The organism is Allobosea sp. CRIB-10, assembly GCF_900112185.1.
Lineage (GTDB): Bacteria > Pseudomonadota > Alphaproteobacteria > Rhizobiales > Beijerinckiaceae > Allobosea.
Genome location: NZ_FOKP01000001.1, coordinates 397409 through 510271, shown reverse-complemented (window position 1 = coordinate 510271; position 112863 = coordinate 397409). Strand labels below are relative to the sequence as shown.

Here is a 112863-nt window from a genome sequence, read left to right as displayed (position 1 = left end):
CCATGTAGTCCGGCAGCTCCTGCGCCAGCGCGGCGCGCAATTCGGCCGGCGGCGGAGTGTCTGCGCCAGTGACATAGTAGCAGACCAGCCGGGGCTCGCCGGGCACGTCCTCGCGCAGGATCACCGCCGAGACGATGCCGGCTTTGCGGGCGAGCACGGCCTCGATCTCGCCCGGCTCGATCCGGAAACCGCGCAGCTTGACCTGATGGTCGAGCCGCCCGAGATGCACGATGCGTCCGTCGGGCAGGTATTTGGCGCGGTCGCCGGTGCGGTAAGCCTTCGGGCTCGTGCCGGGATCGACCGGATTGGCGATGAAGCTCTTCGCCGTGAGCTTGGGATTGTTGGCGTAGCCACGCGCCAGGCCCGTGCCGGCGATCAGCAGTTCGCCGGGGATGCCGACGCCGACGGGCTGGTTATTGTCATCGACGACATAGAATTGCGTGTTGGCGATCGGCAGGCCGATGGTGACGACCTCGTCCTCGGGCTGGATGCGGGCGACCGAGGACCAGATCGTCGTCTCGGTCGGCCCATACATGTTCCAGAGCTCGCCGCCGCCTTCGAGCAGCTTGCGCGCGAGATCGAGCGGCAGCGCTTCGCCGCCGCAAAGCATGCGCAACCCCGGGCGCGAGCGGAAGCCGGCTTCGAGCAGCAGGCGCCAGGTCATCGGCGTCGCCTGCAGCACGTTGGCGCCGCTCTGCTGCAACCGCGCCAGCAATTCGGCGCCGTCCTTGGCTTCGTCCGCGGTCGCGATCGCCACCCGGCCGCCCTGGATCAGCGGCAGCAGCAGTTCGAGCGCGGCGATGTCGAAGGTCACCGTGGTGATGGCGAGCATCGTGTCGGAGCTGGCGAAGCCGGGCTCGCGCGCCATGGCGAACAGCAGGTTCGATAGTCCGCCATGGGTGACCTCGACACCCTTCGGCGCGCCGGTCGAGCCGGAGGTGTAAATAACATAGGCCAGCTGATCGGGAGTGATCGCCGCCGTCCTGATCCCGGCAAGGTTCGCCGTCGTCTGGTCGACATTGATCAGCATGACGCTCTCATCCGGCTCGACGATGGCCGGGTCGAGCGGACCTGCGATCAGCAGCGCTACGGCCTCGGAGTCCCGCAGGATCCGCTGGATGCGCGCCTTCGGCATCACCGGATCGAGCGGCACATACGGGAACCCGGCCTTGAGCGCGCCGAGCATGCCGGCGACCAGCGCCGGCGAGCGCTCGATCAGGAGGCCGACGCGACTTTCGGGAGCGTCGACGCGCGCCGTCAGCTCTGCCGCGATCCGGTCCGCCCAGGCGTTCAGGGCGGCATAGGAAAGCTGCTGGTCGCCGCATGACACGGCGATCGCCTCGGGCTGCTGCTGGACCTGGCGTTCGAAGGCCTGGATCGTACCATCGTCGCTCTGGAGTGCGACCTGGGTGTCGTTGATCTCGGAGACGAGACGTTGGCGCTCGTCGCCCTCGATCAGCGGCATTGCGGCGATGGCCATATCGGGATTGGCGACGAAGGCGGCGAGTAGGGTCCGGTAATGGCCGAGCCAGCGGTCGATCGTCGCCGCGTCGAAGATATCGGCGCCATAGCAGCAATCGATCCGTAGTCCGTCATCGGATTCGCCGATGTTGAAATAGAGATCGAAGGTCGAGAACGCCTTCGGGTTCGGCTCGGCGCTGGCCTTGACCGCGGGGCCAAAGTCGAGATTGCCGGCCAGCCGCTCGAGGTTGAACTGCACCTCGACGAGCGGCAGCCGCCCGGACACGGGCGGGACGCGCAGCCGCTTCAGCAGGGCACCGAGGGTGAAGCTCTGATGGTCGTAGGCGTCGAGAACGATGCGCCCGACCTTGTCGAGATGGGCGCAGAACGGCTCGGCCGGATCGATGCCGCCGCGGATCGGCAGGAAGTTGACGCAATGGCCGACGGGCGAGGGGCCTTCGAGCAGCGATTGCCCGGCGGCCGGGACGCCGATCACGAGGTCGCGTTGACCGGAAAGGCGCAGCAACAGCACCTGGAAGGCGGCGAAGAGCGTGGCGAACAATGTCCGCCGCTGCTTTGCTCCCGCCGCCTTCACCTGGCGATAGAGTTCGGCCTCGATGAAGCTGGTGCGCGTGCCGCCATTGAAGCTGCGCGGCGCCTGCCGTGGCCGGTCGGTCGGCAGCTCGAGCGGGGTTGGCAGCTCCTTGAACATCTTGGTCCAGTAGGCCGCGGCCTCTTTCGCGCGCGGATCCTGCCGGGTTTCCGAGGCGTAGTCCGCGAAGGGCATTGCTGCCGGCAAGGCGTCGACGCCGGAGCGGTAGGCCTTTGCGATCTCGTCGAGCAGGATGTTGGTCGACCAGCCGTCGCAGACGATGTGATGGGCCGACAGGATCAGCACATGCTTGTGCTCGCCGAGCCGGACGATCTCGGCTTCCGCGACAGGCCCCTGCACGAGATCATAGGGCCGGGTCGCATAGCCCTCGATCAGCGCCTCGAGCGCGGCCTGCGGATCGGGCTCGCCGCGCAGATCGCTGATCGTGACGGGGAACGTTCCCGAGGACGGGAGCTGCATCGTCTCGCCATCGGCGGAGAACCGCGCCAGCAAGATCGCGTGCCGCGCCGCGACCTGCCTGATCGTCTCGGCGAGGCGCAGCGCATCGACATCACCGTCGAGCGTCAGGCTGACGGATTCGTTGAAGGCAGCGCTGGCCTCGGGCCCGGTCTGGTCCGACAGCCAGATCTCGGTCTGGGCTTCGGTCAGCGGCAGCTCGATCTCCGACGAAACGGCAAGAGCGTCCGGCGGCAGGCTCTCGGCTGCCATTCCAGGCAGCACGCCATCCCGGCGCATGAGGTCGAGACTGTCTTCGAAGGCGGCGATGATCGCCGCGATCTCGGCATCGCCGTGCTGGGTGGTCAGGAAGCAGGGATAATGCTCCTGGATGAAGATGCCGCGGGCGCGTAAGTGGTAGTGCAGCAGGCTGCCGAGGCGATGGTCGCGGCCGGGCTCGAAATAGGCGACGCTGCCATAGCTCTCGATCGGCACGTCCCAGCCGACCTTCGCGAAGGCGCGCCGCAGCGCCTCGACGAGGCCTTGCATGCGCTGCGTCAGGGCGTCGGTCAGCGCCGGCCCCTTCTCCTTGACGTGCCTGAGCACGGCGACTGTTGCCGCGAGCGCCAGCGGGTGTCGGACGAAGGTGCCCGCGAAGAAGGTGACGCCGACCTCGGGCACGCTGTCGTCGCCGAAACGCCAGGCGCCGCCGTCGAGCGCGTCCATGAAACGCGCCGTGCCTGCCAGCAGGCCGACCGGCAGGCCACCGCCGACGACCTTGCCATAGGTGGCGAGGTCCGGCTTGATGCCGAGCAGGGCCTGCACCCCGGCGGGATGGACCCGGAAGCCGGTGACGACCTCGTCGAGCACCAATGCGGTACCAGCCTTCTCAGTAATGGCGCGCAATTCCTTGAGGAAGGCGACGGGCAGATAGCCCGGCCGGCGGCTCTGCACCGGCTCGACTAGGACGGCGGCGAGCTCGTGCGCATGCTCGCGCAGCCAGGCAAGGCTTTCATCCGTGCCGTAGTCCAGGACGGTCATGCGCCCGACGGCCTCCGCCGGAATGCCGGGAGCCGCGGGCACAGAGCGATGCTGCTCGCCGACGCCGCGGACCAGGACTTCGTCGAACTGGCCGTGATAAGCGCCTGAGAACGCGACGATCCGGTCGCGGCCGGTGACGGTGCGGGCGACGCGCATCGCCGCCATCACCGCTTCGGAGCCGGTATTACAGAAGGCGACGCGGGCATGGCCGGTCAATTCGCAGAACAGCTGCGAGGCCTCATGCGCCAGCGGCGATTGCGGCCCGATGGCAAAGCCGTCCGACAACTGGGCCTGAACGGCCTCGACGACGAAATCAGGCGCATGGCCGAAGGCGGTCTGGCCATAGCCGTTGACGAGGTCGATATAGGCGTTGCCGTCGACATCCCAGATCCGGGCGCCCTTCGCCCGCGCGGAGACGATCGGATAGACCATCTCCTTCCAGTCGGCCGCGAAGCCGGAGACGGTACGCGGATCGGCCAGGACCGGGCGGTGCTGGTCGGCGAGCCGCTTCGAGGTCGCGGTCCTGCCGACATAGAGCTTGGTCAGCCGGGCGATATGGGCGCGCTGGGCCTCGGTGAGCGTGTCGTTGCCCGTGCGGATCAGCGGCTTGAACCGTGCCGTCGCGCCTGCGGCGGCGCTGCTCGCCGCGTTTTGGGAGGCCGGGGCTGGCTGAGGCTGCGCGGCCGCCACCGGCTGCGGAGCAGGCAAAGGCTGGACGATCGGCGCTGCGGTTGCGGCGATCGATGCTACCGGCTGGCCACTCAAGGCCTGAAGCTGGCGCTCCATCAGACGCGACATCACGTCGAGCTGCTCCCGCATCAGCGCGTCCAGGCCCGAGCCTGCCGGCGGTGCGAGCGGGGCTGTGGCAATCGTTGTGACGGGAGCCGGGGCGGCAGGGGCAGGTGCGATTGCTGCTGTCTGAACGATCGCAGCGGGCTTCGCTGCCTCCTGCGGGCAAAGTTCGGCGATATGGCGCGTGACGTCGTCGACGCTAGGCAGATCGTCGAGCAATTGGCGGAAGCGGATCTGGACGCCGAAGGCCGTCTGCAGGCCCTGCGCGGCTTGGGTCAGCAGCAGCGAGTCGAAGCCGAGCTCGAGAAAGCTCGCGCCGGTCTCGTCCGCGCCGAACGGCCGCCCCGACAGGTTCTCGAAGATCGCTGCGACCCGGCCGCCGAGCTCCGAACGGCCCGGGGGGATGTCGGTGTCAGCGTGGGAAGCCATGGCCGTTTCCTGCTCGGGTTGGGTAGGCAGAGGTTGAATGGGGGCAGCTGCGGGCGCTGCCGTTGCGATGGGCGTCGAGACGGCCGGCGCCTCAACCCAGTGCCGGCTGCGTTCGAACGGATAGGTCGGGAGCGAGACGCGGCGCGGCCTGCCGCCGGCCTGATAGGCCGACCAGTCGGGCGCGATCCCGGCTGTCCAGAGGCGACCGAGCGCGGCCGCAAGCATGTTCTCGGCATCGCCCTGCGCATCGGGCAGGCATGAGATGGCGGCCCGGCCCGCGCCAGCGCCTTGCAACGCGAAACTGGCCAGCGCGGCGCCGGGTCCCACTTCGAGCAATATGGGCAAGAGGCTGCGTACCAGCGTGGCGATACCGTCGGCAAAGCGCACGGGCTCGCGGGCATGCCGCGCCCAATAGGAAGGATCGGTGGTCTGGTCGGCGCTGACCCAATCGCCGGTCACGCCCGAGATGTAAGGCAGCTCCGGGGCATTGAGGCGGACGGCGGCGACCGCCTCGGTGAACGGCTCGACCAGCGGGTCGATCATCGCCGAGTGGAAGGCATGCGAGGTCTGCAGGCGGCGATGCGTCACCTTGCGCTGTGCAAGCTCGGCCTCAAGCGCCTCGACCGCCTCGAACGGACCGGCGAGCACGCTCATGCCGGGCGCGTTGACTGCCGCCACGCTGATGCCGCCCTGCGCCAGCGCCGCGATCTCGGCGTCGGGCAGGCGCACGGCCAGCATGGCGCCGCCCGGCAGCGCCTGCATCATCCGGCCCCGTTTGGCGACCAGCGAGAGCGCGTCCTCCAGCGAGAACACGCCGGCGATGCAGGCGGCGGCGAACTCGCCGACGCTGTGGCCGATCATGGCGGCGGGCTGCAGGCCCCAGCTCATCAGGAGCTGCGCCAGCGCGTACTCGACCGTGAAGATCGCCGGCTGGGCGAGCAGCGTCGCCGAGAGCCGCTCCGGGTCGCCGCCATTGCTCGGATAGAGCAGCTTGCGCAGGTCGAGCCCGAGCTCAGGCTTCAGCACCTCGCAGCACAGGTCGACCGTCCGGCGAAAGACCGGCTCACCTGCATAGAGCTCCCGCGCCATTTGCGGATATTGCGAGCCCTGGCCGGGGAACATGAAGACGAGATCGCCGGCGCCGGTCACGGCCGTGGCGCGCTCGGTGTTCTGCTTGCGCAGGGCCGCCGCAGCCTCGGCATGACCGCCGGCGACCACGGCGAGGCGGTGCGGGAACGAGCATCGTCCGGCCTGCAAGGTGAAGGCGATGTCGGCGAGATCTTGCTCGGGATGCGTTTCGACATGCTCCGCGAGCCTGTCCCGTGCCGCGCCGAGCGCTGCAGCGCTGCGGGCCGAGAGCGTCAGCAGCTGGTTGCGACGAGCCGGCGCCATGGCCTCGCTCGCGGGAGCCTGCTCCAGCACGAGATGGACATTGGTTCCGCCGAAGCCGAAGGCGCTGACGCCGGCGCGGCGCGGCCCGCTTTGGCCGGGCCAGTCCTGCTTGCGGTCGGCGATGAAGAACGGGCTTTCCGGCAACTCCAGCGCCGGGTTCGGCTGCGTGACGTGCAGGCTCGCCGGCAGTATCCCGCTCTTCACCGCGAGCGACGCCTTGATCAGACCGGTGACACCGGCCGCGGCATCGAGATGGCCGATATTGGATTTGACGGAGCCGAGCGCGCAGAAGCCGCGATCCTCGGTGGTCAGGCGGAAGGCGGCGGTGAGCCCGGCGACCTCGATCGGGTCGCCCATCGGCGTGCCGGTGCCGTGGCATTCGACATAGCCGATCGAGCGCGCATCGACATCGGCGGTAGCGTGCGCCATGGCGATCGCAGCCGCCTGGCCATCGACGCTCGGCGCAGTGTAGCCCACCTTGCCGGCGCCGTCATTGTTGACACCGACGCCGCGAATGACGGCGTAGATCTGGTCGCGATCGGCGACCGCATCCTCCAACCGCTTCAGCACGACGAGCCCGGCGCCGCTGCCGAAAATCGTGCCGCTGGCGCTGGCGTCGAAGGCACGGCAATGGCCATCGGTCGAGACGATGCCGCCCTCCTGGGCGAGATAGCCGCGTCGTTGCGGGAAGGTGATCGAGACGCCGCCGGCGAGCGCCATGTCGCAGCCATGGCAGAGCAGGTTCTGCACGGCTTGCGCGACTGCCAGCAGCGAGGTCGAGCAGGCAGACTGGACGGCGACGCAGGGGCCGGTGAGGCCGAGCTTGTAGCCGATCCGCGTCGCGGTGAAATCCGCGGCGGAGCCGACCAGCAGCGGCAGGTTGCCGATCTGGAAGCCGGAGGTGTAATCGGCCATCGCCGAGCGGTCATGCAGCAGGTTTTGCAGCAGATAGGTGCTGGAGGTCGCGCCGGCGAAGACGCCGATGCACTGGCCGGGCGCGGCGGGGTCGTAGCCGGCGTCCTCGAGCGCTTCCCAGGCGCATTCCAGCAGGAGGCGCTGCTGCGGATCGGTGAGGGCGGCCTCGCGCGGCAGAATGCCGAAGAAGGGCGCGTCGAACTGGTCGACGCCGTCGAGAATAGGCTTGGCCGCAACGAAGTTCGGGAGCGCGCGCGTCGCCGCGTCGAAGCTGTCTTCCAGCTCGGCGGGATTGAACCTCGTAATCGACTCCACGCCATCCAGCAGGTTGCGCCAGAACGAGCCGATGGTCGCCGCACCGGGGAAGCGCCCGGCCAGGCCGATGATCGCGACGGCGCGTTCGGGGAGGGGTTCAGTCATGCGAGCCGCCTATCGCGCTTTCGGGCAAGGAGGCGGGTAGCCCGCGCGAGCGCTGGCCGCGCTCGCGCGCCGCGGCCAGGCTGCCGAGCACGCTGGGTTTCTGCGGTGTCAGATGGCCGGCCAGCGCGCGCACATTCGGGTAGCGGTAGAGGTCGACCAGGGCGAACCAGGGCAAATCCCGGACGAGGCGCCGGTGCAACTCGGCGACCAGCAGGGAATTGCCGCCGAGATCGAAGAAATTGTCGTCGATGCCGACGATGTCGATCTGGAAGATTTCGGCGACGGCGTCGGCGAACCGCCGCTCCAGCGGGCTCCGGGGAGCGACATAGGGCGCGGCGCTCTCCGGCCGCGCCCGGCCCGGCGCCGGCAGCGCGGCGCGGTCGAGCTTGCCGTTCACGGTCAGCGGGAGGTCGGGCACGAAGACGAAGGCCGCCGGCACCATGTGCGCCGGCAGGGTCTCGCCGAGATGGGCCTTCAGCGCCGCGGGCGAGGGACGCTCCGCGCCATCAGACACCAGATAGCCGACGAGCCGTTCGTTCCCCTCGTCGGAGCGCAGCAGCACCGCGGCCTGCCTGATCCCGGAATGGGCCATCAGCGCGGTCTCGATCTCGCCGAGCTCGACGCGGAAGCCGCGGATCTTCACCTGCTGGTCGGCCCGGCCGAGATATTCGTAATCGTCGTCGTCGACTTGGCGGGCGAGATCGCCGGAGCGATAGAGCCGTGCGCCGGGCTCGTCTGGATGCGGAACGAAACGCGCGGCGTTGAGCTCGGGCCGGTTGAGATAGCCGCGGGCGAGCCCGGCTCCCGCGACGAAGATCTCGCCGATCTCGCCCCGCGCCACCGGGCGCATGGTCTCGCCGTCCAGCAGCAAAAGCGCGAGGTCGGGGATCGGCCGCCCGATCAGACTCGAGCGCTGTTCCGCATCCACCGGGGCCAGCGGACGATAGGTGACGTGCACTGTCGTCTCCGTGATCCCGTACATGTTGACGAGATGCGCATGCTCGCCGCGGCGCCGGTACCAGCCGGCGAGGCGGCGCGGATCCAGCGCCTCGCCGCCGAAGATCACGAGCCGCAGGGAGAGCCGGTCACGCCCCCCGCGATCCTGATCGGCGCGGTCGAGGGCGGCGAAGGCGGAGGGCGTCTGGTTGAGCACCGTCACGCCTTCCTCGGCGAGGAGACGCAAAAAAGCGGCGGGGTCCCGTGTCGTGCTCTCCGGCACGATCACGAGACGTCCGCCGTGGAGCAGTGCACCCCAGATTTCCCAGACCGAAAAGTCGAACGAGACGGAATGGAACAAGGTCCAGACATCGCTGGAACGAAAGCCGAACCAGGCCTGCGTCGCGCTGAAAAGCCGTGTCACCGCGGTGTGCTCGATGGCGACGCCCTTCGGCTTGCCGGTCGAGCCGGAGGTGTAGATCACATAGGCGAGGTCGTCGGCCGCCGCTGCGCGTCGCTCCGGCGGCTCTTGGAGCGCATCCGCCTCGTAGGGCTGGTGTGGATCGAGCCGCTGCCGGCCGGGCGGCAGCCAGTCGACGTGGTCGGTGGCGATGATGATCGCGGCATCGGCATCTTCGACCATGAAGGCCAGACGCTCGCCCGGATAGGCCGGGTCGAGCGGCAGATAGGCGGCGCCGCTCTTCAGGATCGCGACCAGAGCGACGATCAGGTCGAGCGAGCGCGGCAGGCAGAGACCGACGATCGCGCCCGGGCCAGCGCCCATCGCGACCAACCGCTGCGCCAGGCGTTCGGCGCGCTCGTCGAGCTCGGCATAGGAGAGGTGGGCCGGCCCGAGGGAGAGCGCGACGGCGCGCGGCTGGGCGACGACCTGGGCGGCGAAGAGATCGACCAACGTCGGCGGCGCGGCTCGCGCTGACTCCTGCCGGGCGGCGTGTTGACGGGGGGCTCCGGCGAGGGCGGGAGCAGTGGGGGACCGGGGCCGGCTGCGACGCGAAGCCTGACGGGCGGTTTTGCTGTCGACGGTCTGTGTCATGCAGGAAAGGCTATGCGCCAAGCCCGCGCGACAACATTGGAGCAGTTGGAGTAACGCCATCTTACCCAGCGACGCGGGGATGCGGCGCAAATGGTTAGCGCGCGACCTCATTCTACTGCCAGGTCGGTGTGCTGATCTTCACTTTGGGTGTGACGTTGCTGCCGCGATTGACGACATGAATGCAGTCGAGAGCAAAAGGCCCGGTCCGGATCAGTTTTCGAAACGCAGCCGATTGCGAGGAACCTGCTCGGCCTGTCTTCGGCCGGAGGCTCTATCGACGCAACCAGGCCTCGCCGACGACCTTGACCGCCCTGGCGCCGCTGCGACCAGGAACAACGAAATTCCGATCCGGGATATCCCAGCGCGCCAGCAAGGCGTAGCCGAGGGCGTTTCGGAATTCGACGAGCTCGCCTTCGCCGAAAACGCGATAGGGCATTCGTCCTCGACCGAATGATTCCAGAGTGAAGAAGCCACTGGACGGCGCGAGCGCGACCTTGTTGAGAATGATGTGACGTGGTCGCTGCGGGAGATGCGAGACGATCTGTGACAGAGACTGATCGGCATATTGCAGGGAGCCCGAGCAGAACAGCAGGTCACATGGCATCGTCTCGCCGAGCGTCTCGTGAAAGCTGAGAGCCGAAGCCCAGCCGGGCCGCTGAGCGATCCCTTCGCGACACACCGCCGGGACATCGACGACTTGCCAGCGGAGGCCTTCGGGATAGGTGAGATAAGTTCCGTAGGCGTAGTATTTGACACCTACATGCCCGCCGAAATCTGTCACAGCCGAGAGCTCGCCCGCTCTGATCAGCCGGTCGATGAAGAACATCACGGGCCAGTCGAAAGCCTGGACTTCCTTGAATTTTTCGAGATTGACCTGAACGATCTCGTCGTCGTCGTAGTCCGCGCGCGGGCGTCCAGCCAGAAAAGCGATTGCGGCTGCCTTCGTCTCGAAGCACCCCCAATGCCGGCCGTATCCGATGCGAAACAGATCGTTCAGAAGGCCCGATCGCCGGGCCTGTCTCAGAACGGGCATGGACCAAATGCTCGCCACCGGCGCCTCCACTTCTTCTCTACAGGCGCCCGATGAGACTGGTCGCCGGCACGGCGAAAAGGATGGCCAGGGCGAGCAGCAGCAGGAGAACCGTCGCGTGAAAGCGGGTCGGGACGCCTTCACCGTGCGAGCGAGAAGCCGACGGGGGTGACATCTTCGCGCCGCTCAGGCCAGGCCGCGGCGGCGTCCGTCGGGCGGGCGCACCGAAAACCGCCTTGGTCAGCTCCGCACCGCCGTCGTCGACGGCGAGCCAGTGTTTCGCGAAGGCGGAATGCCGGATCGCCGGAAGCGACGTAGACGAGCGCTCCCTGCCGCCATCCTCCCGGCTGTGCTTCTCCGAGCTGGTCAAGGACCCCTCCGTTCTGGCCAGTGGAGACCCTTCTCTCCTGGTTCGGCCGGCTCTGGGCATCGCTTTCAGAGCTGTTGCCGAACCTCGTCGATGCGGATGACGGCGTCTTCGCCGAGATAACTGCCGTTCTGGATCTCGATGAGTTCGAGCGGCTCGCTGCCGGCGTTCTCCAGCTGGTGCACTGCCCCAGGTGGGATGAAGATATGCTCGTTCCGGCGGAAATGGCCGATGCTCTCGTCGACCGTCACGGTGGCGGTCCCGCGCACGACCACCCAATGTTCCGAGCGGAAACGGTGCTTCTGCAGCAGCAGGCGCCCCTTTGGCGCGACGATCATGCGCTTGACCTGGAAGCCGTCGCCGGCATCGACGATCTGGTAGGAGCCCCAGGAGCAGTGAACGCTCGCATGGGTCTCGGCCTGGCTGCAGCCCTTGCTGCGCAGGAGCTCGACGACCTGCTTGACCTCGGCGGCCCGGTTGCGGTCCGCGACGAGCACCGCGTCGCGGTTCGCGACCACGATCAGGTCCTCGACGCCGAGGACGGAGGTCATCGGCCCGTCGGTCGCGACCAGGCAGTTATGCGCGTCGACCAGCTCGACATTGCCGTGGCGGGCGTTGCCGCTGCCGTCATGGGCGCTCAGGGCCCAGAGCGCATCCCAGCTGCCGATGTCGGACCAGCCGCACGACATCGCAACGACTGCGCCTCGATCCGTGCGTTCCATGACGGCGAAATCGATGGAACGCTGCTGCGCCCTGACGAACCCGTCCAGCGCCAGGGCGAAGGCGCCGCTCTCCTCGCGTCCGCTCGCAACCGCTGCTTCGACCGCGCCCACCGTCGCCGGCTCCAGGACGCGGTACTCCTCGATCAGGTTTCGTGCGCCGAACAGGAAATTGCCGGAATTCCATAGCCAGCCCCGGCGCAGATAGTCGGCGGCGCGGCGAGCGTCCGGTTTCTCGGTGAAGCGATCGACGCGGCGTGCCTCGCCTTCCAGGACCATGCCAGGCTCGATCCAGCCATAGTCCGTGCAGGCATGTCGCGCCGTCACGCCGAACGTGACCAGCCGTCCAGCCTGGGCGGCGGGCAGACCGCCGGCGACGGCGTGCCGGAACGCCGCGCGATTGCCGACGACATGGTCGGAGGCGACGACGAGGACGAGGCTGTCCGCCTGCCGCGCTTCAGCGATCAGGCAGCCGGCCAGGATGGCAGGGCCGGAGTCGCGCCGGTCGGGCTCGAGCACGATCTCGGCTTCGGCGCCGATCTCCGCCAGCTGCCGCTCCGCCAGAACGCGATGATTGCGGTTGGTCAGGACGAGCGGCGGCTCGAACAGCTTGTGTCGCAGCCGCAGCACCGTGTCCTGGAAGGTCGAGCGCTCGCCGAGCAGCATGGCGAACTGCTTGGGAAGCGAGTTGCGCGAGGTCGGCCACAGCCGCGTCCCGGCGCCACCGCACATGATGATCGGACGTATCTTCGCAGGCATGTGGGGAGCCTTTCCGCAGGGCTGCGCCGAGATCATTGCTGGCTGGCAAGACCCGTCAGCGAGCGCATCGGTGTCTTTGCGGCTTCGCCGGGGAGCCCGCCTTCGATCGTTCGCGCCTTGGGAGCAAGCTGGACGATGTCGCCCGGCTGGAGGGTGGTTTCGAAGCTCGCCCGGATCGTAACCGGCGTGAGGCCGGCCTGCCGCGTGATCCGGATGTCCCAATCCGCCGCCGCATCGGAGCCCTGGCTCGCGACCAGCCTGCGGCGCCGGCTTTCGGCGATCTCGCGCGCGGCCGGGAGGCTGCGCTCGACTTCGAGGATCTTCTGGCGCGTATCCTGCAACTCCAGCACGACGCGACGCATATAGGTGGTGTCGAGTTCGCGCAGTCGCAGCGTCAGCTCGCCGAGCGCCGTCTCGCTCTTGGCCAGTTCGGCCCGCAGGCGCGCGGCCTCGCCCTGCGTGCGGGCGTAGTCGCGCTCGCGCTCGACCTGGACGGTGCGCAAGCCATGGCCAGTCGTCGCCAGCTTGTTGTATTCGCTCGACTGCTCGCGGGTCAGCTCGACCTGCCGCTCGACCAGTCGGGCTTGATCGGTCAGGGCGGCCTTTTCGGATTGCAGCCGCGCGACCTGCTGGCTCAGCAATTCGCGCTCGCCCTCGCGCGCCCGGCGCTGGAACTCGAGGATCTCCTGCTCGCCGGCGAGGAGCTGGGCGATGCCCGAGATGCGCGCATCCGGCACGAGCTGCTTGATGCCGTCGCGCTCGGCCTCCAGCCGCAGGCGTCGCGCCATAAGCGTCTGGAGCGAGGCGCTGAGCAACTGCTCGCGCTCATCGGCGAGCAGGAGCTCGGATTTGAGCACGGCGACAGACTCGTCGCCGACGCGGTAGCCGCCGGCGAGCGCGATAGCGCCCAGCACATTGAGGCCGTGCCGGAAGGGATAGGTCCCCGGCGAGCGCACCTCGCCCATGATGTAGATGGGCTTCAGCTCGGCGATCCGCAGGCTGACCACGGCATCGCGGAGATAGCCGTCCATCAGCGCGCTGCGGATGCGCGCCTCCGCTTCCGGCGCCGAGAGCCCGGCGATCCTGATCCGTCCTGCGAGGGGCATGTTGACGGCGCCCGACCCGTCCAGGACGAAGTCGCCGGAAAGGTCCGTCTGGCCGAAGACCGAGATCGTGACCTTGTCGCCGATCGAGAGCGTATCGGCGGCGTCGCGCTCTGCAGCAGAGGCGGTCGCGATCAGGACGAGCAGCGCGGCGAGCAGCGCCAGGACGAGCGGCCAGAGCCGTTGTCGTTCCGATCGAACGGCAAGAGCTACCGGGCCAGAGATGCGGCGAGAGTTCCGGAAGTGAGGTGACGCGTCCAAGGCTGGCTCCGACCGTCTGCCGAAAGCGTGGCGATGCGATGCGAGCAGGATGTCAGGACCGGCAGCGTTTCCCGCATTGGCATTCGGGCCAAGGCGCGTCGCGACCGGATTAATCCCATTGTCGTCGATGGAGGCCGCGGCAGGGGGCGCGCGTCATGTCGCTTCGCAGCAGAAGTAGCCCTTCCTCGTTGTCACGAGGACGCTGACCTCCCAAAGCGTCCTTTGAGAACGCAGCGCTTGCAGCAAAGCTTTCGGCTCCCTCCCGTGGACGATCCGGCGGAGCTCAGACATGCAGAAGCGTATCCTCGTCACAGGCGGCGCCGGCTTCCTCGGCTGCCATCTCTGCGAGCGCCTGGTCGCCCAGGGGCATCAGGTCATCGCGGTCGACAACTACTATACCGGCCGGCGCGAGAATCTGAGCGCGCTGCTTAGCCAGCCCAATTTCGAGGCGCTGCGGCACGACGTGACCTTCCCGCTCTATCTCGAGGTCGACGAGATCTACAATCTCGCCTGTCCGGCCTCGCCGGTGCACTATCAACGCGATCCCGTGCAGACCACGAAGACCAGCGTGCTCGGCGCGATCAACATGCTCGGCATGGCCAAGCGTCTCGGCATCCCGATCCTGCAGGCCTCGACCAGCGAGATCTACGGCGACCCGGACGTCCATCCGCAGGTCGAGGACTATCGCGGGCTCGTCAGCATCAGCGGGCCGAGGGCCTGCTATGACGAGGGCAAGCGCTGCGCCGAGACGCTCTTCTACGACTACAAGCGGCGCCACGGCGTCGAGATCCGCATCGCCCGCATCTTCAACACCTACGGGCCGCGGATGAATCTGGAGGATGGTCGCGTCGTCTCCAACTTCATCGTCCAGGCGCTGCGCAACGAGCCGATCACGCTCTATGGCGACGGCCGCCAGACCCGCGCCTTCTGCTTTGTCGACGATCTGGTCGAAGGGCTGATGCGCCTGATGAACGTGACCCAGAAGCTCGATGGCGCGGTCAATCTCGGCAACCCGGTCGAGACGTCCATGGCCGAGATCGCGCAGCTGATCGTCGAGCTGACGGGCTCGCGCTCGCAGATCGTCTACAGACCGCTGCCGCAGGACGATCCGCGCCAGCGCTGCCCGGACATCAGCAAGGCGCAGGAGCTGCTGCACTGGGCGCCGAAAGTGCCGTTGCAGGAGGGACTCCAGCGGACGATCGCCTATTTCGACGGCGTGCTGTCGGCGATGCACGATCCCGTGCGGCATGTCGAGGTTGCGAGGGCGAGCTGATGCCGGCCGCGGACCCGCTTCCCCGCGCGCGCATCATGGGCGTCAACGTCAGCGCCATCACCATGGCAGACGCCCTGCGGACGGTCGAGGACTGGATCGGCCGCAGAGCGTGCAACTATGTCTGCATCACCGGCGTCCATGGCGTGATCGAGAGCCAGTCTGATCCCAGACTGATGGCGATCCATGAGCGCGCGGGAATGGCCACGCCCGACGGCATGCCGCTGGTCTGGATGGCCCGCAAGCTCGGCCACGGCCAGACCGAGCGGGTTTATGGTCCGGATCTGATGTTGCGGCTCACGGAACTGTCGGTCGAGAAGGGCTATCGCCAGTACTATTTCGGGGGGGCGCCCGGTCTCGCCGAGCGTCTCCGTGAACGTCTCATCGCGCGCTTTCCGGGGCTCGCAGTCGCGGGCACGTTCTCGCCGCCGTTTCGGCCGGCCACGGTCGAGGAGGATGAAGACGTCGTCCGCATGATCAACGATGCCAAGCCGGACATCGTCTGGGTCGGCCTCAGCACGCCGAAGCAGGAATACTGGATGGCTGAGCATCTCGGCCGGATCGAGGCGCCGGTGATGATCGGCGTGGGCGCCGCCTTCGATTTCCTCGCCGGCACCAAACGCCAGGCCCCGGCCTGGATGCAGAAGCGCGGTCTCGAATGGCTGTTCCGGCTGCTATCCGAGCCTCGGCGGCTCTGGCGGCGCTACGGCAAGATCGTGCCGCAGTTCATGGTCGGCGCCAGCCTTCAGTTGCTCAGCCAGAAAAATGAACTTGCGACTACCCCGAAGAGGTAGATCTAGTTCCAAAAGACAGGTTGTTCCAAAAGAGGTATAGTTCGGTTTAACCACCTGATTTAAAAAGATAAAAATGCTATCACTGGATGCCATTTCTCAGTGGAGCGAAGTAATGTCAAAGAAATCTGTGTTGGTTACAGGAGCGGGCGGCTTTATCGGCTTCCATCTTGTCAATTATCTCAAGGACCGAGGCTATTGGGTCCGGGGCGTCGATATCAAGGACCCGGAGTATCAAGCCAGCTCAGCGGATGAATTCCGCCTTCTCGACCTGCGCGAGATGGATGATTGCCGCGAGGCCGTCCACGGCATGGACGAGGTCTATAATCTCGCCGCGGATATGGGCGGCATCGGCTATATTTCCGGCGCGCACGCCTCGATCACCTTCAACAACACGATGATCAGCGCGCAGATGCTGAAGGCGGCGTTCGACGCCAAGGTCCAGCGCTTCCTGTTCTCGTCCTCGGCCTGCGTCTACCCGCAGCATCTCCAGGACGTGCCCTCGGTCGTGCCGCTGAAGGAGGAGGACGCGTTTCCCGCCGACCCCGAGCCGGGCTACGGGCTGGAGAAGCTCTACACCGAGAAGCTGTGCGAATACTTCTGCGAGGATTACGGGTTCCAGACCCGCCTGGTCCGCTTCCACAACGTCTACGGGCCGCTCGGCACCTGGGACGGCGGGAAGGAGAAGGCGCCGGCCGCCATCTGCCGCAAGGTCGCCATGGCGAAATCGGGCGATGCGATCGAGGTCTGGGGCGACGGCAAGCAGACGCGCTCCTTCATGTACATCGACGATTGCGTCGAGGGCATCTACCGCATCATGCGCTCGGACTATTCCGGGCCGCTCAATCTCGGGACTGACGAGCTGGTCGACGTCAACGGGCTGGTCGACATCGTCGCCGAGGTCTCCGGAAAGACGATCCACAAGCGCCACGACACCAGCCGCCCACAGGGCGTCCGCGGCCGCAACAGCGACAACAACCGCCTGCGCGAAGTGCTCGGCTGGGAGCCCTCGATCCACCTCAGGCAGGGATTGGTCCCGACCTATGCCTGGATCTCGGGCGAGGTGAAGGCGAGGGCCGAACGCGAGGCCGGCATCGCCCATATCCCCACGATCGCGGCTCAGTAGCGCGTCCGCCTTCCTCCAGCTGAGCATCGTCTCGGGAGCTTGTCATGCCGGACATCGTCACGACCCTCGTGCCCGCCTCGATCGGCATGGCAAAGCCGGGCCGGCAGCTCGGTGCCAGCGTCACGCCGGCGCAGCGGCGGCGACTCGTCGCCGCTGCGCTGCTGATCGGAGATCTCGTCACACTGACGATCGTCGCCGGAATCCTGCAGCTTGGCGCGGCGGTCGCCGCGTCCGATACCGACGCCAACATGGCGAGCCTGATCCTGGTCTGGGCTCTGGCGTTGTGCGGCGCCCTAGCTGGTTTCAGCCTGTACGGCTCGGAGCGGGCCGAACCCGTCGATCGCCTCCGCCGTCGCACGCTCGGTAACCTCGTCGCGGCTGCGGTGGTATTCGCCTGGCTCGCAGTCGAGCAGCCGACGAGCCATCTCTGGGGTTTCGTCGTCGCCGGTGCGGGGCTGATCGTCGTCCTCGGCTATTACATCGAGGCGCTGATCCGGGGTGCGCTGCTGCGGCGCCAGCTTTGGACCGCGCCGACCGTCCTCTATGGAACGATGCCGGCCTGCCTGGCCCTGGCGCGCGATCTCGTGTCGCGCCCGGAGCTCGGCCTGAGGCCGATCGCGATCCTTGCGGATGAAGAAGGCGTTGTACCGCCCGACGCCGCGGACGCCGCGGAGTTTCCGGTGATAACGCCCGTCCAGGCCAACATCATGTCGCCGCGCATCGAAGTCGCCCTGTGCGCATCGGGCGATTTGCATGTCGAGCAGGCGGATTGGCTGGCGCGCCTGCCTTTGCGCCAGATCTTCGTCGTCCACGATGCCTCGACGCTCCAGGTCCTCAATCCGCAATTGCGAGCAATGGGCGGATTGCTCGGGCTCGAATTGCGCAGCGCCATTCACATGCCGCGCAATCTGCGCCTGAAACGGATGCTCGACCTCGTCGTCGCGATCCCGCTCGCCGTGCTGGCCCTGCCTGTGGTCGCGGTGCTCGCTCTTGCCGTGAAGATGGTCGACAACGGGCCGGCCTTCTATGCCCAGCCGCGCGTCGGCCGAAACGGCCACGTCTTCAAGGTCTACAAGCTGCGCAGCATGTATGCCGACGCCGAGGCGCGACTCGCGGCGCATCTGGCGGCCGACAGTGCGGCGCGGCAGGAATGGGAGCGCTTCTTCAAGCTGTCGAACGATCCCCGGATCCTGCCGAGGATCGGGCAATTCATACGGCGCTCCAGCCTCGACGAGCTGCCGCAGCTCTGGAACGTCCTGCGCGGCGATATGAGCATCGTCGGGCCGCGGCCGTTCCCGGCCTATCACAACCAGTGCTTCGACACCGCCTTCCAGGCGCTGCGGACTAGCGTGCCGCCCGGTCTGACCGGCCTCTGGCAGGTCACGGACCGCAGCGACGGTGATCTTGCCGTCCAGAAGCGCCAGGACAGCTTCTACATCCACAACTGGTCGTTCTGGCTGGACTTCTACGTGTTGCTGCAGACCCTTCCCGCCGTTCTCCACGGACGAGGGGCGAAATAGCGCGCAGGCGGCGTCCGCTCGACCTGGCCGCATGCGAGGCATCGGCCAGTCTCGATCGCATCTCGGCCCAATCAGCAGGCGAGGCAGGGGACCATGGATCTCTTCAGCGACATGCGCAGCCACCGTCAGCCCGCGACGCTCGCGAAGCACTACGACGCGGTGACGTTCGATTTCCTGTCGATGCTCTGGCGCCGCCGGTTGCTGATCCTCGTCGTCACCTGCGCAACCGCGCTCGCAGCCATACTCTATTTGATCGTGACACCCCCGCGCTACACGGCCGACCTGGTGCTGCAGTTCGACTTCACACGGGAAGACAATGGCGGAGGCAGCAAGACCAGCAGCGTGGCGCTCGATGCCTCGACGCTGGTCGAAAGCGAGGCGCGGATCATCCGCTCCCTCGCCACGGCACGCGCCGTCGCATCGCGGCTCGGCCTCGACAAGAATACACCGACACCGCCTTCATCGCTTTCCAGGCTGTTTGCCGGCGCGACGGAGCTGATCTTCCCGTCATCGGTCCGCAACACGCTGCACAATCTCACCGGTGTCGGCGGCGGATCAGCCGAGCCGACCCAGCGCGACATCGCCGCCCAGAAACTGCTCGGGTCACTCGCCGTTAGCAACGACACCAAGGCCTATCTCGTCACGCTGACCTATCGCGACACCGACCCCGACCGCGCCGCGCTGATCGCCAATGCCTTCGGCAACGAATATCTGCGCCGCAAGATGGAGGCGACCACCAGCGCCTCGCAGCGCTCCAGCCAGTGGTATGGCGCGCAGGCTCAGGAGGCGCGCGCCAATCTGGCGAGGATCGAGAAGGAGATCGAAGCGTTCCGGGTCAGGACAGGCTTCGTCGAGCTCGGGCAGGACGGTGCCGACATCCAGCAGCAGCAGCTTCGCGACATGCTGACCCAGCTCAACACGGTCTCCGCCACGCGGCTGGCGGAGGAGACCCGCCTCCAGCGCGCGCAGGTTTCCCTTGCCGCCGGCAATATCCCGCAGACCAGCGATCTCGGCAGTTCGCCGGTCGTTCAGCAATTGCTGGACGAGGAGGGCAAGGCACGCCGGGCCCTCGACGAGATGGTCGCGGTCTCGGGCGAGCGCCACCCCGCGGTCCAGCGGCTGCGCCTGTCGCTGAGCGCCGTGCAGGAGCGGCTGCAGAAGCAACTGGCGCAATCGGTCGCCAATATCGAGACCGATGTCCAGGCGGTCCGTGCCGCCGAGGCCGCGCTGCGCGAGCGGGTCGCCGCCTTGCAGACCAAGTCGATCGAGGCGAGGGGCCTCGAAGGCCAGCTGCGCACCTTGCAGGCCGAGGCGACGGCTGCGCGCGATCGCCTCAAGCAGCTCTCCGACGCCCATCAGCAGGCGAGCGCCGTCAGCGAATTGCGCCCGATCATCGCCCAGATCGTGTCGCCGGCCGATGTTCCTTCATTGCCGAGTTCGGCCAAGCCGTCGCTGGTGTTGGGGCTTGCCATGGTCGGCGGGCTGATGGCTGGAGCAGGGCTCTCCTATCTCCTGGAGAAGCGGGACCGCGGTTATCGCAGCGAGAACGAATTCGCGGCCGAAACCCGGACCAATTGCGTCGGCCTCCTCCCCAATCTCGATCATTATCCGGGTGGGCTGGAGAGTCTGGTCTTCGCCGAGGCAGTGCGCTCGATGGTCGCCGAGCTGTTCCCGCCGAGTAATCCGCCCAAATTCGTGCTGATCACCTCCTCCGCGCCCGGAGAGGGCAAATCCTTCGTCGCCTCCGCCATGGCGCGTGTGCTGGCGATGATGGGCCAACGGGTCCTGGTCGTCGACGGCTCGCCCCGGCGGCTGCTCCTTGGCCAGAACTTCCCGCATGAGGCGCTGCTCGACCAGTGCCTGCCGCAGGTTGGCGATTCCGGCGGTCCCGGCACGAGCCCGGTCGCCACGGTTCGGCGCGCCTCAGGCCTGCGCGACAGCCAGAACGTCTATTCGAACCCGGCCTTCGAGGCGATGCTGCGCGAGGCACGGGCGCGCTACGACGTCATCCTGTTCGAAGTCGCGCCCGTGCTGCTCTCGGCCGACAGCGCCCTGCTGCGCGAGCATGCCGATACCGTGCTGCATGTCGTCAAATGGAATGACACGCTGAAGAGCACCGTCTCCGCGACGCTCGATCATCTCGCCAGGCTGGGACTGGACGTGGCCGGCGTCGTGCTCAACGGCGTCGATCTCGAGGAGCAGGGGCGCTACGACGTCTCCGATCGCGGCAAGGTCTATCGCAACTACAAATCCTTCTATCAGGCCTCGGCATGAGCCGGCGCCTGCATCGCTACGCCGCGCTGCTTGCGTCGCCGGACATCGGCGCGCCTTCGCCGTCGCGCGGCGGCGGGTTCAGCTGCGAGGCCTGCGGATCGCCCGCGGTCCATCTGCCGAGCGATCTGTCGGGTGAGGCGCTGGTCATCTGCGACGGCTGCCAGCGCCCGGTCGCGACCCTGGCCGCCTTCCGGGCCTATGTCGATCGCCTGGCTGCAAGCGCCCAGTTCTGCGACCACCATCTGACGGTCTGTCACGCGGATGCCGGAGCCGAATCTGACCAGGCCGTGTCGAGCTGACTGCAAACCCACCTCAGGTTTCAGGATTGAGGCGATTCGGGGGCTCGATTCGCGGCGCAAATGGATGAGTTCGGCTGATATCGCCGTTCCATCAACAGAGCCGGCAGTGCCGCCCGCCAGAAACAATCCATTGATATATTGTGTCAAAAAAAGACGACTAGTCCGTTTGGACTAATCCTTCCGAGTACACGTTCTTCGTGCCGGGTAGAAACGAATCAAGGCTGAAGGGTATCTAGGGCTCGATCACTTAGAGTGTTCCAGCCAAAAAAGGAGCCCCTTTATGGCCACATTTTACATCTCCCCAACTGGAAGCGACAACAATACAGGACTTGATGCATCGTCATCTTTCCAAACGTTAGAGCGAGCCGTTGAAGCCATGCGCCAGACCGGCGGTGGCGATACCGTCTACCTCGCTGGCGGTACCTACCATGCCAACGCCCCTCTCAATCTGACGGCCGCCGATTCCGGATCCTCCTTCCTGGCGATGTCCGGGGAGAAGGTCACGATCAGCGGCGGCACGCCCGTCTCCGGCTGGACCCAGGGAGCGGACGGCATCTGGTCGGCGCAGGTGTCCGCCGCCGATGTTCAGCAGCTCACCGTCAACGGCGTGAAGCAGGTCGAGAGTCGCTTCCCCGATATCGATCCGAACGACCCGATCACGGGCGGTTGGCTCTGGGGACAGGACGTGCCAGCGGGCCGGGACCCGACCAACTCATTGGCCTTCAATCCCTCCGATTTCCCGCCCGGGCATGAGCCGAAGGTCGGCCAGACGGTGACGGTGTTCGCCGAGAACGGTTACGCCAATGACAAGCTGACGATCGAGTCGGTCAGCGGCAACGTCATGACCTTCTCGTCCGAGGCGAACTACGACCTGGGGCCGGCGAGCCGCTTCTTCATCTCGGAGCCGGTGCCGGATGCGGTCGGGGAATGGTCCTTCGACAGCGCGACGCAGACCGTCCGCTACAAGGCTCCGGAAGGCTTCACGGGTGAAGGGGCGGTGGCCTCCGACGCTCATAGCCTGTTCGTCGTCGACGGCGCCCAGAACATCACCTTCAAGGGCCTGACCTTCGCCGATACGGCTGCGAGCTCGGGCGATCCGGAAACGGCGGCGATCGAGGCGCATGATGCGACCGGCATGGTCGTCGAAGGCAATCACTTCCTCAATGTCGGCGTCGGCGTCGCCCTGCACGGGGACAGCAGCGGCAATCTGCTGTCGGGCAACAGCTTCGAGCACATCTGGTCGAGCGCCATCGCGATGACCGCCGGGACCAGCGGCAACCGGGTGACGAACAACGTCATCGATCGTTCGGGCGAGGTCTTCGTCCAGTTCGGCGCCATCGACATGCAGGAATCGGCGCAGAACCAGATCGACCACAACACGATCACCAATGTGCCGCGCTTCGGCATTGCCGAGATCAACTACGATCCCGGCAATCCGTCGGGCGGGAACATCATCGAGTACAATGACGTCCGTCATTCCGGCCAGCAGACACCCGATGTCGGCGCCATCTACCTGTACTCGGGCGACGATTCCGGGGCGGCAGGGGATACGATCCGCTACAACAACATCGTCGATGCCGGCGGCCTCAACACCCAGGCCGGTGGCTTCGCCGAGAACTGGAGTTCCGGCATCTATCTCGACAACATGGCCAGCAACGCCCAGATCTACGGCAATTTCGTCCAAGGCACGACGTTCGCCGGCATCTATATTCATGGTGGTTCTGGCAACCAGATCCATGACAACACGCTGCTGGACAACGGCGCTTACGGTATCTCGACCGTCATCGCCGATGATTTTGCGATGGATGGCAACGAGGTCTATCGGAACTTCATCCAGGTCTCGGCCGATGGAAGCAACACAATCGACACCGACCAGACCGATCCGGGCCTGATTCATGACAATGTCTACTACAACCCCGATGGCGGCGAGCTGACGATCGCGGATCTCGCGCTGGCAGCTTTCCAGCAGCGCGGCGGTGATGTCGGCAGCGTCGTGACCGATCAGGCCGGGTTCGCCAATGCCGGGGCGGGCGACTACAGCTTCCTCGCCGGATCGATCGCCCAACAGCACGGCATCGAAACGGCGCCGTTTGGGTCGATCGGATCGTCCCTCTCCGGCGCATTGCCTGAAGTCGGCAGCCCCGTGACGCCTCCGGTCACGCCGGAGCCGCCGGTCACGGTCGAGCCGGAGCCGCCGGTGACGCCGCCGATCACGATCGAGCCGGAAACGCCGGTGACGCCGCCAGTCACGGCCGAGCCGGAGCAGCCCACCACGGTCATCCCGCCGGTCACGGCGGAGCCGGGGACGCCGCCGACCGAAATCCCGGTGACGAATCCGGGGAACCCGCCGGACGTGATCACGATCCCCGAGGTCACGCTGCCGGAGACCGAGCCGGACACTCCGTCGAATCCCGGCGGCTGGTCGGGCTGGGGCGGCCACCATGGCTGGGGTGGTCGCGGCGGTGGCCGCAACTGGTTCCAGGAGATCTGGTCGCGGCGCGACGAAGACGACGACGATCGTGGCGGCGGCCGCAACTGGCTCCAGGAGATCCGGTCGCGTCACGACGACACCGACAACGACCAGCATCCCCAGCAGTCACACTGGCACTGGTAAGGCTCTCTCCCTCTGCACCCGGCTCCATTGCGGAGCCGGGTCGCCATCTCACCAGACGATGCCGGCCTGCAGCGATCCCTTCTCGTCGAGAAGCGGAGTCAGGCCGGCTTCACTCTTTTCTATCGCGACTGCGCTGGGGAACTCGACGAATGCTCTCGCAAACGGTCCGCAAGCTGACGCCCGCATTTGCCTCGCTCTTCGGGCTTTCCTTCGTGCTCAATCTCTTCGTCTTCGTGTCGCCGCTCTACACGATGCAGATCTACGACCGGGTGCTGACCAGCCGGAACAGCACGACACTGGTCATGCTTTCGCTGATCGTGCTCGCCCTGTTCGCGGCCTATGCCGCGCTCGAGCATTTCCGCAGCCGCGCGCTCGTCCAGCTCGGCCTGTGCGTCGACAAGGCGCTGTCCGAGCCCGCCTTCGAGGCCGCCTTCCATGGCGCGCTCGACGCGAAGGGCTCGGCGACCCTACCGGTTCGCGATGTCGAAACCCTGCGGGCGACGCTCTCCGGCAATCTCGTGCCGACGCTGATGGATGCACCCTGGATTCCGATCTATCTCGCCCTCTGCTTCGTGCTGCACCCGGCGATCGGCGCGGTCGCCACGCTCGGCGCCGCTGCGATCCTCGGCGTTGCCCTGCTGAACGAGCGCATCACCAAGGGCGCGCTGATCCGCGCCTCGGAGATCGGCCATGGCGCGAGCGAGCGGCTGACGGCCTCGCTCCGCAATGCCGAGGTCATCAAGGCGCTCGGGATGGGCAAGGCGGTCCGCGGCGAGTGGCAGCGCCGGCATGATCGGGCGCTCGCCTATCACACTGTCGCGGCCGATTGGGGCGGAACGCTGCTGGCCGCGACGAAGCTGCTGCGGCTGGCGCTGCAATGCGCGGTCCTCGGCGTCGGCGCCTATCTCGCGATCCATCAGAACATCGCCGCGGGAGTGATCTTCGCGGCCTCCCTGATCATGGGCCGGGCGCTCGCGCCGATCGAGGGCGCCGTCGGGCAATGGAAGAGCTTCGTTTCGGCCCGCAGCGCCTTCCAGAGGCTCGGCACGGCCTTGAAGGCGCCGTCGGAGGACGGCGAACCGATGTCCTTGCCGCATCCGGCAGGCTCGCTGCGGGTCGAGGGCCTGAGCGTGCGCAGCCCGAGCGGAAACGCCCTGCTGCTACACAACGTCTCGTTCGAGGTGGAACCCGGCGAGATCGCCGCGGTCGTTGGCTTGACCGGTTCCGGCAAGTCCTCGCTGGCGCGGGCGCTGGTCGGCGTCTGGCAACCCGTCCAGGGCGTCGTGCGGCTCGACGGCAACGACATCAGGCATTTTCCCGACGAGCAGCGCGGCCGCATCCTCGGCTACCTGCCGCAGGATGTCGAATTGTTCGCAGGCAGCGTGAGAGACAACGTCACCCGCTTTGATCCCGACGCGACAGACGAGGCAGCGGTCGCCGCCGCCACGGCCGCCTCGGCGCATGAGCTGATCCAGGGCTTCCCGGACGGCTATGCGACGCAGATCGGCGAGGGCGGAGCAACCCTCTCCGGCGGGCAGCGCCAGCGCATCGGGCTGGCGCGCGCGCTTTACGGGCAGCCGGCACTGGTCGTCCTCGATGAGCCGAACGCCAATCTCGACATGGATGGCGATGCCGCGCTGGCGCGCGCTCTGGCGGGCCTGCGCGATGCTGGTGCGATCGTCGTGGTGGTCACCCATCGCCCGCAACTGCTGTCGCAGGTCGACAAGATCATCCTGATGCAGAAGGGCCAGGCGGTCAGGGTCGGCGGGCGCGACGAGATCCTGCCGGTGCTGCTGCAGCCGGGCGGCGGCGCTGCCCGCATCCAGCCGCCGCAACGTGGCCAGACAGGGCAGGTCGAGCCGCTTTCAGCGGCAAGGTGGGCCCGCCGATGAACGCCTTCGCCAACAAGATGAAACCCGTGCTGAACACGATCAAGCTCGCCCTGAACAGGCCGAAACTGCGCCGGCGTCTCGCTCCCATGCTCGTTGTCGCAAGGGACTGGATCCGGCGGGCTGGCGCACCGGTCGAGGGCAGCGGCGATTGGCGTGCTCCGGTCCGCAAGGGCTATGTCGTCGTCGGCCTGGCGCTCGGCGCCGGCGGGCTCTGGTCATTGACCGCACGGCTCGACAGCGCCGTCGTGGCGCATGGCAGCGTCGTCGTCGAGAGCGATCGCAAGGCGGTCCAGCATCTCGAAGGCGGCCTCGTCGAGCAGATCGCCGTGCGGGACGGCGCCGACGTCAAGGCCGGCGAGACCCTGCTGCGTCTCGATACGACGCATGCGGCGGCGCAGCGCAGCGTGGCGCGGCTCGGCGTGTTGCAGGCTTTGGGCGAGGAGGCGCGCTTCACCGCCGAGATAGACCGGCTCGAGCGCATCACCTTCCCGAGCGAGCTGATGGACGCCGCCGAGAACAAGGAGGCGCGCCGGATCATGCTCGACCAGGAGCGTCTGTTCAAGGAACGCCAATCCGCCCAGAAGCTCGAAGTCTCGATCCTGAAGGAGCGGCTGACGCAGTCCGAGAAACAGTATCAGTCGAGCGAGGCGCAGCGCGAGGCGGCGATCAGTCAGGCCGCCAGCATCAATGACGAGCTCGCCAACCTGCGGCCGCTCGCCGACAAGGGCTATGTCGCAGCGACGCGGATCAATCCGCTCAAGCGCTCGCTGACCGACCTCCAGGGCCGTATGGGCTCGCTGGAAGCTGATCTGGCACGGCTTTCGGTCGCCAATGACGAGATCAGGCTGCAGATGAACCAGATCGGACTGCGCGCCACGGAAGAGGCCTCGACCAAACTCGCCGAATGCCGGGTCAAGCTCGCCGATGCGCGCGAGAAGCTGCGCATCGCCGAGGATGTCCTGGCACGCGCCGAAGTCCGCGCGCCACGCGCCGGGCGGGTCGTGGCCTCGAAGATCCATACCGTCGGCGCCGTGGTGAAGCCGGGCGAGACCCTGATGGAGATCGTGCCACAGGATGACGATCTCATCGTCACCGCCAAGATCTCTCCGATGGACGTGAACAACCTTCATCCGGGCATGGCCGCCGAGGTGCGCCTGCCATCCTTCAAGGGGCGGTCGACGCCCTTCACCGTCGGCGAGGTGAAGTCGGTCGCGGCCGATGCGCTGCGCGACGAGGTCTCGCAGCAGATGGTCTACGAGTTGCGGGTCAGCGTCGCCGCGTCGGGGTTCCCCCCCAAGGTCAGGGCCAAGCTCAGGCCGGGCATGCCGGCGGAGGTCTATGTCTCCACCGGCGAGCGCACGGCCATCGCCTATCTGATGCAGCCGCTGACCGATTCGATGCGCTCCAGCTTCCGGGAGGAGTGAGCGCAGAAGGGGTAGGGCGATCGGAGGAGCCGATCGCCCGAAGGCGCGGCATCTTCGCCTGCGGGATCAGCCGAGATGGCCGCTTGAGCCCGCCGGTTTCTCTTCCAGTATTGCGGCGCGATCAGCAGCCGCTTTCGGGGAGCAGAACCCATGCCCAAGATCATCCCGGTCGTGATATGCACGGGCCATGGCGCCGGCCTGTGGCCGATCGCGCGCGAGACGATGCCCAAGCAGTTCATTCCGCTCTTCGGGAAGGACTCCACTTTCCAGCGTACGCTTCGGCTCCTGTCCGATCCCGACGTCTTCGACGCGCCGATCGTGGTGACGAACGCGGAACAGCGCTTCACCGTCGCCGACCAGTTGCAGGCGATCGGCCTGCGCGCCGAAATCGTGCTGGAGCCGGCCGGGCGCGGCGCGCATTCCGCCGCCGCGATCGCCGCCGAGCTCGGCCTTGCGCGCCGCGAGGCTGCGCTCGTCGGGATCTTCCCGGCCGACCATGTCGTGCAGGACGGCAAGCTCTTCGTCGAAACCTGCGCCAGGGCTGCGGCGGTCGCCGCGCAGGGACGCATCGTCGCGATCGGCATACCGCCATGCTATCCGGCGACCGCTTATGGCTACATCCGCCCCGGGGCGGAGATCGTCGAGGGCGCGCGCGATGTCGAGGATGTCGCGGCCAAGCCCGACGCTGCGCTGGCGGCGCGCTATCTCGCCGATGGCTATCTCTGGAACTCGGGCAATGTCGTCTTCGACGCGACGACGATGCAGGCTAGGCTCCAGGCGGCTGCCCTAGGGGCGATCGGCAACGCCGCGGCGACGGGAAGCAATCTCGGAATCCGCATGCTCGAAGCCGATGGTCTCACCGGCCTTCCGGCCCTTGCGGGAGAACCGTCCGCCCAGCAGCAGGCCGATACCGCAGCGGTGATCGCCGGTCATTTCGGCTGGTCCGATGTCGGCGACTGGAGCGCGGTCTGGCAGCTCTCCGAGAAGGGCACGGGCGGCAATGTCGTCCAGGGCCGCGGCTATGTGGTGGATGGCACGAACAACCTCGTCCGCTCCGAGGACGCGGTCGTCGCGGTCGTCGGGCTGGACGACGTCGCAGTCATCGCCACCCGCGACGCCATCCTGGTGACGCCGAAGGCGAAGGCCGACAAGGTCAGGGACGCCGTCGCGCTGATCGCCGCGAAACACGAGCCGGAAGCCGTCAGCCACCGCGAGATCCATCGGCCCTGGGGCAAATATCTCTCCGTCGACCTCGACGAGCGCCATCAGGTCAAGCGCATCACGGTGAAGCCGAACGGCGTCCTGTCCCTGCAGAAGCACCATCACCGCGCCGAGCACTGGGTCGTGGTCCGCGGTACCGCGCAGGTGACGCGCGACGACGAGACCATCCTCGTGCACGAGAACGAGGCGATCTACCTGCCGATCGGCTGCGTCCACCGCATGGCCAATCCCGGCAAGATCCCGCTCGAGATCATCGAGGTGCAGGTCGGCTCCTATCTCGGCGAAGACGACATCATCCGCATCGAGGACATCTACCAGCGCTGCTGAGCGGGCAGGGCCGAAGCCGCGGCCCGGCCACGCAAGGCTGGGTCAAAAGAATTAGCGTTGACTAATGAATTAGTAATTGCTAATTGATCTCCCATGCTTGAGATCGCTTCCGTCTCCACCGTCATGCGTGCGCTCGCCGATCCGACCCGTCGCGCCGTGTTCGAACGCATTTCGGCCTGCGACGAGATCACTGTCGCCGAGCTGACCCGCGGCAGCGGCGTGACGCAGGGCGCCATCTCCCAGCATCTCAAATCGCTGAAGCAGGCGGGCCTCGTCGCCGAGCGGCCCGAGGGCCGCAACGTCTTCTACCGCGCCGAGCCGGAAGGCCTGGCGCCGCTCGTCGACTGGATCGGCCATTACGGCCTGTTCTGGCGCGAGCGGTTCAGCAAGCTCCGCACCCTTCTCAAGGAGATCGACCCATGACCGCCCTCGATCTGCAACCCATGACGCAGGACATCGTCGTCGACGAAATCCTCCCGCACGCCCCGGAGACGATCTGGAAGGCGCTGACCTCCAGCAGGCTGATTGCCCGCTGGATCATGGAGCCCGCCGGCTTCGCTCCGGTCGAGGGCACCCGCTTCACCTTCAAGACCACGCCGGCCGGCGCCTGGGACGGCACGATCCGCTGCCAGGTGCTGGAGGTCATCCCGAACGAATGCCTGGCCTATTCCTGGAAAGGTGGCGACGACGGCAATGCCGACTACGGCTCCCGCCTCGACACGGTCGTCACCTGGACGCTGAGCAAGGCGGCGAACGGCACGCGCGTGCGCCTGGTCCATTCCGGCTTCGAACTGCCGCGCAACGAGGTCGCGTTCACGAATATGAGCCGCGGCTGGAAGACGATTCTGCCGCGCCTCGGCGACGTCGCCGGCGAGCCGGCCTGACGACGGTCGCCGCCTGCTCCTGACCTGTGAGGACATCACGATGAGCCATGCCTATACCGGCGGCTGCGCTTGCCGGGCGATCCGCTATGAGATCGCCGCCGAGCCGATCGAGAGCAATGACTGCCAATGCCGCCAGTGCCAGCATCAGAGCGGCACAGGCCACAGCTCCTATCTGAGCTTCGTCGGCGCGCCCGTCACCATCGAGGGCAAGGCCAGCACCTGGGACGTCGTCGGCGAGGGCGGCACGGTCAAGCGCTGCGCCTTCTGCCCGACCTGCGGCTCACCGGTCTACCTGACCTTTCCCGATATTCCCGACCTGTTCATCATCCGCGCCGGCAGCCTCGATGATCCCAGCCGCTACAAGCCGGAGATGGTGTTCTGGCACTCGGTCGCGCAGCCTTGGGACCATGTGCCTCCGGAGACCAGGAAATACGAGAAGCTGCCGCCGCGATGACAGGCTGTTGTCTGGGCCTGCCCGCTCTCAATAGGGCAGGCCGACATAGTTCTCCGCGACGCTGGTGAGCGCGGCCTGCGACTGCGTCAGATAGTCGAACTCGGCCCGCCTGACGCGCTGGTCGAAGGCGCTCGCCTCCGGGAAGAGGTGGAGCAGGTTGGTCATCGACCACGAGAAGCGCACTGCCTTCCACACCCGCGCCAGCGCTTTCGCCGAATAGGCGTCGAGCCCGGCATCGGAGCGCTCGGCATAGTGCTCGCGCAGCGCCTCGAACAGGTAGTGCACGTCGCTGGCCGCGAGGTTCAGCCCCTTGGCGCCGGTCGGCGGCACGATGTGGCCGGCATCGCCGGCGAGGAACAGCCGGCCAAAGCGCAAGGGTTCAGCGACGAAGCTGCGCAGCGGCGCGATGCTCTTTTCCAGCGACGGCCCCGCCGTCACGGCCGCTGCGACCTCGTCCGGCACGCGTCGGCGCAGTTCGTCGAAGAAGCGCTCGTCCGACCAGGCCTCGACGGTGTCGTCGAGCGCGACCTGGACGTAATAGCGGCTGCGGGTCTGCGAACGCATCGAGCAGAGCGCGAAGCCGAAGGGCGAGCTGGCATAGACCAGTTCATGCGCCGCCGGCGGCTGGTCGGTGAGCAGGCCGAGCCAGCCGAAGGGATAGACCCGTTCGAAGGTCTCGATCGCTCCTGCCGGCACCGAGGCGCGGCAGATGCCGTGGAAGCCGTCGCAGCCGGCGATGAAGTCGCAGGCGATCTCGCGCCGCTTGCCCTCGACGGCGAAGCTGACGCGCGGCGAGGCACCGTCGAAATCGTGCAGCTCGACGTCCTCGGCCTCGTAGAACGTCGTCGTGCCGGCTGCCTGCCGGGCTTCCATCAGGTCCTGCGTCACTTCGGTCTGGCCATAGACCGTCACCTGCTTGCCGGTCAGGCTCTTCAAGTCGATGCGCTGCAGGTGCCCCTCGAAGGCGAGCGAGAAGCCGTCATGGGGCAAGCCTTCGCTCGCGAGGCGCGCGCCGACGCCGGCTTCATGCAACAGGTCGACCGTGCCCTGTTCGAGCACGCCGGCCCGGATGCGCGACAGCACATAGTCGGCGCTCTTGCGCTCGAGAATGACGTTGTCGATGCCCTGGCGGGTCAAGAGCTGGCCGAGCAGAAGGCCGGAGGGGCCGGCGCCGACGATCACGACCTGGGTGCGCATGGCGTCCTCCCATAAACCAAAGGGCGCAGCGCCCGGTACTTTCACGCGAAAGTGCCATCGTTCTTGCTTGATCGGAATGGAGCTTTCATCCAACCTATTGGACAAAACGAACATTGGATTGATTAGATGACGCTCGCCTCGGTGCCGGCCTACTGGCTCTATGACGAGCCGCGTGAGCAGCGGTTCCCGGACGCGCTGCATATCGAGCGGATCAGCGCCCGCAGCGCCCCGCGCGACTGGCGGATCGAGCCGCATCGCCATCAGGACATGGCCCAGTTCTTCCTGATCGCCTCGGGCGGCGGGCTGGTGCGGGTCGACGGCGTCGAGCACCGGCTTGTCGCCGGTACCGTCCTCCTGTTGCCGCCGCTGGTGATCCACGAGTTTCGCTTCGAGCCGGACACCGAAGGCTTCGTCGCGAGCGTCGCAAGTCCGACCCTGGCGCCGCTGATCGAGGCCGAACCCGCGCTCGGCGCCGTGCTTGGCGAGGCCTTCGTCGGCAGGCGCGGGCCGGGCGACGCCAGCATCGTCGAGCTCGCGGCGGCGATGGAGGCGGCACTTGCCGAGTTCGGCCGCAATCATGGCAGTCGCGAGCTCGCTCTCGCCGCCCATGCGCGGCTGATCGCGATCTGGTTCGCCCGCGCCGCCCGCTCGCATGCAGTCGCGGTCAGCGCCGCGGGTGACGCACGCTCTGTCCTGGTCAGGCGCTTCATCGAGCGCGTCGAGAGCCATTTCCACACGCATGAACCGCTGGATGCTTACGCGCGCGACCTCGGCGTCACAGGCCCGCATCTCACCCGCGTCTGCCGCGAGCTGCTCGGCCATTCTGCCATGCGGGTGATCCAGGGGCGGCTGATGATCGAGGCGCGGCGGGACCTCGTCTACACCCGCTCGCCGGTCTCCCAGATCGCGTTCCGGCTCGGCTTCTCCGACCCGGCCTATTTCTCCCGATTCTTCGCGGCGCGGGCGGGCATGTCGCCCTCGGAGTATCGGGCGGCGGGGTGAGGGCGTTCAGGGACCGTGCTCAGCGGTTGTTGATGTTCTTATTTTGTTCTATCATCCGAAGATGAGGAGATTATCTCCCGATCAGTTCGACCTATTCGGCGGAGGTGGAAACACTGGACCCGCGAAGCCCTCGCTACAGGCCGAGGGCCAATCTGACGCGGCTTGGAACAGCTACTTTTTTGCTGTCGTGCTGCCATCCGACATCGCTCGGTTGGTCGACGCGCTCGGGCGTCAGCTTCGGCGATCAATGAAGCTGCGCGGCAAACTGGTCGGGCCCGATCGCTACCATGTCAGCCTGTGCGGTATCGGCGCATTCGGCGAAGCCCCGCCTGGAATCGTCGATCTTCTGAAGCAGATTGGTGCGTCAATTCACAAGCCACGCTTCGATATCTTTTTTGACCAAGCGGAAGCGTTTGGTAGCTCGTACGGAAAGCGGTCGCTGGTCCTGACTGCGAGTGACACGCTGCCCGCCTTGCTCGCACTCCAAAGACGCCTTCATGATGCCATGCAGGCGGCGAGCATACCTGTCGACGAGCGGTTCAATCCGCACATCACTCTGCTCTACGACAGGCTGCCCGTTCCCCGGATCGACATCCCTCGGCTAAGCTTCACCGTTCCCGAGTTCGTCCTGATCCGCAGCGTCCATGGCGCGCGCCGCCACGACCATCTCGCACGCTGGTCACTGGGCAGCTGATGACCGCGCAGCGTCCGCTTAGGCGCCTTCTCCTTCCGGTGCTATCCGCGGGACAGTGCGCAACACCTCTGCCGTGATGCCGCCGCCCGCAAGCCGCTCACGCCCGCCCATGCCCTCGATGTCGAAGACGAAAAGCGCCGTGTCGCAATGGCCGCCGAGCCGGCGGATCAGGCGCGCCGCCGCCAGCGCCGTTCCGCCCGAGATCAGGCAATCGTCGATGATCGCGACATGGCGCCCCGCCAGCCGCGCGCCCTTCGAGATCACGACGCCCTCGCCGAGCTCGTAATTCGCCATGATGCTGCGCATCACGCCGTTGCGCAGCGAATCGACCTTGCGGATGTCGAAGAAGCCGAGGCCTCTGCGACAGGCGAGCGCGCCGGCGAGGCCGAGCCCGCCAATGTCGATGCCGGCAAGGATCTCGACCTTCGCCGGAACTCGTTGTGCCAACTCGTCCACCATGCGTCGCGTCAGGGGCGCGTCGACTGTTGTGATCGAGATATCGGGAAAATCGACGCCGGCGGCGGGATGATTTTTCCAGGGGCGGAACGGAATGTCGAAATCGTCGTCGCCCGTCGCGAGTGGATCAAGTCGATCGATCATGACACGTCCATTCGATTCTCTGCTCGCCCGATACGCGCCATCGTTACCGATAGCATGACGGAGCGCGAGGGGAACCGAATGGCTTTGGGCCTCATGCGCCGAGGCTCCGCGGAGGCGTCGCTTGATCTCCAACGGCCATCATGCCAACCCGCGCTGACGGCAAATCAGGGACGGCCCGGACGATGGTCACGCTCTACGGCATCAAGAACTGCGACACGATGAAGAAGGCCTGGAGCTGGCTCGACGCGCACAAGGTCCCCTACGCCTTCCACGATTACCGCGTCTCCGGCATCGACAAGGCCCATCTCGAGGCCTGGTGCCGCGAGCTCGGCTGGGAGAAGGTGCTGAACAAGGCGAGCACGACCTTCCGCGAGCTGCCCGACGCCGACCGGCAGGGCCTCGACGAGAACAAGGCGATCGCGCTGATGCTGGCGCAGCCGACCATGATCAAGCGCCCGGTGCTCGATCTCGGCGAGCGCCGCATCCTCGCCTTCAAGCCGGATGTCTACGAGGCGGCCTTCGCCGGTCGCTGACAGTCTTCGTCTGAATCGTCATTCCGGACAAGCGGCGTAGCCGCGCAGCTCCGGAATCCATCGAAGGGCTCAAGATCTCTATGGCAAGAGCTCTACGATGGATTCCGGCGCTCCGCTTCGCTGCGGCCGGAATGACGGTGGAGGTTGAGCGCAACACTGCGAGGCGCCCGGCTGTCGGCACAGCCCCGCCCGGCGCACAGGGCTCTTTCGCGAAAAGCGGCGCTGGGCTAGGCCGGCGCCCATGATGACGGATTTCAGCTTCCATCTTCTCGGCCGGGACGGCGCTGCCCGCACCGGCGAGGTCCGCATGCCGCGCGGTGTGATCCGCACCCCGGCCTTCATGCCGGTCGGCACCGCCGCGACCGTCAAGGGCATGTATCCCGAGCAGGTCAAGGCGCTCGGCGCCGATGTCGTGCTCGGCAACACCTATCATCTGATGCTGCGGCCGGGGGCCGAGCGGGTCGCCAGGCTCGGCGGCCTGCACAAGTTCATGAACTGGCCGCACCCGATCCTGACCGATTCCGGCGGCTTCCAGGTGATGTCGCTCGCCAATCTGCGCAAGCTGACCGAGGAAGGCGTCACCTTCCAGTCGCATATCGACGGCTCCAAGCATGTGCTGACGCCGGAGCGCTCGGTCGAGATCCAGAACCTGCTCGGCTCCGACATCGTCATGCAGCTCGACGAATGCGTCTCGCTGCCCTGCGAGGACAAGGTCGCCGAGAAGGCGATGCATCTGTCGCTGCGCTGGGCCGAGCGCTGCAAGAAGGCCTTCGGCGATCCGGCGGGGAGGGCGCTGTTCGGGATTGTGCAAGGTGGCGCGGTGCCTGCCCTCCGGGTCGAGAGCGCGCGCGAGCTCGCGGCCATGGATCTCAAAGGCTATGCCATTGGCGGGCTCGCGGTCGGCGAGCCGCAGGATGTGATGCTGGCGATGATCGAGACGGTCGAGCCGCATCTGCCCAGTGAGAAGCCGCGCTATCTGATGGGCGTCGGCACGCCGGACGACATCGTCGAGGCGGTCAGGCGCGGCGTCGACATGTTCGACTGCGTGATGCCGACGCGGGCCGGCCGCCATGGCCAGATCTTCACTCGCTTCGGCCGGATGAACCTGAAGAATGCCAAGCATGCCGAGGATATCAGGCCGGTCGATCCACAATCTTCCTGCCCGGCCGCCAACACCTATTCGCGCGCCTATCTGCACCATCTCGTCAAGGCCGAGGAGATGCTCGGCAAGATGCTGCTGACCTGGGTGAACCTGGCCTATTATCAGGAGCTGATGGCGGGCCTGCGTGGCGCCATCGCGGCCGGCCGCCTGGAAGACTTCATCGCTGAGACGAAAGAGGGCTGGGCCAGAGGCGAGACGGCGTGATCGATCCCGGGCTCGGCCTGTTGCTCATGAAGATGGCGGTCGCGGCCGCCATTGTTGTCGGCTGCTCTCTGCTCGCCGAACGCTCGGGGCCGCTGCTGGCGGCGATGATCGCGACGCTGCCGATCTCGGCCGGCCCGGTCTACGTGTTCCTGGCGCTCGACCATGACGCGGCTTTCATCTCGGCTGGAGCGCTCGGCAGCATGGGCTCCAATCTCGCCAATGCCGGGCTCTCGCTGGTCTATGTCCTGCTGGCACAGCGCTTCGGCACGCTCGTCAGCCTGGGAACCGGGCTTGCGACCTGGTTTGCGATCATTCTCGCGCTGCGGCTGCTGGAGCCGTCCGTTGGCGTCGCGATCGCCCTGACGGTCGTGATCTATCTCGGCCTGCATCGTCTGTTCCGGCCTTATCTCGGGGCGCGGCCCAAGGCGCCGCCGGGCCGGCCCTGGTTCGTGATTCCGCTGCGCGCCGGTGCGGTTGCGACGCTGGCCGGCGTCGTCAGCACGATCAGCAGCCATGTCGGCGCAGGCTGGTCCGGAGTGCTCGCCGCGTTCCCGATCGTGCTCTCCAGCCTGATCGCGATCCTGCAGCCGCGTATCGGCGGTCCGGCGACCGCCGCCGTGATCGCCAATGGCGCACTGGGGCTGCTGGGGTTCGGATTGGGGCTGGCGCTCGTGCATCTGACGGCCGTGCCGCTCGGCTCCTGGCCGGCGCTCGGCCTCGGCCTGCTCGTCTGTATCGTCTGGAATCTCGGCCTGATGAGGTTAGCGCGCCGCCGCCGCGCGGCGCCATGAGGCGGCGAACAGCCCGGCGATGATCAGCGCGATGCCGCCGATCTGCAGCCCGCTGGGGATCTCGCCGAGCACGGGGATGGCGAGCAGGGTGCCGACGACCGGGATCATCGGTGGGAAGCGCCCGGCGACGGATGGCCCGAGCACCGGCGTCGACCAGCTCCAGATCCACAGGCCGACGATGACGTTGAGCACGCCCTGATTGATCGCGTGCGCCAGCAGCACCCACCAGGGCGCGACGTCGAATCCGCGGAAATAGAAGGCGAAGTAGATCGGCAGATAGGCCATCGACAGCACAGAGACGACGGCCGTCGCCTTGAGCGCATCGACGCGCCAGAGCTGGATCAGCAAGGGATAGCCGCCCCAGACCAGCCCGACGCCGAGGAAGCAGAGATCGCCGAAGACGATGCCGGGATTGGCATGGGTGGTGCCGGCGATGCCGAGGCAGGCGAGGCCGATGAGCACGGCCGCCACGCCGAGCACGAGCTGCCGCGTCAGGATCGCGCCGAACAGGACGACGCTGCCGACGATGCCGATCACCGTGACGGTCCCGGGCCCGATCACGGCGCCATGCGCCGCCGGAGCGTAGGTCAGCCCGGTCATGAGCAGGAAGCTCATCGGGAAGCCGCTCATCACCGCCAGGATCAGGCCGCGTTTCCAGCCGAGGCCGGCGCAATCGCGCAGGCCGCCGGCCATCATGAAGCTCGGCAGGAGCAGGAAGCCGGCGGTGACGAAACGCAGCGCCAGCATGTCGTGCGAGGACAGGCCGTTCAGCACGGCGTGGCGGCTGACGACGAAATTGGCCCCGAAGATCAGCATGGCGACGGCCATGCCGGCGAAGGCGAGCTGCCGGCGCCGGCGCAGCTTCTCGTCGGAAAGCGGAACGGCTTGATGCATGCTCCGGCTTAGCGCGATGCCGGAGCTGTCGTTAGGGGCCAAACCGCATGGCGCCGCCTATTGCGGCGCAGCATGGCGTCAGCCGAGGGCCTTCAGCGCCGAGCGGCCGGCATAGACCGCCTGCGCGCCGAGCTCCTCCTCGATGCGCAGGAGCTGGTTGTACTTCGCCGTCCGATCCGAGCGGGCGAGCGAGCCGGTCTTGATCTGCCCGCAATTGGTCGCAACGGCGAGGTCGGCGATGGTCGCGTCCTCGGTCTCGCCGGAGCGATGCGACATCACGGCGGTGTAGCCGGCGCGCTGCGCCATCTCGACGGCGGCGAGCGTCTCGGTGAGCGTGCCGATCTGGTTGACCTTGACCAGGATCGAGTTCGCCGTCTTCGCCTTGATGCCCTGCGACAGGCGCGTGACGTTGGTGACGAAGAGGTCGTCGCCGACCAGCTGGCACTTGGTTCCGACGGCGTCGGTCAGCGCCTTCCAGCCGTCCCAATCGTCCTCGGCCATGCCGTCCTCGATCGAGACGATCGGATAGCCGGCGACCAGCTTGGCGAGGTATTTGGCCTGCGCCTTGGGATCGCGGGTTTTGCGTTCGCCTTCATAGACATAGGCACCGTCCTTGAAGAACTCTGTCGCGGCGCAGTCGAGCGCCAGCGCGATGTCCTCGCCCGGCCGGTAGCCGGCCTTCTCGATCGCCGCCATGACGAAGTCGAGCGCAGCCTCGGCCGACTTCAGGTTCGGCGCGAAGCCGCCCTCGTCACCGACATTGGTGTTGTGGCCGGCGTCGTGCAGCGCCTTTTTCAGCGTGTGGAAGACCTCGGCGCCCATGCGCAGCCCCTCGGCGAAGGAGGGCGCGCCGACCGGCATGATCATGAATTCCTGGAAGTCGATCGGGTTGTCGGCATGAGCGCCGCCATTGACGATGTTCATCATCGGCACCGGCAGGACGCGGGCCGAGGTGCCGCCGACATAGCGATAGAGCGGCAGGCCCGAGGCGTCCGCCGCGGCCTTCGCGACGGCGAGCGAGACGCCCAAAATGGCGTTGGCGCCGAGCTTGCTCTTGTTCTGCGTGCCGTCGAGCTCGATCATCGCCTGGTCGATCGCGGTCTGGTCCTCGGCGTCCATCGCGACCAGCGCCTCGGCGATCGCGACATTGACGGCCTCGACCGCCTTCAGCACGCCCTTGCCGAGATAGCGGCTCTTGTCGCCGTCGCGCAGCTCGACGGCTTCATGCGCGCCGGTCGAAGCGCCCGACGGCACGGCGGCGCGACCCATCGAGCCGTCTTCGAGCACGACATCGACCTCGACCGTCGGGTTGCCGCGGGAATCGAGGATCTGGCGGCCGATGATGTCGATGATCGCGGTCATGTCAGGCTCCGGAGCTGAGGTGGGCTAGCGATGCCGCGCTTCTAGACAAGACCGGCGGCGACGGGAAGGGGCGGTGGCGTTTATCCGGGCCCGGCATTAAAAGCCGCGGCAACTCAGCGCCCGTCATCGATGGGCGCCCACTTGCTTAGGATTACGCCATGACCATCGACGCCTCGACCCTTCAGCTCGGCAAGGCGAGCGAATTGCCGCGCTCGCCGGAGGAAGCCCGCCTCGACCGCGTGCCGAACCCGCATGCCGGCACCGACTATCTCGCCCGCTTCACCTGCCCCGAGTTCACCTCGATCTGCCCGGTCACCGGCCAGCCCGATTTCGGCATCCTGGTGATCGACTATCTGCCGGGCGACTGGCTGGTCGAATCGAAGTCGCTCAAGCTCTATCTCGGCGCCTTCCGCAACCACGGCGCCTTCCACGAGGACTGCACCGTCGGCATCGGCAAGACGCTGGTCGAGCTGCTCGAGCCGAAATGGTTCCGCATCGGCGGCTACTGGTATCCGCGCGGCGGCATCCCGATCGATGTCTTCTTCCAGACCGGCGAGCCGCCCAAAGGCCTGTGGCTGCCCGACCAGGGCGTCGCGCCCTATCGCGGGCGCTGACCTTTCAGGTCCTGCTCCCCGCTAGCGGCAGGATGCGTGGAGCCAGCACGCCGAGCACTGCGATGCCGACGGCAAAGACGAGGATCGCGCCGCTGGTCCCCAACAGGTGCAGGGCGGCGCCCATCAGCACCGGCCCGAGCGCATGGCCGCAGAACAGCGCGCAGGCGAACAGCGCGACGGCCGAGCCGCGGGCCGTCGGCGCGAGTTCCGTCGCCAGCGCCTGGAAGGTGCCGTGCATCAGGAAGAAGCCGAAGCCGCTCAGCGTGAAGATCGCGATCGCGCTCCACCAGGGCAGAAAGGCGAGCGAGAACAGCACATAGGCCAGGCCCATCACGATGCCACCCAGCGTGGTCATCCGGGTCGGGCCGAGCCGCTCGACCAGGATGCGGGTCAGGACGCCGTAGATGATGCCGCCGAGCCCGGTTCCGGCAATGACGAGCCCGGCCTGGGACGGGCCGACACCAGCGCGCTCGTGCAGGATCGCGGCGATATAGGGTGGCATGCCGAAGATCAGGCTGCCCTCGACGACGACGAGCCCGTAGAGCAGCTTCGAGCGAGGGTTGGCGAAGACGGCCGCGTAATTGGCGAGCGCGCCGGAAAAACTGAGCGGCGCGCGCTGGGCATTCGGCCTCGGCTTCAGTACCAGGACCACCAGTGCGCCGGCGATTGCGGCGACGCTGGCGGCCATCGCAAAGACGTAGCGCCAGCCTAGATGCTCGGCGATCAATCCGGAGCAGGCGGCGCCGACCATTTGCCCGATGATCATCAGGACCAGGAAGCGGCCAAGCATGATCTGCCGCTCGGCCATCGGCGCACGGTCACCGATCGCTGCCATCGCCACCGGAATGATACCGCCGGCCGCGATCCCCGCGACCATGCGCACGCCGGTCAGGATATCAAAGGAGCCCGCGAAGGCCGCGGCGAGCGACAGGAGCGCGAGCGCACCGAGGCAGGTCGAGATCGTCCTGAGCTTGCCGAGCGAATCCGCGATCGGCCCGAGGAAAGGCTGGCCGATGGCATAGGCGAAGGAGAAGGCGGTCGCGACCGCGGCGACCTGGGCGATGCTGCGCCCGAACTGCGCTGCCAGTGTCGGCACCAGCGGGTCGAGCAGCCGCATGGTGAAGGTCGAGGCGAAGCCACACGCCCCGAGAACGAGGATGAGCGACTTCAGCGAACCTTGTGGGGGCGTGACGGGAGGAGCCGGATTGGCTGACGTCTCAGACATACGCCAGCGTAGAATGCGCCGTGCGCTTGGCAAGCCGATCGAACTCCTGCAGCTCTGCGATCAGCGCATGGAAGTCGCGCAGCGGCACCATGTTCGGCCCGTCCGACGGGGCGTTGTCGGGGTCGGGATGGGTCTCGATGAAGACGCCGGCGACGCCGACCGCGACCGCGGCACGCGCCAGCACCGGCACGAATTCGCGCTGGCCACCGCTGGAGGCGCCCTTGCCGCCGGGCTGCTGCACCGAGTGGGTGGCGTCGAAGATCACCGGGGCGCCGATCTCCGCCATGATCGGCAAAGCGCGCATGTCAGTGACCAGCGTGTTGTAGCCGAAGGAAGCGCCGCGCTCGGTCAGCATCACATTCGGATTGCCGCTCTCGGTCACCTTGGCGGCGACGTTGACCATGTCCCAAGGCGCCAGGAACTGGCCCTTCTTGACGTTGATGACGCGGCCGGTCTTCGCCGCGGCGACGAGCAGGTCGGTCTGCCGGCAGAGGAAGGCCGGGATCTGCAGCACATCGACCACCTCGGCCACCGGCGCGCACTGGCTGGCATCGTGCACGTCGGTGAGCACTGGTAAGCCGGTGCGCTCGCGAATCTCGGCGAAGACGGGCAGGGCGGCTTCCAAGCCCACACCGCGCTGGCCCTTCACGCTGGTGCGGTTGGCCTTGTCGAAGGAGGTCTTGAAGACGAGGCCGATGCCGAGCTTGTCGGAGATTTCCTTCAAGGCCAGTGCTACCTCGAGGGCGTGATCGCGGCTCTCCATCTGGCAGGGGCCGGCGATCAGGGCGAGCGGCAGGCCGTTGCCGAAGCGGACGGGCCTGGCGAGGTCGGCGCCCACGGTGACGATGGCGTTGGCGGTCATGGCGCGCTCCTTGCTCAAGGTCGGGGGTATTAGAAGCCGCCCGCCGCCGTGACAAGCCGACGCTGCGTCACGTCACCTCGAACCAGCTCCACAGCCCGCGGTCGAAGCGCTCCAGCACCGTCGAGGAGATCAGCCAGCGCCCGGGATTGTCGGCGATGAAGGCGATGTGCAGGCGCTTGCCCTCGGGAATCTGCACCGTGTCGAGGAAATAGGGCTCCCAGCCATCGTCGAGCGGGTGCAGCAGGCGGAAGCTGTGGCCGTGGACATGCAGCGGCTGCAGGAAGGCGGTCTTGTTGGTGATGCCGATCACCACGGGCGCGCCGCGCTTGACGCTGAATAGCGGCTTGCCTTTCGGATCGCCCTGGCCGCCATTGACGGTCCACGGCTTCGCAAGGTCGAGCCCGGCGAGGTCGAGCTTGTTCTCCGGCGTGATCCTGGCGCCGCCCTCGATGATCATCTCGGAGCGCCTGGCGTCCTGCAGTCGTACCGCAGCCGGCAGCGCCGGGTTGAGCGGCATGCCGGCGATCGCCGGACGCGCCGACTTCGCTGAGCCCTCGCTGACGAAACGCACCAGCGGCACGCCCGGGCCGATGAGTGCGGTGACGCTGGCCGCCGCTCCAACCGTCTCGGGCATGTCGAAGATCATGTCATAGCGTGTGCCCGGCGCGAAGGGCAGTTGGCCCCGGACCGGTTCGAAGGTCTCGGTGGGCTGGCCATCGACCGCCGCGACGAAGGCTTTCATCTCGTCGAAGCGCAGCCGCATGATCCGGGCATTGCAGGCATTGGCGAGACGAAGGCGGACGCGGGCTCCCGGCGGCAGCTTGATCGGCAGCGGCGGAGGCTTGCCGTTGACGGTCAGCCAGCTGCCGAGCCGGCCGGCCGCGGCGCCGTCCTGCCCGTCGGGGGCGAAGGGCAGCAGCTTCTGGTCATCGCTGAGCAGCCAGTCGCCGATCAGGGCCGGCAAATCGAGATCGACCGCCGGGGGCTCCTTCTCCTCGACGATCAGCATGCCGGACAATCCGCGGCCGGCCGGCTCGGACGAGCCGCCGAGCAGCATCGGGCGGTAAAGGAAGGTGCCGGGATCGGGCGGCGCCAGCTGATATTCGAATTGCCCGCCCGGCGGCACAGGTTCCTGGCTGAAGCCGCCGACGCCGTCCATGGCGTGGTCGGCGCGCAGGCCGTGCCAGTGCAGAGCGAGCGGCTTGTCGGTGCGGTTCTGTAGGCTGAGACGCAAGCTCTCGCCCTGCTTCACCTTGAGGACCGGGCCGGGCGTTGCGCCGTCGAAGGCCCAGATCTCCGTCTCGGGCGCCGGCGCAGGGCGCAGCCGCACCTTGGCGGGAGACGCGACGAGGTTACGCGGGGCGGCAGTCGAAGCCGCCTGCGGAGCGGCGGGTACGTGTTGAGCGAGCGTCGACAGCGGCGCGAGCAATGTCGCCAGTCCGGCGCCCTGTGCGACGAGTTGGCGGCGGCTGGGATGGAGGCGCGAGGCCCGCAGTGATGCGTCTTTGCTCATGCCCCGGGACATAGCCCGGTCGGGGCCGTTCTGGCGAGCGCAAAGCCTTGCGCGAGCGGCCTTCGCAGAAATGTCGCATTTTTTTGCTGCATGACGCGCTCGAAATGCTATAGCGGCGCGGCCTACGGTGCCGCTGTCGCGACGACTGCGTGTGGCGCACCCGGTCGGCGGGCGTGGCGGAACTGGTAGACGCAGCGGATTTAGGTTCCGCCGACGTGAGTCGTGGGGGTTCGAGTCCCTTCGCCCGCACCAGGATGCAAGTTTCGCGAGCGCGGCGGCGGTCACCCGGCGTCGCGCTTTGGACATTGAAGTAACGAGCTGTTGGCGGATCGAACAATGAACGTGACGGAAACCCTGTCCCAGGGCCTCAAGCGCGAATTCCAGGTGGTGCTGAACGCCACGGACCTCAAGTCGAGGCTCGATGGCGAGCTGCAGAACCTGCAGGGCAAGGCCAAGATCAACGGCTTCCGCCCCGGCAAGGTCCCGGTCGGCCATCTGCGCCGGCTCTATGGCCGCTCGGTCATGGCCGACGTGGTCCAGAACGCCGTCAACGAGGCGAACCAGAAGATCGTCGCCGACAACGAACTCAAGCTCGCCTTCGAGCCGCAGATCAAGTTCCCCGAAGACAAGGACGAGATCGAGGCCGCGATGGAAGCCAAGGGCGATCTCGCCTTCACCGTCGCGCTCGAAGTGCTGCCGAAGATCGAGGTCGTCGATGTCTCCGACGTCGCGCTCGAGAAGCCCGTCGCCGAGGTTCCGGAAGCCGATGTCGACGCCGCTCTGGAGCGCATGGCCTCGCAGAACCGCGCCTTCGAATCGAAGAAGGACGGCGCCAAGGCCGCCAAGGGCGACCGCCTGCTGATCTCCTTTGTCGGCACGCTCGAGGGCAAGCCCTTCGACGGCGGCACCGGTTCGGAAATCCCGCTCGAGCTCGGCGCCGGCCAGTTCATCCCCGGCTTCGAGGAGCAGCTCGAGGGGGTCAAGAAGGGCGAGCAGCGCACCGTCTCGGTGACCTTCCCCGAGAACTACACCGCGACCCATCTCGCCGGTAAGCCTGCCGAGTTCGCCGTCACCGTCGACGACGTCCAGGCTCCGGGCGAGCTGAAGATCGACGACGAGCTCGCCAAGGGCTTCGGCATGGAATCGCTCGACGCGCTCAAGACCGCGATTCGCGAGCAGATCGGCCGCGAGTTCGGCGAGCAGTCGCGCCGCAAGGTCAAGAAGGCCCTGCTCGACGCGCTCGACGGCAAGTACAGCTTCGAATTGCCGCCGACCCTGGTCGAGCAGGAGTTCTCCGCGGTCTGGAGCCAGGTCGAGGCGGACATGAAGAACGCCAACAAGACCTTCGCCGACGAGGACACCACCGAGGACGAGGCCCGCGCCGAGTACCGCAAGATCGCCGAGCGCCGCGTGCGCCTCGGCCTGGTGCTGGCCGAGATCGGCGAGCAGGCCAAGGTCCAGATCTCGGATGACGAGGTGACACAGGCCCTGATCCAGCGCGCCCGCCAGTTCCCGGGCCAGGAGAAGGAAGTCTGGGAGTTCTACCGCAAGAACCCGCAGGCGCTGGCCGAGATCCGCGCCCCGATCTTCGAGGAGAAGGTCGTCGACCATCTGCTCGGCCAGGTGAAGGTCTCCGACAAGTCGGTCTCGCGCGAGGCGCTCTTCGCCGACGACGAGGACGAGGCCGCCACCGAGGCCAAGCCGAAGGCCGCCAAGGCGAAGAAGACCAAGAAGGCTGCGGCCGAGACGACGGACGAGTTTTCGGCCTGATCCTCGCCGTCTGATTGAGATGCTCGCGCCGCCCGGCTTCGAAGTCGGGCGGCGTTTCCCTTTTCAGCCGCGATTGGCATGCTTATGTGGGGTCTTCGCCGCTATCGGCTGATTCCCGCCCGCTTTGACCCCAAGGACCGACGATGATGCGTGACCCGATCGAGACCTACAACAATCTCGTCCCGATGGTGGTCGAGCAGTCGAGCCGCGGCGAGCGCGCCTTCGACATTTATTCGCGCCTGCTGCGTGAGCGCATCATCTTCCTGACCGGCCCGGTCGAGGACTACTCGGCGTCGCTGATCGTGGCGCAGCTGCTGTTCCTCGAGGCCGAGAACCCGAAGAAGGAAATCTCCTTCTACATCAACTCGCCCGGCGGCGTGGTGACCTCGGGCCTGTCGATCTACGACACCATGCAGTTCATCCGCTGCCCGGTGACGACGCTCTGCGTCGGCCAGGCCGCTTCGATGGGCTCGCTGTTGCTGACCGCCGGCGCCAAGGACATGCGCTTTGCGCTCCCGAACGCCCGCATCATGGTCCACCAGCCCTCCGGCGGCTTCCAGGGCCAGGTCACCGACATCCTCATTCATGCGCGCGAGGTCGAGAGCCTGAAGCGGCGCCTGAACGAGATCTATGTCAGGCACACCGGCCGCTCCTACGAGGACATCGAGGCGGCGCTGGAGCGCGACAATTTCATGACCGCCGACCAGGCCAAGGAATTCGGCTTGATCGACAAGGTGATCGACAAGCGCGCGGACGAGGCGGCGGCCTGACGGCTGTCACCGAGACGACACGCGCCTGTGGGTTGGCGAGCGGCTCTCGAAGGGCCATATTGCCTGAAGACTAGGCCCCATGTTTGCATGGGGCATCTGAAGGGCGCGGCAAGGCGCTCGAGCGGTCCGGTTTTGGGTCAGTTTCGTCGCCGCCTGCGCCAGAGCGACGCGTTAACCTAATAATCGTGATCTGAGCGCCTATTATGACGGGGAGACGACATCAGCCCGCCGTTTTTCGGTGGCGGATTTCGTCCTCCGAGATGGAGAAGCATCATGAGTAAGGCCAGCGGCGGCGATTCGAAGAGCACGCTCTACTGCTCCTTCTGCGGCAAGAGCCAGCACGAGGTCCGCAAGCTGATCGCGGGCCCGACCGTGTTCATCTGCGATGAATGCGTCGAGCTCTGCATGGACATCATCCGCGAGGAATCGAAATCCGCGCTGGTGAAGTCGAAGGACGGCGTGCCGACCCCGAAGGAGATCCGCAAGGTTCTCGACGACTACGTCATCGGCCAGGACCACGCCAAGAAGGTCCTCTCGGTCGCTGTCCACAACCATTACAAGCGGCTCAGCCACGCGACGAAGCACAACGACGTCGAGCTGGCGAAGTCGAACATTCTGCTGATCGGGCCGACCGGCTCGGGCAAGACGCTGCTCGCGCAGACGCTCGCCCGCATCCTCGACGTGCCGTTCACCATGGCCGATGCGACGACGCTGACCGAGGCCGGCTATGTCGGCGAGGACGTCGAGAACATCATCCTGAAGCTGCTCCAGGCCTCCGACTACAATGTCGAGCGGGCGCAGCGCGGCATCGTTTACATCGACGAGATCGACAAGATCAGCCGCAAGTCGGACAACCCCTCGATCACCCGCGACGTCTCGGGCGAGGGCGTCCAGCAGGCGCTGCTGAAGATCATGGAAGGCACTGTCGCCTCCGTGCCGCCGCAGGGCGGGCGCAAGCATCCGCAGCAGGAGTTCCTGCAGGTTGACACCACCAACATCCTGTTCATCTGCGGCGGCGCCTTCGCCGGGCTGGACAAGATCATCTCCGGCCGCGGCAAGGGCACCTCGATCGGCTTCGGCGCGACCGTGAAGTCCCCGGACGACCGGCGCACCGGCGCGATCTTCCGCGAGGTGGAGCCGGAGGACCTGCTCAAGTTCGGCCTTATTCCGGAGTTCGTCGGCCGCCTGCCGGTGCTGGCGACGCTGGAGGACCTCGACGAGGCCGCGCTCAAGACCATCCTCACCGAGCCGAAGAACGCGCTGGTCAAGCAGTATCAGCGCCTGTTCGAGATGGAGGACACCGAGCTCACCTTCACCGACGAGGCGGTCAGCCTGATCGCGCGCAAGGCGATCGAGCGCAAGACCGGCGCCCGTGGCCTGCGCTCGATCATGGAAGGCATCCTGCTCGAGACCATGTACGAATTGCCGGGGCTGGAAGGCGTCGAGCAGGTCGTCATCGGGCCGGAAGCGGTCGAATCCAAGTCGCGTCCGCTCTTCATCTATGCGGACCGTGAGGAAGAGACCAAGTCGGCCTCGGCCTGAGCGAAACCGGATTCTGGTTCAGTTCGGAACGCGCGCCTTTCGGCGCGCGTTTTGCTTTATGGGCTAGGGTGGTCGCAGCTGCCCCGAAACTGTCCCAGCCTTGCCTTGGCCATCACGGTCTCGTGCAGCGATTGCGGCGGAAGCGGCGGTGGACTGCGTCAGGCGTCGCTTGAAAGCCGGCGCCGAAGCATCCACCTTATGATCACCTGTTAGAGTCGCGTGCCTGTCGAGGGCGCGGCCGGCAGGGGCGCCTGGCGCGAATGGTCGCGCCGCGCGGTACGTCCGCTCGATTGCCTTTCAAGGGGTCGGCCGGGCGAAAACGTGAAGGACTAGACATGACTGGCTCGACGCCCCGCGCTCCGCTCGTCCCCGGCACGACCGACACCTATCCGGTCCTGCCCCTGCGCGACATCGTCGTCTTCCCGCACATGATCGTGCCGCTCTTCGTCGGCCGCGAGAAGTCCATTCGTGCGCTCGAGGAGGTGGTCAAGAATGATGGCCTGATCCTGCTCGCCACGCAGAAGAATGCCGGCGACGATGATCCGGAAACCGGAGACATCTACGAAATCGGCACGCTCGCCCGCGTGCTGCAGCTCCTGAAGCTGCCCGACTCGACCGTGAAGGTGCTCGTCGAGGGCATCGGCCGGGCCAAGGCGACGACCTATACCGCGACCGACAACTTCTACGAGGCACAGGCCGAGGCCCTTGCCGAGGAAGAAGGCAAGAAGGTCGAGGTCGAGGCGCTTGCCCGCTCGGTGGTCAGCGAGTTCGAGAACTATGTGAAGCTCAACAAGAAGATCTCGCCCGAGATCGTCGCGGCGGTCTCCCAGATCGACGAGCCGGCCAAGCTCGCCGATACGGTCGCCTCGCATCTCGCAGTCAAGATCGCCGACCGGCAGGCCGTGCTGGAGGTGATGAACGTCGCCCACCGGCTCGAGAAGGTGCTCTCTTTGATGGAGAGCGAGATGTCGGTGCTGCAGGTCGAGAAGCGGATCCGCTCGCGCGTCAAGCGCCAGATGGAGAAGACCCAGCGCGAGTACTATCTCAACGAGCAGATGAAGGCGATCCAGAAGGAGCTCGGCGACGGCGAGGAAGGCCGTGACGAGCTGGCCGAGCTGGAAGAGCGCATCGCCAAGACCAAGCTGACCAAGGAAGCGCGCGACAAGGCGCTCGCCGAGGTCAAGAAGCTCAGGCAGATGTCGCCGATGTCGGCGGAAGCCACGGTCGTGCGCAACTATCTCGACTGGCTGCTCGGCATACCCTGGGGCAAGAAGTCGAAGATCAAGAAGGACCTCGCCGCAGCCCAGCAGGTGCTCGACGACGATCACTTCGGCCTCGACAAGGTCAAGGACCGCATCGTCGAGTATCTCGCCGTGCAGCAGCGCGCCAACCGGCTCGCTGGCCCGATCCTGTGCCTCGTCGGCCCTCCGGGCGTCGGCAAGACCTCGCTCGGCAAGTCGATCGCCAAGGCGACCGGCCGCGAGTTCGTGCGCATGTCGCTCGGCGGTGTGCGTGACGAGGCCGAGATCCGCGGCCACCGCCGCACCTATATCGGCTCGATGCCCGGCAAGATCATCCAGTCGATGAAGAAGGCCAAGACCTCGAACCCGCTCATCCTGCTCGACGAGATCGACAAGATGGGCCAGGACTTCCGTGGCGATCCGTCGGCGGCCCTGCTCGAGGTGCTCGATCCCGAGCAGAACTCGACCTTCAACGACCATTACCTCGAGGTCGACTACGACCTGTCGAATGTGATGTTCGTGACCACGGCGAACACGCTGAACATCCCGCCGGCCCTTCTGGACCGCATGGAGGTGATCCGCATCGCCGGCTACACCGAGGACGAGAAGGCCGAGATCGCGCGCCGCCACCTGATCCCGGGGGCGATCGCCAAGCACGGCCTGCAGTCCAAGGAATGGTCGATCGACGACGAGGCCCTGACGACGCTGGTCCGGCGCTACACCCGCGAGGCCGGCGTCCGCAACCTTGAGCGCGAGATCGCCAACACCGTCCGCAAGGCGGTGAAGGAGATCGTGCTGTCGAAGAAGAAGAAGGTCGCGGTCACGCCCGCGGTGCTGGAGGATTATCTCGGTCCGCCGCGCTATCGCTATGGCATGGCGGAGACCGAGGATCAGGTCGGCGTCGTCACCGGCCTGGCCTGGACCGAGGTCGGCGGCGAGATGCTGACGATCGAAGGCGTGATGATGCCCGGCAAGGGCAAGATGACCGTCACCGGCAATCTGCGCGACGTGATGAAGGAATCGATCTCGGCGGCGGCGTCCTATGTCCGCTCCCGCGCCATCGATTTCGGCATCGAGCCGCCGCTGTTCGACCGGCGCGACATCCACGTCCATCTTCCCGAGGGGGCGACCCCGAAGGATGGTCCGTCGGCGGGCATCGGCATGGCCACCGCGATCGTCTCGGTCATGACCGGCATCCCGGTCCGCCGCGACGTCGCCATGACCGGCGAGGTCACGCTGCGGGGCAGGGCGCTGCCGATCGGCGGCCTCAAGGAGAAGCTGCTCGCCGCTCTGCGCGGTGGCATCAAGAAGGTGCTGATCCCGGAGGACAACGCCAAGGATCTGGTCGATCTGCCGAAGTCCGTGAAGAACGGGCTGGAGATCGTCCCGGTCTCGCGGATGGACCAGGTGCTCCAGCACGCGCTGGTGCGCCAGCCGACGCCGATCGTCTGGGAAGAGGACCTGAAGGCGCCCGTGCCCAAGGGCAGTGAAGACGACACGGCTGCGGCCAGCGTCGCTCACTGAACCCCGCGCTCGCGAATGAAGAGGCCGCCGGCACCCGCCGGCGGCCTTTTTTCTTGGCAGGCCCTTGAGCCGCACCCTGCGTCATAGCCTAGCGCTGCTTCAGGAGGTGCCGATGAGCATGCGAAGCAAGGGTGAGATCTGGCTGGAAGCCAATGAGTGCGCGGCCCGGATCGGGCTGTCGAAGCGGGCCCTGCGGCTCTATGAGGAGCACGGCCTGATCCGCCCGCGGCGAACGCAGAAGGGCTGGCGTCTCTATGGCGCCGACGAGATCGCCCGCCTGCACGAGATCCTGGCACTGAAGCGGCTGGGCCTGAGCCTGCAGCGGATCACCGCGCTGCTGCAGGGCAAAGCCATCGATCTCGCGGGGATCCTCGGCATCCAGCACGATCTGCTCGCCGAGCAGCGCGAGCGGGCCGAGCAGGGTCTTGCGCTCGTCCGCGCTGCGCAGGCCAAGCTCGCCACCGGCACCTCCCTCACCGCCGACGAACTGATTCGGCTCGCGAAGGAGACCAACATGACTGAGAACAACACCGATACCGTCGCCTGGCGGCGCTACGAGCAGGCGCGGCCGCGTACCGAGATCAAGCTCGATCCGCGCCGCTTCGAGCGCTGCATCGGCTTCTACCGACACCCAGCTGGCCAGATCATGGCCGTGACCCTGGAAGGCGACCGCTTCTTCCTGCAGCTGACAGGCCAGCCCAAAGTCGAGCTCTTTGCCGAAAGCGATAGCAATTTCTTCCTGAAGGTCGTACCGGCCCAGCTCGCCTTCGCGCCCGCCGGGGACGGCCGGGCCGAATCCTTGACCCTGCATCAGGGTGGGTACGAAGCTCTCGCCACGCGCATCGACGAGGCGGAAGCAAAGCGCCAGCGGGACGAGCTCGGCGCGCGGGTGCGCGATCGGGTTCCGCATCCGCGCAGCGAGGAGACCTTGCGCGAGTTCCTCGAACAGCAGCAACGCGGCACCATGCCGTTCGAGCTTCTGAGCGAGGAGCTGGCGGACATCGTGCGCGAGCAACAGCCGATCGTCAGCGCCGAGCTCGAATCGAAGGGCGGTCTCCAGGAGCTGGCACTGCGCCGCATCGGCGAGGACGGGGTCGATGTCTACGAGGCGCAGTTCGCCAAGGGGGCCCTGCAATGCGGTATCGGCTTCGGCCAGGACGGAAAGGTCCACACGCTCTGGATGCTGCCGGCGTAAGCAGCCCTCAGGAAAGGCTGGTGGGCGGTGACGGGCTCGAACCGCCGACATCTTCGGTGTAAACGAAGCGCTCTACCGACTGAGCTAACCGCCCTTGCCCGCCGTTTAAGACCACGGGGCCGGCTTCGCAAGCCGCAGAAGCGATCTTGCGAAGCTTTGGCCTGTCTTGAACCACAAGGCGCGGGCGACGCGGCTCGAACCCGCGCCCCCCGGCGTGACAGGCCGGCACTCCAACCAACCGAGCTGTACCCCGCGCAGGAACGGCGCTGCTGGGCTCATAGTGGCAGGGATTCGCCTTACTGGTGTAGCTTCGCCGTGGATCGCGCCGTGCAGTGCCCGTGGGAGGTGTGAAAAATCGTCGGTTTCGGCCTCTTTCCCCGGACTTTGGAGATGATCAACATTTTGACGGCTTCGGTGCTTGACAGTCAGGGCCGGGGGCCATAATCCCAACGCCGCCGGGGACGAGTTCCTCAGCCGCCCGCGCGGGCGTAGCTCAGTTGGTTAGAGTGCCGGCCTGTCACGCCGGAGGTCGCGGGTTCGAGCCCCGTCGCCCGCGCCATTTAAATCAAAGACTTAGCTAGAATAGGCGGTCTTCGATTACTTTGCCCCGTTACATTGTCGGCCACGGTTTCTTCGGTCCGAGTGTCGCTCGGCCATCGCGGCGGCATGCATCGACGTCAGGAACAGTGGCGATATTGCCCGCCGCGAGAGTGGCCTGGCCTTCAGGCGCCGCCGCGGTAGCCGGGCTTCATGGCGCCGAGGACGGGGATCGTCGTCAGCCAGGGTGGCCGATCACGCGCCCGGCCCAATCCGAAACCGTCTCGGCCATGGTCTTCAGATGGTCGGCCGTCGAGAAGCCGGAGAGGCTCTTGCGCGGCTTCAGATCATGATCGCCATCCTCGAGCCATAGAAGCTCGATCTGCGGAGACAGCGTGTAGGCCGAGACCTCGTCTCGGGTGCCGAATTCATCCCGCGTCCCCTGTGTGACGAGCGTTGGCGTCCTCAGATCGGCGAGATGAGCGGTCCGCAGCTGCTCCGGCTTGCCGGGCGGGTCAAAAGGGTAGCCCAGGCACAGAAGCCCATGGATCCGGCCAGCCGCGAAGAGCTCGTCGGCGACCATGCTGGCGACGCGCCCGCCCATCGACTTGCCGCCGATGATGAGGCGGCCCTTCGCGGCGAGCGCGTCGACGGCGGCGATGTATTGCGGATTCAGCTTTTCGGCGCGAGGCGGTGGCAGGCGGCGCCCGTCGGCCCGCCTCGCCGCCATGTAGTCGAACTCGAAGCGTGCGACACGGAAGCCCGCGCTGCCCAATGCCCTGGCCGCGGCCACCATCGACGGCGAATCCATCGGGGCCCCGGCGCCATGGGCGAGCATGATGGTGATTCCCGCTTCGTCGGGACCGTCGAAAAGGAACATCGTACCGTCCTGTGCTGACAGACTACTTGCTGATTGCCGGAAATCTTACTGCGCCTGCCTGTCGGCGCCAGCACGCCACGGACATGCCGGCGATTGCGGCCGGGCACTATGGCCGATCGCGCACTTCGATGGCGATCCGCCGGGGCGAGCGTCGTGACCACCTCCCGAGCGACCCGCATGCTTCGCAGGCGAGCCACCGGATCACCGCAGCAATCGAACGAGGATTCCGGCGACGTACTGTAAAGCGGCATCTTTTGCGCGCCGTCGATGCCACGCCAGATGCAGCGTGAAACCGGGTATCGGAAGTGGCGGGGGGAAGGCGGCCAATCCGTCGAACTCGGCCAAGACCCGCGACGGCAGCAGGGCGATCATGTCCGAGCCCCGCAGCAGCGCCGGGACCATCTGGAAGCTCGGCACGACCAGGCCGGCGCGCCGCGACAATCCCCGGTTCGCCAGTTCGGCATCGATCGGCGTGCGCGTGTCGCCGCGCCCCGAGACCAGGATATGCGGGTAGGCGAGCCAGGCCTCGAGATCGAAGCCATCTGCGGCGGGATGGCCGATCCGCATGGCGGCGAGATAATGCTCCGTCAGCAGCTCCTCGCGATGGAGGTCGTCCTCGGCCGGCGGGAGCACGGAAATGGCCAGATCGCTGGTGCCATCCATCAAGGCGGCACGGGCGGCATCCGCGCCATGCCAGGGCTGGATCACCAGGTCGATGCCGGGCGCCGCACGCTGCAATTCCTGCTGGAGCGGCGCAATGACGATCAGCGCCGGATAGTCTGCCGTGGTGATCCGTAGCGTCTGCCGCATCTCTGCAAGTGGCATCTGCGGCGGGTCGACCAGCTCGGTCACCCCAGAGAGGAGCGATTTCAGGGGAGCGCGCAAGGCTTCGGCCTTGGCGGTCAGATACATGGTGCCGCGGCCGCGTTCCAGAAGCTCGTCGCGGAACAGATGCCGGCAACGTTGCAGCGCCGCGGAGGCCGCCGGTTGCGACAGGCCGAGCCGGTCGGCCGCGCGGCTGACATGCGCCTCGTCGAGAAGGGCGTCGAGGATGACGAGGAGATTGAGGTCGAGTGCTCTTAAATTCATGAGGTGGATGATAGAATAGATCGATAATCGATTGGAGTAATTTATCGCATGCCGGCATCGTCCCCTGGTCAGACCAGGAGGCGACGATGACCAAGACACTCATTCTGTTGTTTCACCGCGATCTCTCGCAATCCAGGGCCAATGCCGCCTTGGCCGCGGCCGCCGCCGGCATCCCGGGCGTCGAGGTCGTCGACATGCAGGCGCTCTATCCGGAGGGTATCGACATGGTCCGCGACGGCGAGCGCGAGGCCGCCCGGCTGCTCGCGACCGACCGCATCGTGCTGCAGTTCCCGATCCAGTGGTATTCCACGCCGGCCCTGCTGAAGGCCTGGCAGGACGCGGTGCTCACCCGCATGTTCTATCTCGCCTACGAGGCCGAGGGCAGGGCGCTGGAAGGCACGCCGCTGATGCTGGCGGCGACTGCCGGCAACGTCCCCGACGCCTATCGCCCCGGCGGCCGCAACATGTTCGCCATGATCGATCTTCTGGCGCCATTGCGCGCCACCGCCCATCGCTGCGGTCTGTCCTGGAGCGATCCCTTCATCGTCTATGAGGCGGACAAGCTTCTCCCCGATGCGCTCGAAGCCGCTGCCGCCGACTACGCCGCCACGCTCGCGGGCTGGATCGCCGCCACCGCGACCACAGGCCGGGAGGCGGCGTGAGCCATGGAGACCGAGCATGATACATTTGCCGAGCTCGATCGCGGCACGCCGCGCTGGTTCGCCGTGGCCGCGCGGACTCTGCCCCTCGGCATTCTCCTCCAGTTTCTCAGCGCCGGCGCGTCCCTGTCCGGGAATAGCGGCTTGTGGGGGCTGCATGCGAGCTTCGGCGGAGTCTTGGTCCTCCCGGCGGCGGCGCTGCTCGTCGGAGCTCTCGTCATCGCGCGGCTGCGGGGCTTTGGCTGGTGGGCGGGGCTGGTCGTCCTGCTCTACCTGATCCAGGTGGCGCTGGCGGCTGTGGCGACGCCTGCACTGCTCTCGCTTCATCCCTTCAACGGCGCGCTGCTGCTCGTCGCGAGCCTCGTGCTCGCCGCCAAGGTCGAGCGCCGCGCCGCGATGTGCCGGCGCCGGCAATCTGCGTGAAGCGCGGACAGGCGGCTATGCCGACCAGATCTGGCTGTTCGAGGTGGACCGCACGTGATTGACGAGGAACTCGTTGAACACCCGGATCTTGGCCGGCAGATGATCGCGGTTCTGATAGGCGATGTTCATGGTCAGCGTCGGCAGCTGCCAGTCGAGCAGCACCGGGACCAGACGCCCGGCATCGAGGTCGGCCTGCACGATGTAGAGCGGCTGGATCAGGATGCCGAGCCCTGCGATCGCGGCCTGGCGGATCACCTGCCCGTCATTGCAGTCGAGCGCCGCCCCGATCCGCACGATCCGCTCGCTGTCGCCTTTGGTCAGGCGCAGCGAGAACGGGTCGGCGGCAAGGTTGTAGACCAGCATGTCGTGCTGGGCGAGGTCGGCCGGGGCGATCGGACGCCCGCGCTCTTCCAGATAGGCCGGCGAAGCGGCGAGGACGCGGCGCATGCGCCCGAGCCGCCGCACCACGATGTTGCTGTCGGGCTCGTGCAGGCGCGTGCGGATGGCGACGTCGATGCCGGCCTCGATGAAGTCGAGATAGCGGTTGGCGACGGCGATGTGAACGCTGAGCTTGGGATAGAGACGGCGGAAGGCCGGCAGCATCGGCGCCAGATAGATCGTCGCGAAAGAGAGCGAGCTGGTGACGCGCAGCACCCCTTGCGGCGCCAACGTGTGGGCGTTCACCGCACTCTCCGCCTCGCCGAGTTCGGTCAGCAGCGCGCCGCTGCGCTGGTAGAACTGTTCCCCCGCCTCGGTCAGCCAGAGACGGCGCGTATTGCGCTCCACCAGCCGGGCGGAGAGGCGCTCCTCCAGGGCAGCGAGGTGCCGGCTGGCGGCGGCGTTCGACATGCCGAGCGCCTCCGCTGCGCGCGACAGGCTGCGCAGCTCCGCCGTCTTCACGAACACCTCGATCTGCGTGAAGCGGTCCATATTTCCGATTTGCGTAAAAGAGAGTTCCTGAAGCTCGGCTTTATTTCCGACTTTCGCAAGTCTTAACTCTCGGGACAACGACGGCCCGAGAATGACGGCCGAAGGTCGAGGAAACGCCTATGCCAGGTCCGGTCCGCCACATCGTGATGTGGCGCTTGCGCGGCGACACGCCGATGGAGCGCGCCGATGCCCGCGCCAAGGTCAAGGCTGCCTTCGAGGGGCTGCGGGGCCGCATCGAAGGGCTCACCCATATCGAGATCGGCGCCGACGTCAGCGGCGTCGACTATGCCTGTGACGTCGTGCTGGTCAGCGAGTTCGCCGATCGGGCTGCGCTCGAAGCCTATGGCAGCCATCCCGAGCATCTGAGAGTCCGGCACGAACTCGCCGATCTCCGGATCGCGCGCTTCCAGGTCGATTATCTCGCCGACGGCGACGCTCCCGTCTTCGCCGCAAGCGATCTGCATCACCGCCAGGAAATCGTCGCCGGCGAGTGAGCCGGCGCCGCCCGATCAACGCCTGATCCGCCAGGAGCCTTCGATGATCGAGACCTTCGCCTATGAGGCTCTGCCGTCGCGGGTGCGCTTCGGGCGCGGCACGATCAAGGAGGTCGCAGCGGAGGTCGAACGTCTCGGCGCCCGGCGGGCGCTGGTGCTGACGACGCCGCAGCAGGCGACCGCGGGCGAGCGCCTCGGTGCGCTGCTCGGCTCCGCCCTGGCGGGATATTTCAACGACGCGACGATGCACACGCCGGTCGAGGTGACGGAGCGGGCGCTCGATACCTTGCGCGAGACCGGAGCCGATTGCGTCGTGGCACTGGGCGGCGGTTCCACCACGGGGCTCGGCAAGGCGCTCGCCCTGCGCTCCGGCGTGTCGCAGGTCGTGATCCCAACCACCTATGCCGGCTCGGAGATGACGCCGATCCTCGGCCAGACGGAGGGCGGCCGCAAGACGACGATCCGCTCGCTCGACGTGCTGCCCGAGACGGTCATCTACGACGTCGACCTGACACTCAGCCTGCCGCCGATGCTGTCGGCGACCTCGGGCGTCAACGCCATGGCTCATGCCGTCGAGGCGCTCTATGCCAGGGACCGCAATCCGATCATCTCGTTGATGGCGCAGGACGGCATCCGCACGCTGTCTTCAGCCTTGCCGATCCTGGTGCATGAGCCGGCCAATATCGAGGCACGCTCGCATGCGCTCTACGGCGCCTGGCTCTGCGGCTGCTGCCTCGGCGCGGTCGGAATGGCGTTGCATCACAAACTCTGCCACACGCTCGGCGGCAGCTTCGACCTGCCCCATGCCGAGACGCACACCGTCGTGCTGCCGCATGCGGTCGCCTACAACGCGCCGGCCGCGCCGGAGGCGATGGCGGCGATCTGCCGGGCGCTCGGGGCTCCCGATGCGGCGCAGGGCCTCTATGATCTGGTGCGGGCGCTCGGCGTGCCGCTGTCGCTGGCCGAGCTCGGCATGCCCCAGAGCGGTATCGACAAAGCGGCGGACATCGCGGTCGAAAATCCCTACTGGAATCCGCGCCCCGTGACGCGAGACGGCATCCGCGACCTGCTCGCCAGGGCCTTCGCCGGCGAGCGGCCTCGCGCTGCCGCCACCGAAGACGAGGCGGCCTGAGCTATGGCCCGCCGCATCCTCATCTCCGGCGCTGCCATCCTCTCGATGGACGCAGCCATCGGCGACCTGAAGCGGGGCGACATCCTCGTCGTTGATGGCAGGATCGCCGCGATCGCACCCCGTATCGAGGCCGAGGATGCCGAGCGCGTCGACGCGGCCGGGCGCATCGCCGTGCCGGGTTTCGTCAACGCCCATATGCATAGCTGGCAGACCGGCCTGCGCGGGCTCGCGGCCAATTGGACGCTGCTCGAATATTTCCGCTGGATCCATGCCGGGCTCGCGACGCTGTTCGAGCCTGACGATATCGGCATCGCGACGCTGATGGGCGCGCTCGGCCAGATCGATGCCGGCACCACGACATTGGTCGACTGGTGCCACAATAATCCGACGCCTGCGCATACCGATGCCGCGGTCGAGGCGCTGGCCGAGAGCGGTATCCGCGCCGCGTTCTTCCACGGCTCGCCGAAGCCCGATCCCAAGCCCGGCGAGCCGCATTTCTCGGAGGTGCCGCATCCGCGCGCCGAGATCGAGCGTCTGCGGCGCGGCCGCTTCGCCGGCGATGACGGCCTGCTGACGCTCGGCCTCGCCATTCTCGGCCCGCACTATGCGACGATGGAGGTCGCGCGCACCGACTTCCGCCTGGCGCGCGAATTCGGCCTCGTCGCGTCGATGCACCAGGGCGGCGGCGCGGCCAGGACGCCAGGCGGCTGGGAGCAGTTGATCGCCGAGGGGCTGGTCGGGCCCGGCATCAACATCGTGCACGGCAACGACCTGCCGGACGAGCTGTTGGGGCAACTGGTCGATCTCGGCGCCTCCTTCTCGGTGACGCCGGAGAACGAGATGACACAGGGCCACGGCTTCCCGATCACCGGGCGGCTGTTGGCGCGCGGCATGGCGCCTTCGCTCGGCGTCGATCTCGAATCCGTGCTGGCCGGAGACATGATGGGCGTTGCTCGCATCGCCCTCGGCATGCAGCGCGCGCTCGACAATGCCGAGAGCCGCCGACGGACTGGCGCCATCCCGCCGACCTCGACGATTCCCGTCCGGCAGGCGCTGTCCTGGATCACCATCGAGGGCGCGCGCATGCTCGGGCTCGATCACCGCATCGGCTCGCTCGCGCCCGGCAAGCAGGCCGACATCACGCTCATCGACGCCCGCGCGCTGCATCTGCAGCCGCTGCACGATCCCGCCGCCGCCGTGGTCATGCAGGCCGGGCGCGGCGACGTCGAGGCGGTGATGATCGCCGGCCGCTTCGTCAAGCGGGATGGAAAGCTGCTGGCCGAAGGGCTGGAGGGCAAGCTCGCCCGGCTCGCCGCCTCGGGCGCGCGGATCGTCGAAGGGCTTCGCCGCGGGCAACGGGCAGCTTGAGGACAACGCAATGAGCGACACCCACACCATCGGCTGGATTGGGCTCGGCAAGATGGGGCTGCCCATCGCGTCCCGCCTGGCGGCGGCCGGACATGACATCGCCGGCTTCGACCGCGACCAGGAGCGTATCGCCGCAGCGTCCGCAGGCGGTGTCAGGCCTGCCGCCACGCTTGCGGATGCGGCCGGGCGCGACATCGTCGTCACCTCGCTGCCGGACGACAAGGTGCTCGCCGCCGTCGCGATTTCGGGCGGGCTTTTCGAGGCGATGCGCGAGGGCGCCGTCCTGGTCGAGACCTCGACCGTCAGCCCGACGATCTCGGCCGAAGTGGCGCGGGCGGCGGCGCAGCGCGGCGTGCTCTACCTGCGCGCTCCGGTCTCGGGCAACGCTGCCATCGCCCATACCGGCAACCTGACCTGCTTCGTCTCCGGGCCGCGCGCCGCCTTCGACGCCTTCCTCCCGATCGCGCAGGATTTCACCCGCGTCCAGAAATATCTCGGCGAGGCCGAGGAGGCCCGCTTCGCCAAGCTCGCCGTCAACCTGATGATCGCGGTCTCGGCGGCGATGATGGGCGAGAGCATCGTCCTCGCCCGCAAGGGCAATCTCGCCTGGCAGGACATTTTGGACGTTCTGACCAACAGCGCAGTCGGCTCGCCCATGGTCCATTACAAGGCCAAGAGCCTGGAGACGCGCGACTTCGGCTCGACCTTCTCCTGCCGGCAGATGGCCAAGGATCTCGACCTGATCATCGGCGCCGGCCAGGCCGCCGAGATGGCTTTGCCCCTGGCGAGCCTGACGCGCGAGACCTACGGCGCCCTGATCGGGCGCGGCGAGGGCGAGGCGGATTTCATCTCGACCGTGCGTCTCGCCGAATGGCTCGCCGGCCTCGGCGAGCCCGATCTCGACACCAATGAAGGGAGGCTTGCATGAGGAACTTCGACCAGGACAGCATCACCCAGGCGGTGCTCGAACGCGTCGCCGCCGCCCCGGATGCACGCACCAAGCAGATCAGCGAGGCACTGGTCCGCCATCTCCACGATTTCATCCGCGAAATCCGCCCGACGCAGGAGGAATGGGCCAAGGGCATCGCCTTCCTGACCGATACCGGCCAGATGTGCACCGGGGCGCGCCAGGAGTTCATCCTGCTCTCCGACACACTCGGCGTCTCCATGCTGGTCGACGCGATCAACCACGATCATCGGGGCGCCGTCACCGAGAGCACCGTGCTCGGCCCCTTCTATGTCGAGGGGCCGCCGGAAGCGGCGCTGGGCAGCGACATCTCCGGCGAGCTGCCGGGCGAGCCGATGCATGTCTCCGGCTCCGTCACCGCTGCCGATGGCAGCCCGCTCGCCGGGGCGATCGTCGATGTCTGGCATTCCGACGAGGACGGCTATTACGACGTCCAGCATTCGGAGGATGCGACCGATCTCGTAGCCCGGGCCCGCTTCCGTACCGACGCGCAGGGTCGCTTCCATTTCTGGTCGATCAAGCCGGCGGCCTATCCGATCCCGCATGACGGACCGGTCGGCAAGATGCTGGAGGCGCAAGGGCGCCATCCCTGGCGGCCGGCGCATGTCCATTTCATGATCGCGGCGCCGGGGCACGAAAAGCTCGTCACCCATGTCTTCGTCTCCGGCGACCAGTACCTCGATTCCGACGCCGTCTTCGGCGTGAAGGACTCGCTGATCAGCGACTTCACAGAGCAGCCGGCCGGCACCGCCCCGGACGGCCGGACGCTCGACCGGCAGTGGTGCTGCCTGAGCTACGATTTTCAGCTCAACCCCGCTTCAGAGGCAGCACATCGCGCCGCCTGAGGCCTCGACCATCGACCGCAAATCGAGAGAGCCCGGCCAGCGGGCCCATCGCGGAGGGAGAAACCATGTTGACCAGACCATCCCCGGATGGCAGCGCCACGGAAACGGCGCTGGCGCGGCTGGCACAGATGCTCGGCCCGCGCGTCAGCCGCGCCGCCGGTGTCCTTGCCGACCATGGCCGCAGCGAGGCCTATCATGCGGCCTCGCCGCCCGATCTCGTCGTCTTCCCGGAAACGACCGAGGAGATGCGCGGCATCGTCACGATCTGCCGCGATCTCCAGCTGCCGATCATTCCGTTCGGAGCCGGCACCTCGCTCGAAGGCAATGCCGCAGCGCCTCTGGGCGGCGTCTGCCTCGACATGTCGCGCATGAACAAGGTGCTGGCGGCGAGTCCGGAAGACATGGATGTCCGCGTCCAGCCCGGCATCACCCGCAAGCAGCTCAATGCGCAATTGCGCGATACCGGCCTGTTCTTCCCGATCGATCCCGGCGCCGACGCCTCGATCGGCGGCATGGCCTCGACCCGCGCCTCCGGCACCATGGCGGTGCGCTATGGCACGATGAAGGACAATGTGCTGGCGCTGGAGGCTGTGCTCGCCGATGGCCGCGTGATCCGCACGGCCCGGCGCGCCCGCAAATCCGCCGCGGGCTACGACATGACCCGCCTGCTCGTCGGCGCGGAGGGGACGCTCGGCGTCATCACCGAGGTGACGCTGAAGCTCCATCCGCAGCCGGAGGCCATCTCCTCGGCCGTCTGCGCCTTTCCCGATCTGAAATCGGCGGTCGGCACGGCGATCGCGGTGATCCAGTCCGGCGTCCCGGTGGCGCGCATCGAATTGCTCGACGCGGTGATGATGCGCGGCATGAACCTGCACGCGAAGCTAGGACTGCCGGAAGCGCCGCATCTCTTCTTCGAGTTCCACGGCTCGAAGGGCTCTGTCGCCGAGCAGGCGGAGACCGCGCAGGCGCTGGCCGAAGAGTTCGGCGGGCAGGGCTTTTCCTGGGCGACCGCGCCTGAGGAGCGCAGCCGCCTCTGGCAGGCCCGCGACAACACACTCTATGCCGGGCTCGCCTTGCGGCCGGGCGCGCGCGCCCTGGTCACCGATGTCTGCGTGCCGATCTCGCGCCTGGCCGAATGCCTTGTCGCTACCGCTGCCGACATCGCGGAGAGCGGCCTCGTTGCCCCGGTCGTCGGGCATGTCGGCGACGGCAATTTCCATTTGCTCGTCCTGCATGATCCCGACAGCGCCGAGGAGGTCGCCCGGGTGAAGGCGTTCAACGAACGCCTGGTCAGGCGGGCGATCGCGCTCGACGGCACCTGCACCGGCGAGCACGGCATCGGCCTCGGCAAGATCGACTTCCTCGAACTGGAGCTCGGCGAGACCGTCGACGCCATGCGCCTGGTGAAGCAGGCGCTCGACCCGCTGGGAATCATGAACCCCGGCAAGATCTTCCGCTCGTCCGCGCAGATGGGAGGCGCCCGATGAGCGCGCTGATGGCGATCAAGCCCGACTTCGACACGACCTCGCCACCGCCCGCGGCGGCCGAAGGCGCACCGCTCTTCGAGCTGAGGGGCATTTCCAAGACCTTCCCCGGCGTGAAGGCGCTCGACGACGTCTCGTTCGCGCTCTGGCCGGGCGAGGTGCACATGCTGCTCGGCGAGAACGGCGCCGGCAAATCCTCGCTGATGAAGGTGCTGTGCGGCGCCTATCAGGCCGATGCCGGCGCGTATTTCCACAAGGGCGAGAAGGTCGAGATCCGCTCGCCGGCCGATGCGCGCAAGCTCGGCATCGCCGTGATCTTCCAAGAATTCTCGCTCGTCCCCTATCTCGACGTGGCGCAGAACATCTTCCTCGGCCGCGAATTTCCGTCGCGTATTCCGGGGCTCGTCGACCGCCGGCGGCTCTATCGCGAGGCGCAGGCGGTGCTCGATCTGATCGGCCTCGACATCGATCCCAGGACCAAGGTCCATACGCTCGGCGTCGCCCAGCAGCAGATGGTCGAGATCGGCAAGGCCCTCTCCCAGAACGCGCGCATCCTCGTCATGGACGAGCCGACCGCCGCGCTCTCCGACCGGGAGACCGAGCGCCTCTTCGAGGTGATGCGCCAGCTCCAGGCCAAGGGCGTCGCCATCGTCTACATCTCGCACCGCATGGCGGAGGTGTTCGCGCTCGGCGACCGCATCACCGTGCTGCGCGACGGCAAGCTCGTCGGCCGGGCGCGGCCGGGCCAGACCACGCCGGACGAGCTCGTGCGCATGATGGTCGGCCGCACCGTCGACATGAGCTATCCGCGCAACTTCGCTGAGAAACCCGGTGAGATCGCGCTGGAGGTCAAGGGGCTGGCGGCGAAGAACGGTATCCGCGACATCGATCTCACCGTACGGGCAGGCGAGATCGTCGGCCTCTGCGGCCTGGTCGGTTCCGGCCGGAGCGAGGTCGCGCGCGCCATCTTCGGCGCCGACGAGGTCACGGCCGGTGAGATCAGCATCTTCGGAAAAGCCAGACGGGGAGGGCCCGACGCCGCGACCATGGCCGGTGTCGGCCTCATCCCGGAAAGCCGCAAGACGGAAGGGCTCGCGCTGATCCGCACCGTCGCCGACAATCTCGCCGTCGCCGGGCTGCCCAAGCTCTTTCCGAACAAGCTGTTCTCGCCCGCTCAGGCAAGGCGCTCGGCCGAGGAGCTGATCAAGCGGCTGCGGATCGCGACGCCCTCGCCGAACCAGAGCGTCGCGCTGCTCTCCGGCGGCAACCAGCAGAAGGTGGTGATCGGCAAATGGCTCGCCGCCGGCACGCGGCTGTTCATCTTCGACGAGCCGACGCGGGGCATCGATGTCGGCGCCAAGTCCGAGATCTTCGCGCTGATCGACCAGCTCGTCGCCGATGGCGCAGCGGTGCTGATGATCTCCTCCGAACAGGCCGAGATCGTTCATGTCTGCGACCGCGCCTACGTCATGCGCGGCAAGCGCCTCGTCGGCGAACTCTCCCGCGCCGAACTCTCCGAAGAGAACATCGTCCGAATGGGGATGCACCATGGCTGATCAGGCGATCTCCTCTCCCTTGCCGCGCCTCCCGGCCGTGCCGGGCGTCGCCGTCGCGTTGGCCGGGCTCTCGCTACTCTTTGCGCTGGCGAGCCCCGGCTTCCTCACCGCCGGCAACCTTTCCAATGTGCTGGTGCAGTCGGTCATCCTGCTGCTGCTCGCTTTGCCGATGACGCTGATCATCATGACCGAGGGGCTCGACCTCTCCATGGGCGCGGTGCTGACGCTGGCCTCGCTGGTGCTGGCGCTCATCGTGGTGGCGACGCAGTCGCTGGTGCTCGGCCTCATCGGCGCACTCGCCGTCGGCCTCGCCTTTGGCCTCGTCAATGGCTGGCTGATCGCTGGGCTCTCGATCCCGCCCTTCGTCGCGACGCTGGGCACGCTCGGTGCGGCGCAGGGGCTCGCGCTCGTGGTCAGCGACGGCCAGAGCGTCGTCGGCATCCCGCGCTTCGTCCGGCTGGTCTATTCCGGCGAGACCTTCGGCATCCCGACGCCGATCCTGATCGGCGCCGGCTTCTACGCGCTCTTCCACATCCTGCTCTACCACACCCGCTTCGGCACCTATGTCTGCGCGCTCGGCGGCAACCGCGATGCGCTGACGCTGGCCGGCGTCGCGTGGAAGCGGCTGCTCGTCGCGGTCTACATGCTCGGCGGCGCGATGGCCGGTGTCGCTGCCCTGCTGATGACCGCGCGCATCAATGCCGGCCACCCGACCGCCGCGATCGGCCTGGAGTTCGACGCCATCGCCGCGGTCGCGCTGGGCGGAACCTCCTTCGACAAGGGCAATGGCTGGCTCTTCGGCACGCTGCTCGGCGTGCTCACCGTCGGCGTGCTGCGCAACGGCCTCAACCTGATGGCCGTGCCATCCTCGGTCCAGGTCGCCTGCATCGGCGCCCTCGTCATCGCCGCCCTTCTCGTCGACAGCCTGCGGAGCACGAGGTCATGAGCATCGCAAGCGACACCGCCGCGCGCCCCGCCGGCTTCCATCTCTCGCGCGAGACGCAGCAGCTTGCCTATCGACTGCTCGCGGTGGCGCTGCTCTGCCTCGTCCTGAGCATCGCGACCGAGGCCTTCTTCACCGCCAACAACATCCTCAACGTGCTTCGGCAGGCGAGCCTGCTGTTCTTCCTGGCCTCGGGGCTGACGCTGGTGATCCTGACCGGCGGCCTCGATCTCTCGGTCGGCGCCAATATCGGCCTCTCCGCCTGCTTCGCGGCGACGGTGATCAAGGCGACCGGTTCGCCGGTGCTCGGCACGCTGACGGGGCTCGCCACCGGGCTCGTCATCGGCATCTGCAACGGGCTGATGGTGGCCAAGCTCAGGATCCCGTCCTTCATAGCCACCTACGGCATGCTCTGGGTGCTGCACGGCATCACCTATTACTACATGGCCGGCGAGACCATCCACGGCTTCCCGCCCAGCTTCCGCCAGATCGGCTCGGGCTATTTCCTGGGGGTGCCGATCCCGGTCTATCTGATGCTGGCCTTCCTGCTGGCGGGCACGATCTTCGCCCAGCGCACCATTTGGGGGCAGCAGATCTACGCCATCGGCGCCAATCCGGTCGCGGCCCGCCTCACCGGCATTCCGGTCGATCGCCGCCTGATCCTGGTCTACGCCTTCTCCGGCGCCATGGCGGGCGTCGCCTCGATCGTCTTCCTTGCCCGGCTGAACTCGGCCGAGGGCGATATCGGCGAGGCGATGACGCTGCCGGCGATCGCCGCGGCGCTGATCGGCGGCGCCTCGCTGTTCGGCGGCGTCGGCAGCGTCTTCGGCACCTTCATCGGCGCCCTCATCCTGACGCTGGTGCTGAACGGCATGAACCTGCTGGCCGTCAATGCCAACTGGCAGCCGCTGGTCACCGGCCTAATCGTCATCCTCGCCGTCTGGTTCGACATGGTCGGCCGCCGGCGCACCTGAACCAAGCAACGAAACCAAGGTAGGAAAACCATGTCCAAAGTGAAATTGAACGCGAAGCTTCTCGCCGCAGTGCTGCCCGCGATCCTGATCTCCAGCGCGGCGCTCGCCGCAGGCGAGACGATCGCGGTCTTCACCAAGAACCAGACCAATCCCTATTTCCAGACGGTGCGGGTCGGTGCGGAGGTCGCGGCGAAATCGCTCGGCGCCAAGGCGGTGCACTATATCCCGACCAAGCCGGACTCGATCCCCGAGCAGCTCAGCCAGGTCGAGGACGTGATCGTCAAGAAGCCGAGCGCCATCGTCTTCGTCCCCGTCGACTATAAGGCGATGGTGCCGGGCGTCGAGCAGATCAACGATGCCAAGATCCCGATCGTCAACGTCACCGACCGCAGCGCCGGCGGCAAGTTCCTCGCCTTCGTCGGGGCCGACGATTACAGCCTCGGCCTGGAGACGGCGCGCTTCCTGCTGAAGGAGATCGGCGGCAAGGGCAATGTCGTCATCCTCGAGGGCGTCAAGGGCTCGCTGACCAATATCGACCGTGTCCGCGGCTTCAACGACGCGATCAAGGAGTTCAAGGACGTCAAGCTGCTCGCCAGCCAGCCGGCGAACTACCAGCGCCTGCAGGGCTTGCAGGTGATGGAGAACCTGATGCAGTCGCATCCGCAGATCGACGGCGTGCTCGCCGCCAACGATGCGATGGCGATCGGCGTGATCGAGGCGCTCGACGGCGCCAACCGCAAGGCCAAGGTCGTCGGCATCAACGGCACCAAGGAGGCGGTCGACGCCATCAAGACCGGCAAGCTGCTCGCCTCTGGCGACTATAACGGCTTCCTGCAGGGCTGCATCGGCACGCTGGTCGCGATCCGGGCCCTGCGCAAGGAGCCGATCGTCACCGAGGTGGTGCTGAAGCCGACCGTGGTGAACGCCTCGAACTTCCAGCCCTATGACAGCCCGCTGGAATCGCGCAGCTGCCCGAGCTGGAGCGAGGCGGCGGCGTTGGCCAGCAAGTAACCTGAACCTCGTCCAAGGCGGCCGGCGCATGGCCCGGCCGCCGATAGGAGCCTCACCACATGCTGTTCGTGATCCACGCGCTCGACAAGCTTGGCGCACTCCCGGCCCGTCTCGCCAACTACGATGCCCACAAGGCCTTCCTGTCGGACACTGAAGCGCGAGGTGTCCGGATCGTGATGTCGGGCCCCCTGGTCGCCGAGGACGGCGTGACCATGATCGGCAGCCTCTTCGTCGTGGAGGCGGTGGACCTTGCGACCGTGGAGCGCTTCAATGCCGCCGATCCGTTCCACGTCGCCGGCATCTGGGATCGCGTCACGATCACCGGCTTCATCAAGCGCCAGGGCTGAGCCCGACAATCGACCAAGCGTTCCAGGAGACAAGACATGGCTAAGGATGGAGGCCCGATCCGGGTCGTCGGGATTTCGGGCAGCTTGCGGGCCGGCTCCTACAACACCGCTGCGCTGAAGGCGGCCATAGCGCTGGCGCCGGAGGGGATGACGATCGAGATCGCCGAGATCGGCGACCTGCCGCTCTATAACGACGATGTCCGCGTCGCCGGTTATCCGCCTCAGGTCCAGCGCTTCCGCGACCAGCTCGCGGCGGCCGATGCGATCCTGTTCGTGACGCCGGAGTACAACTATTCGATCCCGGGCGTGCTCAAGAACGCGATCGACTGGGCCTCGCGCCCGCCGAGCCAGCCTTTCGACAACAAGCCGGTGGCGATCATGGGCGCGAGCGGCGGCGTCCTCGGCACGGCGCGGGCGCAGTATCATCTGCGGCAGATGCTGATCTTCCTCAACGCCTTCCCGCTCAACAAGCCGGAGGTGATGATCGGCGCCGCCCAGACCAAGTTCGACGAGGCCGGCAAGCTGACCGACGAGGCGACCGCCGGCTTCATCCGCCAGCTGCTGGAAGCGCTGCGCGACTGGCGTAATCGGCTGGCCTAGATCACCAAGCGTCCGAACGAACGCGATTTTCGAGCCCGAACGTGTTGAAACCGACGCGTGCTGCCGCAGCCGATCACCAGGGCCGGCGCGGTCCCGTATCGATATGGATCAATCCGTTCCAGTAGACCTTGTTGCCGCCGACCTCGGGCAGGGTGCGGGCCCATTCCAGGACGGTGCGCGGCCTGACGCCGGGCACGCGGAAGTCCATCGCTTCGCAGCGCTTGTGATAGGAGCCGCGCCGCGCCCGCCAGGGCGGGCGCCAGGTCGAGGTCACCTTCACCGCCCCGTATTTGTCCGAGATCTTGCCGAGGATGCTCTTCAGCACCGGTGGCAGACAGACGATCGAGGTGCCGGGATCGGTCGAGATGCCCGGCCTGTCGGGTTTCTCATTGGGGTCGAAGGCGGGTTCCTCGGCGGTCTGACCCGGTGTGCGCTGCGGCCATTCCGGTCCCTCGTCGTCGTCGGGCTCGGGTTGGGCGAGGGTGGGCGCCGGCCCTGGCGTCGTCGTGGCGCTGGCTTCGGCCGGAGCCTGTGGAAGGACGACGATCGGTGGCGCGCCCGGCTTGATCTGCAGGTCGAGGTCGAACGGGCGCTCGGGCGGCAGGGGCGCGAGCATCATCTGCTGTGCTACGGCCGCGCTGCCGAACGCCATCACCGCCGCACAGGCACTGGAAAGGGCGACTCCCCGCATGAAACTCACGAGGCGCGGGACGCCGATGGCGGGGCAGTGGCCGGGATATCGCGATCACGATGCGTTGTTGGCCTCGGCATTCCCGCACCGGTTCTCCTGACGCATCGGCAATGCCTGCCGACGAATCGTGCCGGCGCCGAAGACTGACGTTACGTCCCGGTTTGCCATGCTTCGGCGCGCCGCGACAACCGCCTTGCGCCCAGCGTCGCCGATCGCGAAAATCGGAGCCGAAACGGCCGGGAATCGTGACAGTTTCGCTGGTCGGCTCGACATATGCGGCAAAGACATGGCGACAGCCGCGTTGTGCGGCGCGGCGAACCCTTGCGTGATTCTAAAGCAGGGTCTAATCGACTGGCGAGATTGAGGGCGCCAGTCGCGGCGCCGGGTTGAAGCGGGGTGACAGATGCAAGCTCTTCCTGTGCAGTCCCTGCTGTCGGACTATCTGCCCCTGGTGATCTTCATCGGCCTGTCGCTGGTGATCGGCCTGGCGCTGCTGATCGCGCCCTTCGCCGTGGCCTATTCCAAGCCGGATGCCGAAAAGCTCTCCGCCTATGAATGCGGCTTCAACGCCTTCGACGATGCGCGCATGAAGTTCGACGTGCGCTTCTATCTCGTCGCCATCCTCTTCATCATCTTCGATCTCGAAGTCGCGTTCCTCTTCCCCTGGGCGGTCGCCTTCGGCGGGCTCGGCTGGCTCGGCTTCTGGTCGATGATGGTCTTCCTCGGCGTGCTGACGGTCGGCTTCGTCTACGAGTGGCGCAAGGGCGCGCTCGAGTGGGACTGATCGCTTTGTCGCAGAGACCTGATAGGCTCCTGTCCGTATTCTTACATTCGACGAAACCCAAAGGTTCGAACTGATGGCCATGACAGCGATCGATCGCGGTGATCCGCTCGTCGCGCAGGCTCCCAGGGGCCTGCTCGGCCCCGACGGCAAGCCGCTCGGCACCCGCGATCCCTATTTCGTCGAGATCAACAACGAGCTGGCCGACAAGGGCTTCCTCGTCACGGCGAGCGACGACCTGATCAACTGGGCCCGCACCGGCTCTTTGATGTGGATGACCTTCGGCCTCGCCTGCTGCGCGGTCGAGATGATGCAGCTGTCGATGCCGCGCTATGATGTCGAGCGCTTCGGTTTCGCGCCGCGCGCCAGCCCGCGCCAGTCGGACGTGATGATCGTCGCCGGCACGTTGACCAACAAGATGGCTCCGGCCTTGCGCAAGGTCTACGACCAGATGCCGGAGCCGCGCTACGTCATCTCGATGGGCTCCTGCGCCAATGGCGGCGGCTATTACCACTACAGCTATTCGGTGGTGCGCGGCTGCGACCGCATCGTGCCGATCGACGTCTATGTGCCCGGCTGCCCGCCGACCGCGGAAGCGCTGCTCTATGGCGTGCTGCTGCTGCAGAAGAAGATCCGGCGGACCGGGACGATCGAGCGCTGAGGCGCTTGGCGACCGGCGGCTTGCGAAGGTGATGCGATGAGCGAAGCGCTCGTGACATTGGGCGAAGAGATCAAGGCGGCGCTGCCCGGCGCGGTGACCGATATCATCGTCGCCTTCGACGAGATCACGGTGCTGGCCGAGGCGGCAGAGATCGTGCGGGTCCTCAAGACCCTCTATGACGATCCGCGCTTCCGCTTCGTCAATTTCACCGATATCGCCGGCGCCGACTATCCGCAGCGCGAGAAGCGCTTCGAGGTCGTCTATCATCTGCTATCGCCGCGCCATAACCGGCGCATCCGGGTCAAGGTCCAGACCGACGAGGCGACTCCGGTCCCCTCCGTGATCGAGGTCTTCCCGGCCGCTAACTGGTATGAGCGCGAGGCCTACGATTTCTACGGCATCCTGTTCTCGAACCACCCGGACCTGCGCCGCATCCTCACCGATTACGGTTTCGAGGGCTATCCGCTGCGCAAGGACTTCCCGCTGACCGGCTTCGTCGAGGTCCGCTATGACGACGAGCAGAAGCGCGTCGTCTACGAGCCGGTGAAGCTGAACCAGGAGTTCCGCAACTTCGACTTCCTCTCGCCCTGGGAAGGGACGGAATACGTCCTGCCGGGCGACGAGAAGGCCAAGGCGGGCTGAGCTTATGGGCGAAGGCCACACACTCTCCGGCGGCTGTCTCTGCGGCTCGGTGCGCTTCACGGCGACCATGGCCAAGCCGGAGATGGATGTCTGCCATTGCGACATGTGTCGCAAATGGAGCGGCGGCGTGCTGATGACCGTGCCCTGCACGGACGTCTCTATCGCCGACGAGACGCACCTTGGCGTCTACACCTCCTCCGAATGGGGCGAGCGCGTCTTCTGCCGCAACTGCGGCACCAGCCTGTTCTGGCGCCAGCGCTCGGGCGAGGGCCATGTCGCCGTGGCGTTCCCGAGCCTCGACAATCCTTCCGATCTCGTCTTCGCCGAAGAGATCTTCATCGACGAGAAGCCTGACCTCTACGCCTTCGCGGGCGAGCGCCGGCGCAAGACCGGCGAGCAGGTGATCGCCGAATTCCATGCCGCCCAGGAAGGCCGGACATGACCGAGCACAACATCCGCAACTTCTCGATCAATTTCGGGCCGCAGCACCCGGCGGCGCACGGCGTGCTGCGCCTGGTGCTGGAGCTCGACGGCGAGATCGTCGAGCGTGTCGACCCGCATATCGGCCTGCTGCACCGCGGCACCGAGAAGCTGATCGAGCACAAGACCTATCTCCAGGCCGTGCCCTATTTCGACCGGCTCGACTATGTCGCGCCGATGAACCAGGAGCACGCCTTCGCGCTCGGCGTCGAGAAGCTGATGGGCGTGACCGTGCCGCGCCGCGGCCAGCTCATCCGCGTGCTCTATTCCGAGATCGGCCGCATCCTCTCGCATATCCTCAACGTCACCACGCAGGCGATGGACGTCGGCGCGCTCACCCCGCCGCTCTGGGGCTTCGAGGAGCGCGAGAAGCTGATGATCTTCTACGAGCGGGCCTGCGGCGCGCGCATGCACGCGGCCTATGTCCGGCCGGGCGGCGTCCACCAGGACCTGCCGACCTCGCTGATCCATGACATCGCCGAATGGTGCGATCCGTTCCTCAAGGTCTGCGACGATCTCGAAGGCCTGCTCACCGACAATCGCATCTTCAAGCAGCGCAATGTCGACATCGGCGTCGTCGATCTCGAAACCTGCTGGAAATGGGGCTTTTCGGGCGTGATGGTGCGCGGCTCCGGCGCGCCCTGGGACCTGCGCAAGGCGCAGCCCTATGAGTGCTACGAGGAGATGGAATTCGACATCCCCGTCGGCAAGAACGGCGACTGCTACGACCGCTACTGCATCCGTATGGAAGAGATGCGCCAGTCGGTCCGCATCATGAAGCAGTGCTGCGAAAAGCTGCTTTCGGCCGATGGCGGCGGCCCGGTCTCCTCGCTCGACGGCAAGATGGTGCCGCCCAAGCGCGGCGAGATGAAGCGCTCGATGGAAGCGCTGATCCACCACTTCAAGCTCTACACCGAGGGCTACAAGGTGCCCGAGGGCGAGGTCTACGCCGCCGTCGAGGCGCCCAAGGGCGAATTCGGCGTCTATCTCGTCTCCGACGGCACCAACAAGCCCTATCGCTGCAAGATCAAGGCGCCGGGCTTCGCCCATCTCCAGGCCATGGATTTCATGTGCCGCAAGCACATGCTCGCCGACGTCTCCGCGATCCTCGGCTCCCTCGATATCGTCTTTGGTGAGGTGGACCGCTGATGTCCGTCCGTCGTCTCGCGCCTGATCACGTTCAGCCTGCCTCCTTCGCCTTCACCGCGGCGAACGAGAACTGGGCCGACCAGCAGATCGCAAAGTACCCTGAAGGTCGGCAGGCCTCGGCCGTGATCCCGCTGCTGTGGAAGGCGCAGGAGCAGCATGATGGCTGGCTGCCGCGCGCCGCGATCGAGGAAGTCGCGCGCAAGCTCGGCATGGCGCCGATGCGGGTGCTGGAGGTCGCGACCTTCTACACCATGTTCAGCCTGCAGCCGGTCGGCCAGCACTTCGTCCAGCTCTGCGGCACGACGCCCTGCGCGCTGCGCGGCGCCGAGGCGCTGAAGAAGGTCTGCGAGGAGGTGATCGGCCCGCAGTCGACCGTCACCGCCGACGGCAAGTTGTCCTGGCTCGAGGTCGAATGCCTCGGCGCCTGCTGCAACGCCCCGATGGCGCAGATCAATTTCGACTATTACGAAGACCTGACGCCCGAGAATTTCCGCAAGCTGCTCGGCGACCTGCGCGAAGGTCGTCCGACCAAGCCCGGCCCGCAGGTCGACCGCTCCTGCTCGGAGCCGCTCGGCGGCGGCGATACGCTGAGGGACCCGGCCCTCTTCGACGGCTCGATGATCGGCGCCGGCGACTGGCAGAAGCGCATCACCAGGCAGCGCGAAGAGGCCATCAAGATCGCCAGCGAGAAGGCTGCGGCCGAGGCCAAGGCCAAGGCGGAAGCCGAGACGGCCGCCGCGACGGCCAAGGCCGGTCCGACCGACGTCAAGACCGCGCCGGCTCCCGAGGCCGCGGCGCCGGCCCGTCCCAAGCCGTCCGATCCGAACCAGCCGGCGAGCGCCGCGCAGGATACACCCTCCGCGACGGGCAAGGCGATCAAGGACACCACCAAGAGCGAGGCTCCGAAGGCGCCGGCCGCCGAGGCCGCTCCGGCTGCCGAGCCGGCTCCCGCCGTGGCCGAGTCCAAGCCCGCGCTGCTGACCGCGGCCCGTGACGGCAAGGGCGACGATCTCGAGCTGATCTGGGGCGTCGGTCCCAAGCTGGCGAAGATTCTCAACGAGATGGGCATCTGGCACTTCGACCAGGTCGCGGCCTGGACCCCGGCCGAGCTCGCCTGGGTCGATGCAAGGCTGATCGGCTTCAAGGGCAGGGCGGTCCGTGACGACTGGATCTCGCAGGCATCGAGGCTCGCTACCGGCTGGCGGCCGGAGAGCAAGCTCGGCGACAAGCCGACGAACTGAGGCGAACAACGATGCTTGCTGATCGGGACCGCATCTTCACCAACCTCTACGGCCTTCACGACCTGTCGCTGAAGGGCGCCATGCAACGTGGCGCCTGGGACGGCACCAAGTTCCTGCTCGAGCAGGGGCGCGACTGGATCATCGACGAGATGAAGAAGTCGGGCCTGCGCGGGCGCGGCGGCGCCGGCTTCCCGACCGGGCTGAAATGGTCGTTCATGCCCAAGCAGAGCGACGGGCGCCCGCACTATCTCGTCGTCAACGCCGACGAGTCGGAGCCGGGCACCTGCAAGGACCGCGAGATCATGCGCAACGACCCGCATACGCTGGTCGAGGGCTGCCTGATCGCCTCCTTCGCCATGGGCGCGCATGCCGCCTACATCTACATCCGCGGCGAATATGTCCGCGAGCGCGAGGCGCTGCAGCGCGCCGTCGACGAGGCCTATGAGGCGAACCTCATCGGCAAGAACAACAAGCACGGCTATCCCTTTGATCTCTATGTGCATCACGGCGCCGGCGCCTATATCTGCGGCGAGGAGACGGCGCTGCTGGAGAGCCTCGAGGGCAAGAAGGGCATGCCGCGGCTGAAGCCGCCTTTCCCGGCCAATGTCGGCCTCTATGGCTGCCCGACCACCGTCAACAACGTCGAGTCGATCGCGGTCGCGCCGACTATCCTGCGCCGCGGTGCCAGCTGGTTCTCCTCGATCGGCACGCCCAACAATGTCGGCACCAAGCTGTTCTGCGTCTCCGGCCATGTGAACAAGCCCTGCAATGTCGAAGAGGCGATGGGCCTGACCTTCCGCGAGCTGATCGACCGCCATTGCGGCGGCATCCGCGGCGGCTGGGACAATCTCAAGGCGGTCATCCCCGGCGGCTCCTCGGTGCGCATGGTGCCGGCCGAGCAGATCATCGACACGCCGATGGATTTCGACTCGCTCTCGAAGCTGAAGTCGGGCCTCGGCACGGCGGCGGTGATCGTGATGGACAAGTCGACGGACATCATCCGCGCCATCGCCCGCATCAGCTATTTCTACAAGCATGAGAGCTGCGGCCAGTGCACACCCTGCCGCGAGGGCACCGGCTGGATGTGGCGCGTCGTCAACCGCATGGCCGAAGGCCGCGCCCAGAAGCGCGAGATCGACATGCTGCTCGACGTTTCCAAGCAGATCGAGGGTCACACCATCTGCGCGCTGGGCGATGCTGCCGCCTGGCCGATCCAAGGCCTGATCAACCATTTCCGTCACGAGATCGAGCAGCGCATCGACGACTATGCCGCCAATCCGCATGGCGAGCCGGTCAGGCTCATGGCGGCGGAGTGAGACCATGACCAAGCTTCTGATCGACGGCATCGAGGTCGACGTTCCGCCGGAGTATACCGTGCTCCAGGCCTGCGAGGCGGCGGGCGCCGAGGTGCCGCGCTTCTGCTTCCATGAGCGGCTCTCGATCGCCGGCAACTGCCGCATGTGTCTGGTCGAAGTGAAGGGCGGCCCGCCGAAGCCGCAGGCCTCCTGCGCCATCGGCGTGCGCGACCTGCGTCCCGGCCCGAATGGCGAGCCGCCGGTCGTCTCGACCAAGTCGCCCATGGTCAAGAAGGCCCGCGAAGGGGTGATGGAGTTCCTGCTCATCAACCACCCGCTCGACTGCCCGATCTGCGACCAGGGCGGCGAGTGCGACCTGCAGGACCAGGCGATGGCCTACGGCGTCGACACCTCGCGCTATGCCGAGAACAAGCGCGCCGTCGAGGACAAGTATATCGGCCCGCTGGTCAAGACCTCGATGACGCGCTGCATCCAGTGCACGCGCTGCGTCCGCTTCACCACCGAGGTCGCCGGAGCCTCCGACCTCGGCGCGATCGGCCGCGGCGAAGACATGGAGATCACCACCTATCTCGAGCACGCGATGAGCTCGGAGCTGCAGGGCAACGTCGTCGATCTCTGCCCGGTCGGCGCCCTGACCTCCAAGCCCTACCAGAACAAGGCGCGGCCCTGGGAGCTGACCAAGACCGAATCCATCGATGTGATGGACGCGGTCGGCTCGGCGATCCGCGTCGACTCCCGCGGCCGTGAGGTGATGCGCGTGCTGCCGCGCATCAACGAGGCGGTGAACGAGGAGTGGATCTCCGACAAGACCCGCCACATCGCCGACGGCCTCCGCACCCAACGTCTCGACCGGCCCTATATCCGCGAGAACGGCGCTTTGCGCGCCGCGAGCTGGACCGAGGCGCTCGCGCTGGTCGCGTCCAAGCTCAAGGCCGCCAAGCCGGAGCGCATCGGCGCGATCGCCGGCGATCTCGCCGCGGTCGAGGAGATGTATGCGCTGAAGGGGCTGATCGCCGGCCTCGGCTCGAGCAATCTCGACTGCCGCCAGGACGGCGCGAAGCTCGACCCGGAATTCGGCCGCGCCAGCTACATCCTCAACACCGGCATTGTCGGCATCGAGGATGCGACCTCGCTGCTGATCATCGGCTCGAACCCGCGTCGCGAGGCGCCGATCGTCAACGCCCGCATCCGCAAGCGCTGGCTGCGCGGCGACTTCAAGGTCTCGCTGATCGGCGAGCAGGTCGACCTGACCTACGCCTATGACTATCTCGGCGCCGGGCCGGAGACGCTGGCCGATCTGGTCAAGCGTGCCGCGGCTGCCGGCGAGCGGCCGATGGTGCTGGTCGGGCAGGGCGCTTTGTCCCGCAAGGACGGCGCCGCCGTGCTCTCGCTCGCGGCCAAGGCGGCCGAGGTGCTCGGCGCGGTCAAGGACGGCTGGAACGGTTTTGGCGTGCTGCACACCGCGGCGGCCCGCGTCGGCGCGCTCGATCTTGGCTTCGTGCCGGGCGAGGGCGGTCTCGACGTCGCCGGCATGACGGCGGCTGGCGCGCTCGACGTGCTCTTCCTGCTCGGCGCCGACGAGATCGAGGTGCCGGCCGGCGCCTTCGTGATCTACCAAGGCAGCCATGGCGACAAGGGCGCGCATCGCGCCGACGTGATCCTGCCGGGCGCGGCCTATACCGAGAAGTCAGGCACCTACGTCAACACGGAAGGGCGGGTGCAGATGGCGGCCCGCGCCACCTTCCCGCCCGGCGATGCCAAGGAGGACTGGGCGATCCTGCGGGCGCTCTCCGCCTCGCTCGGCAAGCCGCTGCCCTTCGACTCGCTCAGCGCGCTGCGCCGCGAGCTCTACGCCGCCCATCCGCATTTCGCCGCGGTCGACACCGTCGGCGAAGGCGATCGCGCCGGGCTGGCGAAGCTGGCGGGGCAGGGTGGCGCGACCGACAAGGCCGGTTTCGTTCCGGCGGTCGCCGATTTCTACACCACGAATCCCATCGCCCGCGCTTCGGCGGTGATGGCGGAATGCTCGGCGCTGGCCTCCGGCCGCATGCGCCAGGCGGCGGAGTAAGCCTCGATGAACTGGGACCTCGTCCTCGATCTCGCGATCATCGCCGGCAAGAGCCTGCTGCTCCTGGTCGCGCTGCTGATCTTCATCGCCTTCATGCTGCTGGCCGACCGCAAGGTCTGGGCGGCGGTGCAGCTGCGTCGCGGCCCCAACGTGGTCGGGCCCTTCGGCTTGTTCCAAAGCTTCGCCGACCTGCTGAAATTCGTCTTCAAGGAGCCGATCATCCCGTCGGGCTCCAACAAGGGCGTCTTCCTGCTGGCGCCGTTGGTCACCTGCTTGCTCGCGCTGGCGGCCTGGGCGGTGATCCCGATCGCAGAAGGCTGGGCGATCGCCGACATTAATGTCGGCGTGCTCTACATCTTCGCGATCTCCTCGCTCGGCGTCTACGGCATCATCATGGGCGGCTGGGCTTCGAACTCGAAGTACCCGTTCCTCAGCGCGCTGCGCTCGGCGGCGCAGATGGTCTCCTACGAGGTCTCGATCGGCTTCGTGATCGTCACCGTGCTGCTCTGCGTCGGCTCGCTCAACCTCTCGGCGATCGTCGAGGCGCAGAACACCAGGGCGGGCATGTTCGGCTGGTACTGGCTGCCGCTCTTCCCGATGTTCATCGTCTTCTTCATCTCGGCGCTGGCCGAGACGAACCGGCCGCCCTTCGATCTGGCCGAGGCCGAATCGGAGCTCGTCGCGGGCTTCATGGTCGAGTACTCCTCGACCCCGTATCTGCTGTTCATGCTCGGCGAATACGTGGCGATCATGACCATGTGCTCGCTGACCACGATCCTGTTCCTCGGGGGCTGGCTGCCGCCGTTCCCGATCGCGCCCTTCACCTGGCTGCCGGGCGTGGTCTGGTTCGTGCTGAAGGTCATGCTGGTCTTCTTCATGTTCGCCATGGTGAAGGCCTTCGTGCCGCGCTACCGCTATGACCAGCTGATGCGGCTGGGCTGGAAGGTCTTCCTGCCGCTGTCGCTCGCTTGCGTCGTGATCGTGGCGGCGGTGCTGCAGATCACCGGTTGGGGCCCCGCTCCCTGATGGCGGGGCAGGCCGGCCTGATCGGAGCCCTGATCGGCTTCGTCGTCGGCCTGATCGAGTATCGGCTCGTCACGGGTGTTGTGGTTGCGAGCTTACGTCGCACCGACAGCTCGAAGACGCCGGCCGAGAAGGATGATTACGAACGGCGCATCCGCCTGTTGAAGGCGGCGGTGCTGGTGGTGTCGGTGGGCGGTCTGCCCATCGTCGGTTACTTTATCGGCCGGGCCTTGTTCGGCTAGAGCCCGTTCCGATCAGCTTGCACAGCAAGCTGATCGGTAAAACGGTCTCTGATAAAAAGCGGGAGACGGATTCACCGATCAGGTTGTTCCAACCTGATCGGATCCGGCTCCGAGACGAGAGAAGGACGAGACGGATGTCACTCGCGCAGGCCGCCAAGGGACTACTCCTCAAGGAGTTCGTCGGCGCGTTCGCCTTGTCGATGCGCTATTTCTTCAAGCCGAAGGCGACGCTGAACTATCCCTTCGAGAAGGGCGTGCTCTCGCCGCGCTTCCGGGGCGAGCACGCGCTGCGCCGCTATCCCAATGGCGAAGAGCGCTGCATCGCCTGCAAGCTCTGCGAGGCGATCTGCCCGGCGCAGGCGATCACGATCGAGGCCGGCCCGCGCCGCAATGACGGCACCCGCCGCACGACCCGCTACGACATCGACATGACCAAGTGCATCTATTGCGGCTTCTGCCAGGAGGCCTGCCCGGTCGACGCCATCGTCGAGGGCCCGAATTTCGAGTTCGCCACCGAGACCCGCGAGGAGCTGTTCTACGACAAGGACAAGCTGCTCGATAACGGCGCCCGCTGGGAACGCGAGATCGCGCGCAATATCGCGATGGATGCGCCGTATCGCTGAGGATTGCGGCCTGTCGCGCGGTTGTCGCGTCCGGCGGGCCTGACTATAGACGCTCCAAACTGCGGCGGGACTCGGCCCGCCGTGTGACGAAACGAGGGCCGCCCGCAAGGGCGGAAAGGCTGGCGAAGATGAATGCCGCAGCGGCTTTCTTCTATCTCTTCTCAGGCGTCACCATCGCCTCGGCGCTGATGGTGATTTCGGCGCGCAACCCGGTGCATTCGGTGTTGTTCCTGATCCTCGCCTTCGTCAACGCGGCGGGCCTGTTCCTGCTGCTCGGGGCCGAGTTCCTGGCGATGCTGCTGGTCGTCGTCTATGTCGGCGCCGTCGCGGTGCTCTTCCTCTTCGTGGTGATGATGCTCGACGTCGACTTCGCCGAGCTGCGCCAGGGCTTCCTGCAATATCTGCCGATCGGCGGGCTGATCGGCCTGATCTTCGCGGTCGAATTGCTGCTGGTCGTCGGCGCCTGGGTGATCGACCCGCAGATCGTGCGTGCGCCCGTCGCCGCGATTCCCGCGGGCGTCACCAACACGGCTGCGCTCGGGCAGGTGCTCTATACGAAGTACATCTACTACTTCCAGGCGGCCGGCCTCGTGCTGCTGGTCGCGATGATCGGCGCGATCGTGCTGACACTGCGCGACCGCAAGGGCATCAAGCGCCAGGATATCCCGACGCAGAACGCCCGCACCAAGGCTGCGGCGATGGATGTGAAGAAGGTGCCTTCGCGCGCCGGCGTTCCCGAGGAGATGGCGTGATGGTCGGGCTTGGCTCTTATCTGGCGGTCGCCGCGATCCTGTTCACGCTCGGCGTGCTCGGCATCTTCATCAACCGCAAGAACGTCATCGTGATCCTGATGTCGATCGAGCTGATCCTGCTCTCGGTCAACATCAACTTTGTCGCCTTCTCGAGCTTCCTGAACGACATCGTCGGGCAGGTCTTCGCGATGCTGGTTTTGACCGTCGCCGCCGCCGAGGCCGCGATCGGGCTCGCCATTCTCGTCGTCTACTTCCGCAACCGCGGCACGATCGCGGTGGAAGACATCAACATGATGAAAGGCTGAGCGCGGCGACGCGCCCGTAACCTGCCATGTATCAAGCGATCGTCTTCCTTCCCCTGATCGGCTTCTTCATCGCCGGCCTCTTTGGCCGGCTGATCGGCGCACGCGCCTCGGAGATCGTCACCACCACGCTGCTGCTGATCTCGGCGGCGCTGTCCTGGGTGGCCTTCGTCCAGGTCGGCTTCGGCTCCGGCACCACCCGCGTCCAGGTCGCGACCTGGCTGGCTTCGGCCGATTTGCGCGTCGACTGGGCCTTCCGCATCGACACGCTGACCGCGGTCATGCTGGTCGTGGTCAACACCGTCTCCTCGCTCGTGCACCTCTATTCGATCGGGTACATGCACGAGGATCCGCATCGGCCGCGCTTCTTCGCTTACCTGTCGCTGTTCACCTTCGCCATGCTGATGCTGGTGACAGCCGACAACCTCGTGCAGATGTTCTTCGGCTGGGAAGGCGTCGGTCTCGCCTCCTATCTGCTGATCGGCTTCTGGTATCAGAAGCCCTCGGCCAACGCCGCGGCGATCAAGGCGTTCGTCGTCAACCGCGTCGGCGATTTCGGCTTCCTGCTCGGCATCTTCCTGGTCTTCGTCCTGACGGGCTCGGTCGCCTTCGACAGCATCTTCCCGCAGATCGCCGGACTCACGGAGCGCAGCTTCCGCTTCCTCGGCTATGATTGGAACGCGCTGACGCTGACCTGCCTGCTGCTCTTCATGGGCGCCATGGGCAAGTCGGCGCAGTTCCTGCTGCACACCTGGCTGCCGGACGCGATGGAAGGCCCGACCCCGGTGTCGGCGCTGATCCATGCCGCGACCATGGTTACCGCCGGCGTCTTCATGGTGGCGCGCCTGTCGCCGATCTTCGAATACGCGCCGGTCGCGCTGACCGTCGTCGTCGTCATCGGCGCAACCACCGCCTTCTTCGCTGCGACCGTCGGTCTGGTGCAGAACGACATCAAGCGCGTCATCGCCTATTCGACCTGCTCGCAGCTCGGCTACATGTTCGTGGCGATGGGTGTCGGCGCCTACTCGGCCGGCATCTTCCATTTGTTCACCCACGCCTTCTTCAAGGCGCTGTTGTTCCTGGGCGCCGGCTCGGTCATCCATGCGATGCACCATGAGCAGGACATGCGGAACATGGGTGGCCTCAGGAAGCACATCCCGCTGACCGCGGCGGCGATGACGATCGGCACGCTGGCGCTGACCGGCTTCCCGTTCTTCGCCGGCTACTTCTCGAAGGACGCGATCATCGAGAGCGCCTATGCGTCGGTGCCGCATGGCGGCTTCGCCAGCTCCTACGCCTTCGTGCTGCTGGTCGTCGCCGCGCTGATGACCTCGTTCTACTCCTGGCGCCTCTACTTCATGACTTTCGAGGGCGCGCCGCGCTGGGGCGGCCACGGGCACGAGGCGCACGGCCACGACGACCACGCGCATGGCCACAAGGCTGACGATCACGCCCACGCCGCGCATGCTCACGACGATCACGGCCATGGTCACGACCATACGCCGCATGAGAGCCCGCTCTCGATGCTGATCCCGCTCGCCGTGCTGTCGCTCGGCGCGGTCGCTGCCGGCTTCGCCTTCAAGGAGGCGTTCATCGGCCACGACTACGAGCATTTCTGGAAGGCGGCGCTGTTCACCGGCAAGGACAACCATATCCTGCACGCCATGCACGAAGTGCCGAAATGGGTCGTCTGGTCGCCGTTCGTGGCGATGCTGATCGGCTTCCTGCTGGCGCTCTACATGTACGTGCTGCGCCCGGACGTGCCCGGCAAGCTCGCGGCCGCCAACCCGGTTCTCTACAAGTTCCTGCTCAACAAGTGGTATTTCGACGAGATCTACGACTTCCTGTTCGTGAAGCCGGCGATGTGGCTCGGCCGCTTCCTCTGGAAGAAGGGCGACGGCGCCGTCATCGACGGGCTCGGCCCGGACGGGGTCTCGGCCCGTGTCGTCGACGTGACCAACCGTGTCGTGCGGCTGCAGACCGGCTATGTCTACCACTATGCCTTCGCCATGCTGATCGGCGTCGCCGGGCTGGTGACCTGGTACCTCATGGCCCGCGGGTGAGATGATGTTCGGCTTCGGTATCCTCACCGGTCTTCTGGTCCTGCCGCTGGTCGGCGCCGCCTTCATCCTGGCGCAGCGCGGCGACGAGGCTTCGGTCAACTCCAACGCCCGCTGGGCGGCGCTGATCGCGACGGTCGCGACCTTCATCCTGGCGCTGGTCGCCTGGGGCCGCTTCGACTCGGCCAATCCCGGCTTCCAGATGGTCGAGACCCACGCCTGGGTCTCGGACATCATCAAGTTCAAGCTCGGCGTCGATGGCTTCTCCTTCCCCTTCGTGGTCCTGACCGCCTTCCTGATGCCGTTCTGCATCCTGGCGTCCTGGACCTCGGTCAAGAAGCGGGTGCGCGAATACATGGTCGCGTTCCTGATCCTCGAGACGCTGATGATCGGCGTTTTCGTCGCGCTCGACCTCGTACTGTTCTACCTGCTGTTCGAAGCGGGCCTGATCCCGATGTTCCTGATCATCGGCATCTGGGGCGGCAAGCGCCGGGTCTACGCCTCCTACAAGTTCTTCCTCTACACGCTGCTCGGCTCGGTGCTGATGCTGCTCGCCATCATGGCGATGTACTGGAACGCCGGCACGACCGACATCCCGACGCTGCTCGCGCACAAGTTCCCGGTGCAGATGCAGCCCTGGCTCTGGCTCGCCTTCTTCGCCTCCTTCGCGGTGAAGATGCCGATGTGGCCGGTCCACACCTGGCTGCCCGACGCGCACGTCGAGGCGCCGACGGCCGGTTCCGTCATCCTGGCGGCGATCCTCCTGAAGATGGGCGGCTACGGCTTCATCCGCTTCTCGATCCCGATGTTCCCGGACGCCTCGGCGATGTTCGCGCCGCTGGTCTTCGCGCTCTCCGTCATCGCCATCATCTACACCTCGCTGGTGGCGCTGATGCAGGAGGACATCAAGAAGCTGATCGCCTACTCCTCAGTGGCGCATATGGGCTTCGTCACCATGGGCCTGTTCACCCTGACGCCGCAGGGCATCCAGGGCGCCATGTTCCAGATGGTCAGCCACGGCCTGGTCTCGGGCGCGCTCTTCCTCTGCGTCGGCGTGATCTACGACCGCATGCACACACGCGAGATCGCCGCCTATGGCGGCCTGGTGAACCGCATGCCGCTCTATGCGGTGGTGTTCATGATCTTCACCATGGCGAATGTCGGCCTGCCCGGCACGGCCGGCTTCGTCGGCGAGTTCCTGACGCTGATGGGCGCCTTCAAGGCCAATCCCTGGGTGGCGTTCCTGGCGACCACCGGCGTGATCCTCTCGGCCGGCTATGCGCTCTGGCTCTATCGCCGCGTCGTCTTCGGCGAGCTCACGAAGCCCGAGCTCAAGGACATCACCGACCTCAACGCCCGCGAGATCGCGATCTTCGTGCCGCTCGTCCTGCTGACGATCTGGTACGGCATCGCGCCCGGCACGATCCTCGACGCTTTCGCGGCGCCGACCGAAGCCCTCATCAAGAACTATCAGGCCGCCATCACCGCCGCGAAAACGGCGATGCTTGTCGTCCAGTAAGGCTGCTCCGATGACCACCTTGCCCGCTCTCGGTCCGGCGCTTCCGGAAATCATCCTGGCGCTGGGCGCCATCGCCATGGTGCTCTACGGCGCGATCCAGGGCGAGCGCTCGACGCGCACGCTCGAAATCGCGGCGCTCGCGCTTTTCGCGCTGGCGCTGGTGCTCGTCCTGCGCGGCGAGGGCAAGGTCGTCACCTTCAACGGCGCCTTCATCGCCGACGGCTTCGGCCGCTTCATGAAGGTGCTGACGCTGATCGGCGCCGCGGCCGCGATCGTGCTCTCGGCCGATTTCCTGCGCCGCGACGGCGCCATGCGCTTCGAATTCCCGATCCTCGTCGTCCTCGCCACCATCGGCATGATGATGATGATCTCGGCCAGCGACCTGATCGGGCTCTATGTCGGCCTGGAGCTGCAGTCGCTCGCGCTCTATGTCGTCGCCGCCTTCGATCGCGATAATCCGCGCTCGACCGAGGCCGGCCTGAAGTACTTCGTTCTCGGCGCGCTCTCCTCGGGCATGCTGCTTTACGGCTCGTCGATGGTCTACGGCTTCACCGGCACGGTGAGTTATGCCGGCATCGCCGAAGCGGTGAAGGGCGGCCATCCCGGCATCGGCCTGATTATCGGCCTTGTCTTCGTCGCCGCCGGCGTCGCCTTCAAGATCTCGGCCGTGCCGTTCCATATGTGGACGCCGGACGTCTATGAGGGCGCCCCGACCCCGGTCGCAGCCTTCTTCGCCTCGGCGCCCAAGATGGCGGCGATGGCGATGACCGTGCGCATCTTTGTCGGCGCCTTCCCGGGCGCGCTGCATGACTGGCAGCAGATCATCGTCTTCATGGCGATCGCCTCGATGGCGCTCGGCGCCTTCGCCGCGATCGGCCAGACCAATATCAAGCGACTGCTCGCCTATTCCTCGATCGCCAATATGGGCTACGCGCTGGTCGGCCTCGCTGCTGGTACGCCGGCCGGCGTCCAGGGCGTGATGACCTATATGGCGATCTATCTCGCCACCACGCTCGCCGCCTTCGCCTGCGTGCTGATGATGAACCGCAATGGCAAGCCGGTCGAGGATATCGGCGAGCTCGCCGGCCTGTCCCGCACCAATGGCTGGATGGCGTTCGCGATGTCGATGATGATGTTCTCGCTCGCCGGCATCCCGCCGCTCGCCGGCTTCTGGGCGAAGTGGTACGTCTTCCTCGCCGCGATCGAGGCCAAGCTCTATGTGCTCGCGGTGGTCGGCGTGATCACGAGCGTCGTTGGCGCCTATTACTACCTGCGTATCGTCAAGGTGATCTATTTCGACGACGCCAAGCCGGCCTTCGACAAGGGCGACGCCGGCGTGCGCGGCGTCCTGCTGATCTCGGCGCTGTTCGTGCTGGTGCTGTCCTTCCTGCCGGCGCCGCTGTTCGACTCCGCTGCCGCGGCGGCGAAGTCGCTGTTCTGAGCGCCTAAGTGCTTGGCGAATCCGCTCGCGCCGCGGGCTATCGCCTGATCGTCCGCGACGAGGTCGCCTCCACCATGGAGGAGGCGCGGCGGGCGCTGGGCGAGGGCGATCCGGGGCGGCTCTGGATCGTCGCGAAAAGCCAGAACGCCGGCCGCGGCCGGCATGGCCGGCATTGGGGTTCGCCGCCCGGCAATCTCTATGCCAGCCTGCTGCTGGCCACTCCCTGCGAGCCGGCGCTGGCGCCGCAGCTCGGCTTCGTTGCGGGCCTTGCCTTGCACGATGCGGCTGCAGCCGTGACCGGCCTGTCCCATCCGGCGCTCGCCCTGAAATGGCCGAACGACCTGTTGATCCGCGGCGCCAAGACCTCGGGCCTCTTGCTCGAGGGCGAGAACCGGGCAGGGCGCTTCAACGTCGTCATCGGCATTGGCGTCAACGTCGCCTCTGCGCCGGAGGGGACGCCTTACCCCGCCGCCCACCTTTCCGCGCATGCGGCCGAGGCGACCGTCGAGCGCCTGCTGGCAGCACTCTCGGATGCCTGGCACCAGCGCTTCTCGGCCTGGTCGCTGCCGGGCGGCTTCGGCCCGATCCGGGCCGCCTGGCTGGAGCGCGCCGCCTATCTCGGGCAGACGATCACCATGCGTCTGCCGGAAGGTCCGGTCTCCGGCCGCTTCCTCGGCCTCGACGCCTCCGGACGGCTCGAACTGGAGACGGAAGCCGGTCGGCGGCTGCTCGATGCCGGCGATCTCTATTTCGGCTCGATGCCCACTTCTGGCACACCGGCAGGTTGAAGTAACGCGTCCGCCTGCTTCTGCCGCTATGGAGGCGCGTCGGAGAGCATGCTAGGCCTGCCGCCGCGCACTTTGCCCGCCTCAGGATAGAACGTCAGGATTGCCAGTGACCCGTTCCAGCGACCAGCTCGTCTTCGTTCCGCTCGGCGGCCTCGGCGAGATCGGCATGAATGCCGCGCTCTACGGCTTCGGGCCGGAAAAGAAGCGCAAATGGATCCTGGTCGATTGCGGGCTCTCCTTCGCCGGGCCGGAGGCGCCGGGCGTCGACATCGTCCTGCCCGACCTCAGCTACATCATCCAGGATCGGGCCAACCTGCTCGGCATCGTCATCACCCACGCCCATGAGGACCATATCGGCGCGCTCGCCGCGCTCTGGCCCTCGCTGCGCGTGCCGGTCTGGTGCACGCGCTTCGCTGCCGGCCTGCTTGCGACGCGCCGACTGTCGGAGCCCGGCGCGCCCAAGGTCGAGATGAATATCGTCGCCCAGGGAGGGCGCTTCACGCTCGGCCCCTTCGACATCGAATTCGTCCCCGTGGCGCATTCGATCCCGGAATCGAACGCGCTCGCGATCCGCACGCCTGCCGGTCTCGTCGTCCACACCGGTGACTGGAAGATCGACCCGACGCCGCGCGTCGGCCTCCCGACCGACGAAGCCCGCCTGCGCGAGCTCGGCGAGGAGGGCGTGCTGGCGCTGATCTGCGACTCCACCAATGTCCTGCGCGACGGCATCAGCCCGAGCGAGGCCGATGTCGCTGCCAAGCTCAAGGAACTGGTGGCTTCCGCGCCTAACCGCGTCGCCGTCACCACCTTCGCCTCGAACGTCGCGCGCCTGCGTGCCGTCGCGGAGGCGGCGATGGCCAATCAGCGCGACGTCGTCGTCGTCGGCCGCGCCATGGACCGCGTCATCGACGTCGCCCGCGAATGCGGCTTTCTCGACGGCATTCCGGCGTTCCGCGGGGTCGAGACCTATGGCTATCTGCCGCGCGACAAGGTCGTCGCGCTGGTGACCGGCAGCCAGGGCGAGCCGAGGGCCGCGCTCTCGCGCATCGCCGCGGACGATCACCCCGAGATCGCGCTCTCGCCGGGCGACCGGGTGATCTTTTCCTCGCGCACCATCCCCGGCAACGAGAAGGCGGTCGGCGCCATCCTCAACCGGCTGGCGCGCGACAATATCGAGATCATCACCGACCGCACCCATCTCGTGCACGTCTCCGGCCATCCACGGCGCGAGGAATTGGCGCGGCTCTATGGCTGGCTCAAGCCGAAGATCGCGATTCCCGCCCATGGCGAGGACCTGCACCTGACCGAGCACGCCACCTTCGCCCGTAGCCTCGGCGTCAAGCACGTCCTGCGGGCCGGCAATGGCGACGTCGTCGCGATCGCCGAGGACGGGGCCCGCAAGCTCACCGAGGTCCAGCACGGCCGGCTCTACCAGGATGGCGAGCTCCTGATCGGCGCGCTCGACCGCACCATTCCCGAGCGCCGCAAGCTCTCCTTTGCCGGCGTCATCTCGATCGCGGTCGCGCTCGACGAGAAGGGCGAACTCGCCGGCGACCCGGAGGTCGCGCTGATCGGCCTGCCGCTTAGCGCCAAGGACGGCACACCCTTCGACGACATCGTCGCCGACGCGGTCGAGGACCTGATCGAGGGCCTGCCCAAGGGCAAGCGCCGCGATCCCGAGGCCGTGCGCAACGCGCTCGAACGCGGCGTACGCAGCGCCGTCAACGAGGAGTGGGGCAAGAAGCCGCTGGTGAACGCGCTGGTGATCACGGTGTAGGATCGGGCATATCGCCTGCTGAACGCTGCGCCTGAACGGAGCTCTGGGAATGATCGGACGCCTCAACCACGTCGCCATCGCCGTGAAGGATCTCGCGGCTTCGACCGCGCTTTATCGCGACACGCTCGGGGCCCGCGTCTCGCAGCCGCTGCCGCAGCCGGAGCATGGCGTTACCGTGGTCTTCGTCGAATTGCCGAACACCAAGATCGAGTTACTGGAGCCGATGGGCGCCGACTCGCCGATCGCCAAGTTCCTCGAGCGCAATGCCGACGGCGGCATCCATCATATCTGCTACGAGGTCGACGACATCCTCGCCGCCCGCGACCGGCTGAAGGCGCAGGGCGCGCGCGTGCTGGGCTCGGGCGAGCCGCGCATCGGCGCCCATGGCAAGCCGGTGCTCTTCCTGCACCCCAAGGATTTCTGCGGCACGCTCGTCGAGCTGGAGCAGGCCTGAGCCATGACGTCAGAGATCACGTTCTTCGGTGAACCGGAGGCCGGATCGCCACGCCCCTTCAGCCTCGCGGCGCGAGCAGGTGGCCTGGTCTTCGTCTCCGGCCAATCGGCGCCGCATGATCCGGCGAAGGGGATCGTGCGGGGTGAGACGCCGGCCGAGCAGGTGCGGCAGGCCTTGGCGTATATCGCCACGATCCTGGCGCAGGCCGGCAGCAGCCTCGATCGCGTCGTTCAGATGACGATGCTCATCACCGATCCTAGCGACTATGCCGCCTGCAATGCCGAATATGTGAAGCATTTTCCGAATGGCTTGCCGGCAAGGCATACGGCGCGCTTCGGCGTGCCGACGCAGGCCAAGGTCGCGTTCGCCTGCATCGCTCTGGCTGGCGAGGGCAGCTCGTCATGACGGTCGGCGGCGGGCTTGCGGTCTATTTCGTGATCTGGTGGACGGTGCTGTTCGTGACGCTGCCCTTCGGCGTGCGCAGCCAAGCGGAGAGCGGCGAGGTCGAGAAGGGCACCGATCCTGGCGCGCCGGTGCTGCCCGGCTTGGCGACGAAGGCAATCGCGACGACGATCATCGCTGCGGTCGTTTTCTGTATCGTCTGGTATATCTGGACCCAGCTCGACGCCTGAACAGCGTTCAGCGTAATCTAGCGTATAGACCAAAACAAAAGGCAAGGCTTTCGCCCTGCCTTTGAAAGTCTGTTTTTTACCGCAGTATCGGCGCGCCGTTGTTCCCGCGCACTCATATACTAGCGGCTGTTTGTTCCTCCCGAGACCTGGTCCGCGGCGCCCGGAAAACGGTCGGGCGAGCCCAGCGCTGAACTGATTAGCGGATCGCCATTATGTTGTCACCTGTTTAGGCAGCTCGCGATCGAACTTTTTGCAAAATTATTCCAGTTTGCTCTTGTGCGGTGCAACATTGTTCGCCGTGCGCGATTCAGCGCCTTGTTCCAGTCATAGGATGTCGTTACCTCGCAGCTTCAGATGCGCCGGGCCGTTCCGGCGGTCAGGAGAGGTTTTTCGATGCTTCGCACCACGCTCGCCGTCCTGGCAGTTTCCGCTTCGATCGGCCTGGCTCAATCCCAGGCTTTTGCCCAGGCGCCGGCACCGGCCAATCTCGATCCGCAGAACACCCTGGCGCTCGACACCAAGGATGGGCGCGTCACCATCCGCCTGCGGCCGGACCTCGCACCCAAGCATGTCGAGCAGATCAAGGCGCTGACCAAGCGCGGCTTCTATGACGGCATCGTCTTCCACCGCGTCATCGACGGCTTCATGGCCCAGACCGGCGATCCGAAGGGCGACGGCACCGGCGGTTCCGACCTGCCGAACATCCCGGCTGAGTTCACCCCGACGCCCTACAAGCTCGGCTCGGTCGGCATGGCGCGCTCGCAGAGCCCGAACTCGGCCAATTCGCAGTTCTTCATCTGCTTCGAGGGTTGCGGCTCGCTGACCGGCCAGTACACCCTGTTCGGCGAGGTCGTCTCCGGCATGGACGCCGTGCGCAAGATCAAGAAGGGCAGCAGCGCCAATAACGGCTCGGTGAGCGGTCCCGACAAGATCATCCGCATGCGCCTGCTGGCGGACGCCAAGTAAGGCGATGCGCCTGTCGCGCCTGTCCGCGCTTACGCTCCTGCTGGTGTCCTGCGCCAGCGGCACGGCGCTGGCGCAGGACACGCGCGATCTCGGCCTGCCGCCGGCCTCTGGCTTCCAGAACCCCGTCCTGCCGCCGCCGTCCGGCTCGCAGAACCCGGTGCTGCCGCCGCAATCGGGCCAACGCTACATGCCCGGCATCGCCGGCCCTTTCGGCGAGGGCGCGCGCCGCCCGGCCGTGCCGTCGCCGACGCCCGGCGTCGATCGCGGCGTCATCGGCACCGTCAACCCGGAGACGATCGGTCTCGGCGAAGAGACCGTCGACCGGCTCGATCAGATCGGCCCGGCGCTGCGGCGCTGCTGGAAGCCGCCGGCGCTTCAGGCGGGAGACAGTGCGTCCGCCAGCGTCCGCTTCAGCCTGCGCCGCGACGGCACGCTCTTCGGCCAGCCGCGCGTCACCTGGGAGATGCGGCGTTCGCCGCCCGGCCTGCGCGAGCGTTTCACCGACACGCTGATGCGGGCCGTGCGCGATTGCACGCCGATGAGGTTGTCGCCGGGGCTCGGAGGGAGTATCGCAGGCCGCCCGATCACAATCCGCTTCTTCGGCCGTGTGCCGACCAACGAAAGATCAGTCTGATGTCGCTCGATCCCGAGAACACCCTCGTCATGGAGACCACCAAGGGCCGCGTGGTGATCAAGCTGCGGCCGGACCTCGCCCCCAACCATGTCGAGCGCATCAAGCTGCTCGCCCGCGAGGGTTTTTATGACGGCATCGTCTTCCACCGCGTCATCGACGGTTTCATGGCGCAGGTCGGCTGCCCTCACGGCACCGGCACCGGCGGCTCGAGCTACCCGGACCTCGCCCAGGAGTTCAACGCCGAACCGCATGTCCGCGGCATCTGCTCGATGGCTCGCGCCCAGAACCCGAACTCGGCCAACAGCCAGTTCTTCATCGTCTTCGACGACGCCCGCTTCCTCGACAAGCAGTACACGGTCTGGGGCCAAGTCGTTGAGGGCATGGAGAATATCGACAGGATCAAGCGCGGCGAGCCGGTGCGCGATCCCGACTCCATCGTCTCGCTGAAGGTTCAGGCGGACGCCTGAGGCGTTCCGACGCGTCTTGAATACAGTCATCCCGGGTCGACTTGGTCGGCCCGGGATGACTTTTTAGGATCGGTCCATGGACGTCGGTCTCTTTGATTTCGATCTGCCCGAGGAACGCATCGCGCTGCGGCCCGTGAGCCCGCGCGACGCAGCGAGGCTGCTCGTCGTCCGCCCCGACGCGCCCGAGCCTTTCGAGGATCGCGGCATCCGCGACCTCGTCGAGCTGCTGCGGCCGGGCGATGCCCTGGTGCTGAACGATACCCGCGTCATTCCCTCGCGGCTCTGGGGGCGGCGTTATCGCGGCGAGGCCTCGGCCCGCATCGAGGTCATGCTGCACAAGCGCGCGGCGGATGATCGCTGGCGCGCTTTCGCCCGCCCGGCCAAGAAGCTCGCCGTCGGCGAGACGATCGTCTTCGACAGCGACGGCGCCGGCAATGCCTGCGAGCTCGCCCGGTTGCAGGCCGAGGTCGAGGACAAGGGGGAGGGCGGCGATATCGGGCTGCGCTTCTCGCTGGCCGGCCCCTATCTCGACGAGGCGATCGCCCGGCTCGGCGAATTGCCGCTGCCGCCCTATATCGCCGGCAAGCGCGCGACCGATCAGGCCGATGCCCGCGACTACCAGACCACCTATGCCCGCGAAGAAGGCGCCGTCGCCGCGCCGACCGCCGGGCTCCACTTCACGCCGGATCTGTTCGCGGCGCTGAAGCAGCGCGGCGTTTCCAGCCATTTCGTCACGCTGCATGTCGGCGCCGGCACCTTCCTGCCGGTCAAGGCGCAGGACACCGACGAGCACCGCATGCACGCCGAATGGGGCACGGTCAGCGCTGCGACCGCCGATGCGCTCAACGCGGTCAAGGCTGCCGGTGGCCGTATCGTCGCGGTCGGCACGACCTCGCTGCGCCTGCTCGAAAGCGCCACGGCAGAGGACGGCATCATCAAGCCGTTCTCGGGTGACACGGCGATCTTCATCACGCCTGGCTATCGCTTCCGCGCCGTCGACCTGCTGATGACCAATTTCCACCTGCCGCGCTCGACGCTGTTCATGCTGGTCTCGGCCTTCGCTGGCCTCGACCTGATGAAGCGCGCCTATGCCCACGCCATCGCCGAGGGCTATCGCTTCTACTCCTACGGCGATGGCAGCCTGCTGTTCCGGTCCGACGCTGGAGCCTGAGCGCTCCTTCGCCGGACGCGGCGGCACTGTCCCTCTGCCATTCCTTGAACAGCGCGATCAAGCATGGCCTTCGGGCGGGGCGCTCATCGGAATCGGCTTGATCACGTCGATCAGCACGCCGCTCGGATCGGCGGTGATGAAGTGGCGCTGGCCGAACCATTCGTCACGCAGGTCCTGGAGGATCGGCAAGCCGGCGGCCCTGAGGCGTGCATGTTCGGCATCGACATCGTCGACCTCGAAATTCAGGATCAGCCCCGAAACGCATCCGCGGCCGGGGAGGGGGATGGTCTCATGGCTGCCGTCCAGCACCGCCAGCGTCACCCGCTCGTCCACCGTCGACTGCAGATGGACGTACCAGTCGGCCTCGAACAGCGCCTCGAAACCGAAATGCGCGATATAGAAGGCGGCGGTCTGCGCGACCTTCTCGGTCATGATCACCGGGTAATAGCTGGTGACTTTCATGGGCTTGCCTGCCTTTCATCATAAACATACAATCTGCATGTTTTAGTGAATTAACATACAGGCTGCACGTATGCAATGGCCGACGCGCCGATCCAACAAGGACCGCTCCGACGCGACCCGCGCCGCGCTGATCGCGGCAGGGCGTGAGCTTTTCGTCAGCCGCGGCTATGCCGAGACCGGCACGCCGGAGCTCGTCGCCGAGGCGGGCGTGACGCGCGGCGCGCTATACCATCACTTCGCCGACAAGCGCGCGCTGTTCCGGGCCGTGGTCGAAGCGGAGTCGGCGGCGGTCGCGCATGAGATCGAGAGCGCGGCCCGGCCTGGCCTGGCGCCGCTGAAGGCGCTCAGCAAGGGCGGTGCGGCCTTTCTGGAGGCGATGCAGGTCCCGGGCCGGACCCAATTGCTGCTGATCGATGCTGCCGCCGTGCTCGGCCGTGAGGAACTCGACGCCATCGACGCGCGCCATGGCGGGCGGACCCTGCGCGAAGGGCTCGCGGCGGCGATGCAGACCGGTGCGTTGCCGAAGTTGCCGCTGGCACCGACTTCCCAGCTGCTCGGCGCGGCTTACGACCGCGCTGCGCTCGCCATTGCCGGTGGTGCCGACTCCGGCGAATGGCGGAAGCTGATCGATACCGTGCTCGCTGGCTTGGCGGCTCCGGCGCTTTCGCAGCAATAAGCCGGCGCTGACGGCTCTGTGCGGCCGTTCCGGCTCGCATTCTGCCGGCAAAGGTGCTACCCGGCAGGCGAAATCAGTTTCGAGGCGTCATGTCCGATATTTTCCGCGAGATCGACGAGGAGGTTCGCCGCGACAAGGCGAGCGCCATCCTCAAGAAATATGGCAATGTCTTCATCGCCATCGCCGTGCTGGCGGTCGCCGGCGTCGGCGGCTGGCAGTTCTGGCAGCAGCAGGAGCGCAAGAAGGCCGAGGCCGTCGGCGCCAGGTTCGAAGCGGCGATGCGCGCCTCGCGCGACAATGACGCCACTACCGCCGAGGCGACGCTGACCGAGCTCGCCGCCAATGCGCCGGCCGGCTATCGCCAGCTCTCGCGTTTCCGCCTCGCGGCCGAGGTCGGCAAGCGCGATGCGACCGCGGGCGCGGCCGCCTTCGACGCCCTCGCCAACGACGCTTCGCTCGACCAGTATTATCGCGATCTCGCCCGCCTGCGCGCCGGCCTGCTGCGCGTCGACCTCGTTCCTTACGCCGAACTGCGCAAGGAACTCGAGCCGCTGGCGACGCCGACCGGGCTCTGGCGCCATTCGGCCCGCGAATTCCTCGGCATTTCAGCGCTCAAGGCCAATCTCTTCGAGGATGCCGGGCGCTGGTTCGACGCCGTCGTCGCCGACCCGCAGTCGCCGCAGGTGCTGCGCCAGCGCGTCGAGCTCTATCTGACGCTGGTGCGCGGCGGGCCCGTCACCATCAAGAACTGACATCCGGGCCGTCGCATTCAACGGACTCGCCAAAGCAAAAGCATCGGATTCGCTCCGGAAAGTGGAGGGCCACTTTTCGGCGCGGGTCCGATGCTGCATTAAAGACGGATCATGAGCGCCATCATCGCCATCGTCGGCCGGCCCAATGTCGGCAAGTCGACCCTGTTCAACCGGCTCGTCGGCAAGAAGCTGGCACTGGTCGACGACCAGCCGGGCGTCACCCGCGACCGCCGCGAAGGCGAGGCCAGCCTCGGCCATCTCAACTTCACCGTGATCGACACCGCCGGACTCGAAGAGGCCGAGAAGGATTCGCTCGCTGCCCGCATGCGCGCCCAGACCGAAACCGCGATCGAGCAGGCCGATGTCATCCTGTTCATGATCGACGCCAGGCTCGGCCTGACGCCGATGGACCAGCCCTTCGCCGATCTGGTCCGCCGCTCCGGCAAGCCCGTGATCCTGCTCGCCAACAAGGCCGAGGGCAACAAGGGCAAGGACGGCGTCATGGAGGCCTACTCGCTCGGACTCGGCGATCCCGTGCCGTTCTCGGCCGAGCATGGCGAGGGCACCGCCGACCTGCTGGAGGCGCTGGCGCCCTATGTCGCCGACGAGCCCGAGGAGGACGAGGAAGAGGCCTGGGAGGATGTGCCTGCCGCGGTTGCGGACGATGAGGACGCCGATCCGAACCGGCCGCTGCGCGTCACCATCATCGGCCGCCCCAATGCCGGCAAGTCGACCCTGGTCAACCGGATGATCGGCGAGGAGCGCCTGCTGACCGGTCCCGAGGCCGGCATCACGCGCGACACCATCTCGGTCGAGTGGGAATGGCGCGGCCGGCCGGTGAAGCTGTTCGACACCGCCGGCATGCGCAAGCGCGCCCGTATCGACGAGAAGCTGGAGAAGCTCGCCGTGGCGGATTCGCTGCGCGCCATCCGCTTTGCCGAGGTGGTCGTGGTGCTGCTCGACGCAACCATCCCTTTCGAGAAGCAGGACCTTACGCTGGCCGACCTGACCGAGCGCGAGGGCCGTGCGGTCGTCATCGGCCTGAACAAATGGGACCTCGTCGCCGACAAGCAGGGCCTGCTCGCCGAGCTCAAGGAGAAGGCGCACCATCTGCTGGCGCAGATCCGCGGCGTCGAGATCGTGCCGCTCTCCGGCATCGCCGGCGAGGGCATCGACCGGCTGATGCAGGCGGTCTTCCGCGCCTATGACGTCTGGAACCGCCGCGTCTCGACGGCGAGGATCAATCGCTGGCTCGAAGGCGTGCTCTCGGCCCATCCGCCGCCGGCCGTCGCTGGTCGCCGCATCAAGATTCGCTACATGACGCAGGCCAAGGCGCGGCCGCCGACCTTCGCCCTGTTCGGCAACCAGCTCGAGCATCTGCCGGTGTCGTATCTGCGCTATCTGACCAACAATCTGCGCGAGGCTTTCGAGCTGCCGGGAACGCCTGTGCGGCTCCATACCCGCGGCGGCAACAACCCGTACGACAAGGCAAAGGGCTGATGCTCGAGACCGTCAGCGCGCTCTTCCTGCGCGCCGACGGGCGGGTGCTGCTCGGCCTGCGCGCCTCCTGGAAGCGCGCCTGGGCGGACCACTGGGATGCGATCGGCGGCCGGGTCGAGCAGGACGAGGCGCTCGATGCCGCGCTTGTCCGCGAATGCCGAGAGGAGGTTGGGCTGACGCCAACGACCTACCGGTTGATGCTCTCCGCCGAGGAACGTTTCCCCGCGCGCAACGGCGCGGCGCTGCACCATATCTATGTCGTCTCGGGCTGGGACGGCGGCGAGGCGCAAAACCTCTGCGACGAGCATGTCCGGATCGGCTGGTTCTCGCTCGACGAGATGGCGGCCTTGCCGAACCTGACGGTTCCGGACCTGATCGCGGTGGTGCGGGAGTATGCGGCTGCAAGGTAGAGCTGCATCATGCTCGCGCCGCTTCCCGTCCCCCCTTGCCGGAGGAGGTGGCTTGAAGCGCCGGGAGATCCGCTGTCGCTCAGCGCTGTGCCGGAGTCTGGTCTGAAGACGTCAGCGCGCGTGCTTGGGCCTCGTCCGAGCGCGCCCCATCCGGATCACCTGCCGCACGTCTGGCCGCAGCGCGGAAGCTGAAATTCTCGCCGGCGTTCGGCGCCAGGCGAATGGCTTCATCGAAATCGGCGATGGCTTTGGCAAATCGACCCTGGTCGAGATGGGTCAAGCCGCGAACGGATCGGGCCTTCTCGGACGCGGGCGCAAGGGCGACGGCTCGATCGAGATCGGCAAGAGCCCTGTCTGGCTGTTTGAGCCAGGCCTGGATCGATGCGCGCGTGACCAAGAAATCCGCCTGCGACGGGTCGAGGCGGATGGCGGCATCGAGATCGCGTAGCGCGAGCTCGAGGTTTCGCGCATACAGCAGATGGGCCTTCCCGCGCTTGGAGAAAGCAATGGCCGCCTTCGGCTCGAGGGCGATGGCCCGGTCGTAATCGGCGAGCGCCCGGGCGTAAGCGTCGCCTGTCCCCGGCGCCAGAAGATCTGCGCGATCGAGGAGAGCGGCAGCGAGCTCGCGGCCCGTGAGCCTCCCGCTGTCGATCAGCCGCGTGCAGGCTGCGACAGCGTTATCGTGACGCGTGATGATCTCCTGCGCATCGGCCGAGGGGCCGGCCAACGACAACGCGCCGCCCGAGCGACAGGTTCGGCGCAGTTCCTCGGCCAGAGTGGGATCGGGGCTGATGCGAGTGCTGTCCGCTACGGCGTGCCCCGCCGTCACCACGACGATCGATAAACCGAAAGCGGCGAGGGCGGGCAGCGGCGAGAGAGAGCATTGCAGCATTTGTCCCGGTACTCGCCTTGTTCAGCCGATTGTCAGGGCATGCTTACGCCGGCATTTGCGGCGTCAGGATCTTGCCCTGCGGGAAGTCGAAGATCTTGCCGGTCTCGGTCCAGCCCGGCGCGGCGATTTCGACCAGATGCGGCGCCAGATCGTCCGGCGTCTTCAGCGTCATCGGATCCTCACCCGGCATCGCCTGGGCCCGCATGCGGGTCCGCAGAGGGCCCGGGTTGACCAGCATGACCCGCAGATTGGTGTTCCGGGTCTCGTCGGCGTAGCTGCGCGCCATCGCCTCGAGCCCCGCCTTGGAGACCGCATAGGGTCCCCAGTAGGCCAGACCCTTATGCGCCGCGCCGGACGACACGAAGATCGCCCGGCCGGACTCGGAGGCCTTCAGCGCCGGCTCGACCGATTTCAGCAGCCGCCAATTGGCGCTGACATTGATGTCGAAGACCTCGGCCCACTCCTTGGGGCTGACATGAGTCAGCGGCGCCAGCGGGCCGAGGATGCCGGCATTGGCGAGCAGGATGTCGAGCCGACCCCAGCGCTCCAGCAGGGCCGGGCCCAGCTTCTCGATCGCGGCGGCATCGGCGAGGTCCGCCGGCACCAAAGTCGCACTGCCGCCGATCGCCCGGATCTCGTCGTCGAGCTCTTCCAGCGCGCCGGTGGTGCGGGCGAGCGCGATGACATGGGCGCCGGCCTCGGCATAGGCGAGCGCCGCGGCGCGGCCGATGCCGCGCGACGCGCCGGTGACGAGCGCGATGCGCCCTTCCAGAGGCTTGGTCATGAAAGTCCCGTCGAAAGGCTCAGCCGGCGGCGAGCAGCGACATTTCCTGCTTGGCGCTCTCGCCGACGACATCTGTCAACGAGGTCGGATATTCGCCGGTGAAGCAATGGTCGGTGAATTGCGGCCGGGTCGGATCGCGGCGCTCATGGCCCATCGCCTTGTAGAGCCCGTCGACCGAGATGAAGGCGAGCGAATCGGCGCCGACGAACTGGCGCATCTCCTCGAGCGTATGCGTCGCGGCGAGCAGCTTCGCCTGGTCGGGTGTGTCGATGCCGTAATAGTCGGGATGGGTGATCGGCGGCGAGGAGATGCGGAAATGCACCTCGCGCGCTCCGGCCTCGCGCATCATCTTGACGATCTTCAGCGAGGTCGTGCCGCGCACGATCGAGTCGTCGACCAGCACGATGCGCTTGCCCTCGACCACGCTGCGATTGGCCGAATGCTTCAGGCGCACGCCGAGCTCGCGCACCTTCTGCGTCGGCTCGATGAAGGTGCGGCCGACATAGTGGTTGCGGATGATGCCGAGCTCGAACGGGATGCCGCTCGCCTGGGCATAGCCGAGAGCGGCCGGCACGCCGGAATCCGGCACCGGCACGATCACGTCGGCCTCGGTCGGGGCTTCCAGCGCGAGCTGCGCGCCCATCGCCTTGCGGCGCTCATAGATGCTGCGGCCCTTCACGATCGAATCAGGCCGGGCGAAGTAGATGTATTCGAAGACGCAAGGCCGCTCCGGCACGGGCGGGAAGGGCTTGTGGCTCTCGATGCCCTGCTCGGAGATGACGACGACCTCGCCATTCTCGATCTCGCGGACGAACTTGGCGCCGATGATGTCGAGCGCGCAGGTCTCGGAGGTCAGGATCGGGCAGCCGTTCAGCTCGCCCAGCACCAGCGGGCGGATGCCGAGTGGATCGCGCGCGCCGACCAGCTTCTTGTTGGTGATGCCGACGAAGGCATAGGCGCCCTCGATCTGGCGCAGCGCATCGATGAAGCGCTCGATGAACTTGGGTTTGCGGCTGCGGGCGACGAGATGCAGCACCACCTCGGTGTCGGAGGTCGACTGATAGATCGCGCCGTCGCGGACGAGGTTGCGCCGCAGCGTCAGACCGTTGGTCAGGTTGCCGTTATGCGCCACCGCGAAGCCGCCGCCATGCAGTTCGGAGAACAGCGGCTGGACATTGCGCAGGATGGTCTCGCCGGTCGTCGAGTAGCGGACATGGCCGATCGCCTGCCTGCCCTTGAGCTTCTCGATCACGCCGGCGTCGGAGAAGACGTCGCCGACCAGGCCGAGTTGGCGCTCGGTGTGGAAGCGCTTGCCGTCGAAGGAGACGATGCCGGTCGCCTCCTGGCCGCGATGCTGCAGGGCGTGCAGACCGAGCGCGGTCAGCGCCGCCGCATCCTCATGCCCGAAGATGCCGAAAACGCCGCACTCCTCGCGCAGGCGATCGGCATTCGGGTCGAACACGGCGTCGGCATCGTGGATCAGGCTCATCGCAGGCTCCAATGCGCTCTCCGTTCGAACGGGTGGCCGACGGAGAGAATCTGCCACCTACTTGTTCGGGCCCGGCCATATCGCAAGAACGGTTGCCGTTTTCGTGATCGGGCCAGGCTCTGGTTCCAGTCAGGGCCGGCGTTGCGCCGGGGCGGGCGTTGCGCCGGTGGTGGCCGGAGCGGTCGAATCGATCACGCGCTGCAGCGCCTGCCGGTCGGTGGCCGGCGCCTGGGTACGACGCTGCGGGTCGGCCGGGGCGGTGCCAGCGGGCGGCGTGGCGCCCGGAGTCCGCGGTTCTTCGGCCGGCGCTTCGGTCGGCTCGGCCTGCTTCGGCTGCAGCAGCTTCTTCACGAATTCCGAGTCGATATCCTGCGGCAGCATTGTGAGCAGGCTGCGGCCGGTTTCCTCAAGCAGCGGCTTCGAGCGCGAATCGCGCGCCCAGGCCGGCTGCATCTTCTCCGGCACCAGCGCGGTGAAGAAGAGATAGCCGACGACCGCGAGCAGCAGGCCGCGGGCCGCGCCGAAGACGAAGCCGAGCGTGCGGTCGAGCGCGCCGATGCGCGAATCCAGCACGAAATCCGAGATCCGCGCCGTGATCAGCGAGACGACGATCAGGGTGCCGAGGAACAGCGCCGCGATCACCGCGACCAGCGCGACGGTCTTGTTGGGAATGTATTGCTGCGCCAGCGGCAGCAGCTGCGGATGGAAGATCCAGGCGACGACGGCCGCCGCCGCCCAAGAGGCGATCGCCAGCACTTCGCGTGTCAAACCGCGCACGGCTGCGAGCAAAGCCGAGATCAACACCACGCCGATGACGACGAGATCGAGAATGGTCACAGGCATGTCAGGGCCGCTTCGCTGCAAAATCGGGGCCGGCACGCGTCAAATGGGTGGGCCGGGCGGGTTTTGCTATACAAGCTCGCGTGCCGCGCGTCACCCATGCAGTCGGCTCATTTTGCACTGCGGCGAGGAGCTGTTGCAGCAATCTCCGCCACGAGTTCGCCGACATGGCCGAGGCGACGCAATCTCAGGCCGTTCCCGTCGCCGATATCGGCTCCCGCCGAAGGCAGCACGGCACTCTCGAAACCCAGCTTGGCGGCCTCGCGCAAGCGTGCCGCCGCGACCGAAACCGGCCGGATCGCGCCCGAGAGGGCGATCTCGCCGAAATGCACCGCGCCCGAGGGCAGGATCGCCCCGGTCAGCGAGGAGACGAGGGCGGCTGCGACGGCAAGGTCAGCCGCCGGCTCTCCGACGCGCAGGCCGCCGGCGACGTTGAGATAGACGTCGTGCTGGCCGAGCTTCAGGCCCCCATGCGTCTCCAGCACCGCCAGCACCATGGCGAGGCGGCTGTTTTCCCAGCCGACCACGGCGCGGCGCGGCGTGCCGAGCGCGCTCGGCGCGACCAGCGCCTGGATCTCGACCAGGACCGGCCGCGTACCCTCGATGCTGGCGAGTACGGCGGCGCCCGGCGCATCCTGGTCCCGCCCGGCTAGGAACAGGGCAGAGGGGTTACCCACTTCGGAGAGGCCGGCGCCGGTCATCTCGAAGACGCCGATCTCGTCGGTGGCGCCGAAGCGGTTCTTCTGGCCGCGCAGGATGCGGAAGGAATGCGTGCCTTCACCCTCGAAGGACAGAACCGCGTCGACCATGTGCTCGACCACGCGCGGCCCCGCTATCTGGCCATCCTTGGTGACATGGCCGACCAGGATCAGGCAGGCGCCGGAGGTCTTGGCGTAGCGGATCAGCGCCTGCGCGGAGCCGCGCACCTGTGTCACCGTGCCGGGCGCGCTCTCGACCTCGGAGGACCACATGGTCTGGATCGAATCGATCACCACGAGGGCAGGGCGCTCGCCCTGGCCCAGCGTTGCGATGATATCCTCGATGTTCGTCTCGGCCGCGAGGTCGACCGGCGCCTCGGCGAGGCCCATGCGCTGGGCTCTGAGGCGGACTTGGCTGGTCGATTCCTCACCCGAGACATAGACGACGCGCCGGCCGGTCATGGCCATGGCGGCGCAGGCCTGCATCAGCAACGTCGACTTGCCGATGCCGGGGTCGCCGCCGATCAGAAGGACGGAGCCCGGTACGAAGCCGCCGCCCGTGACGCGGTCGAGCTCGCCGATCCCCGAGACGATGCGCGGTGGGTCCTGCGTCTCGCCCTTCAGGCTCTCCAGCGCGAAGATGCGGCCGCGGGCGCGCCCGCCGGACGGCGGCCGGCCGCCGCCGGGGACCGGCGCGGCCTGCGCCTCCTCGGATAAAGACGACCAGGTGCCGCAGGAATCGCACTTGCCCTGCCAGCGGTGGTAGACCGCGCCGCAGGCCTGGCAGATGTAAGTCGGGCCGCGCTTGGCCATTACAGCCCGACATAGCGCCGCGCGTGGCGGCGGCCGAGGCTGGTCAGGATCTCGTAGCCGATCGTCTTGGCGCCGGCGCCGACCGCCTCGAGGTCGAGTTCCCCGCCGATCAGCGTCACCGGCGCGCCGCGCCTGACCGCCTCGGGCGGGGCTTCGGACACGTCGACGATGATCAGGTCCATCGAGACCGTGCCGACGAAGGGGCAGCGCACCCCCCCGACCAGCGCCGAGCCGCCTTGCGAGCGATCGGTCCAGCTCGCATTGCGCGGATAGCCGTCGGCGTAGCCTAGGCAGATGGTCGCGAGCTTGCGCCGGTCCTTCGCCGTCCAGGTGCCGTTATAGCCGACCTGCGTGCCGGCCTCGACCTCGCGCAGCTGGATGATCTGCGCTTCGAGGCCAATGACCGGCCGCATCGGGTTCAGCTTTCCGGGCGTCGGATTGCCGCCATAGAGGGCGTATCCCGGCCGGGTGAGCTGGTAGGACGGGCAGCCCGGCAGGAAATGGCCGGACGAGTTCAGGAGCGAGGCCGGTACGCCCGGGAAGGCGGCGGCGATCTCGGCGAAAGCCGAGACCTGCCGGGCATTGGCGGGGTCGTCGACCACCTCCGAGGCGGCGAAATGGCTCATCACCAGCCCGATGCCGGCGGCGGCGATGACGCCGCTCTTCTCGCGCGCCAGGTCGAGCCCTTCGCCGGGCCAGAGCCCGAGCCGATTCATCGCCGTATCGAGGTGCAGCGCTGCCGGCCTGACCCCGGCGCCGCTCTGCCGGAAGCCCGCCCATTCGAGCAGTTCCTCATGCGAGCCCAGCACCGGCGAGAGATCGTGCTCGGCGTAAGCGCCGCCCGTCTCCGGGGCGAGGCCGTTGAGCACGTAGATCGTCGCGTCGGGGGCGACGGCGCGGGCCCGAATTGCTTCCGAGAGATGCGCGACGAAGAAGGTTTTGCAGCCGGCCTTGGTCAGCGCGGTGACCGCCGGCTCGATGCCGATGCCGTAGGCATTGGCCTTGACCACGGCGGCCGCCTCCGTTCCGGCCCGCTGTTCCAGCATGCGCCAATTGGCGACGAGCGCGCCAAGGTCGATCGTCAGAACGCCGCCATGGCCGGCATTCTCGGGCGTGTCGAAGGCGCTCATTCGAGGCGTTCCGGCAGATGGGTTTCGTCGGCGCGGTCGGAGAAGCGCGTCACGTCGGCATCGAACTGCAGGGCGACGGTCCCGGTCGGGCCGTGGCGCTGCTTGCCGATGATGAGCTCGGCCAACCCATGGGCGGCCTCCATCTCCATCACCCATTTGTTGTGCTCGTCGGTGCCCGGCCGGGGCTCCTTGGCCTTGAGATAGTACTCTTCGCGGTAGACGAACATCACCACGTCGGCGTCCTGCTCGATCGAGCCGGATTCGCGCAGGTCCGAGAGCTGCGGGCGCTTGTCGTCGCGGTTCTCGACCTGGCGCGAGAGCTGGGAGAGCGCGATTATCGGGACGTTGAGCTCCTTGGCCAGCGCCTTCAGGCTCGTGGTGATCTCGGTCAGCTCCTGCACGCGGTTCTCGCCCTTCTTCGACGAACCGGAGAGCAGCTGGAGGTAGTCGATGAACAGGACGTCGAGCCCTTTCTGGCGCTGCAGCCTTCGGGCGCGGGCGACCAACTGGGCGATCGAGATGCCGCCTGTCTGGTCGATATAGAGCGGCAGCTTCTCGATCTGGGCGGCGACGTCGGTCAGCCGGGCGAAATCCGCCTCGGTGATGCGGCCCTGCCTGATCTTGTAGGAGGAGATGCCCGACTGCTCGGCGACGATACGCGTGGCGAGCTGGTCGGCCGACATTTCCAGCGAGAAGAAGCCGACGATGGCGCCGTCGACCGACTTGATCGAGCCGTCCTCCTGGCGCTCGCCGCGCCAGGCCTTGGCCATGTTGAAGGCGATGTTGGTGGCCAGCGAGGTCTTGCCCATGGCCGGGCGGCCGGCGAGCACGATCAGGTCGGAGCGTTGCAGGCCGCCCATGCGCGCATCCAGATCGCGCAGGCCGGACGAGATGCCTGAGAGGCCGCCGGCGCGCTGGAAGGCGCTTGCCGCCATGTCGATGGCGAGCCGCAGCGCCCCGTCGAATTTCTGGAAGCCGCCCTCGTAGCGGCCTTTCTCCGCGAGTGCATAGAGCTTGCGTTCGGCATCCTCGATCTGCTCGCGCGGGGCCATCTCGACCGGCGCGTCGTAGGCGACGTTGACCAACTCCTCGCCGACGCCGATCAGCTGGCGGCGGATGGCGAGATCGTAGACGGTGCGCCCGTAATCGGCGGCGTTGATGACGGTCGTCGCCTCGGCCGCGAGCCGGGCGAGATATTGCGGCGCGGTGATGCCGCCGAGATCGATTTCCCCGACGAAGGTCTTGAGCGTGATCGGCGTCGCGATCTTGCCCGCCCGGATCATGCTGCTCATCAGCTCGAAGATGCGCCGGTGCAGTTCCTCGAAGAAGTGCTCGGGCTGCAGGAAGTCCGAGACCCGGTAGAAGGCGTCGTTGTTGACCAGGATGGCGCCCAGCAGCGCCTGCTCCGCCTCGATGTTGTGAGGCTGGACGCGGAAGTTCGCCTCCTGGCTGGTCTCGAGGCGGGTGACGAGGGCGGTGGCGCTGGACATGGCTCTGGATAGGTCAATGCCGCTGAGTCATGAACATGAACAAAATAGGAACATGTCTATTACTGCCAACTCTGCACGCTGTCCACAGCGCATGAAAAAGGGCGCCGTGTTGCCACGGCGCCCATTGACTCGTGCAAGCCTCTGAAAGGGCTCAGCGGTCGTCGTCGCCGGCCTCTGCCAGCGCCGCACCGACCTCGAGGCCGAGATCGTCGAGGTCGAACTCCTCGCGGGCGGTGACGTTCTCGCCGGCGGCCTGGCGCTGGGCCTCTTCAGCCGAGCGGGCGACGTTGACGGTGACGGTGACCGAGACCTCAGGGTGCAGCACGACCGGGACGGTGTGCAGGCCCAGCGTCTTGATCGGGGTGTTGAGCGTGACCTGGTTGCGGTCGACGGTGAAGCCCTCGGCGCTCAGCGCCTCGGCGATGTCACGGGTCGAGACCGAACCGTAGAGCACGCCGGACTCGCCCGACTGGCGCAGGATCACGACCGACTGGCCGTTCAGGCTCTCGGCGACCGAATCGGCCTCGCGCTTCAGTTCGAGGTTACGGGTCTCGAGCTGGGCGCGCTGGGTCTCGAAGCGCTTCTTGTTCTCTTCGGTGGCGCGCAGGGCCTTGCCGCGGGCGAGCAGGAAATTGCGGGCATAGCCATCGCGCACGCGCACGGTCTCGCCCATCTGGCCGAGCTTGGCGACGCGTTCGAGCAGGATCACTTCCATGGGTCTTCTCCTTTGAGTTCGTGAATAGGCGTTGGTTCAGGCAGCAGGCGACGCCGGCGGCTTGCGCCGGCGAAGGTCGATCAGCGCGTCGGCGATGCCGAGCAGCGCGAGGAATGGGAAGACGGTGATCAGCATGATCACCAGCGCGAGATAGAGCGCGAACAGGGTCGGCGCCCGCCAGGCCTTGCCGCGGCTGAAATCGTGCACGGCGGCGAGGCCGGACAGGCCGAAGGCGGCGATCAGCGCACCGGACAGCGCGGCGCCGCCAAGACCGACGAAGCCACCGGTAAGGCTGAGCAGGATGCCGCCGACGAGGCCGGCCACGGCCATCGGCGGCAGGCGGGTCGAGGGGATGAAAGGCCAGGGCCGCGGCAACCGGCCGGAGAGCTGGACCGCCTTGGCCGCGAGCCAGAGATTGGCGACGATCATCGGCACGAAGGAGGCGCCGGCGGCAGCGGGCACCAGCGCGGCGAGCCGGGCGGCGAGCTCGCCGGCGTCGACGCCGGCCGGCAGGCGCACCACCGGGCCGATGCCCTGGCCGCCCGTCAGCACGAGCTGCAGGCCATGCGTCATCACGCGGTGATAGGTCTCGAAATCGGTCGAGATCGCGAGCGCGCCGCCGATTGTCACGAGCGTCGCGACGGTGGCGATCCAGACCAGCAGGCGCCCGAGCGGGTACCATTCGCTGTTGCCCTGGCCGCCGTCGCGGGCGAGCAAAGCAAGATAGGCGATCCACCAGGCCGGCAGGGCCGCGCCGATGGCGAAGGCGAGCCCGAGCGAGAGCTTGAGCACGACGGTGACGGCGAGCGTACCGGCGGCGACCGCCACCAGCCCGGCGCGATGGTTCCAGCCGAGTGCGGCGATGAAGACCGGGAGCGGGGCGACATAGGACAGCAGCAGCGCCAGCGGCGATCCGGTGATCACCACTGTGAACAGAAGGGCTGAGACCAGCCCGGCGCCGATGCCGACGATGGGAAGCATATCCGTCCTGCTGTCCCGCTGCTCGAAAAGGGCAGGGTGAGAGGCATTTGCCTCAACATACCAGACGGGTTTTCACCGCCTGGCGACTAAAGTTCACGTGAGATCGAAAGCCCGGCGGCGCTGGGCGCCGCCGGGGAACTCCTCACCCGCTCAGCGGATGACGTAGGGCAGCAGGCCCAGGAAGCGGGCGCGCTTGATCGCCTGGGCGAGCTCGCGCTGCTTCTTGGCCGAGACGGCCGTGATGCGCGACGGCACGATCTTGCCGCGCTCGGAGATGTAGCGCGAGAGCAGGCGCACATCCTTGTAGTCGATCTTCGGCGCGCCCTCGCCCGAGAACGGGCAGGACTTGCGGCGGCGGAAGAAGGGGCGGCGGGCGCCGACAGATGCAGTCGACATGCTCAGGCCTCCCCAGCGGTCTCGGTGGTGGTCGCTTCGTCTTCACGACGCGGGCGCTCGCGGCGCGGGCCGCGGTCGAAGCGGTCGCCGCCGCCCGGACCACGGTCGAAGCGATCGCTACGCTCGTCGCGGTCGCGCTTCTGCAGCATGACCGACTGACCTTCCTCGAGCTCCTCGACGCGGATGGTCATGAAGCGCAGCACGTCTTCGTTGATGCGCATCTGGCGCTCCATCTCGGCGATGGCCGCCGCGGGAGCGTTGATGTTCAGCAGCGAGTAGTGCGCCTTGCGGTTCTTCTTGATGCGATAGCCCAGCGACTTCACGCCCCAGTACTCGACCTTGGGGACGGAACCGCCATTCGCCTCGACGATGCCCTTGAACTGCTCGACAAGGGCCTCGACCTGCTGCGCGCTGACGTCCTGCCGCGCGAGCAGAACGTGCTCGTACAATGCCATGATTGGCCTTTCTTCGTTCACCGGTTTCGTTCGACGCGGAGCCCTCCGAGCCCTGGATAAAGGCCCGACAGGATTTCTTCGAAGGCGGAGACACGGGACGGCGGCTCTCCAGGGAGAACCTACAAAACGCTTCCTTGTGAGAATCGCTTCGCCGTCCGTTCAGCCTCCGGCCGAACAAACCGAGCGGTTCGTTACAGCGGGACGGTGGATCATGCAAGCCGAAAACATCGGGAAATACCGGTGTAGCTCGACTTTCGTCGCGTAACCGCCTTGACTTGGCCGGCTGCACGGTGCGAGTGCGCCCCAACTTGTTAACCAAGCATCGTTTTTTCAGGACCATTGCGGCATGACGACGGCTTTCATCTTTCCAGGGCAGGGTTCGCAGGCGGTCGGCATGGGCAAGGCGCTCGCCGAAGCCTTTCCGGTGGCGCGCGCCGTCTTCGACGAAGTCGATGCCGCGCTCTCGCAGAAGCTCTCCACCTTGATGTGGGAAGGTCCGGGCGAGGAGCTCACCCTGACCGCCAACGCCCAGCCGGCGCTGTTGGCGGTGAGCCTCGCCGCGATCCGCGTGCTCGAGGCCGAGGCCGGGCTCTCGCTCAAGAACGACGCCGCCTTCGTCGCCGGCCATTCGCTCGGCGAATATTCGGCGCTGGCTGCGGCCGGCACCTTCTCGATCGGCGATGCGGCTCGCTTGCTGCGAATCCGCGGCGACGCCATGCAGAAGGCGGTGCCGGCCGGTGCGGGCGCCATGGCGGCGCTGCTCGGCGTCGAGCTCGACCAGGCCCGTGCGATCGCGGCCGATGCTGCGCACGGAGAGGTCTGCCAGGCGGCCAATGACAATGGCGGCGGGCAGGTCGTGCTCTCCGGCGCCAAGGCGGCGGTCGAGCGGGCGATTGCGCTCGCTGGCGAGCGTGGCGTGCGCCGCGCCATGCTGCTGCCGGTCTCCGCGCCCTTCCATTGCGCCCTGATGCAGCCGGCGGCCGAAGCCATGCAGGCGGCGCTCGCCGAGGTCGCGATGCAGGCGCCGGTCGTGCCGGTGATGGCCAATGTCGGCGCCGCCCCGCTCAGCGATCCCGCCGCGATCCGCGCCTCGCTGGTGGCGCAGGTCACCGGCACCGTGCGCTGGCGCGAATGCGTCGAGGCGATGGCGGCGGCGAACGTGACCCAGTTCTATGAGGTCGGCTCGGGCAAGGTGCTCGCCGGCCTGGTCAAGCGCATCGCGGCAGGAACTGCGGCAGCGTCGATCGGCTCGCCCGACGACGTCGCGGCTTACAAGGCCCAGAAGGGCTGACCGGCACCAAAGCCGGGGACAAGGGAGGCATCATGCTCGATCTGACGGGAAAGAAGGCGCTGGTCACCGGCGCCACCGGCGGCCTCGGCGGCGCGATCGCGCGCCGGCTCCATGCCCAGGGCGCGACCGTGGCCTTGTCCGGCACGCGTGTCGAGGCGCTGGAGGCCCTGGCCAAGGAGCTCGGCGAGCGGGTCGAAGTGACGCCTTGCGATCTGTCGAATCGCGAGTCGGTCGAGGCGCTGGTGCCGGCGGCCGAAGCCAAGCTCGGCGGGCTCGACATCCTGGTCAACAATGCCGGCGTCACCCGTGACAACCTCTTCATGCGTCTCAAGGACGAGGACTGGGACCTCGTCCTTGCCGTCAATCTGACCGCCGCTTTCCGGCTTTCGCGTGCGGCGGTAAAGAGCATGATGCGCCGGCGCTATGGCCGCATCGTCTCGATCGGCTCCGTCGTCGGCACCAGCGGCAATCCGGGGCAGGGCAACTATGCCGCCTCCAAGGCCGGGCTGATCGGCATGTCGAAATCGCTGGCCGCGGAAGTGGCGAGCCGCAACATCACCGTCAACGTCGTCGCGCCCGGCTTCATCGAGTCGCCGATGACCGATGTGCTGAACGACAAGCAGCGCGAGGGCATTCTCGCCGACGTGCCGATGGGCCGTCTCGGGCAGGGAGCGGATGTCGCCGCCGCCGTGGCCTATCTCGCCAGCGAGGAAGCCGGTTACGTGACCGGGCAGACCCTGCATGTCAACGGCGGAATGACAATGATCTAAGACGGTTAGCTGGATCTTTTGATACACCTGAAGGTTTGAGCTGCGCTCTCGCCAGCCCATTACGAGTGTGTTAATGACCCAGCCGGCCAAGCGCCGATCGGTGTCTGGAGCCGGATCCGATCAGGCTGAATCAGCCTGATCGGTGAATCCGTCTCCACGCTCTTGTTGGAGAACGCGTGATCCGATCAGATTGCGTTGCAATCTGATCGGCGCGTGCTCTTGGGACTTGACGCCGGCCCGGTTGTTGCGTTTGTGCAGCCATGAACTCCCGGCGTGGTCCGCCGCCAGGCGAAGGATCCGGGCCGGGAAATCAGTTTCACCCACGCGTCGCATTCAGCGGTGTGTTTTCGAGGTTTGAGGGAAAGACCCATGAGCGATGTCGCCGAGCGCGTGAAGAAGATCGTGATCGAGCACCTCGGCGTTGAGCCGGAGAAGGTTGTCGAGGGCGCTAATTTCATCGAGGATCTCGGCGCGGACAGCCTCGACACCGTCGAGCTGGTCATGGCTTTCGAGGAAGAGTTCGGCGTCGAGATCCCGGACGACGCGGCCGAGACGATCGTGACCGTCGGCGACGCGGTCAAGTTCCTGTCGAAGTCGGCCTGACAAGGCCTTGGCCCCGGCGCGCTGGAGTCTCGCTCCAACGCGCCGGAGCTGAATTGAGGAAGACCGATGCGACGTGTCGTCGTCACCGGACTGGGCATGGTGACCCCGCTCGGCTGCGGGGTCGAGCCGAGCTGGTCGCGCATTCTGGCTGGCGAGAGCGGCGCCGGCCCGATCACCACTTTCGACGTCTCCGACCTGCCGGCCCAGATCGCCTGTAGCATACCGCGCGGCGACGGCTCGAACGGTACCTTCAATCCCGATGATTGGATGGAGCCGAAAGAGCAGCGCAAGGTCGACGATTTCATCATCTTCGCCATGGCGGCGGCGACGCAGGCGCTGCGCGATTCCGGCTGGAAGCCCGAGAGCTACGAGGACCAGATCGCGACAGGCGTCGCCATCGGTTCCGGCATCGGCGGGCTAGGGGGCATCTACGAGGCCTCGCTGCTGCTCAAGGAACGTGGCCCGCGCCGGCTCTCGCCTTTCTTCATCCCCGGCCGCCTCAGCAATCTCGCCGCCGGCTATGTCTCGATCGAGCATGGGTTGAAGGGGCCGAACCATGCCGTCGTCACCGCCTGCTCGACCGGCGCCCACGCCATCGGCGATGCGGCCCGCATGGTCGCGCTCGGCGATGCCGAGGTCATGCTGGCGGGCGGCGCCGAATCGGCGATCAACCGCATCGGCATTGCCGGCTTCTGCGCCTGCCGCGCACTCTCGACCGGCTTCAACGAGACGCCCGAAAAGGCCTCGCGCCCCTATGACAAGGACCGTGACGGTTTCGTCATGGGCGAGGGCGCCGGTGTCGTCGTGCTCGAGGAGCTCGAGCACGCCAGGGCACGCGGCGCGCGCATCTATGCCGAGATCGTCGGTTACGGCATGTCGGGCGACGCCTACCACATCACCTCGCCCTCCGAGGATGGCGACGGCGCCTATCGCTGCATGCAGGCGGCGTTGAAGCGCGCGGGTCTGCGCGCCTCGGATGTCGACTACATCAACGCGCATGGCACCTCGACGCAGGTCGGAGACGAGATCGAGCTGCGCGCCGTCGAGCGCCTGCTCGCGAATGCGCCGCAGCGTCCGGCGATGTCCTCGACCAAGTCGGCGACCGGCCATCTGCTCGGCGCCGCCGGCGCGATTGAGGCGATCTTCTCGGTTCTGGCGATCCGCGACCAGATCGTGCCGCCGACGATCAACCTCGACAATCCGTCCGTCGAGACCGAGCTCGACCTCGTGCCGCACAAGGCCAAGAAGCGGAAGGTCGACGTCGCCCTGTCGAATTCCTTCGGTTTTGGCGGCACCAATGCCTCGCTGGTGATGCGTCGTTTGGCCGACTGAGGACAAGCGCGCTTTCGCCACAATTTTCGCTAGCCTGTCGCCGCCGCCGTGCCAGTATGCGGCCGGCATTGCCATTGGATCGGGTCGACGCCGGCATCGCCGCGCGCGATGTCAGGGAATCGGGCGAAAGCATCATGAGTCAACCGCCTCGCGTCGCGCCGCGGAGTCCCAACGAGGCATTGAAGCCCGTCGCGCCGCCGGCTCCGCCGCCGAAGCTTCGTAAACGCCGACGCTCGCCCTTCATCGCCCTGCTCAGCGGTCTGTTCACGACGGCCCTCGTCCTGGCCGGTGCGCTGGGCGGCGGCATCGCCTATCTCGACAGCCGCAGCAAGGCGCCGGGACCGCTCGCCACCGATCGCGTCCTGATCATCCCGAAGGAGAACGGGGTGACCGAGATCGCCGACCTGCTGCAGCGCGAGGGATTGATCGAGCATCCCTGGGCCTTCAAGGTCGCGGCCTACACCTCTGGCAAGGCGGCCAGCCTGAAGGCCGGCGAATACCTGTTCAAGGCGCGCGCCAGCCAGAAGGACATTCTCGACGTCATCGCCGAGGGCAAGGCGGTCGAGCATTCGATCACCATCCCCGAGGGACTGACCAGCGAGCAGATCATGGCTCGCCTGCAGCAGAACGATATGCTCTCCGGCGACGTCATCCAGGTGCCGCGCGAGGGGCAGATACTGCCCGACACCTACAAATTCCAGCGCGGCTCGACCCGTCAGGCCATCGTCGACCGGATGACGCGCGAGCAGCGCCGCATCCTGAACGAGGTCTGGGCCAAGCGTCCGGCCGACCTGCCGATCAAGACGCCGGCCGAGCTGGTGATCCTCGCCTCGATCGTCGAGAAGGAGACGGGGCGGGCGGATGAGCGGCCGCGCGTCGCTGGCGTCTTCATCAACCGGCTGAACCGCAAGATGAAGCTGCAATCCGACCCGACGATCGTCTACGGCCTCGTCGGCGGCAAGGGCACGCTCGGACGCGGCATCACGCGCCCCGAGATCACCCAGCCGACGCCCTACAACACCTATGTGATCGACGGCCTGCCGCCGGGACCGATCGCCAATCCGGGTCGCGCGGCGCTGGAAGCGGTGGTCAACCATTCGCGGACCAAGGATCTCTACTTCGTCGCGGACGGCAGCGGTGGCCACGCCTTCGCCGAGACCCTGGAGCAGCACAACCGCAACGTCGCGCGCTGGCGTCAGGTTGAATCGGCAAGGCGCGACTCCGGCCGGCCTGCCGTCGATGGTGGCGTCGACCGAGCCGAGCCGCCTCCGGGACCTGATCAGCGCAGCGAGGCGCCGGCCGGCCCTCGTCCGGACAACCAGGCGGCGACTGCGCCCGATGGCGCCGAACCAGAGACCTTCCCGGTTCCGGGCAACCGCCGTGCGGCAAGCGGTCCAGCCGGCACGAGGGCACGCGCCTTCGACGCCTCTGAAGGCACGACGCGCGACCCGCTGCTGAACAAGACCTTCGACCTCAACAGCCCGAAGCAAGTGCCGCAGCTCAAGCCCTGACGCATGTGAGGCGTTGCCCTGCGGCAACATCCCCAACTAGGGGCGGGGAGCGGTCAGAGCAGCATCATCATTGCTCGCGCGGGATCGGTTTCGCACGAGGGCCAGAGCAAGCTCGATCAGCGCACAGGCGAGGACGACCGCTAGGAAAGCCTGGGTGCCCCAGTGGACGATCAGCCAGCCGCCGATCGCCGGGAAACCGAAGATTCCGACGAAATACGACATGACGAACCATGTCAGGGCGCCGGTGCGGTGAGCGTCCGGCGCATCGTTGACGACTTGCGTCTGAATGACGGTATAGACCAGCCCATAGCCGAGGCCCAGCAGGATGCCACTGACGACCTGCACCGGCGCGCCATAGCCGATGGCGAAGTAGGTCAGAACGCCAGCCGACATCAGGATGAGCAACAGGACCGACATGCGGTTGCCATCGGCGCGGTTGATGGCAGGCGCGAGCGTAAAGCGTGCGACGACGACCACGAGTGCATAAGTCGTGAAATACAAACTGGCGTCGAGGCCGCTGTCGCGAACCAGCGAGCTCTGGAACGTCAGCATGCCCGTGAAGACGCAAGCGCCAGTCCCCACCATGAGAATTGGATAGATCGCCCTGGTTCCGGCCAGGGGAATGATCGACCTGACCCAATCCTTTGATGCCCGTGTGCCGGCGGCGAGGGTGCGAGCCGGCCGAGGCGTGGTCAGCTCGAATGCCCACAAGCAGGCGGCGGCACACAGGCAGGCGAGCGCGAGCAGGCGGAAGAGCGAGGTGGTCGATAGGCCGAACATGTTGACGAAGAGCAGGGCCAATGCCGGTCCGCCACCGATGCCCGCCATCTGGAATGCGCCGAAGCGCGTGAACCAGAAGCCGCGATCGAGATCGCTCACCCGTTCCGAAACCGCGATCGGGGCGGCCAGATAGAACATCCCCCAGCCGCAGCCGACCATGAAGCCGGCGATCACGATGGCGCTGGAGAGAGAGGTGATGCCGGCGAGCAGCAGGTAGCCGGCTGCGACCAGCACGGACCCGATCGCGGCGAGGCGCGCGCCGCCGAACCGGGCGCCGACCCATCCGATCAGCGGAACTCCGACAAAGGTGCCGACCATCGCGCCGGCGAGAACCCTGCCGGTCTCGATCTCGCTGCCGCCGAGATTGCGGAAATGCTCCGTCAGCAAGAATGTCGCGCCATAGCCCGTCGCAGTCAGCAGGGCGCCGAGGAACAACAAGGCCACACCGATTCCACGCATGATCTGCCTCTCAGCTCGCCGTTTGACTCGAAAGGCGTCGCATGGCGAAAGTGGTTGTTGATAGGCCCACTTTGAGAGTGGAAATGGCAACCACTTCATCGCGACGAACGGTCGACCTGCCGATCGCATTGGATGCGGGCATTCCCAATCAGGCGTCGCGGATTCATGCCGCCCTGCGCGTAGCGATCGTCGACGGCCGTTTGCGTCCTGGGCTGAAGCTGCCATCGAGCAGGGCGCTGGCCGAGCAATTTGGCCTGTCTCGCAATGCCGTCGTCGCAGCCTATGAACAGCTCCTCGGCGACGGATTGGCGGAGGCCCGGCAAGGCTCCGGCACCTATGTGGCGGACGATCTTCCGGCGGCACAGTCAGCTGCGGCCCCCGCCCGGCTAGACGTCGAAACTCTTCCGAGCCGCGCCTTTGCCTTGGGACGGACTCATGTCGATGGCGGCCTGCTGCGCCAGTTCGGCGCGAGCGTTCGCCGTCATGTCGTTGCGGCGAGCGCTGAGCAGCTCGGCTATGGCGATCCACGCGGCAGCCTGAAGCTTCGAGCCGAGATCGCCCGACATCTCGCGTCCAGCCGGGGCATTCGTTGCGATCCCGGCTGCATCATGATCACCGGCGGCACGCAGCAGGGCTTGCGCTTGTGCGCCGAAGCCCTGTTGTCCCCAGGCGAAGCGATCTGGCTGGAAGAGCCGGGCTATTACGCAGCCCATGGCACCTTGCGCGCCGCCGGGATGCGATTGATCCCGGTGCCCGTCGATGGCGAAGGCATCAGGGTCAGCGATGGCCGGGCGCTCGCCCCCTTGGCGCGGGCCGCCTACGTGACCCCCTCGCATCAGTTTCCGACCGGGGTCACCATGAGCATGGCGCGGCGGGTCGCGCTGCTGGATTGGGCGAGTGCGGCACAGGCCTGGATCATCGAAGACGACTACGACAGCGAGTTTCGCTATGCCGGGCCACCGCTCACGGCGCTGGCCGGCCTTGGTGGAGAGCGGGT

General features: G+C 66.9%; 103 protein-coding genes and 3 tRNA genes (2 of these 106 only partly in view). 75 read left to right on the top strand and 31 right to left on the bottom strand.

What is annotated here, in order from left to right:
* The 6 genes from BMZ69_RS02335 to BMZ69_RS02310 form a co-directional block, all read right to left on the bottom strand.
* Positions 1-7498: the 5' portion of a hybrid non-ribosomal peptide synthetase/type I polyketide synthase gene (locus BMZ69_RS02335; RefSeq protein ID WP_092154366.1), read on the bottom strand. The gene continues 470 nt to the left of window position 1, outside the view; only the first 7498 of its 7968 coding nucleotides appear in the window; its start codon is at positions 7496-7498; its stop codon lies off the left edge, out of view.
* Positions 7491-9347: an amino acid adenylation domain-containing protein gene (locus tag BMZ69_RS02330; RefSeq protein ID WP_175506633.1), complete on the bottom strand. Its 1857-nt coding sequence runs from the start codon at positions 9345-9347 to the stop codon at positions 7491-7493. Before BMZ69_RS02330 ends, BMZ69_RS02335 begins: the two co-directional genes overlap by 8 nt.
* A 412-nt stretch (positions 9348-9759) precedes the next feature.
* Positions 9760-10521, bottom strand: coding sequence for a methyltransferase, TIGR04325 family (locus tag BMZ69_RS02325; RefSeq protein WP_092154362.1), 762 nt, complete (start codon positions 10519-10521; stop codon positions 9760-9762).
* A 37-nt stretch (positions 10522-10558) separates the two neighbouring features.
* Positions 10559-10888, bottom strand: a complete 330-nt coding sequence (locus tag BMZ69_RS02320; protein ID WP_092154360.1) for a hypothetical protein — start codon at positions 10886-10888, stop codon at positions 10559-10561.
* 65 nt (positions 10889-10953) lie between these two features.
* On the bottom strand, positions 10954-12363 hold the full coding sequence (locus tag BMZ69_RS02315) for a mannose-1-phosphate guanylyltransferase/mannose-6-phosphate isomerase (protein ID WP_092154358.1): 1410 nt from the start codon (positions 12361-12363) through the stop codon (positions 10954-10956).
* Positions 12364-12395: 32 nt separating this feature from the next.
* The gene (locus BMZ69_RS02310) at positions 12396-13727 is read right to left on the bottom strand and encodes a polysaccharide biosynthesis/export family protein (protein WP_092154356.1); all 1332 of its coding nucleotides are present in this window, start codon (positions 13725-13727) and stop codon (positions 12396-12398) included.
* A 289-nt stretch (positions 13728-14016) separates the two neighbouring features.
* Between BMZ69_RS02310 and BMZ69_RS02305 the strand changes: the two genes are divergently transcribed.
* The 13 genes from BMZ69_RS02305 (at position 14017) to BMZ69_RS02245 (ending at position 29823) form a co-directional block, all read left to right on the top strand.
* On the top strand, positions 14017-15000 hold the full coding sequence (locus BMZ69_RS02305) for a UDP-glucuronic acid decarboxylase family protein (RefSeq protein ID WP_092154354.1): 984 nt from the start codon (positions 14017-14019) through the stop codon (positions 14998-15000).
* Positions 15000-15791: a WecB/TagA/CpsF family glycosyltransferase gene (locus BMZ69_RS02300; protein ID WP_092154351.1), complete on the top strand. Its 792-nt coding sequence runs from the start codon at positions 15000-15002 to the stop codon at positions 15789-15791. Before BMZ69_RS02305 ends, BMZ69_RS02300 begins: the two co-directional genes overlap by 1 nt.
* A 112-nt stretch (positions 15792-15903) precedes the next feature.
* Positions 15904-16914 (top strand): NAD-dependent epimerase/dehydratase family protein, encoded by a 1011-nt coding sequence (locus tag BMZ69_RS02295; RefSeq protein WP_092154349.1) that lies wholly within the window; start codon positions 15904-15906, stop codon positions 16912-16914.
* 44 nt (positions 16915-16958) lie between these two features.
* The gene (locus tag BMZ69_RS02290; protein WP_092154347.1) at positions 16959-18434 is read left to right on the top strand and encodes a sugar transferase; all 1476 of its coding nucleotides are present in this window, start codon (positions 16959-16961) and stop codon (positions 18432-18434) included.
* A 93-nt stretch (positions 18435-18527) separates the two neighbouring features.
* Complete coding sequence (locus BMZ69_RS02285) at positions 18528-20708, top strand: GumC family protein (RefSeq protein ID WP_092154345.1); 2181 nt, start codon at positions 18528-18530, stop codon at positions 20706-20708.
* Positions 20705-21007: a hypothetical protein gene (locus tag BMZ69_RS31475; protein WP_175506632.1), complete on the top strand. Its 303-nt coding sequence runs from the start codon at positions 20705-20707 to the stop codon at positions 21005-21007. Before BMZ69_RS02285 ends, BMZ69_RS31475 begins: the two co-directional genes overlap by 4 nt.
* A 376-nt stretch (positions 21008-21383) precedes the next feature.
* Positions 21384-23621 carry a right-handed parallel beta-helix repeat-containing protein gene (locus BMZ69_RS02275; protein WP_175506631.1) on the top strand — a complete coding sequence of 746 codons (2238 nt, stop codon included), beginning with the start codon at positions 21384-21386 and terminating at the stop codon, positions 23619-23621.
* A 149-nt stretch (positions 23622-23770) separates the two neighbouring features.
* Positions 23771-25513 (top strand): type I secretion system permease/ATPase, encoded by a 1743-nt coding sequence (locus tag BMZ69_RS02270; protein WP_092154340.1) that lies wholly within the window; start codon positions 23771-23773, stop codon positions 25511-25513.
* Complete coding sequence (locus BMZ69_RS02265; RefSeq protein WP_244543167.1) at positions 25510-26937, top strand: HlyD family type I secretion periplasmic adaptor subunit; 1428 nt, start codon at positions 25510-25512, stop codon at positions 26935-26937. Before BMZ69_RS02270 ends, BMZ69_RS02265 begins: the two co-directional genes overlap by 4 nt.
* A gap of 150 nt (positions 26938-27087) precedes the next feature.
* A complete protein-coding gene (locus BMZ69_RS02260; RefSeq protein WP_092154338.1) occupies positions 27088-28485 on the top strand; it encodes a mannose-1-phosphate guanylyltransferase/mannose-6-phosphate isomerase in 1398 nt (465 codons plus the stop codon).
* A 93-nt stretch (positions 28486-28578) separates the two neighbouring features.
* Positions 28579-28908: an ArsR/SmtB family transcription factor gene (locus tag BMZ69_RS02255; protein ID WP_092154336.1), complete on the top strand. Its 330-nt coding sequence runs from the start codon at positions 28579-28581 to the stop codon at positions 28906-28908.
* On the top strand, positions 28905-29369 hold the full coding sequence (locus tag BMZ69_RS02250) for an SRPBCC family protein (RefSeq protein ID WP_092154334.1): 465 nt from the start codon (positions 28905-28907) through the stop codon (positions 29367-29369). The genes BMZ69_RS02255 and BMZ69_RS02250 overlap by 4 nt, the downstream gene beginning before the upstream one ends.
* Before the next feature lie 40 nt (positions 29370-29409).
* Positions 29410-29823: a GFA family protein gene (locus BMZ69_RS02245; protein WP_092154328.1), complete on the top strand. Its 414-nt coding sequence runs from the start codon at positions 29410-29412 to the stop codon at positions 29821-29823.
* 27 nt (positions 29824-29850) lie between these two features.
* Here the strand turns inward: BMZ69_RS02245 and pobA are convergent, their stop codons facing one another.
* Entirely contained in the window at positions 29851-31020 is a 1170-nt protein-coding gene (pobA, locus tag BMZ69_RS02240) for a 4-hydroxybenzoate 3-monooxygenase (RefSeq protein WP_092154326.1), read from the bottom strand.
* Positions 31021-31146: 126 nt separating this feature from the next.
* Between pobA and BMZ69_RS02235 the strand changes: the two genes are divergently transcribed.
* Both BMZ69_RS02235 and BMZ69_RS02230 read left to right on the top strand, forming a co-directional pair.
* Positions 31147-32022, top strand: a complete 876-nt coding sequence (locus BMZ69_RS02235) for a helix-turn-helix domain-containing protein (protein WP_092154324.1) — start codon at positions 31147-31149, stop codon at positions 32020-32022.
* 211 nt (positions 32023-32233) lie between these two features.
* Positions 32234-32716, top strand: coding sequence for a 2'-5' RNA ligase family protein (locus BMZ69_RS02230; protein WP_175506630.1), 483 nt, complete (start codon positions 32234-32236; stop codon positions 32714-32716).
* Between the two features lie 18 nt (positions 32717-32734).
* Here BMZ69_RS02230 and BMZ69_RS02225 read toward each other — a convergent pair whose 3' ends face one another.
* Positions 32735-33316: a phosphoribosyltransferase family protein gene (locus tag BMZ69_RS02225; RefSeq protein WP_092154320.1), complete on the bottom strand. Its 582-nt coding sequence runs from the start codon at positions 33314-33316 to the stop codon at positions 32735-32737.
* Positions 33317-33498: 182 nt separating this feature from the next.
* Between BMZ69_RS02225 and BMZ69_RS02220 the strand changes: the two genes are divergently transcribed.
* The 3 genes from BMZ69_RS02220 to BMZ69_RS02210 all read left to right on the top strand — a co-directional run bounded on the left by BMZ69_RS02220 (position 33499) and on the right by BMZ69_RS02210 (position 36006).
* Positions 33499-33849: an ArsC family reductase gene (locus BMZ69_RS02220; protein ID WP_092154318.1), complete on the top strand. Its 351-nt coding sequence runs from the start codon at positions 33499-33501 to the stop codon at positions 33847-33849.
* A gap of 244 nt (positions 33850-34093) precedes the next feature.
* Positions 34094-35215, top strand: a complete 1122-nt coding sequence (gene tgt / locus BMZ69_RS02215; RefSeq protein WP_092154648.1) for a tRNA guanosine(34) transglycosylase Tgt — start codon at positions 34094-34096, stop codon at positions 35213-35215.
* On the top strand, positions 35212-36006 hold the full coding sequence (locus tag BMZ69_RS02210) for a hypothetical protein (RefSeq protein WP_244543166.1): 795 nt from the start codon (positions 35212-35214) through the stop codon (positions 36004-36006). Before tgt ends, BMZ69_RS02210 begins: the two co-directional genes overlap by 4 nt.
* On the opposite strand, the gene BMZ69_RS02205 is transcribed toward BMZ69_RS02210, so the two are convergent.
* Positions 35977-36900 carry a DMT family transporter gene (locus BMZ69_RS02205; RefSeq protein ID WP_092154316.1) on the bottom strand — a complete coding sequence of 308 codons (924 nt, stop codon included), beginning with the start codon at positions 36898-36900 and terminating at the stop codon, positions 35977-35979. The genes BMZ69_RS02210 and BMZ69_RS02205 overlap by 30 nt on opposite strands.
* A gap of 78 nt (positions 36901-36978) precedes the next feature.
* On the bottom strand, positions 36979-38262 hold the full coding sequence (gene eno, locus BMZ69_RS02200; RefSeq protein WP_092154314.1) for a phosphopyruvate hydratase: 1284 nt from the start codon (positions 38260-38262) through the stop codon (positions 36979-36981).
* A gap of 158 nt (positions 38263-38420) precedes the next feature.
* Here eno and queF point away from each other — a divergent pair, with 158 nt between their 5' ends.
* Positions 38421-38876 carry a preQ(1) synthase gene (gene queF, locus BMZ69_RS02195; protein WP_092154312.1) on the top strand — a complete coding sequence of 152 codons (456 nt, stop codon included), beginning with the start codon at positions 38421-38423 and terminating at the stop codon, positions 38874-38876.
* A 4-nt stretch (positions 38877-38880) separates the two neighbouring features.
* Here the strand turns inward: queF and BMZ69_RS02190 are convergent, their stop codons facing one another.
* The 3 genes from BMZ69_RS02190 to BMZ69_RS02180 all read right to left on the bottom strand — a co-directional run bounded on the left by BMZ69_RS02190 (position 38881) and on the right by BMZ69_RS02180 (position 42476).
* Positions 38881-40101 carry an MFS transporter gene (locus BMZ69_RS02190; protein ID WP_092154309.1) on the bottom strand — a complete coding sequence of 407 codons (1221 nt, stop codon included), beginning with the start codon at positions 40099-40101 and terminating at the stop codon, positions 38881-38883.
* A complete protein-coding gene (gene kdsA / locus BMZ69_RS02185; RefSeq protein WP_092154307.1) occupies positions 40094-40963 on the bottom strand; it encodes a 3-deoxy-8-phosphooctulonate synthase in 870 nt (289 codons plus the stop codon). The genes BMZ69_RS02190 and kdsA overlap by 8 nt, the downstream gene beginning before the upstream one ends.
* A gap of 67 nt (positions 40964-41030) precedes the next feature.
* Positions 41031-42476, bottom strand: a complete 1446-nt coding sequence (locus BMZ69_RS02180) for a multicopper oxidase family protein (RefSeq protein WP_092154304.1) — start codon at positions 42474-42476, stop codon at positions 41031-41033.
* A gap of 167 nt (positions 42477-42643) precedes the next feature.
* On the opposite strand from BMZ69_RS02180, the gene BMZ69_RS02175 reads away from it, so the two are divergent.
* From BMZ69_RS02175 to BMZ69_RS02150, 6 genes are all read left to right on the top strand, one after another.
* Positions 42644-42728: transfer RNA gene (locus BMZ69_RS02175), tRNA-Leu, on the top strand.
* Between the two features lie 84 nt (positions 42729-42812).
* Positions 42813-44246 carry a trigger factor gene (gene tig / locus BMZ69_RS02170; RefSeq protein ID WP_092154302.1) on the top strand — a complete coding sequence of 478 codons (1434 nt, stop codon included), beginning with the start codon at positions 42813-42815 and terminating at the stop codon, positions 44244-44246.
* 146 nt (positions 44247-44392) lie between these two features.
* Complete coding sequence (locus BMZ69_RS02165) at positions 44393-45016, top strand: ATP-dependent Clp protease proteolytic subunit (RefSeq protein ID WP_092154646.1); 624 nt, start codon at positions 44393-44395, stop codon at positions 45014-45016.
* Positions 45017-45289: 273 nt separating this feature from the next.
* Entirely contained in the window at positions 45290-46558 is a 1269-nt protein-coding gene (gene clpX / locus BMZ69_RS02160) for an ATP-dependent Clp protease ATP-binding subunit ClpX (RefSeq protein WP_092154300.1), read from the top strand.
* A 335-nt stretch (positions 46559-46893) separates the two neighbouring features.
* On the top strand, positions 46894-49323 hold the full coding sequence (gene lon, locus BMZ69_RS02155; protein ID WP_092154297.1) for an endopeptidase La: 2430 nt from the start codon (positions 46894-46896) through the stop codon (positions 49321-49323).
* Between the two features lie 112 nt (positions 49324-49435).
* Entirely contained in the window at positions 49436-50518 is a 1083-nt protein-coding gene (locus BMZ69_RS02150; protein WP_092154295.1) for a MerR family transcriptional regulator, read from the top strand.
* Between the two features lie 18 nt (positions 50519-50536).
* On the opposite strand, the gene BMZ69_RS02145 is transcribed toward BMZ69_RS02150, so the two are convergent.
* Positions 50537-50612 (bottom strand) — tRNA-Val (locus tag BMZ69_RS02145).
* 388 nt (positions 50613-51000) lie between these two features.
* Between BMZ69_RS02145 and BMZ69_RS02135 the strand changes: the two genes are divergently transcribed.
* Positions 51001-51077 (top strand) — tRNA-Asp (locus BMZ69_RS02135).
* 216 nt (positions 51078-51293) lie between these two features.
* Here BMZ69_RS02135 and BMZ69_RS02130 read toward each other — a convergent pair.
* Both BMZ69_RS02130 and BMZ69_RS02125 read right to left on the bottom strand, forming a co-directional pair.
* A complete protein-coding gene (locus BMZ69_RS02130; protein WP_092154293.1) occupies positions 51294-51935 on the bottom strand; it encodes an alpha/beta hydrolase family protein in 642 nt (213 codons plus the stop codon).
* A 201-nt stretch (positions 51936-52136) separates the two neighbouring features.
* Positions 52137-53024 (bottom strand): LysR family transcriptional regulator, encoded by an 888-nt coding sequence (locus BMZ69_RS02125; protein ID WP_092154290.1) that lies wholly within the window; start codon positions 53022-53024, stop codon positions 52137-52139.
* A gap of 86 nt (positions 53025-53110) precedes the next feature.
* Here BMZ69_RS02125 and BMZ69_RS02120 point away from each other — a divergent pair, with 86 nt between their 5' ends.
* Positions 53111-53686 (top strand): NAD(P)H-dependent oxidoreductase, encoded by a 576-nt coding sequence (locus tag BMZ69_RS02120; RefSeq protein ID WP_092154288.1) that lies wholly within the window; start codon positions 53111-53113, stop codon positions 53684-53686.
* A 3-nt stretch (positions 53687-53689) separates the two neighbouring features.
* A complete protein-coding gene (locus BMZ69_RS02115; protein ID WP_092154286.1) occupies positions 53690-54106 on the top strand; it encodes a DUF6220 domain-containing protein in 417 nt (138 codons plus the stop codon).
* A 15-nt stretch (positions 54107-54121) separates the two neighbouring features.
* Here the strand turns inward: BMZ69_RS02115 and BMZ69_RS02110 are convergent, their stop codons facing one another.
* Positions 54122-55036 carry a LysR family transcriptional regulator gene (locus tag BMZ69_RS02110; protein WP_092154284.1) on the bottom strand — a complete coding sequence of 305 codons (915 nt, stop codon included), beginning with the start codon at positions 55034-55036 and terminating at the stop codon, positions 54122-54124.
* A gap of 119 nt (positions 55037-55155) precedes the next feature.
* On the opposite strand from BMZ69_RS02110, the gene BMZ69_RS02105 reads away from it, so the two are divergent.
* The 12 genes from BMZ69_RS02105 to BMZ69_RS02050 all read left to right on the top strand — a co-directional run bounded on the left by BMZ69_RS02105 (position 55156) and on the right by BMZ69_RS02050 (position 66757).
* Complete coding sequence (locus BMZ69_RS02105; RefSeq protein ID WP_092154282.1) at positions 55156-55530, top strand: Dabb family protein; 375 nt, start codon at positions 55156-55158, stop codon at positions 55528-55530.
* Positions 55531-55573: 43 nt separating this feature from the next.
* A complete protein-coding gene (locus tag BMZ69_RS02100) occupies positions 55574-56662 on the top strand; it encodes a maleylacetate reductase (RefSeq protein ID WP_092154280.1) in 1089 nt (362 codons plus the stop codon).
* 3 nt (positions 56663-56665) lie between these two features.
* Entirely contained in the window at positions 56666-58030 is a 1365-nt protein-coding gene (locus BMZ69_RS02095) for an amidohydrolase family protein (RefSeq protein ID WP_092154278.1), read from the top strand.
* Positions 58031-58040: 10 nt separating this feature from the next.
* Positions 58041-58958 carry an NAD(P)-dependent oxidoreductase gene (locus BMZ69_RS02090; RefSeq protein WP_092154276.1) on the top strand — a complete coding sequence of 306 codons (918 nt, stop codon included), beginning with the start codon at positions 58041-58043 and terminating at the stop codon, positions 58956-58958.
* Positions 58955-59842, top strand: coding sequence for an intradiol ring-cleavage dioxygenase (locus BMZ69_RS02085; protein WP_092154273.1), 888 nt, complete (start codon positions 58955-58957; stop codon positions 59840-59842). The genes BMZ69_RS02090 and BMZ69_RS02085 overlap by 4 nt, the downstream gene beginning before the upstream one ends.
* A gap of 128 nt (positions 59843-59970) precedes the next feature.
* Complete coding sequence (locus BMZ69_RS02080) at positions 59971-61329, top strand: FAD-linked oxidase C-terminal domain-containing protein (protein ID WP_092154643.1); 1359 nt, start codon at positions 59971-59973, stop codon at positions 61327-61329.
* An 8-nt stretch (positions 61330-61337) separates the two neighbouring features.
* Positions 61338-62882 (top strand): sugar ABC transporter ATP-binding protein, encoded by a 1545-nt coding sequence (locus tag BMZ69_RS02075; RefSeq protein ID WP_092154641.1) that lies wholly within the window; start codon positions 61338-61340, stop codon positions 62880-62882.
* Entirely contained in the window at positions 62875-63828 is a 954-nt protein-coding gene (locus BMZ69_RS02070; protein WP_092154271.1) for an ABC transporter permease, read from the top strand. The genes BMZ69_RS02075 and BMZ69_RS02070 overlap by 8 nt, the downstream gene beginning before the upstream one ends.
* On the top strand, positions 63825-64799 hold the full coding sequence (locus BMZ69_RS02065; protein WP_092154270.1) for an ABC transporter permease: 975 nt from the start codon (positions 63825-63827) through the stop codon (positions 64797-64799). The genes BMZ69_RS02070 and BMZ69_RS02065 overlap by 4 nt, the downstream gene beginning before the upstream one ends.
* 30 nt (positions 64800-64829) lie before the next feature.
* Positions 64830-65810, top strand: coding sequence for a sugar ABC transporter substrate-binding protein (locus BMZ69_RS02060; protein WP_092154268.1), 981 nt, complete (start codon positions 64830-64832; stop codon positions 65808-65810).
* A gap of 59 nt (positions 65811-65869) precedes the next feature.
* A complete protein-coding gene (locus BMZ69_RS02055; protein ID WP_092154266.1) occupies positions 65870-66157 on the top strand; it encodes a YciI family protein in 288 nt (95 codons plus the stop codon).
* A gap of 36 nt (positions 66158-66193) precedes the next feature.
* Positions 66194-66757: an NADPH-dependent FMN reductase gene (locus tag BMZ69_RS02050; protein WP_092154264.1), complete on the top strand. Its 564-nt coding sequence runs from the start codon at positions 66194-66196 to the stop codon at positions 66755-66757.
* Between the two features lie 73 nt (positions 66758-66830).
* Here BMZ69_RS02050 and BMZ69_RS02045 read toward each other — a convergent pair whose 3' ends face one another.
* On the bottom strand, positions 66831-67448 hold the full coding sequence (locus BMZ69_RS02045) for a YcbK family protein (protein WP_092154262.1): 618 nt from the start codon (positions 67446-67448) through the stop codon (positions 66831-66833).
* Between the two features lie 418 nt (positions 67449-67866).
* On the opposite strand from BMZ69_RS02045, the gene BMZ69_RS02040 reads away from it, so the two are divergent.
* The 25 genes from BMZ69_RS02040 to queA all read left to right on the top strand — a co-directional run bounded on the left by BMZ69_RS02040 (position 67867) and on the right by queA (position 90637).
* The gene (locus tag BMZ69_RS02040; protein ID WP_092154638.1) at positions 67867-68232 is read left to right on the top strand and encodes an NADH-quinone oxidoreductase subunit A; all 366 of its coding nucleotides are present in this window, start codon (positions 67867-67869) and stop codon (positions 68230-68232) included.
* Between the two features lie 79 nt (positions 68233-68311).
* On the top strand, positions 68312-68890 hold the full coding sequence (locus BMZ69_RS02035; protein WP_092154635.1) for a NuoB/complex I 20 kDa subunit family protein: 579 nt from the start codon (positions 68312-68314) through the stop codon (positions 68888-68890).
* 36 nt (positions 68891-68926) lie between these two features.
* Positions 68927-69532 (top strand): NADH-quinone oxidoreductase subunit C, encoded by a 606-nt coding sequence (locus BMZ69_RS02030; protein WP_092154260.1) that lies wholly within the window; start codon positions 68927-68929, stop codon positions 69530-69532.
* A 4-nt stretch (positions 69533-69536) separates the two neighbouring features.
* Complete coding sequence (locus BMZ69_RS02025) at positions 69537-69974, top strand: GFA family protein (protein WP_092154258.1); 438 nt, start codon at positions 69537-69539, stop codon at positions 69972-69974.
* Entirely contained in the window at positions 69971-71161 is a 1191-nt protein-coding gene (locus tag BMZ69_RS02020) for an NADH-quinone oxidoreductase subunit D (RefSeq protein WP_092154256.1), read from the top strand. The genes BMZ69_RS02025 and BMZ69_RS02020 overlap by 4 nt, the downstream gene beginning before the upstream one ends.
* Positions 71161-72402: an NADH-quinone oxidoreductase subunit NuoE gene (gene nuoE / locus BMZ69_RS02015; RefSeq protein ID WP_092154253.1), complete on the top strand. Its 1242-nt coding sequence runs from the start codon at positions 71161-71163 to the stop codon at positions 72400-72402. The genes BMZ69_RS02020 and nuoE overlap by 1 nt, the downstream gene beginning before the upstream one ends.
* 11 nt (positions 72403-72413) lie before the next feature.
* Positions 72414-73718 (top strand): NADH-quinone oxidoreductase subunit NuoF, encoded by a 1305-nt coding sequence (nuoF, locus tag BMZ69_RS02010; RefSeq protein ID WP_092154251.1) that lies wholly within the window; start codon positions 72414-72416, stop codon positions 73716-73718.
* A 4-nt stretch (positions 73719-73722) separates the two neighbouring features.
* Positions 73723-75786 (top strand): NADH-quinone oxidoreductase subunit NuoG, encoded by a 2064-nt coding sequence (gene nuoG, locus BMZ69_RS02005; protein ID WP_092154249.1) that lies wholly within the window; start codon positions 73723-73725, stop codon positions 75784-75786.
* 6 nt (positions 75787-75792) lie between these two features.
* On the top strand, positions 75793-76812 hold the full coding sequence (gene nuoH, locus BMZ69_RS02000; RefSeq protein ID WP_092154247.1) for an NADH-quinone oxidoreductase subunit NuoH: 1020 nt from the start codon (positions 75793-75795) through the stop codon (positions 76810-76812).
* Positions 76812-77051 carry a hypothetical protein gene (locus BMZ69_RS01995; RefSeq protein ID WP_092154245.1) on the top strand — a complete coding sequence of 80 codons (240 nt, stop codon included), beginning with the start codon at positions 76812-76814 and terminating at the stop codon, positions 77049-77051. Before nuoH ends, BMZ69_RS01995 begins: the two co-directional genes overlap by 1 nt.
* Before the next feature lie 134 nt (positions 77052-77185).
* Positions 77186-77674, top strand: coding sequence for an NADH-quinone oxidoreductase subunit NuoI (gene nuoI / locus BMZ69_RS01990; protein WP_057192642.1), 489 nt, complete (start codon positions 77186-77188; stop codon positions 77672-77674).
* Between the two features lie 128 nt (positions 77675-77802).
* On the top strand, positions 77803-78426 hold the full coding sequence (locus BMZ69_RS01985) for an NADH-quinone oxidoreductase subunit J (RefSeq protein WP_092154243.1): 624 nt from the start codon (positions 77803-77805) through the stop codon (positions 78424-78426).
* The gene (gene nuoK / locus BMZ69_RS01980) at positions 78423-78731 is read left to right on the top strand and encodes an NADH-quinone oxidoreductase subunit NuoK (RefSeq protein WP_092154241.1); all 309 of its coding nucleotides are present in this window, start codon (positions 78423-78425) and stop codon (positions 78729-78731) included. Before BMZ69_RS01985 ends, nuoK begins: the two co-directional genes overlap by 4 nt.
* A 26-nt stretch (positions 78732-78757) precedes the next feature.
* On the top strand, positions 78758-80791 hold the full coding sequence (nuoL, locus tag BMZ69_RS01975; protein ID WP_092154239.1) for an NADH-quinone oxidoreductase subunit L: 2034 nt from the start codon (positions 78758-78760) through the stop codon (positions 80789-80791).
* Positions 80792-80795: 4 nt separating this feature from the next.
* Positions 80796-82307, top strand: coding sequence for an NADH-quinone oxidoreductase subunit M (locus BMZ69_RS01970; protein ID WP_092154633.1), 1512 nt, complete (start codon positions 80796-80798; stop codon positions 82305-82307).
* A gap of 10 nt (positions 82308-82317) precedes the next feature.
* On the top strand, positions 82318-83748 hold the full coding sequence (nuoN, locus tag BMZ69_RS01965; RefSeq protein WP_092154237.1) for an NADH-quinone oxidoreductase subunit NuoN: 1431 nt from the start codon (positions 82318-82320) through the stop codon (positions 83746-83748).
* An 8-nt stretch (positions 83749-83756) separates the two neighbouring features.
* Entirely contained in the window at positions 83757-84536 is a 780-nt protein-coding gene (locus BMZ69_RS01960; protein ID WP_244543165.1) for a biotin--[acetyl-CoA-carboxylase] ligase, read from the top strand.
* Between the two features lie 106 nt (positions 84537-84642).
* Positions 84643-86313 carry a ribonuclease J gene (locus BMZ69_RS01955; protein WP_092154235.1) on the top strand — a complete coding sequence of 557 codons (1671 nt, stop codon included), beginning with the start codon at positions 84643-84645 and terminating at the stop codon, positions 86311-86313.
* 49 nt (positions 86314-86362) lie between these two features.
* Entirely contained in the window at positions 86363-86767 is a 405-nt protein-coding gene (gene mce / locus BMZ69_RS01950; RefSeq protein ID WP_092154233.1) for a methylmalonyl-CoA epimerase, read from the top strand.
* A gap of 3 nt (positions 86768-86770) precedes the next feature.
* Complete coding sequence (locus BMZ69_RS01945) at positions 86771-87172, top strand: RidA family protein (protein ID WP_092154231.1); 402 nt, start codon at positions 86771-86773, stop codon at positions 87170-87172.
* Entirely contained in the window at positions 87169-87399 is a 231-nt protein-coding gene (locus BMZ69_RS01940; protein ID WP_092154229.1) for a DUF1467 family protein, read from the top strand. Before BMZ69_RS01945 ends, BMZ69_RS01940 begins: the two co-directional genes overlap by 4 nt.
* A 393-nt stretch (positions 87400-87792) precedes the next feature.
* Positions 87793-88365 carry a peptidylprolyl isomerase gene (locus BMZ69_RS01935; protein ID WP_092154227.1) on the top strand — a complete coding sequence of 191 codons (573 nt, stop codon included), beginning with the start codon at positions 87793-87795 and terminating at the stop codon, positions 88363-88365.
* A gap of 4 nt (positions 88366-88369) precedes the next feature.
* Positions 88370-88999, top strand: a complete 630-nt coding sequence (locus tag BMZ69_RS01930; RefSeq protein WP_092154225.1) for a hypothetical protein — start codon at positions 88370-88372, stop codon at positions 88997-88999.
* Complete coding sequence (locus BMZ69_RS01925) at positions 88999-89466, top strand: peptidylprolyl isomerase (protein WP_092154223.1); 468 nt, start codon at positions 88999-89001, stop codon at positions 89464-89466. Before BMZ69_RS01930 ends, BMZ69_RS01925 begins: the two co-directional genes overlap by 1 nt.
* 76 nt (positions 89467-89542) lie before the next feature.
* Positions 89543-90637 carry a tRNA preQ1(34) S-adenosylmethionine ribosyltransferase-isomerase QueA gene (gene queA, locus BMZ69_RS01920; protein WP_092154221.1) on the top strand — a complete coding sequence of 365 codons (1095 nt, stop codon included), beginning with the start codon at positions 89543-89545 and terminating at the stop codon, positions 90635-90637.
* Positions 90638-90694: 57 nt separating this feature from the next.
* Here queA and BMZ69_RS01915 read toward each other — a convergent pair whose 3' ends face one another.
* Complete coding sequence (locus BMZ69_RS01915; protein WP_092154219.1) at positions 90695-91099, bottom strand: VOC family protein; 405 nt, start codon at positions 91097-91099, stop codon at positions 90695-90697.
* A 70-nt stretch (positions 91100-91169) separates the two neighbouring features.
* Between BMZ69_RS01915 and BMZ69_RS01910 the strand changes: the two genes are divergently transcribed.
* The 4 genes from BMZ69_RS01910 to BMZ69_RS01895 all read left to right on the top strand — a co-directional run bounded on the left by BMZ69_RS01910 (position 91170) and on the right by BMZ69_RS01895 (position 94437).
* Positions 91170-91775, top strand: a complete 606-nt coding sequence (locus BMZ69_RS01910) for a TetR/AcrR family transcriptional regulator (RefSeq protein ID WP_092154217.1) — start codon at positions 91170-91172, stop codon at positions 91773-91775.
* Between the two features lie 89 nt (positions 91776-91864).
* A complete protein-coding gene (locus BMZ69_RS01905) occupies positions 91865-92527 on the top strand; it encodes a tetratricopeptide repeat protein (RefSeq protein WP_092154215.1) in 663 nt (220 codons plus the stop codon).
* A 111-nt stretch (positions 92528-92638) separates the two neighbouring features.
* Positions 92639-94027: a ribosome biogenesis GTPase Der gene (der, locus tag BMZ69_RS01900; protein WP_092154213.1), complete on the top strand. Its 1389-nt coding sequence runs from the start codon at positions 92639-92641 to the stop codon at positions 94025-94027.
* Positions 94027-94437 (top strand): NUDIX hydrolase, encoded by a 411-nt coding sequence (locus BMZ69_RS01895; protein ID WP_092154211.1) that lies wholly within the window; start codon positions 94027-94029, stop codon positions 94435-94437. Before der ends, BMZ69_RS01895 begins: the two co-directional genes overlap by 1 nt.
* Before the next feature lie 79 nt (positions 94438-94516).
* Here BMZ69_RS01895 and BMZ69_RS01890 read toward each other — a convergent pair whose 3' ends face one another.
* The 11 genes from BMZ69_RS01890 to rpsF all read right to left on the bottom strand — a co-directional run bounded on the left by BMZ69_RS01890 (position 94517) and on the right by rpsF (position 105120).
* Entirely contained in the window at positions 94517-95329 is an 813-nt protein-coding gene (locus BMZ69_RS01890) for a tetratricopeptide repeat protein (RefSeq protein ID WP_092154209.1), read from the bottom strand.
* Between the two features lie 43 nt (positions 95330-95372).
* The gene (locus tag BMZ69_RS01885; protein ID WP_092154207.1) at positions 95373-96113 is read right to left on the bottom strand and encodes an SDR family NAD(P)-dependent oxidoreductase; all 741 of its coding nucleotides are present in this window, start codon (positions 96111-96113) and stop codon (positions 95373-95375) included.
* Positions 96114-96132: 19 nt separating this feature from the next.
* The gene (gene purF / locus BMZ69_RS01880) at positions 96133-97602 is read right to left on the bottom strand and encodes an amidophosphoribosyltransferase (RefSeq protein ID WP_092154205.1); all 1470 of its coding nucleotides are present in this window, start codon (positions 97600-97602) and stop codon (positions 96133-96135) included.
* Positions 97603-97731: 129 nt separating this feature from the next.
* Positions 97732-98445: a CvpA family protein gene (locus BMZ69_RS01875; RefSeq protein WP_092154203.1), complete on the bottom strand. Its 714-nt coding sequence runs from the start codon at positions 98443-98445 to the stop codon at positions 97732-97734.
* A gap of 107 nt (positions 98446-98552) precedes the next feature.
* A complete protein-coding gene (gene radA / locus BMZ69_RS01870; RefSeq protein WP_092154200.1) occupies positions 98553-99953 on the bottom strand; it encodes a DNA repair protein RadA in 1401 nt (466 codons plus the stop codon).
* The gene (gene alr, locus BMZ69_RS01865) at positions 99953-101083 is read right to left on the bottom strand and encodes an alanine racemase (protein ID WP_092154198.1); all 1131 of its coding nucleotides are present in this window, start codon (positions 101081-101083) and stop codon (positions 99953-99955) included. Before alr ends, radA begins: the two co-directional genes overlap by 1 nt.
* The gene (locus tag BMZ69_RS01860) at positions 101080-102573 is read right to left on the bottom strand and encodes a replicative DNA helicase (protein WP_092154195.1); all 1494 of its coding nucleotides are present in this window, start codon (positions 102571-102573) and stop codon (positions 101080-101082) included. Before BMZ69_RS01860 ends, alr begins: the two co-directional genes overlap by 4 nt.
* A gap of 151 nt (positions 102574-102724) precedes the next feature.
* Complete coding sequence (gene rplI / locus BMZ69_RS01855; protein WP_092154193.1) at positions 102725-103288, bottom strand: 50S ribosomal protein L9; 564 nt, start codon at positions 103286-103288, stop codon at positions 102725-102727.
* 36 nt (positions 103289-103324) lie between these two features.
* Positions 103325-104269: a DUF2232 domain-containing protein gene (locus tag BMZ69_RS01850; RefSeq protein ID WP_092154191.1), complete on the bottom strand. Its 945-nt coding sequence runs from the start codon at positions 104267-104269 to the stop codon at positions 103325-103327.
* Positions 104270-104419: 150 nt separating this feature from the next.
* The gene (gene rpsR, locus BMZ69_RS01845; RefSeq protein ID WP_092154189.1) at positions 104420-104665 is read right to left on the bottom strand and encodes a 30S ribosomal protein S18; all 246 of its coding nucleotides are present in this window, start codon (positions 104663-104665) and stop codon (positions 104420-104422) included.
* A gap of 2 nt (positions 104666-104667) precedes the next feature.
* On the bottom strand, positions 104668-105120 hold the full coding sequence (gene rpsF / locus BMZ69_RS01840; protein WP_092154186.1) for a 30S ribosomal protein S6: 453 nt from the start codon (positions 105118-105120) through the stop codon (positions 104668-104670).
* 346 nt (positions 105121-105466) lie between these two features.
* On the opposite strand from rpsF, the gene fabD reads away from it, so the two are divergent.
* The 5 genes from fabD (at position 105467) to mltG (ending at position 110627) form a co-directional block, all read left to right on the top strand.
* Positions 105467-106411, top strand: a complete 945-nt coding sequence (gene fabD, locus BMZ69_RS01835; RefSeq protein ID WP_092154184.1) for an ACP S-malonyltransferase — start codon at positions 105467-105469, stop codon at positions 106409-106411.
* A 32-nt stretch (positions 106412-106443) separates the two neighbouring features.
* Complete coding sequence (gene fabG / locus BMZ69_RS01830) at positions 106444-107181, top strand: 3-oxoacyl-[acyl-carrier-protein] reductase (protein ID WP_092154182.1); 738 nt, start codon at positions 106444-106446, stop codon at positions 107179-107181.
* Between the two features lie 369 nt (positions 107182-107550).
* Positions 107551-107784, top strand: a complete 234-nt coding sequence (locus BMZ69_RS01825) for an acyl carrier protein (protein WP_043236751.1) — start codon at positions 107551-107553, stop codon at positions 107782-107784.
* Positions 107785-107850: 66 nt separating this feature from the next.
* On the top strand, positions 107851-109116 hold the full coding sequence (gene fabF / locus BMZ69_RS01820; protein ID WP_092154180.1) for a beta-ketoacyl-ACP synthase II: 1266 nt from the start codon (positions 107851-107853) through the stop codon (positions 109114-109116).
* 134 nt (positions 109117-109250) lie between these two features.
* Positions 109251-110627, top strand: a complete 1377-nt coding sequence (gene mltG / locus BMZ69_RS01815; RefSeq protein WP_092154629.1) for an endolytic transglycosylase MltG — start codon at positions 109251-109253, stop codon at positions 110625-110627.
* 36 nt (positions 110628-110663) lie between these two features.
* On the opposite strand, the gene BMZ69_RS01810 is transcribed toward mltG, so the two are convergent.
* The gene (locus BMZ69_RS01810) at positions 110664-111965 is read right to left on the bottom strand and encodes an MFS transporter (RefSeq protein WP_175506629.1); all 1302 of its coding nucleotides are present in this window, start codon (positions 111963-111965) and stop codon (positions 110664-110666) included.
* Here BMZ69_RS01810 and BMZ69_RS01805 point away from each other — a divergent pair.
* On the top strand, positions 111950-112863 hold the 5' portion of the coding sequence (locus BMZ69_RS01805) for a MocR-like pyridoxine biosynthesis transcription factor PdxR (protein ID WP_092154627.1). The gene runs 523 nt beyond the window's last position; only the first 914 of its 1437 coding nucleotides appear in the window; its start codon is at positions 111950-111952; the stop codon falls past the right edge of the window. The genes BMZ69_RS01810 and BMZ69_RS01805 overlap by 16 nt on opposite strands.

What these genes read in the sequence shown, in the direction of transcription:
- BMZ69_RS02300 (WP_092154351.1), top strand. Translation starts at nt 15,000, where the DNA reads ATGCCGGCCGCGGACCCGCTTCCCCGCGCGCGCATCATGGGCGTCAAC.
- BMZ69_RS02245 (WP_092154328.1), top strand. Translation starts at nt 29,410, where the DNA reads ATGAGCCATGCCTATACCGGCGGCTGCGCTTGCCGGGCGATCCGCTAT.
- BMZ69_RS01875 (WP_092154203.1), bottom strand. Translation starts at nt 98,445, where the DNA reads ATGCCTGTGACCATTCTCGATCTCGTCGTCATCGGCGTGGTGTTGATC.
- nuoH (WP_092154247.1), top strand. Translation starts at nt 75,793, where the DNA reads ATGAACTGGGACCTCGTCCTCGATCTCGCGATCATCGCCGGCAAGAGC.
- rpsR (WP_092154189.1), bottom strand. Translation starts at nt 104,665, where the DNA reads ATGTCGACTGCATCTGTCGGCGCCCGCCGCCCCTTCTTCCGCCGCCGC.
- BMZ69_RS01910 (WP_092154217.1), top strand. Translation starts at nt 91,170, where the DNA reads ATGCAATGGCCGACGCGCCGATCCAACAAGGACCGCTCCGACGCGACC.
- nuoG (WP_092154249.1), top strand. Translation starts at nt 73,723, where the DNA reads ATGACCAAGCTTCTGATCGACGGCATCGAGGTCGACGTTCCGCCGGAG.
- BMZ69_RS01970 (WP_092154633.1), top strand. Translation starts at nt 80,796, where the DNA reads ATGTTCGGCTTCGGTATCCTCACCGGTCTTCTGGTCCTGCCGCTGGTC.
- BMZ69_RS02250 (WP_092154334.1), top strand. Translation starts at nt 28,905, where the DNA reads ATGACCGCCCTCGATCTGCAACCCATGACGCAGGACATCGTCGTCGAC.
- BMZ69_RS02235 (WP_092154324.1), top strand. Translation starts at nt 31,147, where the DNA reads ATGACGCTCGCCTCGGTGCCGGCCTACTGGCTCTATGACGAGCCGCGT.
- BMZ69_RS02120 (WP_092154288.1), top strand. Translation starts at nt 53,111, where the DNA reads ATGACCAAGACACTCATTCTGTTGTTTCACCGCGATCTCTCGCAATCC.
- BMZ69_RS01810 (WP_175506629.1), bottom strand. Translation starts at nt 111,965, where the DNA reads ATGAAGTGGTTGCCATTTCCACTCTCAAAGTGGGCCTATCAACAACCA.
- nuoE (WP_092154253.1), top strand. Translation starts at nt 71,161, where the DNA reads ATGTCCGTCCGTCGTCTCGCGCCTGATCACGTTCAGCCTGCCTCCTTC.
- nuoF (WP_092154251.1), top strand. Translation starts at nt 72,414, where the DNA reads ATGCTTGCTGATCGGGACCGCATCTTCACCAACCTCTACGGCCTTCAC.
- BMZ69_RS01905 (WP_092154215.1), top strand. Translation starts at nt 91,865, where the DNA reads ATGTCCGATATTTTCCGCGAGATCGACGAGGAGGTTCGCCGCGACAAG.
- BMZ69_RS02150 (WP_092154295.1), top strand. Translation starts at nt 49,436, where the DNA reads ATGAGCATGCGAAGCAAGGGTGAGATCTGGCTGGAAGCCAATGAGTGC.
- BMZ69_RS01860 (WP_092154195.1), bottom strand. Translation starts at nt 102,573, where the DNA reads ATGTCCAGCGCCACCGCCCTCGTCACCCGCCTCGAGACCAGCCAGGAG.
- tig (WP_092154302.1), top strand. Translation starts at nt 42,813, where the DNA reads ATGAACGTGACGGAAACCCTGTCCCAGGGCCTCAAGCGCGAATTCCAG.
- BMZ69_RS02180 (WP_092154304.1), bottom strand. Translation starts at nt 42,476, where the DNA reads ATGAGCAAAGACGCATCACTGCGGGCCTCGCGCCTCCATCCCAGCCGC.
- nuoL (WP_092154239.1), top strand. Translation starts at nt 78,758, where the DNA reads ATGTATCAAGCGATCGTCTTCCTTCCCCTGATCGGCTTCTTCATCGCC.
- BMZ69_RS02295 (WP_092154349.1), top strand. Translation starts at nt 15,904, where the DNA reads ATGTCAAAGAAATCTGTGTTGGTTACAGGAGCGGGCGGCTTTATCGGC.
- BMZ69_RS02115 (WP_092154286.1), top strand. Translation starts at nt 53,690, where the DNA reads ATGGAGACCGAGCATGATACATTTGCCGAGCTCGATCGCGGCACGCCG.
- tgt (WP_092154648.1), top strand. Translation starts at nt 34,094, where the DNA reads ATGACGGATTTCAGCTTCCATCTTCTCGGCCGGGACGGCGCTGCCCGC.
- BMZ69_RS02020 (WP_092154256.1), top strand. Translation starts at nt 69,971, where the DNA reads ATGACCGAGCACAACATCCGCAACTTCTCGATCAATTTCGGGCCGCAG.
- BMZ69_RS02325 (WP_092154362.1), bottom strand. Translation starts at nt 10,521, where the DNA reads ATGCCCGTTCTGAGACAGGCCCGGCGATCGGGCCTTCTGAACGATCTG.
- BMZ69_RS01915 (WP_092154219.1), bottom strand. Translation starts at nt 91,099, where the DNA reads ATGAAAGTCACCAGCTATTACCCGGTGATCATGACCGAGAAGGTCGCG.
- BMZ69_RS02055 (WP_092154266.1), top strand. Translation starts at nt 65,870, where the DNA reads ATGCTGTTCGTGATCCACGCGCTCGACAAGCTTGGCGCACTCCCGGCC.
- rplI (WP_092154193.1), bottom strand. Translation starts at nt 103,288, where the DNA reads ATGGAAGTGATCCTGCTCGAACGCGTCGCCAAGCTCGGCCAGATGGGC.
- BMZ69_RS02060 (WP_092154268.1), top strand. Translation starts at nt 64,830, where the DNA reads ATGTCCAAAGTGAAATTGAACGCGAAGCTTCTCGCCGCAGTGCTGCCC.
- mltG (WP_092154629.1), top strand. Translation starts at nt 109,251, where the DNA reads ATGAGTCAACCGCCTCGCGTCGCGCCGCGGAGTCCCAACGAGGCATTG.
- radA (WP_092154200.1), bottom strand. Translation starts at nt 99,953, where the DNA reads ATGGCCAAGCGCGGCCCGACTTACATCTGCCAGGCCTGCGGCGCGGTC.
- queF (WP_092154312.1), top strand. Translation starts at nt 38,421, where the DNA reads ATGACCATCGACGCCTCGACCCTTCAGCTCGGCAAGGCGAGCGAATTG.
- BMZ69_RS02045 (WP_092154262.1), bottom strand. Translation starts at nt 67,448, where the DNA reads ATGCGGGGAGTCGCCCTTTCCAGTGCCTGTGCGGCGGTGATGGCGTTC.
- BMZ69_RS02205 (WP_092154316.1), bottom strand. Translation starts at nt 36,900, where the DNA reads ATGCATCAAGCCGTTCCGCTTTCCGACGAGAAGCTGCGCCGGCGCCGG.
- fabG (WP_092154182.1), top strand. Translation starts at nt 106,444, where the DNA reads ATGCTCGATCTGACGGGAAAGAAGGCGCTGGTCACCGGCGCCACCGGC.
- BMZ69_RS01850 (WP_092154191.1), bottom strand. Translation starts at nt 104,269, where the DNA reads ATGCTTCCCATCGTCGGCATCGGCGCCGGGCTGGTCTCAGCCCTTCTG.
- BMZ69_RS02050 (WP_092154264.1), top strand. Translation starts at nt 66,194, where the DNA reads ATGGCTAAGGATGGAGGCCCGATCCGGGTCGTCGGGATTTCGGGCAGC.
- BMZ69_RS02265 (WP_244543167.1), top strand. Translation starts at nt 25,510, where the DNA reads ATGAACGCCTTCGCCAACAAGATGAAACCCGTGCTGAACACGATCAAG.
- nuoI (WP_057192642.1), top strand. Translation starts at nt 77,186, where the DNA reads ATGTCACTCGCGCAGGCCGCCAAGGGACTACTCCTCAAGGAGTTCGTC.
- fabD (WP_092154184.1), top strand. Translation starts at nt 105,467, where the DNA reads ATGACGACGGCTTTCATCTTTCCAGGGCAGGGTTCGCAGGCGGTCGGC.
- BMZ69_RS02085 (WP_092154273.1), top strand. Translation starts at nt 58,955, where the DNA reads ATGAGGAACTTCGACCAGGACAGCATCACCCAGGCGGTGCTCGAACGC.
- BMZ69_RS02075 (WP_092154641.1), top strand. Translation starts at nt 61,338, where the DNA reads ATGGCGATCAAGCCCGACTTCGACACGACCTCGCCACCGCCCGCGGCG.
- BMZ69_RS02315 (WP_092154358.1), bottom strand. Translation starts at nt 12,363, where the DNA reads ATGCCTGCGAAGATACGTCCGATCATCATGTGCGGTGGCGCCGGGACG.
- BMZ69_RS02270 (WP_092154340.1), top strand. Translation starts at nt 23,771, where the DNA reads ATGCTCTCGCAAACGGTCCGCAAGCTGACGCCCGCATTTGCCTCGCTC.
- BMZ69_RS02125 (WP_092154290.1), bottom strand. Translation starts at nt 53,024, where the DNA reads ATGAATTTAAGAGCACTCGACCTCAATCTCCTCGTCATCCTCGACGCC.
- BMZ69_RS02065 (WP_092154270.1), top strand. Translation starts at nt 63,825, where the DNA reads ATGAGCATCGCAAGCGACACCGCCGCGCGCCCCGCCGGCTTCCATCTC.
- BMZ69_RS01825 (WP_043236751.1), top strand. Translation starts at nt 107,551, where the DNA reads ATGAGCGATGTCGCCGAGCGCGTGAAGAAGATCGTGATCGAGCACCTC.
- rpsF (WP_092154186.1), bottom strand. Translation starts at nt 105,120, where the DNA reads ATGGCATTGTACGAGCACGTTCTGCTCGCGCGGCAGGACGTCAGCGCG.
- BMZ69_RS02190 (WP_092154309.1), bottom strand. Translation starts at nt 40,101, where the DNA reads ATGTCTGAGACGTCAGCCAATCCGGCTCCTCCCGTCACGCCCCCACAA.
- BMZ69_RS02100 (WP_092154280.1), top strand. Translation starts at nt 55,574, where the DNA reads ATGATCGAGACCTTCGCCTATGAGGCTCTGCCGTCGCGGGTGCGCTTC.
- BMZ69_RS01930 (WP_092154225.1), top strand. Translation starts at nt 88,370, where the DNA reads ATGCGCCTGTCGCGCCTGTCCGCGCTTACGCTCCTGCTGGTGTCCTGC.
- queA (WP_092154221.1), top strand. Translation starts at nt 89,543, where the DNA reads ATGGACGTCGGTCTCTTTGATTTCGATCTGCCCGAGGAACGCATCGCG.
- BMZ69_RS02030 (WP_092154260.1), top strand. Translation starts at nt 68,927, where the DNA reads ATGAGCGAAGCGCTCGTGACATTGGGCGAAGAGATCAAGGCGGCGCTG.
- eno (WP_092154314.1), bottom strand. Translation starts at nt 38,262, where the DNA reads ATGACCGCGATCATCGACATCATCGGCCGCCAGATCCTCGATTCCCGC.
- pobA (WP_092154326.1), bottom strand. Translation starts at nt 31,020, where the DNA reads ATGCGCACCCAGGTCGTGATCGTCGGCGCCGGCCCCTCCGGCCTTCTG.
- lon (WP_092154297.1), top strand. Translation starts at nt 46,894, where the DNA reads ATGACTGGCTCGACGCCCCGCGCTCCGCTCGTCCCCGGCACGACCGAC.
- BMZ69_RS02105 (WP_092154282.1), top strand. Translation starts at nt 55,156, where the DNA reads ATGCCAGGTCCGGTCCGCCACATCGTGATGTGGCGCTTGCGCGGCGAC.
- BMZ69_RS02305 (WP_092154354.1), top strand. Translation starts at nt 14,017, where the DNA reads ATGCAGAAGCGTATCCTCGTCACAGGCGGCGCCGGCTTCCTCGGCTGC.
- BMZ69_RS02130 (WP_092154293.1), bottom strand. Translation starts at nt 51,935, where the DNA reads ATGTTCCTTTTCGACGGTCCCGACGAAGCGGGAATCACCATCATGCTC.
- BMZ69_RS01885 (WP_092154207.1), bottom strand. Translation starts at nt 96,113, where the DNA reads ATGACCAAGCCTCTGGAAGGGCGCATCGCGCTCGTCACCGGCGCGTCG.
- alr (WP_092154198.1), bottom strand. Translation starts at nt 101,083, where the DNA reads ATGAGCGCCTTCGACACGCCCGAGAATGCCGGCCATGGCGGCGTTCTG.
- BMZ69_RS01925 (WP_092154223.1), top strand. Translation starts at nt 88,999, where the DNA reads ATGTCGCTCGATCCCGAGAACACCCTCGTCATGGAGACCACCAAGGGC.
- BMZ69_RS02225 (WP_092154320.1), bottom strand. Translation starts at nt 33,316, where the DNA reads ATGATCGATCGACTTGATCCACTCGCGACGGGCGACGACGATTTCGAC.
- kdsA (WP_092154307.1), bottom strand. Translation starts at nt 40,963, where the DNA reads ATGACCGCCAACGCCATCGTCACCGTGGGCGCCGACCTCGCCAGGCCC.
- BMZ69_RS02290 (WP_092154347.1), top strand. Translation starts at nt 16,959, where the DNA reads ATGCCGGACATCGTCACGACCCTCGTGCCCGCCTCGATCGGCATGGCA.
- der (WP_092154213.1), top strand. Translation starts at nt 92,639, where the DNA reads ATGAGCGCCATCATCGCCATCGTCGGCCGGCCCAATGTCGGCAAGTCG.
- BMZ69_RS02275 (WP_175506631.1), top strand. Translation starts at nt 21,384, where the DNA reads ATGCGCCAGACCGGCGGTGGCGATACCGTCTACCTCGCTGGCGGTACC.
- clpX (WP_092154300.1), top strand. Translation starts at nt 45,290, where the DNA reads ATGAGTAAGGCCAGCGGCGGCGATTCGAAGAGCACGCTCTACTGCTCC.
- BMZ69_RS02025 (WP_092154258.1), top strand. Translation starts at nt 69,537, where the DNA reads ATGGGCGAAGGCCACACACTCTCCGGCGGCTGTCTCTGCGGCTCGGTG.
- BMZ69_RS02080 (WP_092154643.1), top strand. Translation starts at nt 59,971, where the DNA reads ATGCTCGGCCCGCGCGTCAGCCGCGCCGCCGGTGTCCTTGCCGACCAT.
- BMZ69_RS02095 (WP_092154278.1), top strand. Translation starts at nt 56,666, where the DNA reads ATGGCCCGCCGCATCCTCATCTCCGGCGCTGCCATCCTCTCGATGGAC.
- mce (WP_092154233.1), top strand. Translation starts at nt 86,363, where the DNA reads ATGATCGGACGCCTCAACCACGTCGCCATCGCCGTGAAGGATCTCGCG.
- BMZ69_RS01995 (WP_092154245.1), top strand. Translation starts at nt 76,812, where the DNA reads ATGGCGGGGCAGGCCGGCCTGATCGGAGCCCTGATCGGCTTCGTCGTC.
- BMZ69_RS01890 (WP_092154209.1), bottom strand. Translation starts at nt 95,329, where the DNA reads ATGCTGCAATGCTCTCTCTCGCCGCTGCCCGCCCTCGCCGCTTTCGGT.
- BMZ69_RS02035 (WP_092154635.1), top strand. Translation starts at nt 68,312, where the DNA reads ATGACAGCGATCGATCGCGGTGATCCGCTCGTCGCGCAGGCTCCCAGG.
- BMZ69_RS02285 (WP_092154345.1), top strand. Translation starts at nt 18,528, where the DNA reads ATGGATCTCTTCAGCGACATGCGCAGCCACCGTCAGCCCGCGACGCTC.
- BMZ69_RS02260 (WP_092154338.1), top strand. Translation starts at nt 27,088, where the DNA reads ATGCCCAAGATCATCCCGGTCGTGATATGCACGGGCCATGGCGCCGGC.
- BMZ69_RS01945 (WP_092154231.1), top strand. Translation starts at nt 86,771, where the DNA reads ATGACGTCAGAGATCACGTTCTTCGGTGAACCGGAGGCCGGATCGCCA.
- BMZ69_RS02070 (WP_092154271.1), top strand. Translation starts at nt 62,875, where the DNA reads ATGGCTGATCAGGCGATCTCCTCTCCCTTGCCGCGCCTCCCGGCCGTG.
- BMZ69_RS01935 (WP_092154227.1), top strand. Translation starts at nt 87,793, where the DNA reads ATGCTTCGCACCACGCTCGCCGTCCTGGCAGTTTCCGCTTCGATCGGC.
- BMZ69_RS02110 (WP_092154284.1), bottom strand. Translation starts at nt 55,036, where the DNA reads ATGGACCGCTTCACGCAGATCGAGGTGTTCGTGAAGACGGCGGAGCTG.
- BMZ69_RS02220 (WP_092154318.1), top strand. Translation starts at nt 33,499, where the DNA reads ATGGTCACGCTCTACGGCATCAAGAACTGCGACACGATGAAGAAGGCC.
- BMZ69_RS01895 (WP_092154211.1), top strand. Translation starts at nt 94,027, where the DNA reads ATGCTCGAGACCGTCAGCGCGCTCTTCCTGCGCGCCGACGGGCGGGTG.
- BMZ69_RS02255 (WP_092154336.1), top strand. Translation starts at nt 28,579, where the DNA reads ATGCTTGAGATCGCTTCCGTCTCCACCGTCATGCGTGCGCTCGCCGAT.
- BMZ69_RS01940 (WP_092154229.1), top strand. Translation starts at nt 87,169, where the DNA reads ATGACGGTCGGCGGCGGGCTTGCGGTCTATTTCGTGATCTGGTGGACG.
- purF (WP_092154205.1), bottom strand. Translation starts at nt 97,602, where the DNA reads ATGAGCCTGATCCACGATGCCGACGCCGTGTTCGACCCGAATGCCGAT.
- BMZ69_RS31475 (WP_175506632.1), top strand. Translation starts at nt 20,705, where the DNA reads ATGAGCCGGCGCCTGCATCGCTACGCCGCGCTGCTTGCGTCGCCGGAC.
- BMZ69_RS01985 (WP_092154243.1), top strand. Translation starts at nt 77,803, where the DNA reads ATGAATGCCGCAGCGGCTTTCTTCTATCTCTTCTCAGGCGTCACCATC.
- BMZ69_RS02090 (WP_092154276.1), top strand. Translation starts at nt 58,041, where the DNA reads ATGAGCGACACCCACACCATCGGCTGGATTGGGCTCGGCAAGATGGGG.
- BMZ69_RS02165 (WP_092154646.1), top strand. Translation starts at nt 44,393, where the DNA reads ATGCGTGACCCGATCGAGACCTACAACAATCTCGTCCCGATGGTGGTC.
- fabF (WP_092154180.1), top strand. Translation starts at nt 107,851, where the DNA reads ATGCGACGTGTCGTCGTCACCGGACTGGGCATGGTGACCCCGCTCGGC.
- nuoN (WP_092154237.1), top strand. Translation starts at nt 82,318, where the DNA reads ATGACCACCTTGCCCGCTCTCGGTCCGGCGCTTCCGGAAATCATCCTG.